The sequence below is a fragment of the Streptomyces sp. NPDC060031 genome (assembly GCF_042736805.1).
Lineage (GTDB): Bacteria > Actinomycetota > Actinomycetes > Streptomycetales > Streptomycetaceae > Streptomyces.
This window is the reverse complement of record NZ_JBHWVM010000023.1, coordinates 1-97,659: the sequence shown is the minus strand read 5'-3', so window position 1 is coordinate 97,659 and position 97,659 is coordinate 1. Positions and strand designations below refer to the sequence as shown.

Annotated in this window: 89 protein-coding genes and 1 pseudogene; 42 read left to right on the top strand and 48 right to left on the bottom strand. The window is 72.6% G+C overall.

Features of this window, described 5'->3' with window-relative positions; translation table 11 throughout:
- Positions 1-113: 113 nt before the first annotated feature.
- Positions 114-3,293 (bottom strand): discoidin domain-containing protein, encoded by a 3,180-nt coding sequence (locus tag ACFWB8_RS13475; protein ID WP_385225439.1) that lies wholly within the window; start codon positions 3,291-3,293, stop codon positions 114-116.
- A gap of 178 nt (positions 3,294-3,471) precedes the next feature.
- Between ACFWB8_RS13475 and ACFWB8_RS13470 the strand changes: the two genes are divergently transcribed.
- Both ACFWB8_RS13470 and ACFWB8_RS13465 read left to right on the top strand, forming a co-directional pair.
- Positions 3,472-3,717 carry a hypothetical protein gene (locus ACFWB8_RS13470; RefSeq protein ID WP_385225437.1) on the top strand — a complete coding sequence of 82 codons (246 nt, stop codon included), beginning with the start codon at positions 3,472-3,474 and terminating at the stop codon, positions 3,715-3,717.
- On the top strand, positions 3,714-4,202 hold the full coding sequence (locus ACFWB8_RS13465) for a hypothetical protein (RefSeq protein WP_385225435.1): 489 nt from the start codon (positions 3,714-3,716) through the stop codon (positions 4,200-4,202). Before ACFWB8_RS13470 ends, ACFWB8_RS13465 begins: the two co-directional genes overlap by 4 nt.
- Positions 4,203-4,329: 127 nt before the next feature.
- On the opposite strand, the gene ACFWB8_RS13460 is transcribed toward ACFWB8_RS13465, so the two are convergent.
- A complete protein-coding gene (locus ACFWB8_RS13460) occupies positions 4,330-4,767 on the bottom strand; it encodes an ATP-binding protein (RefSeq protein ID WP_385225433.1) in 438 nt (145 codons plus the stop codon).
- A 126-nt stretch (positions 4,768-4,893) separates the two neighbouring features.
- On the opposite strand from ACFWB8_RS13460, the gene ACFWB8_RS13455 reads away from it, so the two are divergent.
- Genes ACFWB8_RS13455 through ACFWB8_RS13445 form a run of 3 tightly spaced genes read left to right on the top strand, consistent with a single transcriptional unit; the run spans position 4,894 to position 6,382 of the window.
- Positions 4,894-5,742: a helix-turn-helix domain-containing protein gene (locus ACFWB8_RS13455; RefSeq protein WP_385225431.1), complete on the top strand. Its 849-nt coding sequence runs from the start codon at positions 4,894-4,896 to the stop codon at positions 5,740-5,742.
- Positions 5,739-5,987 (top strand): DUF397 domain-containing protein, encoded by a 249-nt coding sequence (locus ACFWB8_RS13450; protein ID WP_385225429.1) that lies wholly within the window; start codon positions 5,739-5,741, stop codon positions 5,985-5,987. The genes ACFWB8_RS13455 and ACFWB8_RS13450 overlap by 4 nt, the downstream gene beginning before the upstream one ends.
- Positions 5,984-6,382, top strand: a complete 399-nt coding sequence (locus ACFWB8_RS13445) for a VOC family protein (RefSeq protein WP_385225427.1) — start codon at positions 5,984-5,986, stop codon at positions 6,380-6,382. Before ACFWB8_RS13450 ends, ACFWB8_RS13445 begins: the two co-directional genes overlap by 4 nt.
- Here ACFWB8_RS13445 and ACFWB8_RS13440 read toward each other — a convergent pair.
- A complete protein-coding gene (locus tag ACFWB8_RS13440; RefSeq protein WP_385225425.1) occupies positions 6,346-6,750 on the bottom strand; it encodes a winged helix-turn-helix transcriptional regulator in 405 nt (134 codons plus the stop codon). The genes ACFWB8_RS13445 and ACFWB8_RS13440 overlap by 37 nt on opposite strands.
- Before the next feature lie 58 nt (positions 6,751-6,808).
- Here ACFWB8_RS13440 and ACFWB8_RS13435 point away from each other — a divergent pair, with 58 nt between their 5' ends.
- Both ACFWB8_RS13435 and ACFWB8_RS13430 read left to right on the top strand, forming a co-directional pair.
- Positions 6,809-7,423, top strand: coding sequence for an NAD(P)-dependent oxidoreductase (locus ACFWB8_RS13435; protein WP_385225423.1), 615 nt, complete (start codon positions 6,809-6,811; stop codon positions 7,421-7,423).
- The gene (locus ACFWB8_RS13430) at positions 7,420-7,866 is read left to right on the top strand and encodes a nitroreductase/quinone reductase family protein (RefSeq protein ID WP_385225421.1); all 447 of its coding nucleotides are present in this window, start codon (positions 7,420-7,422) and stop codon (positions 7,864-7,866) included. Before ACFWB8_RS13435 ends, ACFWB8_RS13430 begins: the two co-directional genes overlap by 4 nt.
- Before the next feature lie 8 nt (positions 7,867-7,874).
- Here the strand turns inward: ACFWB8_RS13430 and ACFWB8_RS13425 are convergent, their stop codons facing one another.
- Positions 7,875-8,159 carry a hypothetical protein gene (locus ACFWB8_RS13425; protein ID WP_385225419.1) on the bottom strand — a complete coding sequence of 95 codons (285 nt, stop codon included), beginning with the start codon at positions 8,157-8,159 and terminating at the stop codon, positions 7,875-7,877.
- 67 nt (positions 8,160-8,226) lie between these two features.
- The gene (locus tag ACFWB8_RS13420; protein WP_385225417.1) at positions 8,227-9,798 is read right to left on the bottom strand and encodes an APC family permease; all 1,572 of its coding nucleotides are present in this window, start codon (positions 9,796-9,798) and stop codon (positions 8,227-8,229) included.
- Positions 9,799-10,083: 285 nt separating this feature from the next.
- Between ACFWB8_RS13420 and ACFWB8_RS13415 the strand changes: the two genes are divergently transcribed.
- Positions 10,084-10,758 carry a hypothetical protein gene (locus tag ACFWB8_RS13415; RefSeq protein ID WP_385225415.1) on the top strand — a complete coding sequence of 225 codons (675 nt, stop codon included), beginning with the start codon at positions 10,084-10,086 and terminating at the stop codon, positions 10,756-10,758.
- Between the two features lie 73 nt (positions 10,759-10,831).
- Here ACFWB8_RS13415 and ACFWB8_RS13410 read toward each other — a convergent pair whose 3' ends face one another.
- The 5 genes from ACFWB8_RS13410 to ACFWB8_RS13390 all read right to left on the bottom strand — a co-directional run bounded on the left by ACFWB8_RS13410 (position 10,832) and on the right by ACFWB8_RS13390 (position 17,255).
- The gene (locus ACFWB8_RS13410) at positions 10,832-12,337 is read right to left on the bottom strand and encodes an aldehyde dehydrogenase family protein (protein WP_385225413.1); all 1,506 of its coding nucleotides are present in this window, start codon (positions 12,335-12,337) and stop codon (positions 10,832-10,834) included.
- On the bottom strand, positions 12,334-14,073 hold the full coding sequence (locus tag ACFWB8_RS13405; protein ID WP_385225411.1) for an amidohydrolase family protein: 1,740 nt from the start codon (positions 14,071-14,073) through the stop codon (positions 12,334-12,336). The genes ACFWB8_RS13410 and ACFWB8_RS13405 overlap by 4 nt, the downstream gene beginning before the upstream one ends.
- A 195-nt stretch (positions 14,074-14,268) precedes the next feature.
- Positions 14,269-15,396 carry an LLM class flavin-dependent oxidoreductase gene (locus ACFWB8_RS13400; protein ID WP_385225409.1) on the bottom strand — a complete coding sequence of 376 codons (1,128 nt, stop codon included), beginning with the start codon at positions 15,394-15,396 and terminating at the stop codon, positions 14,269-14,271.
- Between the two features lie 107 nt (positions 15,397-15,503).
- Complete coding sequence (locus ACFWB8_RS13395; RefSeq protein WP_385225407.1) at positions 15,504-16,289, bottom strand: SDR family NAD(P)-dependent oxidoreductase; 786 nt, start codon at positions 16,287-16,289, stop codon at positions 15,504-15,506.
- Between the two features lie 18 nt (positions 16,290-16,307).
- Positions 16,308-17,255, bottom strand: coding sequence for an LLM class F420-dependent oxidoreductase (locus tag ACFWB8_RS13390; RefSeq protein ID WP_385225405.1), 948 nt, complete (start codon positions 17,253-17,255; stop codon positions 16,308-16,310).
- A 182-nt stretch (positions 17,256-17,437) separates the two neighbouring features.
- Here ACFWB8_RS13390 and ACFWB8_RS13385 point away from each other — a divergent pair.
- A pseudogene (locus ACFWB8_RS13385) lies at positions 17,438-17,883 on the top strand (type II toxin-antitoxin system VapC family toxin).
- Between the two features lie 38 nt (positions 17,884-17,921).
- Positions 17,922-18,581, top strand: coding sequence for a hypothetical protein (locus ACFWB8_RS13380; protein ID WP_385225403.1), 660 nt, complete (start codon positions 17,922-17,924; stop codon positions 18,579-18,581).
- Here ACFWB8_RS13380 and ACFWB8_RS13375 read toward each other — a convergent pair.
- Both ACFWB8_RS13375 and ACFWB8_RS13370 read right to left on the bottom strand, forming a co-directional pair.
- On the bottom strand, positions 18,553-19,350 hold the full coding sequence (locus ACFWB8_RS13375) for a hypothetical protein (RefSeq protein WP_385225401.1): 798 nt from the start codon (positions 19,348-19,350) through the stop codon (positions 18,553-18,555). The genes ACFWB8_RS13380 and ACFWB8_RS13375 overlap by 29 nt on opposite strands.
- Positions 19,351-19,395: 45 nt before the next feature.
- Positions 19,396-19,857 (bottom strand): ATP-binding protein, encoded by a 462-nt coding sequence (locus ACFWB8_RS13370; RefSeq protein WP_385225399.1) that lies wholly within the window; start codon positions 19,855-19,857, stop codon positions 19,396-19,398.
- A 134-nt stretch (positions 19,858-19,991) separates the two neighbouring features.
- Here ACFWB8_RS13370 and ACFWB8_RS13365 point away from each other — a divergent pair, with 134 nt between their 5' ends.
- Positions 19,992-20,432, top strand: coding sequence for an NUDIX hydrolase (locus ACFWB8_RS13365; protein ID WP_385225397.1), 441 nt, complete (start codon positions 19,992-19,994; stop codon positions 20,430-20,432).
- A gap of 25 nt (positions 20,433-20,457) precedes the next feature.
- Here the strand turns inward: ACFWB8_RS13365 and ACFWB8_RS13360 are convergent, their stop codons facing one another.
- Complete coding sequence (locus tag ACFWB8_RS13360) at positions 20,458-21,315, bottom strand: trypsin-like serine peptidase (RefSeq protein WP_385225395.1); 858 nt, start codon at positions 21,313-21,315, stop codon at positions 20,458-20,460.
- Positions 21,316-21,463: 148 nt separating this feature from the next.
- Here ACFWB8_RS13360 and ACFWB8_RS13355 point away from each other — a divergent pair, with 148 nt between their 5' ends.
- Complete coding sequence (locus ACFWB8_RS13355; protein WP_385225393.1) at positions 21,464-22,564, top strand: alpha/beta fold hydrolase; 1,101 nt, start codon at positions 21,464-21,466, stop codon at positions 22,562-22,564.
- 74 nt (positions 22,565-22,638) lie between these two features.
- On the opposite strand, the gene ACFWB8_RS13350 is transcribed toward ACFWB8_RS13355, so the two are convergent.
- Positions 22,639-23,883, bottom strand: a complete 1,245-nt coding sequence (locus ACFWB8_RS13350) for an amidohydrolase family protein (RefSeq protein WP_385225391.1) — start codon at positions 23,881-23,883, stop codon at positions 22,639-22,641.
- 131 nt (positions 23,884-24,014) lie between these two features.
- Between ACFWB8_RS13350 and ACFWB8_RS13345 the strand changes: the two genes are divergently transcribed.
- From ACFWB8_RS13345 to ACFWB8_RS13335, 3 genes are all read left to right on the top strand, one after another.
- On the top strand, positions 24,015-27,254 hold the full coding sequence (locus ACFWB8_RS13345; RefSeq protein WP_385225389.1) for a BTAD domain-containing putative transcriptional regulator: 3,240 nt from the start codon (positions 24,015-24,017) through the stop codon (positions 27,252-27,254).
- A 161-nt stretch (positions 27,255-27,415) separates the two neighbouring features.
- Positions 27,416-27,604, top strand: a complete 189-nt coding sequence (locus tag ACFWB8_RS13340) for a hypothetical protein (RefSeq protein WP_385225387.1) — start codon at positions 27,416-27,418, stop codon at positions 27,602-27,604.
- Between the two features lie 204 nt (positions 27,605-27,808).
- Positions 27,809-28,561, top strand: a complete 753-nt coding sequence (locus ACFWB8_RS13335) for a class I SAM-dependent methyltransferase (RefSeq protein ID WP_385225385.1) — start codon at positions 27,809-27,811, stop codon at positions 28,559-28,561.
- 6 nt (positions 28,562-28,567) lie between these two features.
- Here ACFWB8_RS13335 and ACFWB8_RS13330 read toward each other — a convergent pair whose 3' ends face one another.
- Complete coding sequence (locus ACFWB8_RS13330; protein ID WP_385225383.1) at positions 28,568-30,298, bottom strand: FadD3 family acyl-CoA ligase; 1,731 nt, start codon at positions 30,296-30,298, stop codon at positions 28,568-28,570.
- A 103-nt stretch (positions 30,299-30,401) separates the two neighbouring features.
- Here ACFWB8_RS13330 and ACFWB8_RS13325 point away from each other — a divergent pair, with 103 nt between their 5' ends.
- The 3 genes from ACFWB8_RS13325 to ACFWB8_RS13315 all read left to right on the top strand — a co-directional run bounded on the left by ACFWB8_RS13325 (position 30,402) and on the right by ACFWB8_RS13315 (position 32,879).
- A complete protein-coding gene (locus ACFWB8_RS13325; RefSeq protein WP_385225381.1) occupies positions 30,402-31,553 on the top strand; it encodes a lipid-transfer protein in 1,152 nt (383 codons plus the stop codon).
- Positions 31,554-31,677: 124 nt separating this feature from the next.
- Entirely contained in the window at positions 31,678-32,103 is a 426-nt protein-coding gene (locus ACFWB8_RS13320; RefSeq protein WP_385225458.1) for a Zn-ribbon domain-containing OB-fold protein, read from the top strand.
- Positions 32,100-32,879 (top strand): enoyl-CoA hydratase/isomerase family protein, encoded by a 780-nt coding sequence (locus ACFWB8_RS13315; RefSeq protein ID WP_385225379.1) that lies wholly within the window; start codon positions 32,100-32,102, stop codon positions 32,877-32,879. Before ACFWB8_RS13320 ends, ACFWB8_RS13315 begins: the two co-directional genes overlap by 4 nt.
- A gap of 45 nt (positions 32,880-32,924) precedes the next feature.
- On the opposite strand, the gene ACFWB8_RS13310 is transcribed toward ACFWB8_RS13315, so the two are convergent.
- Both ACFWB8_RS13310 and ACFWB8_RS13305 read right to left on the bottom strand, forming a co-directional pair.
- On the bottom strand, positions 32,925-33,389 hold the full coding sequence (locus ACFWB8_RS13310; RefSeq protein WP_385225377.1) for a hypothetical protein: 465 nt from the start codon (positions 33,387-33,389) through the stop codon (positions 32,925-32,927).
- A gap of 389 nt (positions 33,390-33,778) precedes the next feature.
- Positions 33,779-34,273 (bottom strand): peptidylprolyl isomerase, encoded by a 495-nt coding sequence (locus ACFWB8_RS13305; protein WP_385225375.1) that lies wholly within the window; start codon positions 34,271-34,273, stop codon positions 33,779-33,781.
- Between the two features lie 140 nt (positions 34,274-34,413).
- On the opposite strand from ACFWB8_RS13305, the gene ACFWB8_RS13300 reads away from it, so the two are divergent.
- Positions 34,414-34,749 (top strand): hypothetical protein, encoded by a 336-nt coding sequence (locus ACFWB8_RS13300; RefSeq protein WP_385225373.1) that lies wholly within the window; start codon positions 34,414-34,416, stop codon positions 34,747-34,749.
- Complete coding sequence (locus tag ACFWB8_RS13295) at positions 34,749-35,021, top strand: hypothetical protein (RefSeq protein WP_385225371.1); 273 nt, start codon at positions 34,749-34,751, stop codon at positions 35,019-35,021. Before ACFWB8_RS13300 ends, ACFWB8_RS13295 begins: the two co-directional genes overlap by 1 nt.
- Positions 35,022-35,500: 479 nt before the next feature.
- Here ACFWB8_RS13295 and ACFWB8_RS13290 read toward each other — a convergent pair whose 3' ends face one another.
- Together ACFWB8_RS13290 and ACFWB8_RS13285 are read right to left on the bottom strand one after the other, a co-directional pair.
- Complete coding sequence (locus ACFWB8_RS13290) at positions 35,501-37,927, bottom strand: PQQ-binding-like beta-propeller repeat protein (protein ID WP_385225369.1); 2,427 nt, start codon at positions 37,925-37,927, stop codon at positions 35,501-35,503.
- A gap of 254 nt (positions 37,928-38,181) precedes the next feature.
- Positions 38,182-38,976 (bottom strand): VOC family protein, encoded by a 795-nt coding sequence (locus tag ACFWB8_RS13285; protein WP_385225367.1) that lies wholly within the window; start codon positions 38,974-38,976, stop codon positions 38,182-38,184.
- A gap of 267 nt (positions 38,977-39,243) precedes the next feature.
- Between ACFWB8_RS13285 and ACFWB8_RS13280 the strand changes: the two genes are divergently transcribed.
- Positions 39,244-39,891, top strand: coding sequence for a TetR family transcriptional regulator (locus tag ACFWB8_RS13280; RefSeq protein WP_385225365.1), 648 nt, complete (start codon positions 39,244-39,246; stop codon positions 39,889-39,891).
- 103 nt (positions 39,892-39,994) lie between these two features.
- Here ACFWB8_RS13280 and ACFWB8_RS13275 read toward each other — a convergent pair whose 3' ends face one another.
- Both ACFWB8_RS13275 and ACFWB8_RS13270 read right to left on the bottom strand, forming a co-directional pair.
- Entirely contained in the window at positions 39,995-40,468 is a 474-nt protein-coding gene (locus ACFWB8_RS13275; protein ID WP_385225363.1) for a nitroreductase family deazaflavin-dependent oxidoreductase, read from the bottom strand.
- On the bottom strand, positions 40,468-41,670 hold the full coding sequence (locus tag ACFWB8_RS13270; RefSeq protein WP_385225361.1) for an acyl-CoA dehydrogenase family protein: 1,203 nt from the start codon (positions 41,668-41,670) through the stop codon (positions 40,468-40,470). Before ACFWB8_RS13270 ends, ACFWB8_RS13275 begins: the two co-directional genes overlap by 1 nt.
- Before the next feature lie 136 nt (positions 41,671-41,806).
- On the opposite strand from ACFWB8_RS13270, the gene ACFWB8_RS13265 reads away from it, so the two are divergent.
- Together ACFWB8_RS13265 and ACFWB8_RS13260 are read left to right on the top strand one after the other, a co-directional pair.
- The gene (locus tag ACFWB8_RS13265; RefSeq protein ID WP_385225359.1) at positions 41,807-43,048 is read left to right on the top strand and encodes an acetyl-CoA acetyltransferase; all 1,242 of its coding nucleotides are present in this window, start codon (positions 41,807-41,809) and stop codon (positions 43,046-43,048) included.
- 308 nt (positions 43,049-43,356) lie between these two features.
- The gene (locus ACFWB8_RS13260) at positions 43,357-44,013 is read left to right on the top strand and encodes a pyridoxal 5'-phosphate synthase (RefSeq protein WP_385225357.1); all 657 of its coding nucleotides are present in this window, start codon (positions 43,357-43,359) and stop codon (positions 44,011-44,013) included.
- Positions 44,014-44,091: 78 nt separating this feature from the next.
- Here the strand turns inward: ACFWB8_RS13260 and ACFWB8_RS13255 are convergent, their stop codons facing one another.
- Positions 44,092-44,550, bottom strand: coding sequence for a Zn-ribbon domain-containing OB-fold protein (locus ACFWB8_RS13255; protein WP_385225355.1), 459 nt, complete (start codon positions 44,548-44,550; stop codon positions 44,092-44,094).
- A gap of 173 nt (positions 44,551-44,723) precedes the next feature.
- Here ACFWB8_RS13255 and ACFWB8_RS13250 point away from each other — a divergent pair, with 173 nt between their 5' ends.
- The 3 genes from ACFWB8_RS13250 (at position 44,724) to ACFWB8_RS13240 (ending at position 49,332) form a co-directional block, all read left to right on the top strand.
- Positions 44,724-45,905 (top strand): flavin-containing monooxygenase, encoded by a 1,182-nt coding sequence (locus ACFWB8_RS13250; RefSeq protein WP_385225353.1) that lies wholly within the window; start codon positions 44,724-44,726, stop codon positions 45,903-45,905.
- Between the two features lie 177 nt (positions 45,906-46,082).
- Positions 46,083-48,317 (top strand): acetate--CoA ligase family protein, encoded by a 2,235-nt coding sequence (locus ACFWB8_RS13245; protein ID WP_385225351.1) that lies wholly within the window; start codon positions 46,083-46,085, stop codon positions 48,315-48,317.
- A 214-nt stretch (positions 48,318-48,531) separates the two neighbouring features.
- A complete protein-coding gene (locus ACFWB8_RS13240; protein ID WP_385225349.1) occupies positions 48,532-49,332 on the top strand; it encodes an enoyl-CoA hydratase/isomerase family protein in 801 nt (266 codons plus the stop codon).
- Positions 49,333-49,347: 15 nt separating this feature from the next.
- Here the strand turns inward: ACFWB8_RS13240 and ACFWB8_RS13235 are convergent, their stop codons facing one another.
- A complete protein-coding gene (locus ACFWB8_RS13235) occupies positions 49,348-50,145 on the bottom strand; it encodes a VOC family protein (protein WP_385225347.1) in 798 nt (265 codons plus the stop codon).
- 603 nt (positions 50,146-50,748) lie between these two features.
- Between ACFWB8_RS13235 and ACFWB8_RS13230 the strand changes: the two genes are divergently transcribed.
- Entirely contained in the window at positions 50,749-51,360 is a 612-nt protein-coding gene (locus tag ACFWB8_RS13230) for a flavin reductase family protein (protein ID WP_385225456.1), read from the top strand.
- A 124-nt stretch (positions 51,361-51,484) separates the two neighbouring features.
- Here the strand turns inward: ACFWB8_RS13230 and ACFWB8_RS13225 are convergent, their stop codons facing one another.
- From ACFWB8_RS13225 to ACFWB8_RS13215, 3 genes are read right to left on the bottom strand one after another with little or no spacing between them, the layout of a single operon-like run.
- Entirely contained in the window at positions 51,485-52,552 is a 1,068-nt protein-coding gene (locus ACFWB8_RS13225) for a Zn-dependent alcohol dehydrogenase (protein ID WP_385225345.1), read from the bottom strand.
- Positions 52,549-53,787, bottom strand: a complete 1,239-nt coding sequence (locus tag ACFWB8_RS13220) for an acyl-CoA dehydrogenase family protein (protein WP_385225343.1) — start codon at positions 53,785-53,787, stop codon at positions 52,549-52,551. The genes ACFWB8_RS13225 and ACFWB8_RS13220 overlap by 4 nt, the downstream gene beginning before the upstream one ends.
- Before the next feature lie 12 nt (positions 53,788-53,799).
- Entirely contained in the window at positions 53,800-54,711 is a 912-nt protein-coding gene (locus tag ACFWB8_RS13215; RefSeq protein ID WP_385225341.1) for an SDR family oxidoreductase, read from the bottom strand.
- Between the two features lie 109 nt (positions 54,712-54,820).
- Between ACFWB8_RS13215 and ACFWB8_RS13210 the strand changes: the two genes are divergently transcribed.
- Both ACFWB8_RS13210 and ACFWB8_RS13205 read left to right on the top strand, forming a co-directional pair.
- Entirely contained in the window at positions 54,821-55,747 is a 927-nt protein-coding gene (locus ACFWB8_RS13210) for a cyclase family protein (RefSeq protein WP_385225339.1), read from the top strand.
- A gap of 107 nt (positions 55,748-55,854) precedes the next feature.
- Positions 55,855-56,016, top strand: coding sequence for a hypothetical protein (locus tag ACFWB8_RS13205; RefSeq protein WP_385225337.1), 162 nt, complete (start codon positions 55,855-55,857; stop codon positions 56,014-56,016).
- Positions 56,017-56,071: 55 nt separating this feature from the next.
- Here the strand turns inward: ACFWB8_RS13205 and ACFWB8_RS13200 are convergent, their stop codons facing one another.
- The 5 genes from ACFWB8_RS13200 to ACFWB8_RS13180 all read right to left on the bottom strand — a co-directional run bounded on the left by ACFWB8_RS13200 (position 56,072) and on the right by ACFWB8_RS13180 (position 61,033).
- Complete coding sequence (locus ACFWB8_RS13200) at positions 56,072-56,527, bottom strand: hypothetical protein (RefSeq protein ID WP_385225335.1); 456 nt, start codon at positions 56,525-56,527, stop codon at positions 56,072-56,074.
- A 356-nt stretch (positions 56,528-56,883) separates the two neighbouring features.
- Positions 56,884-57,333 carry an ATP-binding protein gene (locus ACFWB8_RS13195; protein ID WP_385225333.1) on the bottom strand — a complete coding sequence of 150 codons (450 nt, stop codon included), beginning with the start codon at positions 57,331-57,333 and terminating at the stop codon, positions 56,884-56,886.
- 312 nt (positions 57,334-57,645) lie between these two features.
- The gene (locus ACFWB8_RS13190; RefSeq protein WP_385225331.1) at positions 57,646-58,632 is read right to left on the bottom strand and encodes an acyl-CoA dehydrogenase family protein; all 987 of its coding nucleotides are present in this window, start codon (positions 58,630-58,632) and stop codon (positions 57,646-57,648) included.
- Between the two features lie 5 nt (positions 58,633-58,637).
- Entirely contained in the window at positions 58,638-59,801 is a 1,164-nt protein-coding gene (locus tag ACFWB8_RS13185) for an acyl-CoA dehydrogenase (protein ID WP_385225329.1), read from the bottom strand.
- The gene (locus ACFWB8_RS13180; RefSeq protein WP_385225327.1) at positions 59,801-61,033 is read right to left on the bottom strand and encodes an amidohydrolase family protein; all 1,233 of its coding nucleotides are present in this window, start codon (positions 61,031-61,033) and stop codon (positions 59,801-59,803) included. Before ACFWB8_RS13180 ends, ACFWB8_RS13185 begins: the two co-directional genes overlap by 1 nt.
- Before the next feature lie 145 nt (positions 61,034-61,178).
- On the opposite strand from ACFWB8_RS13180, the gene ACFWB8_RS13175 reads away from it, so the two are divergent.
- Positions 61,179-62,726: a class I adenylate-forming enzyme family protein gene (locus ACFWB8_RS13175; protein WP_385225454.1), complete on the top strand. Its 1,548-nt coding sequence runs from the start codon at positions 61,179-61,181 to the stop codon at positions 62,724-62,726.
- Positions 62,727-62,787: 61 nt separating this feature from the next.
- On the opposite strand, the gene ACFWB8_RS13170 is transcribed toward ACFWB8_RS13175, so the two are convergent.
- Positions 62,788-63,312: an EF-hand domain-containing protein gene (locus ACFWB8_RS13170; protein WP_385225325.1), complete on the bottom strand. Its 525-nt coding sequence runs from the start codon at positions 63,310-63,312 to the stop codon at positions 62,788-62,790.
- Between the two features lie 321 nt (positions 63,313-63,633).
- Between ACFWB8_RS13170 and ACFWB8_RS13165 the strand changes: the two genes are divergently transcribed.
- Together ACFWB8_RS13165 and ACFWB8_RS13160 are read left to right on the top strand one after the other, a co-directional pair.
- On the top strand, positions 63,634-64,197 hold the full coding sequence (locus tag ACFWB8_RS13165) for a sigma-70 family RNA polymerase sigma factor (protein WP_385225452.1): 564 nt from the start codon (positions 63,634-63,636) through the stop codon (positions 64,195-64,197).
- On the top strand, positions 64,194-65,462 hold the full coding sequence (locus ACFWB8_RS13160) for a maleylpyruvate isomerase N-terminal domain-containing protein (protein WP_385225323.1): 1,269 nt from the start codon (positions 64,194-64,196) through the stop codon (positions 65,460-65,462). Before ACFWB8_RS13165 ends, ACFWB8_RS13160 begins: the two co-directional genes overlap by 4 nt.
- 39 nt (positions 65,463-65,501) lie before the next feature.
- Here the strand turns inward: ACFWB8_RS13160 and purU are convergent, their stop codons facing one another.
- Together purU and ACFWB8_RS13150 are read right to left on the bottom strand one after the other, a co-directional pair.
- On the bottom strand, positions 65,502-66,377 hold the full coding sequence (gene purU / locus ACFWB8_RS13155) for a formyltetrahydrofolate deformylase (protein ID WP_385225321.1): 876 nt from the start codon (positions 66,375-66,377) through the stop codon (positions 65,502-65,504).
- A gap of 14 nt (positions 66,378-66,391) precedes the next feature.
- Entirely contained in the window at positions 66,392-66,838 is a 447-nt protein-coding gene (locus tag ACFWB8_RS13150; protein WP_385225450.1) for a hypothetical protein, read from the bottom strand.
- 195 nt (positions 66,839-67,033) lie between these two features.
- Between ACFWB8_RS13150 and ACFWB8_RS13145 the strand changes: the two genes are divergently transcribed.
- Positions 67,034-68,311: an ABC transporter substrate-binding protein gene (locus ACFWB8_RS13145; RefSeq protein WP_385225319.1), complete on the top strand. Its 1,278-nt coding sequence runs from the start codon at positions 67,034-67,036 to the stop codon at positions 68,309-68,311.
- Between the two features lie 48 nt (positions 68,312-68,359).
- Here ACFWB8_RS13145 and ACFWB8_RS13140 read toward each other — a convergent pair whose 3' ends face one another.
- Together ACFWB8_RS13140 and ACFWB8_RS13135 are read right to left on the bottom strand one after the other, a co-directional pair.
- A complete protein-coding gene (locus tag ACFWB8_RS13140) occupies positions 68,360-69,766 on the bottom strand; it encodes a hypothetical protein (RefSeq protein ID WP_385225317.1) in 1,407 nt (468 codons plus the stop codon).
- A gap of 114 nt (positions 69,767-69,880) precedes the next feature.
- On the bottom strand, positions 69,881-71,263 hold the full coding sequence (locus ACFWB8_RS13135; RefSeq protein WP_385225315.1) for a transcriptional regulator: 1,383 nt from the start codon (positions 71,261-71,263) through the stop codon (positions 69,881-69,883).
- Between the two features lie 233 nt (positions 71,264-71,496).
- Between ACFWB8_RS13135 and ACFWB8_RS13130 the strand changes: the two genes are divergently transcribed.
- From ACFWB8_RS13130 to ACFWB8_RS13105, 6 genes are all read left to right on the top strand, one after another.
- Positions 71,497-72,165 carry a bifunctional DNA primase/polymerase gene (locus tag ACFWB8_RS13130; RefSeq protein WP_385225313.1) on the top strand — a complete coding sequence of 223 codons (669 nt, stop codon included), beginning with the start codon at positions 71,497-71,499 and terminating at the stop codon, positions 72,163-72,165.
- A gap of 133 nt (positions 72,166-72,298) precedes the next feature.
- On the top strand, positions 72,299-73,174 hold the full coding sequence (locus tag ACFWB8_RS13125) for an ABC transporter ATP-binding protein (RefSeq protein ID WP_385225311.1): 876 nt from the start codon (positions 72,299-72,301) through the stop codon (positions 73,172-73,174).
- A complete protein-coding gene (locus ACFWB8_RS13120) occupies positions 73,171-74,775 on the top strand; it encodes a transporter (protein WP_385225309.1) in 1,605 nt (534 codons plus the stop codon). The genes ACFWB8_RS13125 and ACFWB8_RS13120 overlap by 4 nt, the downstream gene beginning before the upstream one ends.
- An 88-nt stretch (positions 74,776-74,863) precedes the next feature.
- A complete protein-coding gene (locus tag ACFWB8_RS13115; RefSeq protein ID WP_385225307.1) occupies positions 74,864-75,784 on the top strand; it encodes a hypothetical protein in 921 nt (306 codons plus the stop codon).
- Between the two features lie 390 nt (positions 75,785-76,174).
- Positions 76,175-78,016 (top strand): glycoside hydrolase family 15 protein, encoded by a 1,842-nt coding sequence (locus ACFWB8_RS13110; RefSeq protein WP_385225305.1) that lies wholly within the window; start codon positions 76,175-76,177, stop codon positions 78,014-78,016.
- Positions 78,017-78,047: 31 nt separating this feature from the next.
- Positions 78,048-79,442, top strand: coding sequence for an MFS transporter (locus ACFWB8_RS13105; RefSeq protein ID WP_385225448.1), 1,395 nt, complete (start codon positions 78,048-78,050; stop codon positions 79,440-79,442).
- Positions 79,443-79,714: 272 nt separating this feature from the next.
- On the opposite strand, the gene ACFWB8_RS13100 is transcribed toward ACFWB8_RS13105, so the two are convergent.
- Positions 79,715-80,587, bottom strand: coding sequence for an alpha/beta fold hydrolase (locus tag ACFWB8_RS13100; protein WP_385225303.1), 873 nt, complete (start codon positions 80,585-80,587; stop codon positions 79,715-79,717).
- A 416-nt stretch (positions 80,588-81,003) separates the two neighbouring features.
- A complete protein-coding gene (locus ACFWB8_RS13095; protein ID WP_385225301.1) occupies positions 81,004-81,696 on the bottom strand; it encodes a metal-dependent transcriptional regulator in 693 nt (230 codons plus the stop codon).
- 224 nt (positions 81,697-81,920) lie between these two features.
- Here ACFWB8_RS13095 and ACFWB8_RS13090 point away from each other — a divergent pair, with 224 nt between their 5' ends.
- Positions 81,921-82,676 carry an SIS domain-containing protein gene (locus ACFWB8_RS13090; RefSeq protein WP_385225299.1) on the top strand — a complete coding sequence of 252 codons (756 nt, stop codon included), beginning with the start codon at positions 81,921-81,923 and terminating at the stop codon, positions 82,674-82,676.
- Here ACFWB8_RS13090 and ACFWB8_RS13085 read toward each other — a convergent pair.
- The 3 genes from ACFWB8_RS13085 to pdxH all read right to left on the bottom strand — a co-directional run bounded on the left by ACFWB8_RS13085 (position 82,673) and on the right by pdxH (position 85,556).
- Positions 82,673-83,983 (bottom strand): PAS domain-containing protein, encoded by a 1,311-nt coding sequence (locus ACFWB8_RS13085; protein ID WP_385225297.1) that lies wholly within the window; start codon positions 83,981-83,983, stop codon positions 82,673-82,675. The genes ACFWB8_RS13090 and ACFWB8_RS13085 overlap by 4 nt on opposite strands.
- 120 nt (positions 83,984-84,103) lie before the next feature.
- A complete protein-coding gene (locus tag ACFWB8_RS13080) occupies positions 84,104-84,643 on the bottom strand; it encodes a PH domain-containing protein (protein ID WP_385225295.1) in 540 nt (179 codons plus the stop codon).
- A 289-nt stretch (positions 84,644-84,932) separates the two neighbouring features.
- Positions 84,933-85,556: a pyridoxamine 5'-phosphate oxidase gene (gene pdxH / locus ACFWB8_RS13075; RefSeq protein ID WP_385225445.1), complete on the bottom strand. Its 624-nt coding sequence runs from the start codon at positions 85,554-85,556 to the stop codon at positions 84,933-84,935.
- A 241-nt stretch (positions 85,557-85,797) separates the two neighbouring features.
- Between pdxH and ACFWB8_RS13070 the strand changes: the two genes are divergently transcribed.
- Entirely contained in the window at positions 85,798-86,904 is a 1,107-nt protein-coding gene (locus tag ACFWB8_RS13070) for a citrate synthase 2 (RefSeq protein WP_385225293.1), read from the top strand.
- Between the two features lie 60 nt (positions 86,905-86,964).
- Here ACFWB8_RS13070 and ACFWB8_RS13065 read toward each other — a convergent pair whose 3' ends face one another.
- From ACFWB8_RS13065 to ACFWB8_RS13035, 7 genes are all read right to left on the bottom strand, one after another.
- The gene (locus ACFWB8_RS13065) at positions 86,965-87,600 is read right to left on the bottom strand and encodes a TetR/AcrR family transcriptional regulator (RefSeq protein ID WP_385225291.1); all 636 of its coding nucleotides are present in this window, start codon (positions 87,598-87,600) and stop codon (positions 86,965-86,967) included.
- Positions 87,588-88,325 (bottom strand): enoyl-CoA hydratase family protein, encoded by a 738-nt coding sequence (locus ACFWB8_RS13060; protein ID WP_385225289.1) that lies wholly within the window; start codon positions 88,323-88,325, stop codon positions 87,588-87,590. Before ACFWB8_RS13060 ends, ACFWB8_RS13065 begins: the two co-directional genes overlap by 13 nt.
- 10 nt (positions 88,326-88,335) lie before the next feature.
- Positions 88,336-89,505 (bottom strand): acyl-CoA dehydrogenase family protein, encoded by a 1,170-nt coding sequence (locus ACFWB8_RS13055; RefSeq protein WP_385225287.1) that lies wholly within the window; start codon positions 89,503-89,505, stop codon positions 88,336-88,338.
- Entirely contained in the window at positions 89,502-91,430 is a 1,929-nt protein-coding gene (locus ACFWB8_RS13050; protein WP_385225443.1) for a biotin carboxylase N-terminal domain-containing protein, read from the bottom strand. The genes ACFWB8_RS13055 and ACFWB8_RS13050 overlap by 4 nt, the downstream gene beginning before the upstream one ends.
- An 8-nt stretch (positions 91,431-91,438) precedes the next feature.
- Positions 91,439-93,037 carry an acyl-CoA carboxylase subunit beta gene (locus tag ACFWB8_RS13045; protein WP_385225285.1) on the bottom strand — a complete coding sequence of 533 codons (1,599 nt, stop codon included), beginning with the start codon at positions 93,035-93,037 and terminating at the stop codon, positions 91,439-91,441.
- On the bottom strand, positions 93,034-94,749 hold the full coding sequence (locus tag ACFWB8_RS13040) for an acyclic terpene utilization AtuA family protein (RefSeq protein WP_385225441.1): 1,716 nt from the start codon (positions 94,747-94,749) through the stop codon (positions 93,034-93,036). The genes ACFWB8_RS13045 and ACFWB8_RS13040 overlap by 4 nt, the downstream gene beginning before the upstream one ends.
- A gap of 92 nt (positions 94,750-94,841) precedes the next feature.
- Entirely contained in the window at positions 94,842-95,642 is an 801-nt protein-coding gene (locus ACFWB8_RS13035; protein WP_385225283.1) for a TIGR03084 family metal-binding protein, read from the bottom strand.
- Positions 95,643-95,977: 335 nt separating this feature from the next.
- Between ACFWB8_RS13035 and ACFWB8_RS13030 the strand changes: the two genes are divergently transcribed.
- Positions 95,978-97,621, top strand: a complete 1,644-nt coding sequence (locus ACFWB8_RS13030) for a CocE/NonD family hydrolase (RefSeq protein ID WP_385225281.1) — start codon at positions 95,978-95,980, stop codon at positions 97,619-97,621.
- The last annotated feature ends 38 nt before the right edge of the window (positions 97,622-97,659 follow it).

The window sequence follows — 97,659 nt, the reverse complement described above, 5'->3', positions numbered from 1 at the left end:
TTCGTGCGCGTCCGGGAGGGCTTCCCGATTTACCTCTCAACCCATTCTGGATCCTAAACCCCCCGGCCGGCCCGACGGTGTCGGGCATGCCGGGGCGGCGGCAGATCCGGGCGTCAGCCGACGCCGATCTCACCGAGTTGCATGTAGTGCTCGCCGAACTGGTCGACACTCAGCCTGGTGCCGCTGATCTTCACGTAGCGGGCCACGGCCGGCTCGAACGAGAAGGTCTGGGTGTCGGCGCCGGGGCGCGGCCGGCCGCGCTCGTCCGCGACGGTGGTCCAGTTGACGTTGTCCGTCGAGACCTGAACGGTGAAGTCGACCGGGAAGCCGAGCCCCGTGTTCACCCCGTCGGTGCGCGGCGTGAGCCGGACCTGGCTGATCAGGCTCGACCCCTGGAGGTCGACGGTGATCCACTCGTTGGCCGCGGCCGTGGCCGACTTCTGGCTGCTCCAGCCCAGCGAGTAGCCCTGCGCCGAGTTCAGCGCGCCGTCGGTGGCCGCCCGGCGCTTCCATCCCGAGCCCTCGATGGAACTCGACGCGGTCACGGGCCGGTTCGCGGCCAGGTTCTCGCCGGCCGCCTCGATCTCGGCGAGTTGCAGGTGGTGGTTGCCGTGCGGGTCCTTGCGCAGCTTCGTCCCGGTGACCTTGACGTAACGCACGTCGGCCGGCGCGAACGGGAAGGACTGCGCGGAAGCGTCCGGCCTGGGGTGGTCGCGCTTGTCGGCGACGGTGGTCCAGGTGGCGTTGTCCGTCGACACCTGGACGGTGAAGTCGACGGGGAAGCCGAGCCCGGTGTTGGCGCCGTCGGCGCGCCCGAAGAGGTCCAGGCGGCTGATGCGGCGCTCGGCCCCCAGGTCCACCGTCACGGACTCGGTGTGGTCGACGGACAGGTTGTCGACGCTGCTCCAGCCGTTGGTGCCGGTGGGCAGGGAGCGGCGGCCGTCGGTGAGCGCCTTCGCGCTCCAGCCGTCGGCCTCGTAACTGCTGGACGCGGTGACCGCGGCGCCCTCGACGGGGTTGCCGCCGGGGTTGAGCCGCACGTTGTCGAACCGGGCGCTGGCTCCGCCGGTGGCGAGTCCGACGTTGCCGACGGGGTAGCCCGTGTCGGTGAGCGAGATCAGCTCCGTCGCTCCGGCGTACACCTTGAGGGCGGAGCCGCGGGTGACGGCCCGCAGGGTGACCGTCTGGCCGGAGGTGTAGCCCGGCACCTTCGCCTTGGCGAGGTCGGCGCCGCTGCGGTTGACGAAGACCTCCCCGTTGTCGCGCAGCGCCACCAGGTACCCGGTCTGCCGGTCGGTGGGGTTCTGGCTGTGGACGGTCAGACCGGCCCAGTTGGTGGCGCCGCCGTCGGCACTGACACCGGTGATCCGGACGTCCACGGACGCGGCGACGTCCCCGTAGGCGCGTCCGGCCACCGCGGAGACCGTGTCCCAGTCGGCGGCGGTGCTGCTCTGTACGTAGGCCTGGTCACCGGTGACCGACCAGGAGCCGCGGGTGTGCCGCCACTCGGCGTCGTCGCCCGCGGAGAAGTCCTCGGTGAACGGGTAGGAGGCGTCAGGTCCCTGCCCGGTGAGGGCGTCAAGGATCTGCTTGTGGCGCTGGTCGAGCTCCGCGCCCGAGGTGGTGAACTCGGTGGTGTTCGTGATCAGGGACGCGGTCAGCGCCCGTGCCAGGACCGGCTTGACGGCGCCGAGTCGGTTCAGCAGCTCGTAGTCCTGGATGCCGGCCAGCAGGGCCTCGCTGCGCATGCTGTCGTAGACGTCGAGGGCGTTCTTGTTCGGGCGCACCAGGAACGGATCGCCGTTGGTCGAGCCGTCGAAGGTGTCGACGTGGTCGAAGCGTTGCGGGTCACCCGTCGGCTGCGTCCAGATGTTCCAGCCCCAGTGCAGGAATCCCTTGGCCCCCACCGCCGAGGCCATCCACGGCGTCAGACGGGAGTCGGAGAGCGGGTAGCTGATGAAGCGGTTCGGGTGGCGGTCCCGCGGGCCGATGCAGTAGTAGAGCCACAGGTCTTTGCCGGCGAGGCGCTGGTTCTGGTAGTAGCCCGCGTTCGCGTCGTAGTGATCGTCGAGCAGCGGCGTGACGGTGCCGAGCACGGAGTCCAGGGCGGGTACCGCCTCGTGGTGGGCTTCGTTCGTCTGCCCCTGCGGGAAGTACGCGCGGAAGCGCTCGTAGAGCCAGCGCGCGGCGGAAACCTGGGTCTGGTCGGCCTTGTAGGGCTCGTCGACCGCGCTCATGTAGAACGCGTCGCTCCACCGGCGGCCGGGTGCGCAGGTCGGCCCCGCGTCCAGGCACTTGGAGTCGAGGTGGGCCTTCAGCGCGGGGAGCACGGTGTCGACGTACGCGGTGGCCTCTTGCGAGCCCGGAGTCAGGTATCCCATCTTCACCCCGCCGTTGCCGTCGGCGACGAGCGCCTCCAGGTTCCGGCCGGCGTCCTCGACGAGGGTGGGCGTGTAGATGTACTGGAGTGCTCCGGAGTCCTGGAAGAGCTGGACGAAGCGGTCGAAGTTCTTCCAGGTGAAGGTGTACTTGCCGTCCACGAGCGTGGTGTCGGGGATGGAGAGGGCCTGGAAGTCCGCGTAGATGACGTTGTTGCGGTGCTTGGCGTGGTTCTTGGCGAAGTTCCCCATGAGCGTCCACCACTCGGGGGAGAAGGCCGAGACCCCGTACTGGTCGGGTATGGACGACGCCGTCCACTTGTAGTCCCAGCCGACCGAAGTGAACCAGTTGTTCATCCGGAACGTCGACCGGTTCGCCGGGGGCACCTCGGCGTCGTACACCTTCACGGAGACGGGCACGTCCACCGGACCGGCCGAACTCCGCACGGTGGCCGTGCCGGTGTAGGTGCCGGGAGCCTGCCCGGTGGGCACCGCCACGCTGTAGTGGTAGGGCTGCGTGGTGTTCGGTGCCAGCTGGTGGGGGGCGTTGCCGACGAGCGCGTCGTAGTACGCCGCGCCACCGTCCGGCGGCTCCTGCTGGCGGCCGCTCGGGATCTTCGAGATGCTCGGGTGGTTGTACTCGCGGTTCACGGTGATCCGGGAGGACGGGATCACGGCTCCGCCCGGCCCGGTGAGGTCGCTCGCCTGTACCGACATGCCGTTCAGCGCCCCCGCGGCGCGAACGACGATCTGGGCGGCCTGGACCTCGTTGCGCGCCGCGAACAGCGTCACCGCGTTCGTTGGCCGTTGGGGTGCGGGCGAGGAGGAGAAGACGTGGTCGGCGCCGCTCGCGACCCAGACCGACGGCTGTGCCGCGGCGGCGGCCGACCCCGGGGCGACGGCGGAAGCCAGCAACAGGCAGGCTGCTGCCGCGACTGACGTCCCTATGGATGTTTTTTTCACAATGTCCTTTGAAACTCGGCCAGATCTGCGCACGACGGATCCGTGGCATTGGCCAGTCATATCAACAGCCGCGGCCACAGCCTCTGAAACTCCGTCGACGGGCGGGCCCGGCGTGTCCGACCATGGCGGCATGCCGGGACAGTGCAAGCGCAAGAATCGCCAGGAGGCGGCCCAGCGGCGCCGCGACGCGACGCCGGGGCACTGGGAGCCGCTGTTCTCCACCCAGGACCAGGCGGAGTTCCGCGACCGCGTCCGCCGCCTGTACGAGGAGGGCGTGGCCACCGCGGACCAGCTCCGGTTGGACACCTTCTGCGGCCGCCTGGTGCACCCGACCACCTACCGGGTCAGCATCTTCGTCCCGGAGGCCCGCTCATGACCGCCCGGTGGGAGGAACTCCCCGCCGGTGTCCGCGGCCAGGTCGACGGCTACGTCCTGCAGGACAACCGGTTCCAGGCGATCCGCGTCGCCTGGGAAACCGGCCGCGCCCGGGGGATCGGCCTGGTCGAGGCCCAGAAGATCGTCCACAGCCGCTACGAGCACTTCGGCGCGAGGGTGGCCCGTACGCCCGACTCCCCCCTCGACCTGGACTCCCTCGCGGCCCGCGCCTGCGGCATCCGGGGCCGGGTGGTGGCGATCGAGGCCCTCTGGGACGGGGACACCGTCCACGACTGGTTCGTGGTGCTGCGGGCGATCGCGGACGACCCGGCCTCCGAACACCCCCTGGCCACCGTCTACAGCCACATGGGCGGCGCGGACGCGGCCACCGACGCGGGCCGCTCACTTGCGGACCACCTCGGTGTGCCGTTCCACTTCGCCAGTCCCGACACCCCCGACGACGAGGCACCCCGCTGGCGCGCCTGACCGGCCGGGCGGGGGCACGGAGAAGCCGGTCTCGCCGTCGGCGATCATCTGCCGCATGCGGGCCACCGCAACGGCTCTGCGGTGACGGTCTTCGGGACCGTCGCACGCATGCTCCCCGACCGGGGTGTCAGCCAACGCCCAGCTCCGCCCAGACGGTCTTGCCGATCAGGCGGTCCGAGACGCCCCAGGCGCCAGCCACGGCGTCCACGATGCGCAGCCCGTAACCGGAGTCGGCCCCGTAGGCGTGCGGGCGGACCTCGGGGCGCCGGTCGCGGCGGGCATCGGACACCTCAAGCCGCAGCACGCCCTCCAGCAGCACCATCCGCAGCTCGAAGTCCCGCCCCGGCACCCGCCCGTGGGTGACGGCGTTCGAGGCGAGCTCGGCCACGAGCAGCCCCGCGTCGGCGGCGAGCGCGGTGGACTCGGGGATGCCCCAGTCGTGCAGTTCCACGAGGGCCAACTGCCGGGCGAGCCTGGCGCCGCGGCGGGTGCAGCTGAAACGCTGGGTGAACGTGCGTACGAGGACGGCCGGGGTGGGGCCGGCGGCGCCGGAGAGTGCGGTCATGGCGGCAACCTCCCGTGCGGCCAGATCAGTTCACAGCACGCGAACCGCTACTTTTCATCTGTACGAGCACACTCTCTGGACAGTAGCGGTCACACCCCGTGACCCTGGTCCGGGGAGGTGACCGCCATGGCAAGGGCCGACAACAGCGGTGACGGTGAACGTGACGGCGAGGTGGAGCCGGACAGCGACTTGCGGAACTTCGGCGAGACGCTCAAGGCCTGCCGCAAACGCGCCGGCCTGACCCAGGAGCAACTGGCCCCGCTGGTCCGCTACTCGGTCCAGTACGTCGGCTCGGTGGAACAGGGCCGCCGCCACCCGTCACCGAGGTTCGTCGACCGGACGGAGGAGGTGCTGGACGCCTTCGGCGTCATCCGCATCGCGGCGAAGCGCCTGAACCGGCGCCGGGGGCTGGCAAAGTGGTTCCGGCGGTGGGCGGAGCTGGAGGAGGCCGCCGTCACGCTGAATACGTACGAGTGCCGGTCGATCCCGGGGCTGCTGCAGACGGAGGCGTATGCGCGGGCACTGATCGAGAGCGTGGTGCCGCCCCCGGCCCCCGAGCAGGTGGAGGCGCGCATCACGGCCCGTCTGGACCGCCAGCGGCTGCTGTACCGCACGCCCTTCACCGTCTTCAGCTTCATCATCGACGAGTCGGTGATCGAGAAGCAGACCGGCGGTCCGGAGGTGACGCGCGAACTGATCGACCACCTCTTGGAGTGCATGAAGCTACCCAACGTCGACTTCCAGATCATGCCGAAGGTCAGCCCGCAGCACGCGGGCCTCGGCGGCCCCTTCCAGCTCCTCGAAACCCAGGAGCATGAGTGGCTGGGCTACACCGAAGGACAGCAGACGGGTCGAGTGATATCCGACCCGAAAGACGTCAGCGTCCTCCACCAGCGGTATGCCAAACTTCGCATCCAGGCCCTCAATCCTGCGGACAGTGCGGGCCTGTTGATGCGAATGCGAGGATCCCTGTGAACAGCTCCCGGTTGCGGTGGTTCAAGAGCAGTTACAGCAGCGGCGACGGTGACAGCTGCATCGAAGTCGCCCTCTCCTGGCACAAGTCCACCTACAGCGGCAGCCAAGGCGACGACTGCGTCGAGGTCGCGTCCTGCACCGACGCCGTGCACGTCCGCGACTCCAAGCAGACGGCCGGCCCCGAGCTCGCCGTCGCCCCGACGGCCTGGACCGCCTTCCTCGGCGGCGTAGTCTCCGCCGCGTGATCACCGCGCAGACCCACATACGGATCGCCCGCCCGTCCCGGGACCTCATCGCCGCCGAGCGGTTCTACGTGGACGGGCTCGGGCTCGCGGTGCAGTGGCGTACCGCTGAGCGCGTGTCCGGCGAGCACGACCTGCTGATGGTCGGGCCCGCCGGGGGCGGCTGGCACTTCGAGCTGACCCGGGACCCCGAGAATCCGGTCGCGCCCGCGCCCACCGTGGACGACCTGTTCGTGGTGTACCTCGGGCAGGCGCCCGACGAGGCGCTCGTGCGCCGGCTCGTCGAGCACGGCGGGACCAGGGTCGCCTCGCACAACCCGTACTGGGACGAGTACGGGGTCACCGTCGAGGACCCCGACGGCTACCGGCTGGTGCTCTGCTCCCGTACCTGGGGCTGAGCCGCGGCCAGGCCGGCCTCCTGGGCGTCGAGGAGGTCGTCCCAGTGTTCGCGCGTCCACTCGCAGGCCGCGTCCAGCGGGCCCAGCAGGCCGCGGCCGAGCGGGGTGAGGGCGTACTCGACGCGGCGCTCGGGGCCGTCGTGTTCGGTGCGGCTGACGAAGCCGTCGCGTTCCAGGCCGCGCAGGGACTGCGTCAGGGACTTGGAGGTGATCCCGGGGAGCGGGACCTTCAGTTCGGAGAAGCGGCGGGGGCCGTCCTGGAGGCAGCGCAGGATCAGGGTCGCCCACTTGTCGCCGATCCGGAACGGGACCAGGGGCGAGGGGCAGACGGGGTCGAACATCTCCGGGTCCAGGGGCTGCTGCGTCATGATCCCCACGGTAGGCCGGTATCCGATCGGTAACCAGCCCTCCTCCTACGCTCGCCCCATGACGACGAACGAGCAGGAAACAGTCGGCCGCATCATCGTGTTCGGCGGGCGCGGGCGAGTGGGGCGGGCCGTGGTCGCGGAGGCGCGGGCGCGGGGGTACGAGGTGACCGTGGCGGGGCGGGCCGACGGGGAGGTGACGTCGGCGGTGGACGTGGCGCGGCTGGCGGCGGGGCACGACCTGGCCGTGGCGGCGGTGTACGACCCGCAGGTGGCGCCCGGGGAGTTCTTCCCGGCAGCGGGGCGGGCGCTGGCGGTGGGGCTGTCCGAGGCGGGGGTGCGGCGGCTGGTGTCCGTCGGCCTGGCTTCCGTACTGCCCACCGGGTCGGGGGCGCTGCTGATGGACACCCCGGGGTATCCGCAGGAGTGGCGGGAGTTCTCCGTCGGCCACGGCGACGGTACCGACGCGCTGCGGGCGGCGGCGCCGGCCGGGCTGGACTGGGCGGTGCTGAGCCCGGCCGGGGACTTCGCCGACGGGGAGCCCGCAGGGGGCTACGCCTTCGCTCCTGCCGACGCCGCGGGGCGGATCTCGCACGCGGACTTCGCGCGGGCGGTGCTGGACGAGGCCGTGGCCCCGACGGTGCACGCCGCGCACGCGGGGGTGGCGGCGGCGTGAGCGACAGCCCGAACCCGTGGGTCGCCGAGCACATCCGCCGCTTCGAGGAGACCGGCGGGGTGCCGCGCCCGGGGATCCGCGACCTGCTGCTGACGACCCGGGGGCGGAAGTCCGGTCTGCACCGCCGGACGGCGCTGGCCTACGTACGGGACGGGGAAGGGGACGGGGGCGGGGCCGGGGCCGGGGACGGGGCCGCGTACGTGCTGACGGCGTCGAACGCGGGGGCCGACCGGCACCCGGCCTGGTACCTGAACCTGGAGGCCGACCCTGCGGTGACCCTCCAGGTCGGCACGGAAACCTTCCCGGCGGCGGCGCGGCGCGCGAGCGCGGCCGAGGCGCAGAGGCTGTGGCCGGCGGTGGTCGCCGCGATGCCCTCGTACGCGGCGTACCGGGCGGCCACGGACCGGGAGATCCCGCTGGTGCTGGTGACCCGTACGGGCTGAGGGGCGGCTCAGCCGACCTTCGGGGCCTTCGGCAGACCGGCGGACAGGGCGCCCCCGAGGGACGGGTCGGTCGCCTTCGAGGCGGACCCGGCGGCGGCCGCGGTGACGGCGACGGCCGTCTTCGCTTCCTGGACGGTGTGCGCGGGGTGGTCGACGATGCCGGCGGCGCGCTCGACGATCGGCTGCCCCTGGGCGGGCTGCCCGTCGGCGGCGTGCGCGAGGCCGGGAGTCAGTGCGAGTGCGGCGCCCCCGGAAAGCACCAGGGCGGCAAGGCTGCGCTTCATGGCGTTCATGCCCCACCCAACGACCCGCCCACCCCGGGGTCACCACGCACCCCCACTTTGGAGTGAGCCGGGCGGATCAGTCCTCGACCACCAGGGACGGGGTGGACTTCGTCAGGGTCTGGCCGCGGAAGAAGGCCGGGGTGCGGCGTTCGGTGAGGAACATGACGACCAGGCCGAGGGCCAGGAGGCCGACGCCGATGACGAAGACGTTGCCGACGCCGAGGCCGGGGATGTGCGAGCCGGAGCCGTAGGACGGGTCCCAGGCGTCGTAGAGGGTCTTGCAGAAGACCGCGGCCAGCAGGAGGCCGCCCAGGACCGGGAAGACGCCCTTGAAGAGCAGGTCGCGGGCGCCTGCGCGCAGTTCGCGGCGGAAGTACCAGGCGCAGGCGAAGGCCGTGAGGGAGTAGTAGAAGCAGATCATCAGGCCGAGGGCGAAGATCGTGTCGGTCAGGACGTTCTCGCTGAGCAGGGTCATCACCGTGTAGAACACGCCGGTGGCGACGCCCGCGACGACCGTGGCGCGGCCGGGGGTCTTGTAGCGCGGGTGGACCGTGGCGTAGGAGGCCGGCAGGGCCTTGTACGTCGACATGGCGAGGACCGTGCGGGCCACGGGGATGAAGGTGGTCTGCAGGGAGGCGGCGGCGGACGCCAGGACCGCGACGAAGAGCAGGATGCCGAGCACCGGGCCCATGACGGGGCCGGCGAGGGCGGCGAAGACGTTGTCGGAGGTCTCCTCGTTGCCGAGGCCGAGGCCCGCGCCGCCGGAGCCGACGGCCATCTGGGCGGCGATGCCGGTGGCCAGGTACGAGCCGACGAGGACGACCATCGCGATGAGCGAGGCGCGGCCGGGGGTCTTGGCGGAGCCGGTGGTCTCCTCGTTGGAGGCGAGGCAGGCGTCCCAGCCCCAGTACATGAAGATCGAGAGCGAGAGTCCGGCGGTGAAGGCCGCCATGGACTCGACCGCGAAGGGGTTCATCCAGGACCAGGAGAAGTCCAGTCCGGTGTCGAAGGTGCCGGCGGAGCCCTTCTGGAAGGCCATGACGACGAAGACGCCGAGGACGACGAGCTGGAGGCCGACCAGGCCGTACTGGATGCCCTTGGTGGCCGTCATGCCGCGGTAGCTGATGGCGGTCGCGGCGGCGATGAGGGTGAGGCAGGTGGCGATGTGGACGAGTTTGTTGTCGTCCAGGGCCGCGATCGAGGGGTTGCTCGTGATCTCCCCGGCCAGCAGCCAGAAGTAGGACGTCGCGACGCCGGCGAGGTTGGAGAGCACGATGATCGTGGCGATCACCAGGCCCCAGCCGCACATCCAGCCGATCCGCGGGCCGAAGGCCTTGACGGTCCAGGTGAAGGAGGTGCCGCAGTCCGGCATGGCCTTGTTGAGCTCGCGGTACGCGAAGGCCACCAGGAGCATCGGGAGGAAGCCGGCGAGGAAGATCGCCGGCATCTGGACGCCGACTTCACCCGCGGTGGAGCCGAGGGTGGAGGTCAGGCAGTAGACGGGTGCGACGGTCGAGATGCCGATGACGGCGCTGCCCATCAGGCCGACCGAGCCCTTGCCGAGGCCCTTGCCGCGCACGTCGCCGGCGCCCCCGGCGCCGCCGCCTGCCGTGTCTGTGACCTGAGGCCGAACGTCCAGCTGTGTCATGTGTCAGGACGTTAGATGCTGCGGTTTCCACATCTGGAGGGCTTAAGTCCGGAAGCCCGCAGGCCCAAATCCCTTGGAATCCGCAGACGGAGACAGTTCACGAGCTCGCAATACAAGGTTTACTCAGGCATCTATCCGCAATTCAACAGCCCCGGACATGAGGTTCCGTCATGCGGAAACCGCAGCCTTGTCCGATTTGCGGCTTTTTGAACTTTCCCGTGTGACCGCAGTCACCCCCCTCCTCCGGTTTGCCGTGGACATGATCATCGCCCTAGAGTCCCGGCCGTGCGTATCAAGTCACTGCTCACCACTGTCATTGCCGTCACGGCCCTCCTCCCCCTCACCGCCTGCGGAAGCGGCGGGGACCAGGCGATCGGAGGCATCGGCGGGGATTCCGTCGTCGGTGGCACCGGCGAGGGCGACGGGGGCCCCAACGAAGGCACCCTGGACAACCCCACCAAGAACGGCGGGGTCAACGGAAACGCCCCCAAGAACGGGACCGCCTTCCAGCAGCTGCCCAAGGCGGCGACCATGGCCGCGGCCGCCCGCTACGTCAACGGGTACACGAAGTGCACCTCGGCCGCCACGGACAAGAACGACTACGAGTACTGGGACGACGACGCCCAGTACGACGCCAAGTGGTCCGTCACCGAACGCGGCGACTGCGGCAAGGGCACCCGCATCTTCATGCTCAAGGACGCCAAGGCCTTCCAGGCCGCCTACAAGGCGTCGATCGACGCGGAGCTCGCGGCGAACCCGAAGAAGGGCATCAACGGCGGCTTCGCCGTCGGCCAGGACTTCGCGGTCATCGCCACCAGCCGCAACGCCATCAGCGCCATGACCAAGCCGGGCGGGCTGTACATCCTGAACTGCAACCCCAACTTCGCCCCGCCCAGCGGGTACGTGAAGGAGAAGGCGCTCGTCAGCGGCTGCGTGCTCACCGACTACTTCAAGGACTGAGGTCAGGGTCAGGGGCAGGGGGGTGGGGGCTGCCCCACCACCCTGCCCCCAACCCCCTGCCCCCTCGTATTCCTCAGCCCGCCCAGACGATCGACTGCACCTCGCTGTACGCGTGCAGGGCGTACGAGCCGACATCCCGCCCGACCCCCGACCGCTTGAAGCCGCCGAACGGCGCCTCCATGTTCCGGCCGATGGTGTTGACGCCGACCCCGCCCGACCGCAGCCGGCGCGCGACCCGGAAGGCGCGGGCCGGATCCCCGGACCACACGTAGCTGATCAGGCCGAAGTCGCTGTCGTTCGCGAGCCGGACCGCCTCCTCCTCCGCGTCGCCACCAGCCCCGTCGAAGGGGACCACCACGACGACCGGGCCGAAGATCTCCTCGCGGACCACCCGCATGTCGCTCGTGCAGTCCACCAGCAGGGTCGGCGCCACGTAGAAGCCCTTTCCCGCCCGGCCCCCCTCGCCGACCACCGGCCGCTCACCGCCGTACGCGAGGCGCGCGCCCTCCTTGCGGCCCAGCTCGACGAACGACTCCACCCGGTCGCGGTGCACCGCCGAGATCACCGGGCCGACCACCGTGCCGCGCTCCGCCGGGTCGCCGACCTTCATGAAGCCCAGGTAGCCGGTCAGCTTCTCGATCAGCCGGTCGTAGACCGCCCGGTGGACGATCACCCGGGTCGGGGCCGTGCAGATCTGCCCGGAGTAGAAGGAGAAGGTGGTGCCGATCCCCGTCACCGCCGCGTCCAGGCCCGCGTCGTCCACGTCCTCGAAGACGATCGCCGCGCCCTTGCCGCCCAGCTCCATCAACTGCCGCTTCATGGTCCGCCCGCAGACCTCCGCGATGCGCTGCCCGACGCCCGTGGAACCGGTGAAGGACACCATGTCCACGTACGGGGAGTCCACGGCGGCCTCGCCGACTTCCACCGACCGGCCGTTCACCACGTTCACCACACCCGCCGGGACCCCCGCCTCCGCGAGGGCCTCGGCCATCTTGAACACCGACAGCGGGTCCTGCGGGGCCGGCTTGACCACCACCGTGTTGCCCATGGCCAGGGCCGGGGCCACCTTGCCCGCCGGGTTCGCCCACGGGTTGTTGTACGAGGTGATGCAGGTGACGACCCCGACCGGCTGGCGCACCTCCAGCGCGCCCAGGACGCTCGCCGCGCCCATCGGCCCGGCGTCGGTGACCTGCGGGGGCAGGCCCCGCTCGACCGGTTCCAGGGCGCCCTTCGCGTACCGCCGGAAGCGGGCCACCCCGACGCCGACCTGCATGCCGCGGGCGATCCCGGTGGGCGCGCCCGTCTCGGCCTGGGCCAGCGCCGACCAGGGCTCGTACTCCCGCTGGATGATGTCGGCGGCCCGGTCCAGGATCGCGGCGCGCTCCTCGGGCCGGGTGCGGGACCAGCTCCCGAAGGCCTCGGCCGCGGCGCGCGCCGCCTCCTCGACCTGGGCCGGCGAGGCCTCGGGGGCGAGGCCGACGACGGATTCGTCCGCCGGGTTGACCACCTCGTAGTGGCCGCCCGAGGGCTCGACCCACTCGCCGCCGATGTAGAGCCGCTGCGGCCCGTTCCCGCTCATCGGGTGCTCACCGTCCTCGTGTCCCTGCCGGAGCGCAGCACGATGCCCGGGATCGCCCCCGTCACCTCGTCGTCGCGGATGGTCTCGACGCCGTTGACCCGTACCGAGACGATGCCGATGGCCCGCGCGTCCAGCCGCGGGCTGTCACCGGGCAGGTCGTGCACGAGCGTCGCCGGGCCGGCCTCGATCCGCGCCGGGTCGAAGAGGACCAGGTCCGCGTGGTACCCCTCGGCGATCCGGCCGCGCTCGCGCAGCCCGAACAGCTGCGCCGGGTCGTCGGTGAGCATCCGTACCGCCTGCTCCAGCGGCAGCAGCTTGCGTCCGCGCAGGCAGTCCCCGAGGAACCGGGTCGTGTACGGGGCCCCGCACATGCGGTCCAGGTGCGCGCCCGCGTCGGAGCCGCCGAGCATGACGTCCTCGTGCTGCCAGGTCTCGGCGCGCAGGGCCCAGCTCGCCGGGTCGTTGTCGGTCGGCATGGGCCACAGCACCGTACGCAGTTCGTCGTTGGCGCAGATCTCCACCAGGCACCGGAAGGCGTCCAGGCCGCGCTCGGCGGCGATGTCGTTGACGACGCGCCCCGACAGGCCCTCGTTCTCCTTGCTGTACGTGTCACCGATGACGTAGCGCCCGAAGTCGGCCAGGCGCCGGAAGACCCCGGCCTCCTTGCTGTCGGCGCGGCGCAGCATCTCGGCCCGTACGTCCGGGTCGCGCAGCTTCTCGATCCGCTCCGGGACGGGCAGGCCGAGGATCTCGCCCCAGCCGGGGATGAGGTTGAGCGCGCAGAAGGTGCCGAGCGACATGTTCATGGGCGTCAGGATCGGCATCGTCAGCGCCACGATCCGGCCGCCGGCCTTGCGGGCGCGCTCGCTCGGGACCAGCTGGCGCGGGACGCGTTCGGGGACGGAGGAGTCGATGGTCAGGACGTTCCAGTTCAGGGGGCGGCCGGCGGCGGCGCTCATGTCGACGAAGAGGTCGATCTCCTCGTCGGAGAACTGGTCGAGGCAGCCCGCGACGATGGCTTCGAGCTGGGTGCCCTCGTGTTCGGCGACGGCCTCGCACAGCGCGAGGAGCTCCTGCGGCTCGGCGTGCCGGGAGGCGACGGGGGCGCCGGCGCCGTCGGAGTGGGTGGAGGACTGGGTGGTGGACAGTCCCCAGGCGCCGGCGTTCATGGCGTCGTGGAAGAGGTCGAGCATCTGCCGCATCTGCTCGGGGGTGGGCCGTCCGCCGACGGCGTCCTCGCCCATCACGTGCCGGCGCAGGGCGCAGTGGCCGACCATGAAGCCGGCGTTGACGGCTATCCGGCCTTCGAGTGCGTCGAGGTACTCGCCGAAGGTGGACCAGGTCCAGTCGACGCCCTCTTCGAGGGCCTTGAGGGCCATGCCCTCGACCTTGCTCATCATGCGGCGCGTGTAGTCGGCGTCCTCGGGGCGGGCCGGGTTGAGGGGGGCCAGGGTGAAACCGCAGTTGCCGCCGGCGATGGTGGTCACGCCGTGGTTCATGGAGGGGGTGGCGTACGGGTCCCAGAAGAGCTGGGCGTCGTAGTGGGTGTGCGGGTCGACGAAGCCCGGGGTCAGGACGAGGCCGGTCGCGTCCTCGGCGGTGCGCGAATCCTCGGTGACGGTGCCGGGGTCTGCGATGGCGACGATCCGGCCGTCGCGTATGCCGACGTCCGCGACGCGGGCGGGGGCGCCGGTGCCGTCCACGACGGTGGCGCCCTTGATCAGGTGGTCGAGCATGACGTCCCTTCCGTGTCCTGGGGCTCCGCCCCAGACCCCGCGCCTCAAACGCCGGCGGGGCTGTTCTCTGCCGGGCGACAGCCCGCATCCGGGGCCCCTGAGGGCCCCGGTCGGGGGTCGCCGGCCGGCCGCGGCCTTGACCTCCGGCCGGGGCCGGTTCGGGGCGGCGGTCCGGGAAGACGCCGCCCCCGTTCCTCAGGAGCCCGCGGCCTCGCGGAAGCGCGTGGTGCGGTGGACCGGGTCCGTGTCGATGTGCGGGATCACGTGCTCGCCGATGAGCTTGATCGTGGTCATGGTGTCCTCGGGGGACACCCCGGTCGGCAGGCCGAAGGACAGCTGGTCGGCGCCGGCCTCCTCCCAGCGCTTGCACTGCGCGCGGACCTCGTCCGGGTCGCCGCAGATCAGCAGCTCCTCGGCGATCAGCAGCTCGATGATCTCCGCGTTGTACGCCGGCAGCGTCTCGGGCCACTGCGGGATCGCCTCGGGCCGCGGGAAGGTGTCGTGGTAGCGGAAGACCAGCGACTGGAAGCGGTTCATGTTCGCGTTGACCGCGATCTCGACGGCCTTGTCATGGGTCTCGGCGCAGATCGCGGTCGAGGTGACCATGACGTTGTCGTTGACGAAGGCGCCGATGGCCTTCGCCTCCTGGACGGCCGTCTTGTACTGGTCCAGCACCCACGCCATGTCGGAGACCTTCTGCACGCTGAAGCCCAGCACGCCGAGGCCCTTCTTGGCCGCCATCGCGTACGAGGCGGGCGAGCCGGCGGCGTACCACATGGCCGGGTGCGCCTTCCCGTACGGCTTGGGGAAGATCTTGCGCGGCGGCAGGGACCAGTGCTTGCCCTGGAACCCCTCGTACTCCTCTTGGAGGAACATCTTGGGGAATTCCGCGATGGTCTCCTCCCAGATCTCCTTGGTGCCGTTCATGTCCTCGATGCCGGGGAGGAATCCGAGGATCTCGTGGCTGCCGGCGCCGCGGCCGGTGCCGAACTCGAAGCGGCCCTTGGAGAGGTGGTCGAGCATGGTGACCTTCTCGGCCACCTTGACCGGGTGGTTCACCGGGGCGAGCGGGTTGAAGATGCCGGAGCCGAGGTGGATGCGCTCGGTGGCGTGGGCGAGGTACCCGAGGAACACCTCGTTCGCCGACAGGTGCGAGTACTCCTCCAGGAAGTGGTGCTCGGAGGCCCAGGCGTACTTGAAGCCGGACTTGTCGGCCTGGATGACGTACTCGGTCTCCTCGATCAGCGCCTTGTGCTCTGCCTCGGGGTCGACCTTGGATCGCGCCTCAGGCACGTATCCCTGCACAAAGAGCCCGAATTCCAAGGGGGTTCACCGTCCTTTGGTTTCTGACGTTGCGTCAGATTCGATGCCACGACTGTTCCATCGCGAGGGCGGGAGCGTCAATACCTGACGCTCCATCAGATAGGCGGCTACACGATGCTGACGCCCGCCATCCAGCCGCCGTCGATGACGAACGGCTGGCCGGTGATGTACGAGGAGTCCTCGCCGGTCAGGAAGAGCGCGAGCCGCGCGATCTCCTGCGGCTGCCCGACCCGCCCCATCGGCACGACCTTCTTGTAGAGCTCGGCCATCGCGTCCCTGGCCTCGTCGGTCATGTTCGCCGGGTCCAGCAGGCCCGGGTTGGCCATCGGCGTGTCCACCGCGCCCGGGCACATCGCGTTGACCCGGATCCCCTTGGCCGCCAGCTCCAGCGCCGCCACCCGGGTCAGCCCGAGGATGGCCGCCTTGGTCGCGGCGTACGCGCCGACGTACGCCATGCCCGTCAGGCCCGTGTACGAGGAGGTGTTGACGATCGTGCCGCCGCCGGCCGCCTCGATCTCGGGGGCCACGGCCTTGATGCCGAGGAAGGCCCCGACCTGGTTGACCTCGATCACCTGGCGGAACTCCTCCAGCGGGGTCGCGGTGAGCTCGTTGAAGCGCAGGATGCCCGCGTTGTTGACCAGGCCGTCCACCCGGCCGAAGGCCTCCTTGGCCGTCGCGACGGCGGCCGCCCAGTCCTCCTCCCGGCTCACGTCCATCCGTACGTACCGGGCCCGGTCCTCGCCTATCTCCTTGGCGACCGCCGCGCCCTGCTCGTCCAGCACGTCGCCGAGGAGCACCTTGGCGCCCTCGGCGGCGAAGAGGCGGGCCTCCTGCTCGCCCTGGCCGCGCGCCGCCCCGGTGATGATGACGACGCGCCCGTCCAGCTTGCCCATGGTCACGACTCCCAGTCGCTAGTCATTGAGGAGCGGGGCCACATCGGCCCCGAACGCGGTGATCTGGTCGACGAGTTCGGCGCGGTCGCGGCTGCGGAAGCGGACCTGGATCTGGTCCACGCCGAGCGCCTTGTACGCGCGCAGGGACTCCGCCAGCGCCTGCGCCTTGCCCGTGAGGGCCCGGCGGCCGGTGTCCCAGCCGGGCTCGCCCACGTACAGCGCCTCGGTGATCGCGCCGAACTCGATGGGGCCCTCGACCCCGGCGGCCGCCCGGAGCTCCTTGATGCGGGCGATCTGCGCCGGGAGCTTGTCGCGCGGGTCGCCCTGCGGGAGCCAGCCGTCGCCGCGCACGGCGGCCCGGCGCAGGGCGGCGGGCGAGGAGCCGCCGACCCAGACGGGGATCCGCTCCTGGCTGGGCCGGGGCAGCTGGCCGAGGTCCTTGAAGGAGAACCGCTCACCCTCGAACCGCGGGTACTCCTCGGGCCCGAGGGCCGCGCGCAGGGCGTCCAGGGTCTCGTCGAGGACGGCCCCTCGGCGCTCGAAGTCCGCGCCGAGGACCTCGAACTCCTCCTGGACGTGACCGGCGCCGACGCCGAGGATCAGCCGGCCGCCGGAGAGGTGGTCGACGGTGGCGTACTGCTTGGCGCTGAGCAGCGGGTGGCGCAGGCCCAGGATCGCGACGTGGCTCAGCAGCCGCACGCGCTCGGTGACGCCGGCCAGGAAGGCCAGGGTGGCGACCGGGTCGTACCAGACGGTGCTCATGGGGCCGGCGAGCCGGCGCGGGATGGCCACGTGGTCGCAGGTGGCGACGTACCCGAAGCCCGCCCGGTCGGCGGCCCGCGCCACCTCGGCGAGATCGGCCGCGCCGGCCGACGCCTCCCAGGGTTCGGCGTAGATGGTGCTCTGCGACTGGATCGGGAGCTGCATCCCGTAGACCAGCCGACCTTCCGGAAACACGCGCGCCATGCCGTCCCCGCCTCGTCCTCGTCTGCCGATTCGTCATACCGACGCCGGGGGCCATCGTCGTAGCTGACGGTCCGTCAGGCAAGGGGTGGGCGCGAAGACGGCGCCGGACCCGCCGACCCGGCGTCCGTCGAGGCCAAGCGGGCGGTCCTGCGCGGCGAGGCGGCAGCCTCGTCGGACGCCGCGTGAGCGGGACGCTGGTCCTCGACTGCGAGGGGCTCTCCGACTCGTGCTCCAGGACTCCGGTCTGCTGGAGTGGCTTACGGCCGCGGAAGCCGAGGACATCCGGGTGGTGATCAGCTCCGTCACCCTCGTCGAGGCGCGGGACCCCCGGGTGAAGCAGGCCCGCTTCGACCACGCGGTGTCCCGGGTGAACGTGATCCCGCCGGGCGAGGCCATCGCCCGGCACGCGAGCAGGCTGCTCGCCGCCGCCGGGCTGCACGGACACGAGTACGCGCTGGACGCCGTCGTGGCCGCGACCGCCCTGGACCAGCCCGGACCCGTCACCTTGCTGACCTCGGATCCCGAGGACCTGACCGCCCTGTGCGGGAACCGGGTCCGGGTCGTCAGGATCTGGTCCCGGGAGCTCCGGCGCGCACGAGTCTGGCGGAAGCCCGGCCCGGGGACCTAGGGTGCGGCGCTCGGGCGGTGCGAGCGGCGAGGAGCGGCGTGGATCTGTTTCTGACCCTGGTCAGCGGGGTCGCGTGGACCGTGGTGTACGCCGAGGCGATCCGGGTCGGGCTGCGGGACCGTACGTACGCGATGCCGGTCGCGGCGCTCGCGCTGAACTTCGCGTGGGAGTCGACCTACGCCGTGAACGAGTTCCTCGGCGGGGTGTCCGCGCAGGGCGTCGTCAACGTGGTGTGGGCCCTCGCCGACGTCGTCATCGTCTACACCTACCTGCGCTTCGGGCGCGCGGAGCTCCCGGAGCTCGTGACCCGGCCGCTGTTCGCCGCCTGGAACGTGCTCGTCTTCGGCAGTGCCTTCGCCGTGCAGTGGCTGTTCCTCGCACACTTCGCCACCCACGACGCGACCCGGTACTCGGCCTTCCTCCAGAACCTGCTGATGTCCGGGCTGTTCGTCTCCCTCTACGCCGCCCGGCGCGGCCCCCGCGGCCAGTCGCTCGTCATCGCCGTCGCCAAATGGCTGGGGACGCTCGCCCCGACGATCCTCTTCGGGGTGATCGAGGACGCGCCGTTCATCCTCGGCCTCGGCATCCTGTGCAGCGTCTTCGACCTCGCCTACACCGGCCTGCTCCTGCAGGGCCGGCGGGCTCCGGCGGCGGCGCCGGAGCGGAGCCTCAAAAGCCTGCCGGACCCATCGCGATGACCGGCTTCGCGGCCGGGTCGAGGGTCTCCAGCACCTTCTTCATGGCCTCCTTCGGGATGCCCACACAGCCCTGCGAGGGGCCGTCGTGGTCCACGTGGAGCCAGATGTTGCCGCCCTTGCGCTCTCCGTCGGGCTTGGTCGGGTCCAGCGGCGAGGTCCCCGGCTTGCGGTTGAAGTCGATCGCGACGACGTAGTCGAAGGAACCCGCCAGCGACTCCCCCTCGACACCCCGGCCCGACGCGACGAAGGAGCCACTGCGGTCGTACGGGAACCTCGTGCCCGGCGGCTTCGCCAGCAGCCCGCCCGCGTCGGTCAGCGCGAACACGCCCTGCGGGGACGTCAGATCCCCGTACGTACGCTCCGTGGACCAGCCCTTCGCGCCGTTGCGCGCGGGCCAGCTGTCGCCCTTGACCCAGTCCGCGCCCGGCGCCGGGCGCGTGTACAGGGCGACGGTGGAGCGCGAGGAGTCCATCGCCTCGCCGGTGACCAGGACGAGCTGGCGGGACTCGGCGGGGATCCGCGCCCGGGTCTGTTCGCTCAGGCCGGGCAGACCCTGGAGGGCCTCGCGCTGCTCCCCGCGCGCCGCGCGCTCCGGGGCCGCCGCCCGGTCGTCGGCCGCCAGCGACTGCCGGGGATCCGCACCGGGCGTCTCGTACACGGCGTACGCCCAGCCCGCGCCGAAGATCAGCAGGCCGAGGGTGGCACCAATGGCCAGCGGACGCGAACGCGGGCGCCGGGAACGGGAACGGGCTCGGGCGTGCTTGCTCATTGGCCCGACCGTACTACACCGGCGATCTTCCGCTCCGGGGCGGCCTCAGGGCCCGGGGGCTTGCGGCAGGGGGAAGCGGACCCGGAGCGTGAGGCCGCCCTCCGGTTCCGGATTGGCCTCGGCGAGCAGCCCGGCGCCGTGCGCGCGGGCGATCGAGGCGACGATGGAAAGCCCCAACCCGGCGCCTTCACCTGCGGTGTGCTGCCGCTCGGTGCTGCGCCGGAAGGGCTCCAGGAGACGCGGAACGTCCTGCGGGTCCATCACCGGACCGGTGTTGGACACCGTCAGTTCCCCGTCGGCGGTGGTCGCCAGGGCGACGCGGCCGCCCGCGCGGTTGTGACGTACGGCATTGGCTAGCGGATTGCGCACGAGGTGGCCGAGCAGGGTCGCGTCGCCGGTCGCCGGTCGCCGGTCGCCGGTCGCCGCGCGCTGGAGCGCCGCCACGAGATCGGCCTGCGCCGCTCGCTGGGCGCGACCAAGGGCCAGATCCGCATCCAGTAGGCACACTGGCCGGCCTCTACCCCGCAGGGGGTGGGGTCGCGAAGGGGTGGGTCGGGGGTTGCGGGGGCGGGACCCTCTTGGGCGGGGGCGCGACAGGGTTTGGGGGTTTCCCGTCAGTCTCATCGTCGTACGCTGGCTTGATGAGAACTCCGCGTCAGGCAGCACGAATTGTCGTCCGCTCCCCCGACGGGGCCGTGTTCCTCTTCCGCGAGGACAACGTCGAGGTCGGCATCCACTGGCTGCCCCCCGGCGGTGGGATCGATCCCGGGGAGAGTCCCGAGGAGTGTGTGCGGCGGGAGTTGCGCGAGGAGACCGGCTGGACCGATCTCGAGCCGCGGCGGCTGCTGTGCACCTGGGAGCACGACTTCACGTACCAGGGCGTCCCGGTGCGCCAGCACGAGCACATCTACGTCACCGACGGGCCCCACCGCGAGCCCGTCACCGAGTCCCCCGACGCGCACTGGCGCTGGCTCCCGCAGCAGGCGCTCGCCACCCTCGGCGAGCCCCTGTGGCCGCCGCGCCTGGCGGAACTCCTCGCCGACATCCCCGCCGAGCCGGTCCACCTGGGCCTGCTCCGCTGACGACCCGGGCCGACTCCCGGGCGGCTCAGGGCTTCGCGGCCGTGGTCGCCGTCGCCCGGCCGTACAGCGTTGCCGCGTATTCGTTCAGGACGGTGCTCGTCGAGACGTCGTCCGTGTCGCCGCCCGTCAGGATGCCGATGATCCGCCCGTCCTTGGCGATCCACGCGCTGCCGCTCGTGCCACCCGGGAAGTCCGCGCAGTCGAAGCGCTGTTCCGTCGCGCTCGCGCGGACCGCGATGCCCGTGCAAGTGCGCGGGACCTTGCGGTCCGCCGGGTAGCCGGTGACCGTGACCTCCTCACCCGAACGGCCCGTGGTGTCCAGGGCGGCCGCGCCGGTGACGTCCTCGATGTTGCGGCCCGAGGCGTCCGGGGCGAGGCGGGCGAAGGCGAGGTCGTAGTCGTCGTTCGTGTCGTCCGCCCAGCGGGGGTCCTCGTAGACCTCCTCGATCTTCCAGGTGCCGTACGGGGCCCGCCCGTCGGCGTACGCGGGTGCGAAGATCGCGCCCTCGCCGCCGCCCCGGCCGGCGAGCAGGCAGTGCCCGGCGGTGACGATCAGGTTCCGCCCGGGACTGTGCACGACCGTCGCCGTGCAGAAGTGGTCGCCCTCAACGGCGCCTTCGAACAGCGCTCCGGCGATGCGCGTGACCCCGCCCTCCTCGGGCGCCGAGCCCTTCGGGCGGGGGCTCTGCGAGGTGGACAGCTGCGGTTGCTTCGCTGCTTGCGATGGTGACGGCCGGGAGGTCGAGGACGTCACCGGCGGCGCCGACTTCACCCGCGCGGCGCTCCCGCCGTCCGAGGCGGGCACCACCTGTGTCATGACCGCGGACGCGCCCAGCGCCGCCACCGCACACAACACCGCTGTCACCACGGTCCGTTTGTCCACCACAGGCACCCCTCCCGACTTTGCTCTGGCGAAGCATGCCCTGCCGTCACTTCCACCGCAAGGCGCTCCCCGCCCAAGGGCATTGACAGTGCCGGCGCGACGCCGCACACTCTTCCGCATACACCGGAAACAGTTTATGGGGGACACAATGCTTGCCGCCGCGCTCGTCACCACCGCCACCACCACCGCCGCCGCCCTCGCCGCCGCACCCGTCGGCCTCCTCGCCCACCGCGCCGTACGCCGCGCCCGGGGCGCCGAGGCGCTGCGCATCGAGTCCCCGGCCGGCATCGACGAGCAGGGCTTCGTCCGCATCGGCGGCATCGACCAGTGGATCTCGGTCCGCGGCGAGGACCGGACCAACCCCGTCATCGTCGAGATCCACGGCGGCCCCGGCGCCCCCAACTCCATCCACACCACCCGGACCCGCGCCTGGGAACAGCACTTCACGATCGTCCGCTGGGACATGCGCGGAGCCGGGAAGACCTTCGGCCGCGGCGGCCCGCAGGGCCAGGGCGAGACCACCTTCGACCGGCTCTACGAGGACGCCCTGGAGGTCACCCGGCACGCCATCGAGCGGCTGCGCACGGACCGCGTCGTCCTGGTGGCGAACTCCTACGGCAGCGTCTTCGGGCTGCGCCTGGCCCGCAACCACCCCGAGCTGTACTCCGCCTACGTCGGCACCGACCAGAACATCCAGTCCGGCGGCCGTGACACCGCCGCCCACGCGGGCCTGCTGGAGCGGCTGCGCGCGGCCGGCAGGACGAAGCGGCTCGCGCAGGTCGAGGCGATCGGCGCGGACGCGCGCGCCTGGACGCCGGCGCAGCGGGCGACGTACGCGAAGCTGTCCGCGCAGAGCGACCCGCTGACGCTCGACACCATCAAGAAGGTGGTGCTGGGGTCGATGTGGCTGTCGCCGCTGCACTCGCTGCGCGATCTGCGGGACTTCTTCCGCGGGCAGTCCTTCTCGGAGCGGGCGACCGGGGGGACGGCCGGATTCGACGACCGGGCCGACGGGACCCGTTTCGAGATCCCCTTCTTCATCTTCCAGGGCGAGTTCGACGTCCTCACCCCGACGGCGTCCGCCCGGGCCTTCTTCGAGGAGGTCGAGGCCCCGGTCAAGCACTTCGCGGTGATCGAGGGGACGAGCCACTTCGCGTCGTTCCGCCGCCCGGAGCGCTTCCTGGAGCTCCTCCTGACCCACGTCCGTCCGGCGGTCGCGGTCGCCGGGCGGGCGCGCAGCGCCTCGTAACCGCCGGGCGCACACCCAACCGCCCCGGGACCGCGCCTCGCGCGCTCCCGGGGCCGGCGTGCGTCGACAGGCGCTCAGGCCGCCGAACCCGAACCCGAACCCGGTCCCGGCCACAGGCCCTCGGGGGTCAGGCCGAGGAGGTCGATCGCGTTGCCGCGGACGATGCGGTCCACCACGTCCGGGGCGAGGTGGCCCATCTGGGACTCCCCCACCTCGCGGGACTTGGGCCACGTCGAGTCCGAGTGCGGGTAGTCCGTCTCGTACAGGACGTTGCCCACGCCGATGGCGTCCAGGTTCCGCAGACCGAACGCGTCGTCGAAGAAGCAGCCGAAGACGTGCTCCGCGAACAGCTCCGACGGCGGGCGCAGCACCTTGTCGGCGACGCCGCCCCAGCCGCGGTTCTCCTCCCAGACCACGTTCGCGCGTTCCAGGATGTACGGGATCCAGCCGATCTGGCCCTCCGCGTACATGATCCGCAGGTTCGGGAAGCGCTCGAACTTGCCGCTCATCAGCCAGTCGACCATCGAGAAACAGCAGTTGGCGAAGGTGATGGTGGAGCCGACGGCCGGTGGGGCGTCCGCCGAGGTGGACGGCATCTTCGACGAGGAGCCGATGTGCATGGCGATGACCGTGCCGGTCTCGTTGCACGCCTCCAGGAAGGGGTCCCACTCGTCCGTGTGAATGGACGGCAGGCCCAGGTGCGGCGGTATCTCCGAGAAGGCGACCGCGCGTACGCCGCGTGCCGCGTTGCGGCGGACCTCGGCGGCGGCCAAGCGGGCGTCCCAGAGCGGGATCAGGGTGAGCGGGATGAGCCGGCCGCGCGCGTCGGGGCCGCACCACTCCTCCACCATCCAGTCGTTGTACGCCCGTACGCCCAGCAGGCCGAGCTCGCGGTCCTTGGCCTCGGTGAAGGTCTGGCCGCAGAAGCGCGGGAAGGTCGGGAAGCAGAGCGCCGACTGGACGTGGTTGACGTCCATGTCCGCGAGGCGGTCGGGAACCGAGAAGGACCCCGGGCGCATCTGCTCGTAGGTGATGACTTCCAGTTTGATCTCGTCGCGGTCGTACCCGACGGAGGTGTCGAGGCGGGTGAGCGGCCGGTGCAGGTCTTCGTAGATCCACCAGTCGCCGATCGGGCCGTCGTCGCCCTTGGCGCCCATGACGGGGGCGAACCTGCCGCCGAGGAAGGTCATTTCCTTCAGGGGGGCGCGGACGACGCGGGGGCCGACGTCGTGGTACTTGGACGGGAGCCGGTCCCGCCAGACATGGGGGGGCTCAACCGTGTGGTCGTCCACCGAGATGATCTTCGGGAAGGTCTCCATGTCCTTACGGTAGCGTCAATCTGACGAACCGTCAGCTAGTTGGCAGGGGATCGATCCGCCACGGGCTGACGGGTACGGGCAACACAGGGCAGACTGGCCCTTACACCTACGGAAGGCAGGGGGGACACCAGATGGACGGCGTACCGGCCATCCCGCACCAGCGGAAGCACCCCGAGGCGGCCCGGAGCAACCAAGAGCCCCAGGCCGCAGGCCGGAGTGCCGCTGCCGCCGCGACCCCCGCCGGGGCACTCGCGGAATCCGTCCCCGAGGTCTCCCAGGCCCCCGAGGCCTCCCCGGTCTCCGAGGCCCCTCAGGCCCGCGAGGCCACCCAGGGTCCCGAATCCAGCGACGCCGCCGAGTCCACCGAAGCTGCCGAAGCCGCCGAAGCCGCCGAGAAGTCCGCGCCCGCCGCCGGCAGCGCCGCGCCCGTCCCCGAGCACACCCCCGGAAGCTCCCGGTTCGCCGTCCTCGGCCCCATCCGCGCCTGGCGCGGCGCCGAGCTCCTGCCGCCCGGCACCCCCCAGCAGCGCGCCCTGCTCGCCGTACTCCTGCTCCGCGACGGCCGTACCGCCACCGCACCCGAACTCATCGACGCGATCTGGGGCGAGGACCCGCCGCAGCAGGCGCTCGCCACCATCCGTACGTACGCCTCCCGGCTGCGCAAGGTCCTCGACCCGGGGCTGCTCGTCAGCGAGTCCGGCGGATACGCCATCCGGCTGCGCCACATCGAGGCCCTCGACCTCGGCATCGCCCGCAGCTTGGCCGCCGACGCCGAACAGGCCCGCACCGCCGGCGACCGCGCGCTCGCCCGCACGCTGCTCGCCCGCGCCCTCGACGTCTGGGACGGCGAACCCCTCGCCGGAGTCCCCGGCCCGCACGCCGAGACCGAGCGCACCCGCCTCGCCGAGTGGCGGCTGCAGCTCCTGGAGACCCGCCTCGACCTGGACCTGGAGCTCGGCCACCACGCCGAGGCCGTCTCCGAACTCACCGCCCTCACCGCCGCCCATCCGCTGCGCGAACGGCTGCGCGAGCTGCTGATGCTCGCCCTCTACCGCAGCGGCCGCCAGGCCGAGGCCCTCGCCGTGTACGCCGACACCCGCCGGCTCCTCGCCGACGAGCTGGGCGTCGACCCGCGCCCCGAACTCTCCACCCTCCAACAGCGCATCCTGCGCGCCGACGCCGAACTCGCCCACGCCGAGGACCCCGCGCCCGCCGCCGCCCCCATCCAGGTAAGGCCCGCCCAATTGCCCGCCACCGTCCCCGACTTCACGGGCCGCGCCAGCTTCGTGGCCGAACTGGGAGACATCCTCGCCGGCGCCGACGGCCAGGTCATGGCCGTCTCCGCGCTCGCCGGCATCGGCGGCGTCGGCAAGACCACCCTCGCCGTGCACGTCGCGCACGCCGCCCGCCCGCACTTCCCCGACGGACAGCTCTACGTCGACCTCCAGGGCACCGAACCGCGCCCCGCCGAGCCCGTCGCCGTCCTCGGCTCCTTCCTGCGCGCGCTCGGCACCCCCGACACCGCGATCCCCGACTCCCCCGCCGAACGGGCCGCGCTCTACCGCTCCACGCTCGACGGCCGCCGCGTCCTGGTCCTGCTCGACAACGCCCGCGACGCCGCCCAGGTCCGCCCGCTGCTGCCCGGCACCGCGGGCTGCGCCGCCCTCGTCACCAGCCGGGTCCGGATGGCGGGCCTCGCCGGAGCCCACCTCGTCGACCTCGACGTGATGAGCCCCGAGGAGGCCCTTCAGCTGTTCACCCGCATCGTCGGCGCCGAGCGGGTGGGCGCCGAGCGCCAGGCCGCCCTCGACGTCGTCGGCGCCTGCGGCTTCCTGCCGCTCGCCATCCGCATCGCCGCCTCGCGCCTGGCCGCCCGCCGCACCTGGACCGTCTCCGTCCTCGCCGCCAAGCTCGCCGACGAACGCCGCCGCCTCGACGAGCTCCAGGCCGGAGACCTCGCCGTCAAGGCCACCTTCGAGCTCGGCTACGGCCAGCTGGAGCCCGCCCAGCAGCGCGCCTTCCGCCTGCTCGGACTCGCCGACGGCCCCGACGTCTCCCTGGCCGCGGCCGCCGCCGTCATCGACCTGCCCGAGCACGACACCGAGGACCTCCTCGAAGCTTTGGTCGACTGCTCCCTCCTCGAATCCGCCGCACCCGGCCGCTACCGCTTCCACGACCTCGTACGGCTCTACGCGCGTGCGTGCGCCGAGCGCGACGAACAGCCGCCGAGCGAGCGCGACGCCGCCCTCGACCGGCTGCTGGACTTCTACCTGGCCACCGCCTCCGGCGTGTACGGGCTGGAGCGCCCCGGTGACCGCCTCGTCGCGCACCTGTCCGCCACCCGCTACCCCGGCCTGCTGTTCGCCGACCCGCGCGCCGCCCAGGACTGGCTGTACGCCGAGGCCGATCCGCTGCTCGCGTGCGTCCGGCAGGCCTCCGTACGCGCCGGCGCCGGCGGCAAGGCCTCGGGCGGGACCCAGGTGCTGCGCCGGGCCGTCGACCTCCTGTGGGCGGCCAAGGACCTCGCCGAGTCGGGGGCCAACTCCAAGCAGTACGAATCGGCCGCGACGGCCCTGCGCGACGCCGCGCACGCCGCGCAGGACCCGCGCGCCGAGGGCCGGGCCCGTACCACCCTGACCAACGTCCACCTGGTGGCCGGCCGCTTCACCGAGGCCGACGACGAGGCCCGCCGGGCCACCCTGCTCGCCCGTACCGCCGGCGACCCGCTGCCCAGCTGCTGGGCACCCAACGACCGCGGGATCATCGCCCTGTACGAGGGCCGGTACGCCGACGGCGAGCGGTACCTGCTGGAGGCCATCGAGAACTTCCGGGCCGACGGCAACAACGTCGGCGAGGCCAGCGCGCTGTGCAACCTCTCCCGGATCCACGTGGAGCTGGGCCGGCTCACCAGCGCCATACAGCTCGCCCAGCAGGGCATCGCCATCTACGACCGGATGGGCCTGACCCTGCGCCTGGCCAACGGCCGCTACGCGCTCGGCATCGCCCTCACCCAGGCGGGCCGCCTCGGCGAGGCGCTGTCGCAGCTCAGCGAGGCGCTGTCGCTGTTCCACGAGAACCGCCAGCCGCTGTGGGAGGGCGTGACGCACTTCCGGCTCGCGGAGGCCCATCTGGCGGCGCGACGGCCGACGTTGGCCGCCTCGCACGCCGAGCAGGCCATCGCGCTGCGGGGCATCGGCGGCGAGTGGCGCCGGGCCACGGTGCTGACGGTGCTGGGCAAGGCGCTGCGGCGCCTCGGTCAGCGGGACCGGGCGCGGGTGTGCTGGCGGGACGCGGAGGTCGTTTTCACGCAGCTCGGCTCGTCCGAACTGGGCGAAGTCCAGGCCCTGTTGGCGGCAGAGATCGCCGCCTGAGCTGCTGAACGAGACGTTCATCGTTCGTTTATCGCCGCGCGGCAGTATGGGGTTCATCGACTCGGCGCGTCGGGGGGCGCGGGAGTCGGCTGGAGGACCACCCGTTCGGCGGTCCGCGGGGGAATCGCCGAACGGGCCCGACCCATCCATCAGGAGATTCGATGACGACGAACGAGAACATCCTGCCGAACGACGGCGACATCAAGCCGCTGGACAACCACGCGTCCGGTGTCGAAATCAAGCCGCTGGACAATCACGCGTCGGGCATCGAGATCAAACCGCTCGACAACCACGCCTCGGACGAGGAGATCGTGACGCTGGACAACCACGCGTCCACTCCGCGCCCGTAAGGCGGGGCGCAAGACGTACCACGGGGGGCCGGGGGTCACGGGGGACCAACGGGGGGGCCACGGGGTACACGGGGGAACGGCGGTCGCGGTGGCCCGGAGGGGGAGCCATCGCGGCCGCCGCACGTCCATGTCCGGCGCCGGTCGCGGTCGCGGTCCCGGTTGTGGTCCCGGTCCCGGTGGGTCGCGGAAAGCTACGCTGGGGCCGTGTTCACCTCACAGGGGCCGACCCTCCGCGAACTGGCCGTCCAGGCCCTGTCCTCGATCGAGCGGGGCTACGACCTGTTGGCGCCCACGTTCGACCGCACCCCCTTCCGCACCCCGGACCGGATGCTCGACGCGGTCGAGGAGACGCTCGCGCAGCACGAGGGCTCCTTCGGTTCCGGGCTGGACCTGTGCTGCGGCACCGGCGCGGGCATCGGGATGCTCCGCCGGCTGTGCCGGGGCCTGGTCACCGGGGTGGACCTGAGCGCGGGGATGCTGGCCGAAGCCCGGCGGGCGCACGCGGACGAGCGCGTGGACTTCGTACGGGCGGACGCGCGGGCACTGCCGCCCGCGCTCGGAGCCTCGTACGACCTGGCGGTGAGCTTCGGGGCCTTCGGGCACTTCCTGCCGGCCGAGCGGCCCGCCGTCTTCGCCGGCGTGCACCACGCCCTGCGGCCGGGCGGGGTCTTCGCGTTCCCGATCGGCGCGCCGATCCCGCCGCGGCACCCCGCCTGGTGGGTGACGGCGGGCTTCGACGCGGCGATGCGGGTGCGCAACGCCGTGTGGCGGCCGCCGTTCGTCATGTACTACCGGACCTTCCCGCTGGGCGGCGTCCGCGCGGACCTGCGGGCGGCCGGCTTCACGGTGGAGACGGTCCCGCTGGAGCACTTCGGGCGCCGGCCCGACGGGCTGCCGCGGTGGCGGCTCGTACTGGCCCGGCGGGCGGCGGACGGCGGGCAGCGGACGGCGGTGTGACGGCCGCTAGCGGGAACGCAGTTCGCGTTTGAGGACCTTGCCGCCGGCGTTGCGCGGCAGTTCGGCGACGAACTCCACCTCGCGCGGCACCTTGTAGTTGGCCATCTCCCGCCGCGACCACGCGATGAGGTCGTCGGCGGTGAGCAGCGAGCCGGGGCGCCGTACCGCGTAGGCCTTGCCGACCTCGCCGAGGCGCGGGTCGGGGACGCCGACGACGGCGACATCGGCGACGTCCGGGTGCAGGCCGAGGAGTTGCTCGATCTCGGCGGGGTAGGCGTTGAAGCCCCCGACGATGAACATGTCCTTGATCCGGTCGGTGATGCGCAGGTTCCCCGCGGCGTCGAGGACGCCGACGTCGCCGGTGCGCAGCCAGCCTTCCTCGGTGATGGCCCGGGCGGTCTCGGCCGGGTCCTCGAAGTAGCCCCGCATGACGTTGTGGCCGCGCACCCACACCTCGCCGGCTTCCCCGGCGGGCAGGGCGGCCCCGCCGGGGCCCGCGATCCGTACCTCGGTGCCGGGGATGGGCCGCCCCGAGGTGGAGGCGATGGTCTCCGCCGGGTCGCCGCGGCGGCACATGGTGACGATGCCGCCGGCCTCGGAGAGCCCGTAGGCGGTCAGGACGGTGGCGATGCGCAGTTCGCCGCGGAGCCGCTCGACGAGCCGCAGCGGGACCACGGCCGCTCCGGTGACGACCAGGCGCAGGGCGGTGAGGTCGTGGTGGTCGCGCTGGGGGTGGTCGAGCAGGGACTGGTGGAGGGTGGGCGGCCCGGGGAGTACGGAGATCCGTTCGGCGGCGATGTTGGCGAGGACGGTGTCGACGTTGAAGACGGGCTGGGGGATCATCGTGGCGCCGCGCATCAGGCAGGCGATGATCCCGGCCTTGTAGCCGAAGGTGTGGAAGAAGGGGTTCACGATCAGGTAGCGGTCGCCCTCGCGCAGTCCGGCGAGCTCGCTCCACACGTCGTAGCAGCGCAGGGACTGGGCGTGGGTGATGACGGCGCCCTTGGGGCTGCCGGTGGTGCCGGAGGTGAAGATGATGTCGGAGGGGGCCTCGGGGCGTATCGCCTCGGCGCGCTGGCGGACCGCCTCGGGCGTGACGGTGTCACCGCCGGCCAGGAAGTCCTTCCAGGTGCGGAAGGACTCGGGGGCGTCCTCGGCGAGGACGACGACCTGCTCCAGGTACTCCAGGCCGGGCAGCGGGCCGGAGCCGTGGCCGTCGGCCGCGGCGCGGCGCAGGGAGGCGACGTAGGAGGTGCCGAGGAAGGTGCCGGTGATGAACAGCAGCTTGGCGCGGCTGCGCTGGAGGACGTATGCGGCTTCGGCGCCCTTGAAACGCGTGTTGAGGGGGACGAGTACGGCGCCCGCCGAGACCGCTCCGAGCGCGGAGACGATCCACTCCAGGGTATTGGGCGCCCAGACGGCGACCCGGTCGCCCGGCTCGACCCCGGCGGCGATGCAGGCGGCCGCGGCGCGGCCGACGCGCTCGCCGAGCTGCGCGTAGCTGATGCGGACGCGTCCGTCCACGACGGCTTCGTGGTCGGCGTACTGCTCGGCGGCCGCGCGCAGCAGTGTGGCGATGCTGCCCCAGCGCAGATCGCCCCGTACGTCCTCGCGCTCGTCCTCGCGGCTGCTTTCGCCCTCGCGCCCGCCCCCGCGCTTGCCCTCACCCTCGCCCTTGCCCTCGCCCTTGCCCTCGCCCTCGCCCTTGCCCTTGCCCTTGCCCTTGCCCTCGTCCATCGTTCGCCCCTCCCCGCTCCCTGCGACACCGGTAGCTGACTATCCGTCAGATTAGCTGTAGCCTTCGCGGCTGTCAGTACTGGTGCACCCCCCGGAGGTGGCGATGGCGGCAACGCTCAAGGACGCTACGGCGATAGTCGGCATCGGGCAGACCGCCTTTGCCAAACAACTGCCGCAGTCCGAGAAGGAATTGGCCTGCCGGGCCATTCTGGCGGCGCTCGCCGACGCCGGCATAGCGCCGTCGGAGGTCGACGCCTTCTCCTCCTACACGATGGAGGAGACCGACGAGGTCGAGGTCGCCAAGGCCATCGGCGCCGGCGACGTCACCTTCTTCTCCAAGATCGGCTACGGCGGCGGCGGTTCCTGCGCGACCGTCGGCCACCTCGCGGCCGCCGTCGCCACCGGCCAGGCCACCGTCGGCGTCGCCTGGCGCTCGCGCAAGCGCGGCTCCGGCCCGCGCCCGTGGAAGAACACCGCCGTCCAGCTCCCCACCCCCGGCCAGTGGACCCGACCCTTCGGACTGCTGCGGCCCGCGGACGAGATCGGCATGCTGGCCCGCCGCTACATGCACGAGTACGGAGCCACCCGCGACCACCTCTTCAACGTCGCGATGGCCTGCCGCAACCGGGCCAACGAGAACCCGGCCGCGATGATGTACGACCGCCCGCTGACCCGCGAGATGTACATGACCTCCCGCATGATCAGCGACCCCCTCTGCCTGTTCGACAACTGTCTGGAGACGGACGGCGCGCTCGCCTGCGTGATCGTGAGCGCCGAGCGGGCCCGCGACTGCCGGCAGAAGCCCGTCTACGTCCACTCCGTCGCCCAGGGCCTGCCCGCCCAGCACCACGGCATGGTCAACTACTGGAACGACGACCCGCTGTCGGGCCCCGCCTGGACCGCCGCCCGACACCTCTGGAAACAGGCCGACTTCGGACCGCAGGACGTGGACGTGGCCCAGATCTACGACGCCTTCACCCCGCTGATCCCGCTTTCCCTGGAGGGCTACGGCTTCTGCGGGCGCGGCGAGGGCGCCGCCTTCACCGAGGGCGGGGCCCTGGAGATCGGAGGCCGGCTGCCCATCAACACGGGCGGCGGCGGGCTCAGCGAGGCCTACGTGCACGGCTTCAACCTGATCAACGAGGGCGTCAAGCAGCTGCGCGGCATCTCCACCGCCCAGGTGCCGGACGCCGCGACCTGCCTGGTGACGGCGGGCGAGGGTGTCCCGACGTCCGCGATCCTGCTGCGAGCCTGAGGAGCCGAAGATGACCGCTGACACCGCCGACACCGCCGACACCGCTGCGACGGCTGATACCGCCGACGCCGCTGCCACAGCCGCTGCCACTGCCACTGCCACTGCCACTGTCGGCGCCGAGGGACTGCTGCTGCCCGTCCCCGACGAGGACGGCGCCCCCTTCTGGGAGTACGCTGCCCGGGGCGAACTGCGCGTCCAGGCCTGCTCCGCCTGCGGCAGACTCCGCTTCCCGCCGCGCCCCTGCTGCCCGCACTGCCAGTCCTTCGACTCCGAGTGGCGCCCGATGAGCGGCCGCGGCCGCATCTGGTCCTACGTCCGGCCGCACCCGCCGCTGCTGCCCGCGTACGCCGCGCAGGCCCCGTACAACGTCGTCCTCGTCGAGCTCGCCGACGCCCCGCACATCCGCCTCGCCGGCAACCTCGTCACCTCGGCGGACGCCCCGCTCGACTCGATGGACCCGGCCCGGCTGCGCATCGGCGCGCGGGTCCAGGTGGTCTTCACCGAGACGGGCGGGATGGCCGTGCCGCGCTGGATTCCGGAGAAGTCGTGACGCTGCGGGTGGAGCGGGACAAGGCGACCGGGGTCGCGGTCGTCACCCTGGACCGGGAGCGCAGGCACAACGCGATCGACCTGGCGACGGCGGCCGCACTGGGCGAGGTGTGGCGGGAGCTGCGCCACGAGGAGGACGTACGGGCGGTGGTGCTCACGGGCGCCGGGACCGCCGCCTTCTGTACGGGCATCGACCGCGGCGCGGACGTACCGCAGCCGGCCTCCCCGTACTCGGCGGACGACCCGCTGATCGCCATCGGCCCGAAGGCGTGCGACCTGTGGAAGCCGGTGATCGCCGCGGTCAACGGCATGGCGTGCGGCGGGGCCTTCTACCTGCTGGGCGAGTCGGAGTTCATCGTCTCCTCCTCGTCCGCGACGTACTTCGACCCGCACACGACGTACGGCATGGTCAGCGCGTACGAGGCCGTCTACATGGCGCAGCGGATGCCCTTCGGCGAGGCCGCCCGGATGTCCCTGATGGGCACGGCGGAACGGCTCTCCGCGCAGCGGGCGTACGAGATCGGCCTGGTCTCGGAGCTGGCCGCGCCCGAGGAACTGCTCCCCGCGGCCCTGCGGGCGGCGCGGACCCTGGCCGGTTTCCCGACGGAGGCCGTGCAGGGGACCGTACGGGCGCTGTGGTCGGCCAAGCAGGCCGCGCTCCAGCAGGCGCTGACGCAGGCGCCGGCGCTGATCGCGCTGGGGAACCTGCCGGCGCAGCGGCAGGCGGAGCTGTTCGCGGGCCGGCGGGAGGCTGCCGTGGAGCCGCGGGTGCGGTGAGGGGCGTGCGCGCGGCGGGGCGCGCCGGCCGCGTGGTCCGCGCCGTCAGCTGATGCGGCCCATCTCGCAGCGCTGGATCTCGGCGGCCTTGTCCCCGTGCGCCATCGGGACGGTGACCGTCTTGGCCTCGCGGCCCTTGAGGGTGACCCGGACCGAGGTGCTGTCGAGGCTGGCGCCGCTCGCGCCCGCGAAGTTCAGCGGTACGTCGACGGTGCGCTCGGTGTCCACGAGCGAGGTCACCTGGATGACGGCCTGCGGCCTGCCCGGGCCGGCGCAGGTGACGACCGTGGCGCGGGCGGGCTCCTTGGACTTGGTGCCGCTGCTCCCGCCGGTGGTAGTGGTGTTCGTGTGGGTGGTGCGTCTGCTCTTGGAGCTGGAGCAGCCGCCACCGCCGCTGCTGCTCTTGCCCTTGCTCTTTCCGCTGCTCCCGCCGTGCGACGAGAAACCCGTCAGCGCGAGCACCACGCCCACGAGTACCGCCGTGAATCTGATCCGCCGTGCAGCCGCCATGGCCGAATCCCTCCCCCTGGGCAACGGCGGGTCACGCTATCAGCCGTCTCCGACGGCGGAGCGGGCGGCGATGGAGAAGGCAAAGGAGAAGGTGAAGGCCCTGCGCTGCCCCTCCGGCGTGCGGCGGCAGGGGCCCGGGCGTAGCGTCGGGATCGAGACCCCCTGCCCCGGAGGGCCGGGCATGATCCGCAACGCACTCGGTTCGCTGATGGGTCTCATCGGAGCGACGGCCGCCGTCTGGAGCCCCTTCCGTGCCTGGTACGACGGCCGTCACGGACGCGACCACCGCGTCCAGGACCTTCTTCTCCGCCGCCGGGGCCCCCGGACATGGCGGCGGCCCCGGCCCCCTGGTGGGGGCGGGGCCGGCCGGCCGGGGCTGGAGGTGGGGATCAGGCCTCGACGACGCCCGAGGACGCGATCTCGATCTTGGCGCGGGTGGTGCCGGACTGGGAGCCCAGGCCCTCGATCTTGGTGACCAGGTCCGAACCCGAGACGACCTCGCCGAAGACGACGTGCTTGCCGTCCAGCCACGGGGTGGCGACGGTGGTGATGAAGAACTGCGAGCCGTTGGTGTTGCGGCCGGCGTTCGCCATCGACAGCAGGAACGGGCGGTCGTGCTTCAGCTGGAAGTTCTCGTCGGCGAACTTCTCGCCGTAGATGCTCTTGCCGCCGGTGCCGTTCTGGTTGGTGAAGTCGCCACCCTGCAGCATGAACTGCGGGATGACGCGGTGGAACGGCGAGCCCGCGTAGCCGAAGCCGTGCACGCCGGTGGCGAGCTCACGGAAGTTCTGGGCGGTCTTCGGGACGACGTCGTCGAAGAGCTTGAACTCGATGCGGCCGGCGGCCTCGCCGTTGATGTTGATGTCGAAGTAGACGTTGCTCATGGGACCCATCCTGTCACTCCCGGTGCGGCACGCGACCCGGAGGGCCCCCGGCGAGGCGCCGAACCCCGCCGATAGCTCAATCGGGTGAGCCGCCTCGCATATGCCTATGACGCATGCCACGACCGGCTTGGATCCGGGACATGGTCACTTCGCATCACGAGGCCTCCCATCGGATCTTCCAGGACCGCCCGGAGCTCCTCGCGCCGGTCTTCCGGATCCTGGGCGTGCCGCTGCCGGTAAACCCCGCCGTCGAGGTGCTGACCGCCGACGTCACGGAGATCCGCCCCCTGGAGCGGCGCGTGGACAGCGTTCTGCGGATCACGGCGCGCGACGGCGACGGCGACGGCGACGGCGACGGCGACGGATTCTTGCTGGCGATCGAGGCGCAGGGCCGCCGCGACCCGGACAAGGCGGCCAGCTGGACGTGGAAATCGGCCTGGGCAACAGCCTGGCGAGAGACATCTGGAGGCACCTGATGCCGCGTACTTCCTTCCCCGGCCGTGGCACGCTCATCGAGGAGACGTACCTGGAAGGCGAAGCCAAGGGCAGGAACGAGGGCAGGACCGAAGGCAAGGCCGAGGAGCGCGCGCAGCTCGTCCTGCGCGTTCTCGACAACCGCGGGATCCCCGTCCTCCCCGAGTTCCGGGAGTGCGTCATCGCCTGCGGCGACCTCGACACCCTCGGGCGGTGGATCGACCTCGCCTTCACCGTGTCCCGGGCCGAGGAGCTCTTCGCCGAGGAGCGCTGACCCCGGCGCCACGGCCCCGGCGCGCGCCGCTCATACGTCCCGCCAGGCGGTTGTTTGGCACTGTAGGCGCCGGACGTCCGGGAGCTCGTCCCAACCGCGTTCTAGACAGGCAGCCAGGATCTCGCGGGCGGATGACGCGATGCTCCCGCAGAGCTCGTCGCGACGGACCGTTCCGCCGCCCGATGTGGAGCAGCCCCTCGGCCGGACGGCGACGCTCCGCGCGTCGGCCGCCTCCAGGTCCACCCAAAACGGTCCATCGAAGAAATGAACGCGGGTGCCCGCGAACCGCGCATCCCTGACCAGGTCGGCCGCCCGGAGGAACTCGCAGGCCAGCGCCACAGGCATGTCGTTCCATCGGGCCTCGGGGAATTCGACGCCCCCGATGCGCACCCAGATGGACCCCCACACCGCGCTCCCTGCGGCGGACAACGTCAGCGAGTCGCTGTCGTGCCGCAATGCGAAACCGACACCCGCCGACATCAGGAAGGCGCTGACGTGCGGGTGCCCGTGCCCTTCGCGGCGTCCAGGGCGTAGACGCAGCGGTCCTTGCTGCAGGCATAGACCACGCCCGCCTCGGCCACCGGGGCGCCGGTGATCTCGCCGCCCGTGGCCAGCTTCCAGCGGAGCTGGCCGCCCGCCGCGTCCAGGGTGTACAGGCAGTGGTCGGCCGAACCGAAGTGGACGCGGCCGTCCGCGACCGCCGGCGGGCCGGTGATCTCCCCGCCCGCGGCGAAGCGCCACTTCGGGGTGCCCGTGACCGCGTCGAGCGTGTACAGGGCGCTGCCCGCGCCCAGGTGGACGCTGCCGTTCGCGACCAGCACCGGGTCCGCGGACGGGCGCGGCTCGGTCGTGATGCGCCAGCGGTCCTTGCCGGTGGCCGCGTCCAGGGCGTAGACGGTGCCGAGGTGGTCCGCGAGGTAGACCCCGCCGCCCGTGACCGCCGCGCCCGGGGCGAAGGCCGGCGCCGCCAGGAACACGGCCGGGGCCTCGAAGTGCCAGCGGACCCGGCCCGAGGCCCGGTCCACGGACAGGACGCGGGTCCCGGCCGCGACGTAGACGTTGCCGTCCGGGGCCGGGGTGACCCGTACGGGGACGTTGCCGCAGGAGGCCGCGTCGCCGACGGGGTACGACCAGGACTCGCGGCCGCTGCGGGCGTCCAGGGCGCGCAGTCGCGCGTCCTGCCACACGTACACGGTGCCGTCCGCCAGGACGGGGGCGCCCTCGGCGCTCTCGAAGTCCGTCTGCGCGCCGGTCAGCTCCCACAGCTTCTGGCCGTTCGAAGCCTCCCAGCCCTGTACGCCGCCCCCGCGCGTGGCCGTGACGACGGTGCCCCGGTCGGCGCGCAGGGCGTACACCCAGGCGTCGGTGGACAGCCGCCACCGCTCCGAGCCGTCGGTGGCGTCGAGCGCGTAGAGGGAGGGCCCGTCGGAGGCGTGGATCCGGCCGTCCGCGACGGCCATGGACCAGGCGACGTCACGGGTCTTGAACTGGCGCCGGCCGCTCGCCACGTCCAGGGCGTGCACCTCGAAGGAGGTGACGTAGAGCATGTCTCCCGCGACCGTGGGGGTGCCCCAGACCTCGTTGGACATCCGGAAGCGCCACGGGCGCCAGCGCCCGCTGTCCGGCGCCGGCCCGGGGTTCGGGATCGCCGCCACCGACGACGCCACCGCGGACGCCACCGCCGAGGGGGCCGCCATCGCCGCCGAGGACCCGCCCGGCGGGCGTACCCAGCCGGTCGCAGAATCCGCGGCCGCCGCGTGCGCGGCGGGCGCCGAGGCACTCGCGCGCGGCCCGGGCCCGATCGGCACCGGGGAGCCGCCCAGCCGTACGGGATCGCCCGACGGCGCGGGCGTCAGCGGCGGCCGCTCGGGGCGCTGCGGAACGGCCTGGCCGGTGCGCGGGTCGAGCCACGGGTCGGCGCCGCCGCGCTGCCGACGGTGCGTGGCGGGACCCGAGGCGGGCCCGGACAGCGGCCCGGGGGCCGGCACCGGGACCGGCGCGGCCGGGGTGCGCTGCCCCGCCCGCCGGGTCTCGATCATCGCGACGGCCCGCGCGGGCAGCCACGCCGAGGCGGTGCCGCTGTCGTCGCCGCCGTCGAACAGGTGCGGGGCGAGCTGCGCCTGCAGGTCGGCGGGGGTCGGGCGCTGGGTGGCGTCCATCTGCATGCAGGAGTCGATCAGCGGCCGCAGCTCGTTTGGGAGGCCCTCCAGGTTGGGCCCCTCGCGCAGCAGCATGAACACCGTCTCCACCGGGTTCGCCCCGTGGTACGGCGGATGCCCGGTCGCGGCGAAGACCAGCGTGGAGCCGAGCGAGAAGACGTCGCTGGCGCCCTTGACGCTGCGGGAGTCCTTCGCCTGCTCGGGCGACATGTACGCGGGCGTGCCGACGGCGACGTTCGTCATGGTCAGACGGGTATTGGAGACCCCGCTCGCGATGCCGAAGTCGATCACGCGCGGGCCGTCCTCGACGACGAGCACGTTGGACGGCTTCAGGTCGCGGTGGACCAGGCCCGCCCCGTGGATGGACTGCAGCGCCTCGGCGATGCCCGCGGCGAGCCACCGCACGGCCTGGGCGGGCATGGGCCCGCACTCGTTGACGATCTCCTCCAGGGAGGGCGCCGGCACGTACGCGGTCGCCAGCCACGGCACGGCGGCGCGCGGGTCGGCGTCGACGACGGCCGCGGTGTAGAAGCCGGACACGGCGCGCGCCGCCTCCACCTCGCGGGTGAAGCGCACGCGGAACAGCTGGTCCTCGGCGAGCTCGGTGCGCACCGTCTTGATCGCGACTCGGCGTCCGGACGCCGACCGTGCGAGATAGACCAGCCCCATGCCGCCGGCGCCGAGCCGTCCCAGCACCTCGAAGGGGCCGATCCGTCTCGGGTCGTGCTGCGTCAGCTGCTCCACCACTCGCCTCCACACCTCCCCGTACGGGCCCTCGCCGGGTCCGCTCCTTCAACATGCACCCCACCAGCGCTCGCGCCGACAGGCACACGGCGGCACACGGCGGTCGGCCGGTGCAGCGTCACACTCCGGGCCCCGCCCGGGGTCGTGCAACCCGATTCTGTCAGGCCCGCGCCCCGTACGGCCCCGACTGGGCCCGGAACCGGGCCCGAGTACGGCCCCGATCACCGGCCCGGTCACCGGCCCGATCGCGGACCCGGCTACGCCTGCGGCTTCGTACGCGGCTCCGACAGGAGTCCGAAGACCGCCCCCTGATTGTCCGCGACGACCGCGATCCGCCCGTGGGGGGTGTCGAAGGGATCGGCGGTGACCCGCCCGCCGAGCCGCTGGACCATCGCCACGGACTGGTCGCAGTCCGGTACGGCGAAGTACGCCAGGAAGTGCGCGGGCATGATGTCGGGGAAGGCGTCGGTGATCAGGCTGCGGCCCATGACGGCGCTCCCCGGTCCGGGCGCGCTTCCCGGCGGGGACCAGATGCGGTACTCGACGCCGGCATCGTCCTGGTCCTGCGGGACGTAGCCGAAGACCTTGGCGTAGAACACGTCCACCGCGTCGCGGGCCCGCGTGTAGACCTCGGTCCAGCAGTAGGTGTACGGCTCCCGCTGGGCGTCGAAGCCGTGGTGGGTGCCGGGCTGCCACAGCCCGAAGACGGCTCCGCCGGGGTCGGCGGCCATCGCGGCCGCCCCGTACGGGCCCACGGGCATCGGGTCCATCACCATCTGCCCGCCGGCGGCGCGGATGCGCTGGGCGCAGGCGTAGGCGTCGGAGGTGTAGAGGTAAATCCCCCATACGGTGGGCATCCGGCCGTCGGGCTTGGGGGCGAGCGCGGCGACGTTGCGGCCGCGGCTGTAGGCCTGGGTGTAGTGGCCGTACTCGGGTCCGGCGCTGTCGGCGAAAGTCCACCCGAAGAGCTCACCGTAGAAGCGCTTGCCCGCCTCGACGTCGGGAAGCGAGGCATCCACCCAGCAGGGTGCGCCTTCCGCGAATGCGGCCATGAGCCCGTTTCCTTCCGTTGTGCGGGGGTGTGCCCCCTCCCGCCATCCTCCCCCAGCCATGATCCGACCGAAAACTTGTCCACAGCCTGTTGATAAGACTATTCGGGGGATACCGCCCGCAAGGGGGCGGCGCGCCCAGGGCGCCCACACGGCCGAAACGGATCCACCCGACGCTACGTGAGCGCTCCAAGCCCAGGCCAGGCGCCCCGTGACCCCATTTGCAGGCGGCCGAATCGCGCCCCGATCACCCCTCGGTAAGCTGACTGCATGACAGGACAAGTACGCACCGTCGACGGCCGCGTTGCCGGCCGGCGCGGTCAGGCGACGCGGCAGAAGTTGCTCGACTGCCTCAGCGAGATGCTCAGCTCCTCGCCGTACCGCGACGTCAAGGTGATCGACGTCGCCCGCAAGGCCGGAACCTCGCCCGCGACCTTCTACCAGTACTTCCCGGACGTCGAAGGCGCCGTCCTGGAGATCGCCGAGGAAATGGCCAACGAGGGCGCGCAGTTGACGTCGCTCGTGGAGGGCCGTTCCTGGGTCGGCAAAGCCGGCTGGGCGGCTGCGGAGGAACTCGTCGAGGGATTCCTGGACTTCTGGCGGCGCAACGACGCGATCCTGCGGGTCGTCGACCTCGGCGCGGCCGAGGGCGACAAGCGCTTCTACAAGATCCGCATGAAGATCCTGAACTCCGTCACCAACTCCCTCACGGAGTCGATGAAGGAACTCCAGGCCAAGGGCAAGGTCGACAAGGACCTCAGTCCGGCGGCGATGGCCGGTTCGCTGGTCGCGATGCTGGCCGCGGTCGCCTCGCACCAGAAGGGCTTCCAGACCTGGGGCGTCAAGCAGGCCGAGCTCAAGCCGAACCTGGCGCTGCTCGTCCACCTCGGCATCACGGGCAAGAAGCCTACGAAGTAGCGGCGGCCCCCACCTGCCGGGGGTCCGCCCTTGCCGGGGGTCCGCCCCTGCCGGGGTCCGCCGCCGCCCGCTCCTCACGGTTCCTGCCGATGTTCCGCCGCGATCAGCGCCGCTCCAGGCGGAACAGCCGGATCTCGCGCTCGATGCGCGCCTGGTACGTCGCGTACGGCGGCCAGAACTTCAACACCGCCTGCCACGCCGCCGCGCGCTCCTCGCCCGTCAGCAGGCGGGCCCGTACCGCGATGTCCTGCCCCTTCCAGCTGACCTGCGCGTCGGGGTGCTTGAGCAGGTTCCCGGTCCACGCCGGATGCCCGGGCCGGCCGAAGTTGGAGCCGATCAGCAGCCAACTCGCGCCGCCCTCCTCCGGCATGCACGCGAGCGGGGTGGTGCGCGGTTCGCCGGTCTTGGCGCCCTTGGCGGTGAGGATCACGCCGGGGAGCATCTGGGCGCTGAGGATGACCTTGCCGCGGGTCAGCTTGTGCACCGCCTTGTCCATGGCGGGGATGAAGTGCGGTGCGATCTTGGCGAACAGCATGGTCGAGGAGACCTTCTGCATCAGCTTGACGCCGGGAGCCATCAGACGGCCACCCTCTCGGATGTATCGGATGTGGGGGGTGCAGGGGTGAAGAGGCCGGCGCGCTGGGCCGCGTGCGCCCGCAGCCGGTGCACGGGGCCGAACAGCAGCTCGTCGGCCGCCGCCCGCTTGAAGTAGAGGTGCGCGTCGTGCTCCCAGGTGAAGCCGATGCCTCCGTGCAATTGGATCGCCTCTCCGGCGGTGGTCCGCAGGGCCTCCAGCGCCTGGGCGAGGGCGAGGCCGCCCTGTTGCGGGTCCCAGGCGGCGTAGTAGGCCGCGGAGCGGGCCGCCTGCACCTGTACGTACAGGTCGGCGAGCCGGTGCTTGACCGCCTGGAAGGAGCCGATGGCCCGGCCGAACTGCTCGCGCTGGCGGACGTAGTCCACGGTGCGGGCCAGCGCCTGCCCGGCCGCGCCGACCGCCTCGGCCGCGAGCACGGCGGCGGCGGTGCGCCCGGTGGCGGCGAGGGCGCCGAGCACGTCGGCCTCCGCCCCGCCCAGCAACTCCGCAGGTACGTCGCGCAGTTGCACGCGGGCCTGCGGCCGGGTCTCGTCCAGGGTCGCCTGCCGTGACCGTACGAGGCCGGGCGCGCCCTCCCGTACGAGGAACAGCAGCGTGCGGCTGCGCGCGAAGCCGCCCGTGTGCGCGGCGACCAGGAGCAGTGAGGCGCTGTGCCCGTCGAGCACCTGGGCGGCCTCCCCGTACAGCCGCCAGCCGCCGTCCTCCCCGGTACGGGCCTGTACGCCGCCGGCGCGGCCGCCGCCCGCCCAGTCGCCGGGGACGTTGTCGCCGGTCAGCGCGAGGGCGGTGGCCAGCGCCGGGCCCGGGACGGCGAGGGCGGCCGTGAGGCCGCCGGCCGCGAGGGCCGGGAGCAGGGCGGAGCGCTGGTCCCCGGTGCCGAGGGCGGTGATCAGCGGCACGCCGAGCGCGGCGGTGGCCAGCAGGGGCGAGGGCAGCAGCGCGCGCCCGGTCTCCTCGCAGGCCAGGACCAGATCGGCGGGGGCGCAGCCGACGCCTCCGTACTCCTCCGCGATGGCGATGCCCGGCAGGCCGAGCTGCTGCGCGAGCTGCTGCCACAGCTCGCGGTCGTGTCCGGCGGCGGTGCGGACGGCGGCTTTGACCTCGTCCGGTCCGCAGCGTTTGCCCAGGATCTCGCGCAGGGTGCGGCGCATCTCGTCCTGCTCCGCGGTGAAGGCGGCGTCCATCGTCGGGCTCCTCCCCGTATCTGACGGGCCGTCATGTTAGGGCGGCCGACGGCAGATGCACAGAGGGTGGGGAGGGCGAGTCCGGGAGCCTCCGGCGGACTAGAAACTGACAGGCCGTCAGATGTACCGTCGGGTCATGCCTGGACCCACACCCGGACCCCTCTCCGGGTCCACTCCCGCCACTTCCACCACCGCCGCCGCAGGCACGGACGGCCGCCGCCGCCGCAGGGTCGCGGTCGTCGGCGTCGCCCTGTCGGACTGCGGCCGGGTGGACGGCCCCACCCCGTACGCCCTGCACGCGCAGGCCGCCCGGCGCGCCCTGGCCGACTCGGGCCTGGACCGCTCGGTCATCGACGGCTTCGCCTCGGCCGGCCTCGGCATCCTCGCCCCGATCGAGGTGGCCGAGTACCTCGGACTGCGTCCCACCTGGGTCGACTCCACCTCGGTCGGCGGCGCCACCTGGGAGGTCATGGCCGCACACGCGGCGGACGCCATCGCCGCCGGGCACGCCAATGCCGTCCTGCTGGTCTACGGATCCACCGCCCGGGCGGACATCAAGGCCCGCCGGCGCACCTCGAACCTGTCCTTCGGCGCGCGGGGACCGCTGCAGTTCGAAGTCCCGTACGGGCACACGCTGGTGTCCAAGTACGCGATGGCCGCGCGGCGCCACATGCACGAGTACGGGACGACCCTGGAGCAGCTCGCCTCGGTGGCCGTACAGGCGCGGGCGAACGCCGCCACCAACCCGGACGCGATGTTCCGCGACCCGATCACGGTGGACGAGGTCCTGGCCGGCGACATGATCGCGGACCCGTTCACGAAGCTCCACTGCTGCATCCGCTCGGACGGCGGCTGCGCGGTGCTGCTGGCCGCGGAGGACTACGTACCGGACACGGCGAAGGCGCCCGTCTGGGTCCTGGGCACGGGCACGTCGGTCTCCCACACCACCATGTCGGAGTGGGAGGACTTCACGGTGTCCCCGGCCGCCGTCTCGGGCCGCCTGGCCTTCGAACGGGCGGGCGTGACCCCGGCGGACGTGGACCTCGCGCAGATCTACGACGCCTTCACGTACATGACCCTGGTCACCCTGGAAGACCTCGGCTTCTGCGCGAAGGGCGAGGGCGGGGCCTTCGTGGAGAAGGGCCGCCTGCTGCGGGACGGGGAACTCCCGGTCAACACCGACGGCGGCGGCCTCTCGGCCTGCCACCCGGGCATGCGCGGCCTCTTCCTCCTGGTCGAGGCGGTCCGCCAACTCCGCGGCGAATCCGGCCCGGGCCAGGTCCACAAACGCAACGGCCACCTCCCCGACCTCGCGGTCGCCTCGGGCACGGGGGGCTGGTTCTGCTCGTCGGGGACGGTGGTGCTGGGGCGGGGCTGAGGGGGTGTGGACGGCTTATGTCCGGCCACGAGCAGTCTGCGGACGCTGAGCAAGTGGAGTGCGTAACGGTCTGACGCGCCTGCCCCCCGGCAGGATCATCCAGCCACCGTCCGGGGCAGGTTGGGGCCGCTCTTTGTCGAGGCCTCCTCCCGTCCAGCAAGGGCGTACGGCTAGGGGGTCAGATCGGTCCCCGTGCAGCGTCCTTTTGGGGGTTTCCCGACAGTCTTCGCATTTCCGTGTCGGGCCCCCGCCCAAGCCCGCTCCCGCCCCTCCCCCGGCCCACCCCGCCCTGGTGTTCCATAGGGCCCATGGACGACTTTCACCGCACCCTGCACTCGCTGCGCGTATGGGACGCCGAGCTCCCCGGCTTCGACACCGCCGTCGCGCCGGTCGAGCCGCTGGCGCTGTTTCGCGAGTGGTTCACGCACGCCGCCGAGGCCGGGCAGCTCGAGCCGCACACCATGAGTCTGGCCACCGTGGACGGGCAGGGGCGGCCCGACATGCGGACGCTGATGCTGCACGACGCCGACGCGCGGGGCTGGCACTTCGCCTCGCACTCCACCAGCGCCAAGGGCAGGCAGCTGGCCGCGCACCCCGACGCGGCGCTCGGGTTCTACTGGCCGACCGTGGCCCGGCAGATCCGCATCCGCGGGCGGGTCACCGCGTGCGGGCCCGAGGAGAGCCGGGCGGACCTGGCGGTCCGTTCGCGGGGTGCGCTCGCCGCGGCGCTCACGGGCCGGCAGAGCGAGGTCCTCGGGTCCCCTGAGGAACTGGCCCGGGCCTCGGCCGCGGCGTGGGAGCGGGCCGGCGCCGAGCCGGACGCGCCGGCGCCGACCTGGACCCGGTACGTGCTCGACGCCACCGAGGTGGAGTTCTTCCAGGGCGACGCCACCCGCCGCCACACCCGCCTGCGCTACACCTGTACCCCGGCGTCCGCCTGGACCCGCGAGCTGCTCTGGCCGTGAGGCGTACGCGGCGGCGCCTTGACGCCTCCCGCACACCGCATCCCGCACCCCGCACCCCGCACTCGCCTGCCGCATCCCCTACGGCCTGAAGACCGCCACCCACACGCCCTCGGCCGCCTCGCGGAAGGTGACCTCCAGGTCCATCCCGATCCGGAGGTCCCCCTCCGGGCATCCGACGACCTCGGTCATCATCCGCGGGCCCTCCGCGAGGTCGACGACGGCCGCCACGTACGGGACGCGGGTCCCGAACGGGGGCAGGTCGTTGCGGTGGATCACCGACCAGGTGTAGAGCGTCGCGCGGCCGCTCGCCGCCTCCCACGTCACCCGGTCCTCCCCCGCCCAGCAGGACGGGCAGAACTCGCGCGGGTAGTGATGTGCCCGCGCGCAGGCCCCGCAGCGGCGCAGCAGGAGCCGGCCCTCGGCCGCCGCGTCCCAGTAGGGGCGCGTGAAGTCGTCGATCTCCGGCAGGTCGTAGCGCGCCGCGCCCGTACTCGTCCTCGTACCCTCACCCGTACCCGCATGTCCGTTCGTGCCCACAACAGCCCCATCTCCACCCGCGTCTCCGCCGGGATCCGTATCTGACGTGCCGTCAGTTCAGCGGATCCCGCCCCCTCCCGCAAGGGCCCGGCCCCCCGGCCGTGATCGATCCGCAATCGATTCCCTCCTCGTCCGAGACCCATCAACGCTGCGTGGCGATACGCTCACACCTCATGCCCGGAGTCCCCGCAGCACCCGACATGACCACCCAACCCCGCCCCGTGTACGTCATCGGCGCCGGGCCCGGCGGCCTCGCCGTCGCCGCCGCGCTGCGCGCCCGCGGGGTGCGCGCGGTGGTCGTGGAGAAGGCCGAGTCGGTCGGAGCCTCCTGGCGGGGCCACTACGACCGGCTCCACCTGCACACCACGCGCCGGCTCTCCGCCCTCCCGGGCCTGGCCATGCCGCGCCGGTTCGGGCGGTGGGTCTCGCGCGACGACGTCGTGCGGTACCTGGAGAAGTACGCCGAGTTCCACGAGCTGGAGCTGGTCACCGGGGTCGAGGTGACCCGGATCGAGCGCGCCGCCGACGGGGCGGGCTGGACCCTGCACGCCACCGGCGGCCGGGTGCTGGCGGCCGGGGCGGTGGTCGTGGCGACCGGGTTCAACCACACCCCCGCGCTCCCCGACTGGCCGGGCCGGGACGCGTACGGCCATCCGCTGCTGCACGCCTCCGGGTACCGCAATCCCGAGCCCTACCGGGGGCGGGACGTGCTCGTCGTCGGCGTCGGCAACACCGGTGCCGAGATAGCCGTCGACCTGATCGAGGGCGGGGCCGCCCGGGTCCGGCTCGCGGTGCGCACGGCTCCGCACATCGTGCGCCGCTCCACCGCCGGCTGGCCGGCCCAGCGCACCGGGATCCTGGTACGCCGGCTGCCCGTGCGGCTCGTGGACCGGCTGGGCGCGCTCGTCGCCAAGGTCTCCGTCCCGGACCTGTCGGCGTACGGGCTCCCGCGCCCCGCCACCGGCCTGTACAGCAGGGTCGGGCAAGGGGCGATACCGGTGCAGGACGTCGGCCTGATCGATGCCGTCCGGTCCGGGCGGGTCGAACCGGTCGCCGCGGTCGATTCCTTCGACGGCGACGGGGTGGTGCTCTCGGACGGCTCGCGGATCACCCCGGACGCGGTGATCGCGGCCACCGGCTACCGCCGGGCGTTGGAGGGCCTGGTCGGAGAGCTCGACGTACTGGACGGGCGCGGCCGGCCCCGCACGCACGGCGACCGGACCTCCGCGCACGCCCCTGACCTGTACTTCACCGGGTTCAGCAACCCCATCAGCGGGATGTTCCGGGAGATGGCCCTGGACGCCGAGAAGATCGCCAGGGCGGTGGCCCGCCGCCATCGGACCCAGGCGGGCTGACCTCGGCCGAATACCGCCCTGGACCCGCCCCGAGCGCGTCTGTCACCGTTCCACACATCACCTCCACCACCTTTCCTGCGCAGGCCTGTTCCTGACGGCACGTCAGTTCAGTAATCTGACTACACGTCAGTTATTGAGGTTCCCATCGAGGTTCATCGAGCAGGAGCGGGCGGAACGATGCTTGGATCTACTCACGGCACCCTCACCACCGACTTCCGCGCACGTGTCGAGGCCTGCGGGGAGACCCCCAGAACGGCCGTCCACTCCACGGCGGCGCCGTCCGCCGAGGACACGGTCGCGCTGGACGTCAGCGGTCGGCCCCTGCACGCCGATGCGCCCGACCTGGACCGGTTCTTCCGGCCCGAGTCCGTGGCCGTCATCGGCGCCTCGGACGCCGAGGGCAGACCGAACACCGGCATCACCCGCCAGCTCATCGCCTGGGCGGAGCGCGTCGGAGCCCGGCTCCACCCCGTGCACCCCACCCGCACGACCGTCTTCGGGCTGGCGTGCCACGCCTCCGTCGCCGACCTGCCCGAACAGGTCGACCTCGCCGTCCTCCTGGTGGCCGACCCGCTCCCCGTCATCGAGGAACTGGCCGAGGCCAAGGTGAAGTTCGCGGTCGCCTTCGCCTCCGGCTTCGCCGAGACGGGCGATGCGGGGGCCGCCGCCCAGGCGCGCCTCGCGGCCGCCGTCCGGCGCTCGGGCCTGCGCCTGCTCGGCCCGAACACCAACCTCAACGCCTTCGAGAAGTTCCGCGGGGACCTCGACGGCCCCGCCATCGCGCTGATCACCCAGTCCGGGCACCAGGGCCGGCCCGTCTACACCCTCCAGGAGCTGGGCATCCGCCTGTCCCACTGGGCGCCGACCGGCAACGAGGCCGACCTCGAAACCTCCGACTTCATCTCGTACTTCGCCGAGCAGCCGGAGGTCGGGGCCATCGCCTGTTACGTGGAGGGCCTCAAGGACGGCCGGGCCTTCCTCCTCGCGGCCGACCGGGCGGCGCGCAACGGCGTGCCCGTCGTCGCCGTCAAGGTCGGCCGCACCGAGACCGGCGCCCGGATGGCCGCCTCCCACACCGGGAAGCTGACCGGCGCCGACACCGTCGTGGACGCCGCGATGCGGCAGTTCGGGGTCATCCGCGTCGACGGCCTCGACGAGCTCCAGGACACCGCCGCCCTGCTCGCCCGGGCCCGTAAACCCAAGGCGGACGGGGTCGTCGTGTACTCCATCTCCGGCGGCACCGGCGCCCACTTCTCCGACCTGGCCACCGAGGCGGGGCTCAGCCTCCCCACCCTCTCCCAGGCCAAGCAGGACGAGCTCCACGAGTGGATCCCGGAGTACCTGAACGTCGCCAATCCCGTCGACAACGGCGGCCACCCCGTGGGCGACTGGCGCGGCCGCAAGATCATCGACGCCATCCTGGCGGACCCGTCCGTCGGCGTCCTGATCTGCCCGATCACCGGCCCCTTCCCGCCGATGAGCGACAAGCTCGCCCAGGACCTGGTGGACGCCGCCGAGCAGACCGACAAGTTGATCTGCGTGATCTGGGGCTCCCCGGTCGGCACGGAGGAGGCGTACCGCACCACGCTCCTCGGCTCCTCCCGGGTGGCGACCTTCCGTACCTTCGGCAACTGCATCACCGCCGTACGGGCCTATCTCGGCCACCACCGCTTCACCACGGCCTACCGCTCCCCCTTCGACGAGGCCCCCCGCACCCCCTCGCCCTCCTACCGCAAGGCGCAGGCCCTGATGCGCCCGGGCCAGCAGCTCAGCGAGCACTCCGCGAAACAGCTTCTGCGCGCGTACGGGATACGGGTGCCCCGCGAGCAGCTCGTGACCAGCGCGGCCGCGGCCGTGCGGGCGGCCGGGCTGGTCGGCTACCCGGTGGTGATGAAGGCCTCGGGCCCGCAGCTGGCCCACAAGACGGAGCTCGGGCTGGTCAAGATCGGCCTGACCTCGGCGAGCCAGATCCGCGACGCGTACCGGGAGTTGACGGACATCGCGCGGTACGAGAACGTCCCGCTGGACGGGATCCTGGTCTGCCAGATGGTCGAGCGCGGTGTGGAGATGGTCGTCGGGGTCACCCAGGACGACCTCTTCGGCCCCACCGTCACCGTGGGCCTCGGCGGGGTCCTCGTGGAGGTCCTGCACGACGCGGCGGTGCGCGTGCCGCCCTTCGGGGAGGACCAGGCCCGCCACATGCTCACGGAACTGCGCGGCCACGCCCTCCTGGAGGGGGTCCGGGGAGCGCCCCCGGCGGACGTGGACGCGCTGGTCGAGGTCATCCTGCGGGTCCAGCGGATGGCCCTGGAACTGGGCGACTCGCTCTCCGAGCTGGACATCAACCCCCTGATGGTGCTGCCGCGCGGCCAGGGCGCGGTGGCGCTGGACGCGCTGGCCATCTGCCACTGAGCCCGCCGGGCACGGCCCCCGGGGCTCCGCCCCGCCCCGGCCCCCGCGCCTCGGACTCCCCCGGACTCCGTCCGGGGGACCCGCAGGGGCTGGATTTCGGCCGATGCCGCCTGGATTCCCAGCCCCGCCGGCATGTGAGGCGCGGGGGTCCGGAGGCGGAGCCCCCGCAGCGGGGCGCGCCCGACCACACCCACCACCCCGAACGGGAGCCCGCATGACCCGCACCCCCGAGGACGAAGTCCTCCACCGCCTGGACAACGGCGTCTCCTGGATCACCCTCAACCGCCCCGACGCCATGAACGCCGTCACCTGGGACCAACGCGAACGCGTCATCGCGCTGCTCGCCGACGCCTCCGGCGACCCCGCCGTCCGGGCGGTCGTCATCACCGCCACCGGCAAGGGCTTCTGCGCGGGCGCCGACCTGCGCGGCGCCCCCGCCACCGGCGAACGCGTCGCCGGCGACGTCGCCCGTATGATCCGGCTCGGCGCGCAGCGCCTGATCACCGCGGTCCTCGACTGCGAGAAACCCGTCATCGCCGCCGTCAACGGCACCGCCGCCGGCATCGGCTCCCACCTCGCGCTCGCCTGCGACCTCGTCATCGCCGCCGAGCCGGCCCGCTTCATCGAGGTGTTCGTACGCCGCGGCCTGGTCCCCGACGGCGGCGGCGCGTACCTGCTCCCGCGGCTCGTCGGCCCGCAGAAGGCCAAGGAGCTGATGTTCTTCGGCGACGCCCTCCCCGCGGCCGAGGCCGAGCGGCTCGGCCTGGTCAACAAGGTGGTCCCGGCCGAGGAGCTGGAGGCCACCGCCCGCGCCTGGGCGGATCGGCTCGCGCAGGGCCCCACCCGGGCCCTGGCCATGACGAAACAGCTGGTCAACGCATCCTTGGACGGCGACCGGGCGACCGCGCTGGCCGCCGAGGCCACCGCCCAGGAGATCAACATGACCACGGCCGACGCGAACGAGGGCGTGGCGAGCTTCGTGGAGCGCCGCACGCCCAAGTACCTCGGCCGTTGAGCGCCGCCCGGCGGGCTACATCCGCGGGTCGGGCTTGAGCAGCGCGAACACCGCCCCCGCCGGGTCCGCGGCCCACGCGATCCGCCCGACGTCCGGGACGTCCGCCGCGGGCATCAGCACCGAGCCGCCGGCGCCCTGGATCACCGCCACGTGGGCGTCGACGTCCGCGGAGTGGAAGTACGGCACCCAGCGCGGCACCGTGGTCGACCCGCCGCCCGCGCCCTCGCCCTGCGGCGCGACCCCGCCGAAGGAGGTGTGCTGCGGGTCGCCGCCGTCCGCGGTGCTCAGCACCCGGTACGTCATCCCGGGCGCCTCCATCTCCTCGGACCGCCACCCGAACAGCCCCGCGTAGAAGGCGATGGCCGCGAGGGGGTCGGGGGTGTGGAGCTCGACCCACAGCAGGGTGCTCTCGACCGAGGTCAGCCCCAGCCCGGCGGTCTTCCCCGGCTGCCAGCACGCGAACTCCGCGCCCTGCGGATCGGTGAACTGCGCCAGCCAGCCCTCTCCCATCACGTCCATGGGTTCCGTCCGCACCTGCCCGCCGCCGCTGCGCACTCCCTCGGTGGCGGCCTGGATGTCGGGGCTGTTGAAGTGCACCATCCACGCGGACTGCGCGCCCTCCTGGGTCAGCGGCCCGAGCGCGGCGACGGTCTTCCCGTCCACCTGGAAGAACCCGTAGCCCCCGGCCTCGGGCCCGGCGGAGACGAACTGCCACCCGAAGACGGGGCCGTAGAACGCGGCGGCCGCCCCGGTGTCGGGGCTTCCGAGGTCGAGCCAGTTCGGTGAGCCGGTGCGGAAGTCGGTGCCGAGCATGCGATGCCTCCTGTGGGGCCGGGGGGGCCGGGTGGGGCCGGGTTCCGGGGTTCCCGGGTCCGGTCGGGCGTACGTACGGCGGTACGCCGGCCCCCGCCACGATGCCGAACCCCGGCCCGACCCGCATCCCGTACCGCCTGCGCCGGTCCCGGCGGCCCCGGCGGTTCACCCGGTGGGCCCAGCCCCGCCGCCCGCACGTTCGCAGCCGGGTACGAACGGGTTCACCCCGGCCCCCTCGCCCCGCACGGCGCCGGAGCGCCGATGGGTCCAGGTGCCGGTGCCCGTGCAGGAGGTCAAGGCCGCCTCGTCGGCCGCCACCGGCTCCTCCTCGACGGTGGCCTCGCCGCTGGCCCGAGCCGGACCACACCGCCGCGCCCGTCGTGCGATCCAGGGGGCGAGCCCGACCAGCAGCTGTCCGGCAGCAACGGCTTCCGCCCCCGGCGCCGACCTCCACCACCCCTCGGGTCCCTGTTCTCGCACGTCGCCCCGCACAACGGACCCCCCGGTTTCCTTTGAACACGTTCAATCGAGGCGGACCCTGCACTCCCCTTCCCATCTGACGAACCGTCAGCTTCAATCGGTCACGTGATGGGACACGCAGGGATGGCGGCCACCGTCGTCCGATACCTCAGGTCAGTCGGCTCCCCCACCTCCGCCGCGGCGGAGCCGGAGCCCGTGGAAGTTCTGCCGCGCCCCGACCTGCGGGCCGTCGGCGAGGACGAGCGCGCACCCGTCAGCCCTGCCGAGTTCCGGGCCGTGCTCGGGAACTTCGCCAGCGGGGTCACGGTCATCACCGCCCCGGCCGGCGAGGACGAGGACGGACCGGCCGGCTTCGCCTGCCAGTCCTTCGCCTCGCTCTCCCTCGACCCGCCCCTGGTCACCTTCATGGTCGCCCGCACCTCCACCACGTGGCCCCGCATCGCCCGCGCCGGGGTGTTCTGCGTCAACATCCTCGGCGCCGAGCAGGGCACCCTGTGCCGGGCCTTCGCCGTCAGTGGCACCGACAAGTTCGCCGGGGTCCCGCACAGCCCCGCCCCGGTCACCGGATCGCCGAAGCTCGACGCCGTGCCCGCCTGGATCGACTGCCGCATCCACGCCGTGCACACGGGCGGGGACCACCTGATCGTGGTCGGCCGTGTCGAGGCGATGGGCGCGGCCGGCGAGGGCGCTCCCCTCCTCTTCCACAAGGGCCGCTTCGGCCGTCTGGCGGACTGAAGCCGCCCGGCGGGAACGAAGCCGCCCGGCGGGACCGAAGCCTCCTCCCCGCCCCTCACGCCGAGACCGGCCCTGCTCCGAGCGAGCAGGGCCGGTCTCGGTTTGCGCACCGCGCCGCGCCGGGTCAGAAGGTCAGCACCCCGCGGGCCACGCGGCCGTGGTGGGCGTCGTCCACCGCCTTGGCGAAGTCCTCCACCGGGTAGAGCTCGGTCACCAGTTCGTCCAGCAGCAGCCGGCCCTGCCGGTAGAGCTCCGCGTACAGGGCGATGTCCCGCTGCGGGCGCGAGGAACCGTACCGGCAGCCCATGATCGTCTTGTCCAGGTACATGGACGAGACCTGGAAGGACGCCTCCTCCCTGAAGCCGGGCACTCCGAGCAGGACCGCCTGCCCGTGCCGGTCCAGGAGGTCGATCGCCTGGCGGATCAGCTTGACGTTGCCCACGCACTCGAAGGCGTGGTCCGCGCCGGTCGGCAGGATCTCCTTCACCGCCGCCGACGAGTCCGCCACCGCCGAGGCGTCGATGAAGTGCGTGGCGCCGAACCGCCGGGCCACCGCCTCCTTGGCCGGGTTCGCGTCCACCGCCACGATGGTCGTGGCGCCCGCGATCCGCGCGCCCTGCAGGACGTTCAGTCCGATCCCGCCCGTGCCGATGACGACCACCGACTCGCCGCGGTCCACCTTCGCCCGGTTCAGCACCGCCCCGACCCCGGTCAGGACACCGCATCCGATCAGCGCCGCCGAGGTGAGCGGAATATCGTTCGGGATCTTCACCGCCTGTACGGCCTTGACGATCGTCCGCTCCGCGAAGGCCGAGTTGGAGGCGAACTGGAACAGCGGCTTCCCGCCCCGCGAGAACGGCTGTCCCGGCATCCCGATCGCCTTGCGGCACATGGTCGGCCGCCCCCGGTCGCAGTCCGCGCACGCCCCGCAGTTGGCGAGCGTGGACAGCGACACGTGGTCCCCCGCGGCCACGTGCGTGACCCCCGAGCCGACCGCCTCCACCACCCCCGCGCCCTCGTGCCCCAGCACCACCGGCGGCGGAAACGGAATCGTCCCGTCGATCACCGACAGGTCGCTGTGGCACAGTCCGGCCGCCGATATCGCCACCAGCACTTCACCCGGGCCCGGATCGCGGATCTCCAGGTCGTCGACCACCTGGGCCTGCTTGCCGTCGAACACGACGCCTCTCACCTGGACTCCTTAGGCAGGCCGAGCACGCGCTCGGCGATGATGTTCCGCTGGATCTCGTCCGAGCCGCCGTAGATGGTGTCGGCCCGGGTGAACAGGAACAGCCGCTGCTCCTCGTCGAGCCCGAGCTCGTACGGGAGCCCGGGCGCCCAGGCCGCCGGGCCGGCCGTCGCCGCCGCGCCGCGGACCTCGACCGCCAGCTCGCCGAGCCGCCGGTGCCAGCCGCCCCACAGCAGCTTGGCCACGCTCGGCGCCCCCGCATCACCCTGGGCACCCAGGGTCCGCAGGGCGTTCCACCGCATGGTGCGCAGCTCGGCCCACTGCCGTACGAGGCGGCCCCGCAGCACGGGGTCGCGGGCCGCGTCGGAAGCCGCGCCGGTAACCGCGCCGGAGCCCTCGTACGAGGCCGCGTACGAGGCGACCACGCGCTCCAGCTCCGCCGCGAACCCGATCTGCTGGACGAGCGTGGAGACCCCCCGCTCCAGGGCGAGCAGGCCCATCGCCACGGACCAGCCGTTGCCCTCGCCGCCGACGACCTCGGCCGCCACCGCCCCGTCGAAGAACACCTCGTTGAACTCGCTCGTCCCCGACATCTGCCGGATCGGCCGGACCTCGATCCGCCCCGGCTGGTCCATGCGTACGAGCAGGAAGGACAGGCCCCGGTGCCGCCGGGAGCCCGCCTCGGTGCGGGCCAGTACGAAGCACCAGTCCGCGTCCCGGGCCAGGGAGGTCCAGATCTTCTGCCCGGTGACGCGCAGCAGCCCGTCGGCCCCGTCCCGTACCGCGGTCGTACGGATGCCCGCGAGGTCGGAGCCGGCGCCCGGCTCGGAGTACCCCTGGCACCACAGCTCCTCGCCGCGCGCGATGCCGGGGAGGAAGCGGTCGCGCTGGTCCCGGGACCCGTAGGCGACCAGCGTCGGCGCGAGGAGGTTCTCCCCGATGTGGCCGACCCGGCCGGGCGCGCGCAGCGCCGCGTACTCCTCGGCCCACACCACCTGCCCGGTCAGGGAGAGCCGCCGCTGCCCGTACGCGCCGTCCGGCACCTCCCAGCCCTGCCCGATCCAGCCGCCGCGGCCCAGCTCGCGCTCCCACGCGCGCCGCGCCCCGACGCCCTCGTGCTCGCTGCCCGGCCCGCCGAGGCCGACGGCCTGCGCGTACGGGCCGACGAGGTGCCCGGCCAGCCACGCCCGGGCGCGGGCGCGCAGCTCCTCGTCCTCGGCTCCGAAGCTGAAGTCCACCCCGCCGCTCCTCTACGCGTTCGGGCGGTCCTTGGCGGCCGCCGCCCTGGCCATGGCCTCCAGCTGCGCGAGCATCGGCATCGGGTCGGTGCCGACGGTGCCGGGCAGGAAGTCGGCGATCTTCTCGGGGGTCCAGGACCCTTCCGCGTACCCGGCGCGCAGCTCGCGCGGCTGGGCCCAGACGGCGATCTTCGGGCCGGCGATCGTGTAGACCTGCCCGGTGATGGACTCCGCCTTGGCCCGGTCGCTGAGGAGGTAGGTGACGAGCGCCGCGACGTCCTCGGGCTCGCCGATCTCCTTGAGCTCCATGGGTACGTTGGCGGACATGCGGGTACGGGCGACCGGCGCGACGGCGTTGGCCGTGACCCCGTACTTGGCGAGGCCGAGTGCGGCGCTGCGGACGAGCGAGATGATCCCGCCCTTGGCGGCGCTGTAGTTGGCCTGCGCCACGGAACCCTGGTGGTTGCCGCTGGTGAAGCCGATGAGGGTGCCCGTGCCCTGCCGGCGCATGACGGCGGAGGCGGCGCGGAAGACGGTGAAGGTGCCCTTGAGGTGGGTGGCGACCACCGGGTCCCACTCCTCCTCGGACATGTTGAACAGCATCCGCTCGCGCAGGATGCCGGCCACGCAGACGACGCCGTCGATGCGCCCGTACTGGGCGAGGGCGGTGTCGACGATGCGCTGGCCGCCGGCCATGGTCGAGATGTCATCGGCGACGGCGACGGCCTCCCCGCCGGCGGCGATGATCTCCTTCACCACGGCTTCGGCCACTTCGCTCGTGGGCTCGCCGCCTTCGATCCCCACGCCGTAGTCGTTGACGACGACCTTGGCACCCTCGGCGGCCGCGGCGAGTGCCACGGCCCGCCCGATGCCCCGGCCGGCGCCGGTGACGGCGACGACCTTACCTGCCAAGAAGTTCCCCACGTCCGGCCCCTTCCCGCGTTTTCTGACGGTCCGTTAGATTCTATGACCAGTCAGATGCTGCTGCACAAGCCCTAGTCGCACTCGCCTCTCCCAAGGAGCTGATGAGGTCATGGCCCTGCCGGCCGAGTTCCACGACATCGCCAAGCGCGTCAACAACTGGGGCCGCTGGGGCGCCGACGACGAGATCGGCACTCTGAACCTGATCACCGACGAGGTCGTACGGGCCGCCGCACAGGAGATCCGCAGCGGCCGCCGGATACCGCTGGCCCTGCCACTGAAGGAGGACGGGGTGCAGGCGGGCATGATCCCGGGCCGGATCAACCCGCTGCACACGATGGTGCAGATCAACCAGGAGATCTTCGGGCCGGGCACGGTGGCGTGCAGCGACGACGCGGTGACGATGGGCCTCCAGGCGGGCACCCACTGGGACGCCCTGACCCACGTCTCGCACTCGGGCAAGATCTACAACGGCCGCCCGGCCTCGTCGATCACGGCGCACGCGCGGGCCGAGTTCAGCGGCATCGACAAGGCCGGGCACATCGTCTCGCGCGGGGTCCTCCTCGACGTCGCGCGCGCAAAGGGCCTGGACCGGCTCCCCGGGGGGCACGCGGTCACGCCCGAAGACCTGGCGCAGGCCGAGGAGTTCGGCGGGATCACGGTCCGGGCCGGCGACATCGTCCTCGTACGCACCGGCCAGATCCAGGTCTACCTGGCGGGCGACAAGCACGGCTACGGCTTCCCGTCGCCGGGCCTGTCCGTCCGCACCCCGGAGTGGTTCCACGCCCGGGACGTGGCGGCGGTCGCCAACGACACCCTGACCTTCGAGATCTTCCCCCCGGAGATCGAGGACCTGTGGCTGCCGGTCCACGCCCTCGACCTGGTGGAGATGGGCATGCACCAGGGCCAGAACTGGAATCTCGAAAAGTTGTCCACAGCCTGTGCAGAAGAAAACCGCTACGGCTTCCTGCTCTCCGCGATGCCCGAACCCTTCGTCGGCGGCACGGGCACCCCGGTCGCCCCGGTCGCCATCCTCTGACCGGGCCCGATACGCATAACCCCCCGCGGATGCCGTCGCCGCCAACCAGCCGACGAGCGCGGCCACGGCCACCGCCGGGAACGGGAAGTCGCAGCCGAACACCGGCGGTGGCGAGGTCAACCACGAGGTCACCCTCGAATGTCCTCGGCACCGGCCAGTCGCGGGTCTACTACAACCTCCGAACGAACAAGATGGAGCGGGTCACGCTGCCCTGGAAGAAGACCGAGACCATCACCCCGACGAAGATGTGCCAGCACCTGGTGAAGTGAGGTCCCCCGGGCCGCGCACGCACCGAAGACGCGGCGGCCCGCGGTCTGTCTGGACTCAACTGGAGCGCGCGATCCCTCCGACGACGAACCAGATGACCCAAAGGACGGGCAGCAGACCGACATAGGCGAGCGGCCGCGCGTGGACCGGCGGCCCCTCGTCGAGCGGCACCCGCCCCGGCGCCGGTTCGGACAGCGGCAGCTTGGCGAACCTCATGGCGGCGATGAGGTTCCACACCAGCGTGAAGGGCGTGAAGATGAACAGGGAGAACGGGCTCCACCAGCCCTGACACAGCGTCTTCGTGGTCATCACCCGCACCGTCGCCCGCCCGCACCGCCGGCACAGCGGACCGTCGACGCGATGGAAGCGCATCAGGACGAGCACCCCCACATGAGCCCGCACCGCAAAGTCCGCGGCGTCCGCCGCCCCGCACCCCCGACAGGCGGTCGGCCGCGGCGCGGCCCCCCAGAGCGGGCCGTTGTGATTCTGCGGTGGTGTGGTGGTGGTGGTCATGAACAAGCCTCCGAAACAAGCAAAAGCAGGATGAGCAAACCCGGAACCCGCCTCCCGCCAAGCGACTTTCCGCCCCGCAAACTAACCCGCGCGCCCCCACCGCTCCCGACGCACCCCCACGGACGCCGGCCGGCGCGGAACTCACGCCGGCTTGGCGGTGCAGGCCGTCGACAGCGAATGACGCACGGCGGTCGGGGTCCTGCGGGTGGCGGCGTGCGCGCGTGCACGCCCCGAGCGCGGCACGGCAGCCGCCACCCCGCGACCCGCACTCGTCAAGGCAAGGACCCTTGGCGTCCCCTCGCGACGAATCGCTCCACACCAGGGTGATCAACAGGTGACGAACCGTCAACACCTCGTTAGAGGTACACGCGCGGTTCCCGGGCCGGGGTGTGAATTTCCGTCGCGTCGCAGGCTTCCTTGGACGCACGGTCGATCTCGCACCAGATCTGCTTGCCCCCGCCCTCGCGCTGCCAGCCCCAGCGGTCCGCCAGGCCGTCCACCAGCTCCAGGCCGCGGCCGCCCGTGTCGTCCCCGGCCGCCTGACGGCGGGCCGGCGCCCGGTCGCTCGCGTCCGCGACCTCGACCCGTACGCCGGGGCCGCCGAAGAGCATCCGCAGCACGGCCGGGCAGCCGGTGTGGACGACCGCATTGGTGACCAGCTCGGAGATCAGCAGGATCAGCGTCTCGGCGAGCGGCTCGTCATCCCCTATGCCCGACCCCGCGAGCCGCGACCGCGCCCATCGACGGGCCCGGCCGACCTCGGCGGGATCCGGTCCTACCTCCAGCTGAACCTGAAGCACCTGCACCGCTCACACCATCCGAACCGGCGGACACTTCGCCTCGCGACAGGACGGGATCACCGAGCGTGACCCCCTTGCGGAGCAGCATGGTTGACGTACAGTCACCACAACAAGCGCTTCGGGCATATTCCAGCGCGAAAGAGTAGGCGTGGTGCATACTGTGCGGCGCTCGCGCCGCTCAACCGCTCGCATTCGTGGGAGCGTACCGGAGCAGGCCCCCGCCTCAGGGCCGTAAGAGGGCGAGCGAAGGACACAAACCGATATCAACTCTCCGTAATCGGACATGCGTCCCTCGTCGTCCTTCCCGTGCCCCTCCCGTCACAAGGAGCTACGCAACAGCTCCGCCGCCAACAGCTCCTCCGCCTGCGCCGCCGTGCGCCACTGCTCCGCCCGCGCCCAGGCCCGCTTCAGGTGCAGGTGCACGTCCGCCTCCCACGTGAAGCCCATCCCGCCGTGCACCTGGAGGCAGTCCCGGGCGCCCTGTACGGCTGCCTCGTCCGCCAGCAGCTTCGCGGCCGCCACCTCGCCCGCGTCGGCCGTCACCGCCGCCGCGTAGACCGCCGTACGGGCCACCTCCGCCCGGACCAGCATCTGGGCGCACAGGTGCTTGACCGCCTGGAACGCCCCGATCGGCTGCCCGAACTGCTCGCGCTGTCCCGCGTACTCCACGGCCAGCTCCACGGTCCGCAGCGCGCTGCCGACCTGGAGGGCCGCCGTCAGCAGCGCCCCCTCCTCCCGGTACGCCGCCACGTCCCACGGCGCCCCCGGCGTCCCCGGCGCCCCCGGCCCCCCCGGCACCCGGTGCAGCGGCGTCAGCGGGTCCGCCGAGCGCACCGGCCGCCCCGCAGGGACCGCGGCCCCGGCCGGGGCCCCGAGCACCGCGTCGGCCTCCGCCAGGTACGCCACCAGCGGCCCCCCGAGGTCGAAGGCCGTCACCACCGCCGTCCCGGAGGCGGCCCCCGGCACCACCCCGGCGGCCAGGTGCGTGGCCACCAGCGGCCCCGGCAGCAGCGCCCGCCCGGCCTCCTCGAAGACCAGGACGGCCTCGGGCAGGCCCAGCCCCACCCCGCCGTCGGCCTCCGGCAGCCGCAGCGCGAAGAACCCGGCCTCGCCGAGCTCCCGCCACAGCTTCCGGTCGACCACACCCGCACCACCGCCACCACCGCCACCGCCACCGGCAGCGCCGGCGCCGGCGCCCGCACCGTCCACCGCCGCGCGCAGCGCCCCGCGCCCGTACCGCCCGGCCAGCAGGTCCCGTACCCCTGCGCGCAGGTCCCGCTGGTCCTGCGTCGGCTGGAAGTCCATCCCGCTCACCGTCCCTTCGGGAGGCCGAGGATCCGCTCGGCGACGATGTTGCGCTGGATCTGCGAGGTGCCGGCCGCGATGCTGTAGGACAGCGACGAGAGCCGGTCCAGGGTCCACTCCTCGTCCAGGGAGAGGGACGAGGCCCCCAGGACCTCCGCCGCCGTGTCGTACAGCTCCTGGCGGGCGTGCGAGTACGCCAGCTTGAACACGGAGCCGCCGATGCCGGGCACCCCGCCGCTGCGCCCGGACTCGCTGACGTTCCACTGGGTGAGCCGCCACAGGGCGCCGAACTCCCCGTACAGCCGCCCGAGGCGGCGCCGCAGCACCGGGTCGTCCCAGCGGCCGTTCGCCCTGGCCGTACGCGCGAGCTCGGCCAGCGTCCGGCGGCAGGCGACGACCTCGCCGACGAAGGCGGTGCCGCGCTCGAAGGACAGCGTGACCATGGTGACCCGCCAGCCGTCGTTCTCGGCGCCGACGCGGTTGGCGACCGGCACCCGCACCTCGTCCAGGAACACCTCCGCGAACTCGGTCGTCCCGGCGAGCGTGCGCAGCGGCCTGATCTCCACCCCCGGCGCGTCCATCGGCATGGCCAGCCAGGAGATCCCGCGGTGTTTGGGGACCGACGCGCTGACGGGCTCCGTCCGCACCAGCAGTTCGCACCAGTCCGCGACCTCCGCGTGCGAGGTCCAGATCTTCGACCCGGTGATCACGTACTCGTCGCCGTCGCGGACGGCCCGCGTCCGCAGCGAGGCCAGGTCGGAGCCGGCGTCCGGCTCGCTGAACCCCTGGCACCACACCTCGTCGCCGCGCAGTACGGGCGGCAGCCAGCGCGCCCGCTGCTCGGCCGTGCCCTCGGCGGCGATGGTCGGTCCGGCGTGCAGCAGCCCGACGAAGTTCGCGCCGACGTACGGGGCTCCCGCGCGCTCGCTCTCCTCCAGGAAGATCAGGTGCTGGGTCGGGGTGGCCCCGCGGCCGCCGGCGTCGACGGGCCAGTGCAGGCCCGCGTACCCGGCGTCGTACAGCCGGCGCTGCCAGCCGAGGTCGTACGCGCGGCGGCCCGGCCAGTCGTCGGGCGAGGGCTTGGCGGGGAGCCCGGGGAGGACCTCGGCGAGCCACTCGCGCAGGCGTGCCCGGAAGTCCTCCTCCTCCTGCGTGTAGGTCAGGTCCACTACTCGGCCCGGCCCTTGCCCAGGCCGGAGTCCAGGTCCAGGTCGCGGTCGAGATCGAGGCCGAGCATGCGGATGGCGTTGCCGCGCATCAGCTTGTAGACCGTCTCGTCGTCGAGGCCCTTGACGTGGTCGAGGGCGACCTCCTTGGTGTGCGGGAAGGTCGAGTCCACGTGCGGGTAGTCGGTCTCGAAGGTGGCGTTGTCGCGGCCGACGACGTCGAGCGAGGCGATGCCGTGCTTGTCGCGGAAGAAGCAGCAGAACATCTGCCGGTAGTAGTAGGTGGACGGCGGCTCGGGGATCAGGTCCTTGACCCCGCCCCAGGCGCGGTGCTCCTGCCACACGTCGTCGGCGCGCTCCAGGGCGTACGGGATCCAGCCCATCTGGCCCTCGCTGTACGCCAGTTTGAGCGCCGGGAACTTCACCAGCACGCCGCTGAACAGGAAGTCCATCATCGAGGCCATGGCGTTGTTGAAGCTGAGCGAGGCCTGCACGGCGGGCGGCGCGTCGGGGGAGGCGGCGGGCATCTGGGAGCTGGACCCGATGTGCATGTTGACCACCGTGCCGGTCTCCTGGCAGACGGCGAAGAAGGGGTCCCAGTAGCCGGAGTGGATCGACGGCAGGCCCAGGTGGGTCGGGATCTCGGAGAAGGTCACCGCGCGCACCCCGCGGGCGGCGTTGCGCCGGATCTCGGCGACGGCGAGGTCGATGTCCCAGAGCGGGATGATGCACAGCGGGATCAGCCGGCCGCCGCTGTCGCCGCACCACTCCTCGACCATCCAGTCGTTGTACGCGCGCACGCAGGCGAGCGCGACCTCCTTGTCGTGGGCCTCCGCGAAGGTCTGGCCGCAAAAGCGCGGGAAGGTCGGGAAGCACAGGGACGCCTCGACGTGGTTGAGGTCCATGTCCAGCAGCCGCGCCTTGGGGTCCCAGCAGCCGCGGCGCATCTCCTCGCGGGTGATCCCCTCCAGGGTCATGTCGTCGCGGTCGAAGCCGACGGCGGCGATGTTGCGCTTGTACGGGAACTTCAGGTCCTCGTAGATCCACCAGTCGGTCGGCGGGCCGTCCGGGTCCATGGTGATCACGTACTTGCCGCCGGTGTAGGCGAGTTCGCCGATGCCGGCGGTGAGCGCCTTGGGGCCGCGGTCGCGGTACTTGGCCGGCAGCCACACGTCGAAGAGGTGCGCGGGCTCGATGACGTGGTCGTCGACGCTGATGATCCGAGGCAGTTCCATGGTGTCCGTGTCCCCTCGCCAATCTGATGGATCGTCAGAAACAAGCTAGACCCGCCACCCCTGGACCGACAAGCGCCGGAGCCCTACGCTCTCCGCTGGATCTGACTATCCGTCAGCTATGGGGAGGTCTGGGATGACGTCTGGGATGACGGACACCGCGGGAGAGCTGAGCCGGTCCGCGACCCTGTGGGCGCTGGTCGTCCGCCGGGCCGCGCTGACCCCGCACGCCACCGTCCTGATCGAGGCCGCCGAGGACCCCGCCGACGACCGCCGGCTGACCTTCGGGGAGCTGCGCGACCGCTCGGAGCGGGTCGCGGCGGGGCTGTACGGCATGGGGGTCCGCCCGGGCACGGTCGTCGCCTGGCAACTGCCGACCCGCATCGAGACCGTGCTGCTCTCGGTCGCCCTCGCCCGCATCGGCGCCGTCCAGTCCCCCGTCATCCCCTTCTACCGGGACCGCGAGGTCGGCTTCGCGCTGCGCGAGTCCAAGGCCGAGTTCTTCGCCGTCCCGGGCCTCTGGCGGGGCTTCGACCACCTCGCCATGGCCCGGCGGCTCGACGCGCGGGGCGTCTTCGAGGCGTACGAGGCCCTGCCCGAGGGCGACCCCGCCGTACTCCCCCCGCCCCCCGCCGACGGCACGGACGTACGGTGGATCTACTGGACCTCAGGCACCACCTCCGACCCCAAGGGCGTCCTGCACACCGACCGCTCACTGATCGCGGGCGGCTCCTGCCTGGCGCACGCCCTGCACCTGAGCCCGGCCGACGTCGGCTCGATGGCCTTCCCCTTCGCGCACATCGCCGGACCCGACTACACGGTGATGCTGCTGCTGTACGGCTTCCCCGCCGTGCTGTTCGAGAAGTTCGCGATGCCCGGCGCACTGGACGGCTACCGGCGCCACGGGGTGACGGTGGCGGGCGGCTCGACCGCCTTCTACTCCATGTTCCTGGCCGAGCAGCGCAAGGACCCGGCCGCCAAGCTGATCCCGACCCTGCGCCTGCTCGCGGGCGGCGGCGCCCCCAAACCCCCGGAGATCTATTACGCGGTCGTGCGCGAGCTGGGCTGCCAGCTGACCCACGGCTACGGCATGACCGAGGTCCCGATGATCACGATGGGCGCCCCGGACGACACCGCGCGGAACCTCGCCACCACCGAGGGCCGCCCCCCGGCGGGCATGTCCATCCGCATCACCGGCCCGGACGGCGAGGTGCTCCCGGCGGGGACGGACGGGGAGGTGCGGCTGCGCGGCGAGGCCGTCTGCCAGGGGTACTTGAACCGGGACCAGTCGGCGGAGGTCTTCGACCCCGACGGCTACCTGATCACCGGCGACCTGGGCCACCTCACCGAGGACGGCTACCTGGTCCTCACCGGCCGCAGCAAGGACGTCATCATCCGCAAGGGCGAGAACATCTCGGCCAAGGAGATCGAGGACCTGCTCCACCTGCTCCCGGGCATAGCCGACGCCGCGGTCATCGGCCTCCCCGACCAGGACCGCGGCGAGCGCGTCTGCGCCGTGGTCGAACAGCCCCCGGGCGCGGCCCCCCTGACCCTGGCGCAGCTGACGTCGCACCTGCGCGGCCAGGGCCTGGCCACGCACAAGCTCCCCGAGCAGCTCGAACTGGTCGAGGCGCTCCCCCGCAACGACGCCCTGCGCAAGGTGCTGAAGTACAAGCTCCGTGAGCGGTACGCGTAGCGGGCGGGGCCGGGGCCCCGCCCGCAACGGGCGTCACGCGTTCCGCGTCACGTGTCACGCATTACGCGTCCGGGGCCTCCACGCCGCAGTAGCCGGCGAAGGCCTTCAGGATCTCGTCCTCCGAGATGCGGCCGTCGCCGTCCGCGTCCAGGGCGGCGGCCAGCGGCTCCGCCAGTTCGGGCGCGGTACCGAGGACGCGCAGGACGCGGGCCGCCGAGGCCGGGGTCGCGCCGGCGCCCGCGCCGTCCTCGTCCGCCACGGCGATCACGGCCCGCAGGAACGGCCGGGCGATCTCCGCGAAACGCTCCGGGTTGTCCCGCAGCCGCTTCGCCGCGCCGGTGACGAACTCCTCGCGGGAGACCCGCTGGTCACCGTCCACGTCGGCGATGCCGGCCATGCCCTGCCAGAACGCCTCGGCGCCCGCGAAGACGGCCTGACCCTTGTCGGAGCGGGCCGTCGTCCCGAATTCGGCCAGCACGCTCTTGGCTGCCGTACTGAAGTCCTCACGATCGATATAGCCGGATTTGTCCTGGTCGAAGGTGGCGAATCGGGAGGCGATCTTGCGCTCGTACTCTGCGCTGTCCATATTCGGCGTTCCGCCTTCACATGTGCGTGGGGTTCAGATCAAGACAATGCAGGAGCGTACGGCCTTCGTGGCCTGCGCGTTAAGCGAAGAGGTCAACCAGGTGGCCGCATCGAACCAGCGCACGGGGAGCGCGGCGGGGCGCGTACACGTGTGCGTGCCCGTGGGTCCATGTGTCCTACCGCGCCGCACACTTCACCCGCCGCGACGCGTCTATCACGCAGTGCGCTCGTCCGGGGCGAGGTTCTCGCAAAACGGGCGCACCCGGCCGTGTGCCGACTACATTCGATGGGTCGACACACGGCCGCACGCCTGGGGGCACTGATGCCGAAGGACGTACCACCGCGCTGGGACCGCCGCATGCAGCAGCGTCTCGCCCGCGGCGAGGCCGCCGCGCTCGGGGAGTTGTACGACCGCTTCGCCTCGCTCGTGCACAGCCTGGCGCACCGCGTGCTGGGCGACGAGAAGGCCGCGGACCGGATCACCCGCGAGGTGTTCGGCTACATCTGGGAGAACCCGGACGCGTACGACCCCAAGCAGGGCTCCATGCGTTCCTGGGTCGCCCGGATCACCCAGGGCCAGGCCGTCGCCCGGCTGCGCCAGGCCGAACTGGGCCGCGGCTCGCGCGAGGAGCTGGAGCAGAAGGTGCGCAGCGCCAATGCCGCGGCCCGCGCGGACTACATCGTCACCTCCATGCCCGCGCCCTTGCGTGCCGCGCTCGAACTCGCGTACTTCAAGCGCCGGGACTACCGCCAGGCCGCCGCCGATCTGCAGATCAGCGAGGACGAGGCCCGGCGCCGGCTGCGCCTGGGGCTGCAGTTGCTGTCGACCGCCAACGCCCTCCCGCAGGAGGACGCCGCCCAGCCCGGATATGGAAGCCCCCGATGAACGGCCCCGCCGAGTCGCCCGACGACGGATACCAGCGGCCCGGCGGCGCGGCGCGGATACCGGGCCCGCGCGGACCCGCCGACGACCTCGACCCGCGGCACGCGCCGCAGCCCCTGCCGGAGCCCGTGCCGATGCCGCTGCCGCTGCCGACGCCGTCCGTGCCCCCGCCGACGCATGCCGTACTGAAGTCCCTGCTCGGCGCCTGGGCGCTCGCGGCGTGTTCCGCGGAGGAGACGCAGGCCGTCGAGGACCACCTCACCGAGTGCGCGCCGTGCGCCGAGGAGGCGCTGCGGCTGCGCGACGCGGTGGGGCTGCTGCACCCGGAGGAGAGCCTCGACCTCAAGCCGCTGCTGCGTTCGCGCGTACTGGAGGACTGCCTGGGCAAGCGGCCGGCCCGGATCCCGGTGCCGGGGTGGGCGACCCCGTACGACACCGAGACGGCGCGGCTCGACGCGCTGCTGCGCGACTTCGGGGACTCGGAGTGGCACACCCCGGTGCGGCTGAAGTGGTTCGAGGAGGAGCGGCGGCAGTCGCACCGGACCACCGTCGCGGGGGTGATCGGGCACCTGCTGTCGGTGGACGGCATCATCGCTACCGCGCTGGGACTCGACGACCCGCTGGGTCCGCAGGCACCGGCGGGCGGGCCGGGGGCCCGTACGGAGCACTTCTGGAGCTCCTCCCCGTACCCGACCACGCGGCAGGTCCGCGAGCCCTGGCGTGAGCAGGGCCACACCCTGATCCGTACGGTGTCCTTCGCCGGCCGGGGCGTCGCCGAGCTGGCGGTGGACTACGGCTCGTTCGCGCTGCCGCTCGGGGACGCCTTCCTGGAGCGGGCCTTCGAGTGCTGGGTGCACGCGTGGGACATCGCGGAGGCCGTGGACTACCCGTACGACCCGCCGTCCGGGCCGCACCTGCACCGGATGATCGACCTGGCGGCGCGGCTCCTGCCGGCCGCGCTGGCCGTACGCCGGCGGGCCGGGCTCGCCTCCCCGGCGCGCGGCCTGGTCGCGGCGGGCGCCCCCGGGCGGACCCTGCACCTGGAGATCGAGGGCGCGGGCGGGGGCGGCTGGGACATCGCCCTGGACTCCCCCGCGGCCAGGCCTTCGCCGGACCACACGGTGGCGCGGATCGCGTTGGACGGGGCGGAGTTCTGCCAGTTGGCCGCGGGGCACATCTCGCCGGAGGAGGCGGCCGTCGGGCAGCACGGCGACCGCGAGGCCATCCGCGACGTCCTCTTCGCCGCCGCGTCCCTGAGCCGCCTCTAGGCCCGCTTCGGTTTCGAGCCGCCCGCGAGACCCGCGTCCCTACGCGAAGACGACGGTGCGGGTGCCGTTCAGGAGGACCCGGTGTTCGCTGTGCCACTTCACCGCGCGGGCCAGCGCCTGGCACTCCACGTCGCGGCCGACGGCCACCAGCTGGTCGGGGGTGACCTCGTGGCCGACGCGCTCGACCTCCTGCTCGATGATCGGGCCCTCGTCGAGGTCGGCCGTCACGTAGTGCGCGGTCGCGCCGATCAGCTTCACACCGCGCGCGTGCGCCTGGTGGTACGGCTTGGCGCCCTTGAAGCTCGGCAGGAACGAGTGGTGGATGTTGATGATCCGCCCGCTCAGCTCCTTGCACAGGGTGTCCGACAGCACCTGCATGTACCGGGCCAGGACCACCAGCTCGACGTTCTCCGCACGCACCAGCTCCAGCAGCTGCGCCTCGGCCGCGGCCTTCGTGTCCTTCGTCACCGGGATGTGCACGAACGGGACGTCGTACGAGCCGACGAGCTCGGCGAAGTCCGTGTGGTTGGACACCACGGCCGCGATCTCGACCGGCAGCGCCCCGATCCGCGAGCGGAACAGCAGGTCGTTGAGGCAGTGCCCGAACTTCGACACCATCAGCACGATCCGCATGCGCTCGTCCGCGCGGTGGATCTGCCAGTCCATGCGGAAGCCGTCGCCGATGGCGGCGAAGCTGGCCCGCAGCTTGTCCACCGTCACCGACTCCTCCGCCGAGAAGTGGACCCGCATGAAGAAGAGGCCGGTGTCCCGGTCACCGAACTGACGGCTGTCCTCGATGTTGCACCCGGTCATGAAGAGGTAGCTGGACACCGCGTGCACGATGCCCTGCTTGTCGGGGCAGGAGAGGGTCAGCACGTACTGCTGGGACTGCTGGGGATGGGTGTCGTCGCTCATGACGGCACAGCCTTTCACACCGCGCGGGTGAGGATCTTCAGCACTTCTATAGACCGGGGCCGCGCGTCCGGATCGTCGCCGTCCGCCGTCGCCAGCCGTACGTGCGCCTCGCGCGCGGCGCGTACCGCCTCGGGCCAGGCGTGGTGCTCCAGGTAGCCGGAGACCGGGGCGTCGGGGCCGATCTGGTGCAGGATCCGCAGCACCCGCAGCACCGCGAGGTCGACCAGAGCCGCCTCCTGGGAGTCGCGGAAGATCGTGCCGACGTACTTCTCCGCGGACCAGCTGTCGAGCCAGGTGTCCTCGACGAGCCGGTACACGGCGTCGGTGACGTCCCCGTACCCCTCGGCGCCGGCCAGCCAGATCTCTTCCTGGAACGCCGGATCGGAAAGCATGTGCAGCGCCGAGCGCACGTTGCTGCGCCAGCGCCACCACGGCATGTCGTTGAGGGGCATGCCGCCCATGGTGGAGGAGCGGCCGCCACGGCGGGAAGAGTTCTTCGAACCTTGGGCGAATGTCACGCTTGCGATCGTACGTTCATCTCTTGCGCGATCTTGAAGCGCCTGTGCACGGCCGCCCCCCGCAATTCACCTGCGCGCCACCTCATGTTGTGTACACCTCACACTTGAGTTCCCCGCGGGGCGGAATCGTTCGTGACCATGACCGATCGGCGACGCACGGCAGCCCTGTACCGCACCTTCGTGGCCACCGCGGCGGGTGCGTGTCTCGTCGCCGGATGCGGGGCGCTCCCCGGAGGCCCGGGGGGCTCCGGGGAGTCCGCCATCACCGTCATGACCTTCGCGCCCGAGGACTCCAAGGCGACCAACATGCCCGGAATGCCCGCCATGGCCAAGGCGTATGAACGCTGGGTCAACTCCAAGGGCGGCATCAACGGCCACAAGCTCCGCGTCCTGACCTGCAACGAGCACAACACGGCCGTCGGCGCCGCCGACTGCGCCCGCAAGGCCATCGCCGAGAAAGCCGTCGCCGTCGTCGGCTCGTACAGCCAGCACGGGCGCGCCTTCATGGCCCCGCTGGAGGCCGAGGGCATCCCCTTCATCGGCGGGTACGGGGTCTCCTCCGAGGAATTCCAGTCCACCCTCTCCTACCCCGTCAACGGCGGCCAGCCGGTCCTCCTCGCGGGCGCCGGCCACCAGCTGGGCCGCGCCTGCGGCGAGGTGGCGCTGGTGCGCCCCGACACCCTCGCGGGCGACTCGCTGCCGGTGCTGCTCAACGCCGGCCTCAAGACCAACAAGATGGCGGAGGCCGACGACATCCGGGCCGACGAGGACTCCGCCGACTTCGCCCCGCAGGCCCGCGAGGCGCTCGCCGGCTCCTCCGGCGGCAAGGACAGGGGCTGCGTGGCCGCCGTGCTCGGCGAGCACACCGAGACCTTCTTCGACGCCTTCCGGCGCGCCGACGTCCAGCACAAGAAGCCGCAGATCTCCTCGGTGCTCGGCTCGGTCAGCCAGTCCGTCGTGGACCGCACCGGCGGCAAGGACAGCCCCTTCGAAGGCGCGTACCTGACCAGCTGGTACCCGGTGTCCACCGACCCGCTCTGGGCTCCGATGCGGCAGGTGATCTCCGACCAGGGCTTCGGCGAGGACAGCCTCGACGCCGACGACACCGGGGCGCAGACCACCTGGATCGCGTACACGGTGCTGAGCGAGGTCGTGAAGCGGTTCAAGGACGGTGACCGCATCACGGCGCGCAAGCTCGCCCGCGCCCTGAACCAGTCCCAGGCCGTCAAGACCGGCGGACTCACCCCGGAGCTGAGCTGGCGCTACCAGGACATGCGGGCCGTCGCCGGCTTCCCGCGCATCGTGAACGGCCAGGTCACCTTCCAGATCGTCCAGCAGGGCCGCCTCGTCGCCCAGCCGGGCGAGCAGCCCATGGACATGACCCCGGCCCTGGAACAGGCCCCGCGCGCGAACTAGACGCGACCGGGGCTCGACGCAGACGCGACCGGGACGGACTGGAGCGGACTAGAGCTGGGACTTGTCGCGCTTGGTCAGGCCGTACTTGGCCGCGATGGCGTTCCACTGGGCCGCCGCGGAGTCCTTGGCCTTGGTGGCCTCGCCGCTCGACTTGTTGGCCTCGGAGGCGTTGCCCGTGGACTTGGCCTTGCCGTCCTTGCACTTTTCCTTGTCGTGGTTCACGTCGTCCGCCCAGTCCGCATAGCTGTTGTCGGCGTCCGCGGAGGCCTGCCAGGCCTTGGTGAGGGCGGCCGTGAGCTTCGCGTTGTCCGGCAGCTTGTCCACCTTCAGCTCCTGGAGCCGGGTCACCAGCTCCTCGCGCTGGCGGGCCGCGCCCCGCAGGTCGGTGGCCGCCTGGTCGAGGTTGCGGCATCCCTTGATGTCGTCCACGGCGCGGATCACGTTGGCGCGGCTGTCGTTGCTGTCCGCGAGGAGCTTGTCCAGCTGGACCGCCTGGGGCTGCGCCGGGTCGAGCGGGGCCTCGCCGGGGGCCGCGGAGCCCTTGGCGGTGGTGGGCGGGGCGGCCACCGCGCCGGGGTCGCTGTTCTGCGGCTTGCCGCCGCCGTCGCCGAGCAGCGAGCCGACGCCGAGCCCGGCCACCACCAGCCCGATGACACCGGCGGCGATGATCGCGGGCGAGACCCTGCGGGGGCTGTGGGGCGCGGGCGGCTGGAACTGCTGCTGGGGCGTCGCGTACTGCGGCGGCTGCGGCTGGAACTGCGGCGCCGGCGCCGGAGGCTGCTGGAACTGCGGCGGGTACTGCTGATGCTGCTGGGGCGGTACGGGGCCCTGCCCGCGCGGCGGGTACGGGCGCGGCTGCGGCTGGCGCAGCACGGGCTCCTGGACCGGCGGAAGGTGCTGGGTGTGCCCGTCGGCGCCGGGAGGGTCGTTGCGGAACAGCCCGTCGAAGCCCGCGGCCGGATCCGGGCCCGGCCCGGCGGGGACGGGCGCGATGTACTGGGTGGCCGCCTCCTCGTGCGCGGGGGCGGCGGGGGCGGCCGGGACCGGCGCGATGTACTGGGTCGCCGCCTCCTCGTGCGCGGGGGCGGCGGGAGCGGCCGGGACCGGCGGGATGTACTGGGTGGCCGCCTCCTCGTGCGGGGCGGCCGGCACGGGCGGTATGTACTGCGTGACCGCCTCGGGCAGCGGCGGGTAGCCGTACCCGTGCGGATCGCCCGGCCCCTCGTAGCCGGGCCCGACGACGTGCCCGGGCTGCTGGCCCGGCGGCTGCTGCTGCGGCTGCGGCACTGCCTGCGGGTACGGGTAGGGCTGCGGGTACCCGTACGCGGGACCGCCCTGCTGCTGCTCCGAACGGCCCGGCTCGGCCGTCGGGTCCGGCGGGCCCCACGGCGTACCGGCCTGTGGGGTGGGCTGCGGGCCGTTGCCCTGGCCGTTCCCCTGTCCGCTCTCCGTCACCGGGACTCCTTCTCCGACCTGTCCGAACCTACGGAACCGTCGGCTCACGCTACCCGGTCATCCGCCACCGGCGTCAGGCCCACCCCGGCCCACCCGTGACCCGGTCCGCCGCCGTCAGGCGACCACCGCCTCCAGACGGGCCCCGAACTCCCTCACCGCGGCCTCTTCCCGGTACGGCTCCAGCCGCTGCCGGAAGTCCTCCAGGTACTCCGCGCCCCGGTTCGAGCGCAGCCCCGACAGCAGGTCCGCCGCCTTGGTGGCCGTCTGGCAGGCCTGCTCCACCTCGCGCTGCTGGACCTGGGCCGTCGCCAGCAGCAGCAGTCCGATGGCCCGGCGGCGCTCCTTGCCCTCCGGCAGCGCCCGCAGGGCCTCCTGCGCGCGCCGGCCCGCCGCGTCGGCCTGGCCCAGGTCCCGGTGGCAGTGGGCCAGTTCGTCCGCGAGGTACCCGGTGTCGAAGTGCCGGATCCACGGCGGGTCGTCGCCCGACTCCGGCTCCGCCCGCTCCAGCGCGGTGACCGCCCGGGAGGACAGCACCGCAGTCGCGCGGCCGTCGCCCAGCAGGGCGTGCCCGCGCGCCTCGGCGGCGTAGAACATCGCCTCCACCCGCGGGGTGACCTGCCCGCGGGTGCCCTCCTGGGCGGCCCGGGCGAGCTGGGCGATCTCCCGCGGATTGCCCAGCTCGGCGGCGAGGTGGCTCATGGACGCCGCCAGCACGTACCCGCCGTACGCGCGGTCGCCGGCCGCCTGGGCGAGGCGCAGTGCCTGGATGTAGTAGCGCTGGGCCAGGCCCGGCTGGCCGGTGTCCACCGCCATGTAGCCCGCGAGTTCGGTCAGGCGGGCCACGGCCGCGAACAGCGCCCGCCCGACCGGCTCCCGGTACGAGCCGCCGATCAGCCCGGACACCACGGAGTTGAGGTAGTGCACGACGACGGGCCGCACGTGCCCGCTGCCGAAGCGGTGGTCGAGGACCTTGAGCGCCTCGGTGGTGGCCCGTACGGCCCCCACGTCGGGCATGCCGACGCGGGAGCCGCCGCTGCGGGCGACCTGCGCGTCGGCCCCGGTGATCAGCCAGTCGCGGCTGGGCTCGACGAGGGCGGAGGCGGCCACGGAGGACCCGGACAGGAAGTCGCGGCGGCCCACGTCGCTGCGCCACAGCTCGCAGACCTGCTCGATCGCGCCGATGACGGTCGGGGAGAACTGCAGGCCGACGCCGGAGGCGAGGTTCTTGCCGTTGGCCATGCCGATCTCGTCGATGGTGACGGTCCGGCCCAGCTTGCGCCCGAGCGCCTCGGCGATGATCCCCGGCGCCCGGCCGCGCGGCTGCTGGCCGCGCAGCCAGCGGGCGACGGAGGTCTTGTCGTAGCGCAGGTCGAGACCGTGCTCGGCGCCGCACATGTTGACGCGCCGGGCGAGCCCGGCGTTGGAGCACCCGGCTTCCTGGATGAGCGCCTGCAGCCGTTCGTTCGGCTGGCGGGCGACGAGAGGCCTGGCTGCCATGAAAAACCCCCTGAAGCCACGGGCGAGCGATGGAATGATCACTTCCCGCCTGATGTGCGGAGAATCTTCCCCTCTGCGACGAGTCGTTACCCACCTCCGGCGCCCGGACCTCCCACGCGCCCCCGTCCGTGCGTCGATGCGCCCCGTATGCAGGATCGATGCACCGGCCACCGGCGGGTTTACGCCCGTAACCCCCGGTGACCGCAAGAGTTGTGATGCACGTGGAAGAGACCATGGCAGTCACGGAGACCGCACCCATCCCCAAGCAGCGCGGCGAGCAGCTGCTGGACCATGCCGTGCGGTACACGGAAGAACGGCACTGGGACGTCTTCGCCGGCACCTGGCTGGAGTCCTCGGAGGGCCGGGAGAAGTGCTCCTGCGGGAAGGAGGACTGCCCGGCTCCGGGTGCGCACCCGACCGTGAAGGACTGGGCGGCGCAGGCCTCGGGCAGCGCGGTGCAGGTCCGGCGGATCTGGGGCAAGCACTCCGCGGCCTCGATCCTGCTGCCGACGGGCCGCACCTTCGACGCGCTGGACGTGCCGGACTCCGCGGGCTTCCTCGCCCTCGCGCGGCTCCAGCGGATGCAGCGCACGCTCGGGCCGGTGACCGTCACGCCGGACCACCGGATGATGTTCTTCGTCCTGCCGGGCGCCGGGATCAAGGTGGCGGACCTGCTGCGCAAGATCGGCTGGCAGCCCTCCCAGCTCGATCTGGCGGCACGCGGCGAGGGCGAGTACGTGGCCGCGCCGCCGACCCGTTACGGCGGGCGCGGCTCGGTCCAGTGGGCGCAGCCGCCGACGGCCGCGAACCGGTGGCTGCCGGACGTGGAGGAGCTCATCGACGCGCTGGCGTACGCGTGCGGCCGCGAGGCGGCGGCGGAGCGGGCACGGCGCCAGGCGTGACGCGTGTTCCGGCAGGTCAGAGCTTGGTGGATCCTCCCGGGAAACTCATGACATAAGTAACTGCTCGGCCTCTCCCCCGTCCTCCTATGGTGAGGAAAGTACGACCACGGGGAACAGAACGAGAGGCAGGCGCATGCCGGACCAGGGTGATGCGACGGGCGGGACGCACGGGACGGGTGGCGCGCGAACCGCGCCGGCCGCCGTACGGATAGAGGGTCTGTGGAAGCGCTTCGGCGAGCAGGTGGCCGTGGCGGGGATCGACCTCGTGGTGCCTGCGGGCCAGTTCATCGGCCTGGTCGGCCCCAACGGGGCCGGCAAGACGACGACGCTGTCCATGGTGACCGGGCTGCTGCGCCCGGACATGGGGCGCGTCATCGTCGCCGGGCACGACGTGTGGGCGGACCCCACCGAGGTGAAGTCCCGCATCGGCGTCCTGCCGGAGGGCCTGCGCCTCTTCGAGCGGCTGTCGGGACGCGAACTGCTCGGGTACATGGGCCGGTTGCGCGGCCTGTCCGGCGAGGAGACCGACAAGCGGGCGACGCAGCTGCTGGACGTCCTCGACCTCGCGGGCTCCCAGCACAAGCTGGTCGTGGACTACTCGACGGGCATGCGGAAGAAGATCGGCCTGGCGGCCGCCCTGCTGCACAACCCGGAAGTGCTGTTCCTGGACGAGCCGTTCGAGGGCGTGGACCCGGTGTCGGCGCAGACCATCCGCGGGGTGCTGGAGCGCTACACCGCCTCCGGGGCCACCGTCGTCTTCTCCTCCCACGTGATGGAGCTGGTCGAGTCGCTGTGCGACTGGGTGGCCGTGATGGCCGCCGGCCGGATCCGGGCCGCGGGCCCGCTGGCCGACGTACGGGGCGGGGCGCCTTCGCTGCAGGCCGCGTTCCTGGAGCTGGTCGGCGCGCAGGGCCGGGCCTCCGGCGACTCGCTGGACTGGCTCGGCGGCGGAAACGGCGCGGGCAACGGCACGACCGGCGGCGGCGCGACCGAGGCGGCCGCCCGATGAGCACCACCGCCGTCCCGCTGACCCCGATCTTCGTCCGGCTCAAGCTCTCCCTGATGAAGAACGGCCTGAAGGGCTCCTCGAAGCGCAAGGCCGCCTGGATCACCAGCCTCGTCTTCGCCCTCGTGGTCGGCTTCTTCATCACCCTCGGCCTGGCCCTGCTGCACGGCAACGCCCACGCGGGCACCGTCGTCGTCCTGCTGGCCGCGCTCCTCGCGCTCGGCTGGGCGTTCATGCCGCTGTTCTTCCCCACCGGTGACGAGACGCTCGACCCGAGCCGGCTCGTCATGCTGCCGCTGCGCCCGCGACCGCTCGTACGGGCCCTGCTCGCCTCCTCCCTGATCGGGATCGGCCCGCTGTTCACGCTCTGCCTGGCCGTCGGGTCGGTGGTGGCCGTCGCGCGAGGCGCCGCCGGCGCGGTGGCCGCGGTGGTGGCGGCGCCGCTGCTCCTGCTGGGCTGCGTCACGCTCGCCCGCGCCGTGGCCACGGCGAACGTACGGCTCCTGACCAGCCGCAAGGGACGCGACCTGGCCGTGCTCAGCGGACTGCTGATCGCGGTGGGCGGGCAGCTGGTCAACTTCGGCAGCCAGCGGCTGTTCCAGGAGGGCGGGCTGGAGACCCTGGAGCCCGCCGAGGCCGTGGTCCGCTGGCTGCCGCCCGCGACCGCCGTCGGCATGGTGGACTCCGCGAGCGAGGGCTCGTACGGGGTGGCCGCGGCCCAACTGGCCCTCACCCTGGCCGCCCTGGCCCTGCTGCTCCGGTTCTGGGAGCGCAGCCTGACCAAGCTGATGGTCACCCCCGACGGTTCGACCCTCACGGCGGCGAAGCCGGAGAAGGAACGCGGCAACGCGGGCGGCGGCCTGTGGGCCCTGCTGCCCGACAACCGCACGGGCGCGGCCATGCAGCGCACCCTGCGCTACGTCGTCCGCGACCCGAAGACCAAGTCGGCCTGGGTCACGGCCCTGGCGATCGGCGCGATCGTCCCGGTCTTCAACGCCCTGCAGGGCACCGGCTCGGTGTACCTCGCCTGCTTCGGCGCGGGGATGCTCGGCATCCAGATGTACAACCAGTTCGGCCAGGACACCTCGGCGTTCTGGATGGTCGCGCAGACCATCTCGAACCGGCAGGACGCGTACGTCGAACTGAGCGCCCGGGCCTGCGCCCTGGCCCTGGTCACCGTCCCGTACACCGTCCTGGTCACGGCGGTCACCGCCGCCCTCGTCGGCAACTGGCGGGGCTTCCCGCCGGCGTTGGGCCTCGCCCTGGCCCTGCTCGGCTCGATGCTGTGCACCGGCGCGCTGGCCTCGGCCCGCTACCCGTACTCCATCCCGACGGAGGGCGCCTTCAAGAACGTCGCCCCGGGGCAGGCCGGGCTCGCCTGGATGGGCATCTTCGGCGGGATGGCCGCCTCGGCGGTGATCTGCGCCCCGATGATCGTCCTGACCGTCTACCTCCACGGCGCGGACCGCGGGTCCCTCGCCTGGATCCTGCTCCCCCTGGGCATGGCCTGGGGCACCCTGACCGCCTGGGCCGGCCTGCGGCTGGCCGCCCCGACGGTGGCCCGCAAGCTCCCGGAGATCCTGGTGGCGGTGAGCAAGGGCTGAGGCCCGGGCGGGGCGGACCGGCCCCGCCCGGGTAGCGTGGGGATCTTCGGCCGGCGTAGGCCGCCGGAGTCCCCCGAGGTGAACACCCATGGCTGTTGGCGAACCGCCCGTCGTGTGGAGCCTGACCGAAGCGGACGCGCACGCCGGATGGCGGGCGTTGTCGTGGAGCGCGGGACCGGACGGCGAGCTCGCCGTCCTGCTGGTCCAGCGTCACCACCTGAGCCCGAGCGAGTACGTCAAGGGCTGGCCCGGGTGGGGCACGGCGAACCCCTTCGACGCCGAGCTCGTCATCGTCCCCGCGCGGGGGCCCGAGCGGCGCATACCGGTCGACGGCATCGGGCTCCGGCCCACACACCTCGCGCTGCTCCCGCGGTCGCGCTTCCTCCTCGCGTCGGGCCGCGCCGGGCAGGACGCCGACGGCACCTGGCGCGACAACGCCGTGGTGTACTCCCCCGAAGGCCGGCCCGAAGCGGCGCTGTGCCTCGGCGACGACATCGCGGCGCTGGTCAGCGACGCCCGCGGCGGCACCTGGACCGCCTACGGGGACGAGGGCATCTTCGGGGCCCACCCGCAGTCCCGGGAGGGCCTGGCGGGCTGGAACACCGCCGGCGCGGCCACCTGGGTTCCGCCGCACCGCTTCCCCGAAGGGCCGGTGCACGGCCTCACGGCCGCCACGCAAGGCCCGTACGCCTGGCTGGCCTGGAGCCACCCCCGAGGCACCTTCCTGACCCGGATCGATCCCGCCACCGGCTTGGCCGCCGGCTACCGCTGCCCGTTGCGGTACGTGGACGGGCTGGCCGTACGGGGCGACCGCGCGGTGCTGAGCCGCCGGGAGCACGACGAGCCGTTCACCGAGCTGGTCCGCGTGGACCTGGTCGACGGTGAGTGCGTGATCACCGACCGGCAGCGGGTGCCGCTGCCCGGCCGCGTGGTGATGCAGTGCGGCCAGGGCAGGGACGGCACGCTCTGGCTCCGCGCGGGCGACGCGTGGGTCCGGATCGAGGTCTGATCCGGACCCGGCTCGATGCGCCGCGAGGCAGCGTTGGCGGCCCGCGGGGCTCGGCTCACGGGCGGACGAGCACACCGCCGTACGCGGGCCGGGCACCATGCACGCCCCCCGAAGCCACTGACCTGGCCACCAGCGGAGTCACCCCGTGCGGTCGCCGCGCGTCATCCGGCTGTGCCGGAGATCTGACGGCAGAATGCGCCTGAGGGTCTTGGTGTAGGCGCCGTCGGAGTCGCATCTCGTTGGGCTGTGTGATCGGCCGGCCGAACAGGCAGGCCGTGTCGGGTCGCGGGTCCGGGTCTCTCGGGCTGGAGGTTCCCCGAGGGCACGCCCTGATGTTCCCGTCCAGGCGTCGCACGCCGCTGGGGCTTCAACGGACGACGGGAGATTCTTTTGAGCGCCTACCCGGCGATCGCCGATCACGGGATGGTCGGTGACCTCCAGACGGCCGCGTTGGTGTCCTCCGACGGGACGATCGACTGGTGGTGCACGCCGCGGTTCGATTCGCCCAGCGTGTTCGCCTCGCTGCTGGACAGCGAACGCGGAGGTTACTGCCGGCTGTCCGCCCATCTGCCCGGCGGATCGGAGCCGGTGGTCCGCCAGCTGTATCTCTCCGATACCGCCGTCCTGGTGACCCGTTTCATGGCGCCGGGCGGCGTCGGCGAGGTCGCCGACTTCATGACCCCCCTGACCACCGGGACGCCGACGGACCGGCACCGCCTGGTGAGGGTGGTGCGGGTGGTGCGGGGCAGCATGGACTTCCGCCTGACCTGCCGGCCGCGGTTCGACTACGGCCGCGCCTCGCACACCCTGGAGCGGACCGGTGAGGCGGCCGCGGTCTTCCACGGCCCCGGCACCGACCTGCACCTGCAGGTCGCCGGGCCCTTCGTGCTCCACCCCGATGACGACGACCTCACCGCCCGCTGCACCCTCACCGCCGGGCAGACCGCCGCCGTGATCCTGACCTCCGATGCGAGCGGCGCCGCCGCCCCGGCACAGCTGACACCCGAGGACATCCGGGCGGAGCTGGATGCGTGCCGGAGGTTCTGGCACGGGTGGTTGCGCTCCTCCACCTACCGCGGCCGGTGGCGCGACATCGTCAACCGCTCCGCGATCACCCTCAAACTGCTCACCTACGCCCCCACCGGCGCTCCTATCGCCGCCGCCACCATGGGGCTGCCCGAGCAGGTCGGCGGCGAACGCAACTGGGACTACCGCTACACATGGGTCCGTGACTCCTCCCTGGCCGTCGGGGCGCTGTCCGACCTCGGGTTCACCGAAGAGGCCGCAGCATTCCGCGGATGGCTGCGCGATCGCCTGGAGGCCGGCGGGACCGCCTCGGGCGAGCCTCTGCAGATCATGTACCGGATCGACGGGGACCCCCACCTGACCGAGGAAGTCCTGGACCACTTGGAGGGCTACGAGGGCTCGGCCCCGGTCCGGGCGGGCAACGGAGCCGCCGACCAGATCCAGCTCGACATCTACGGCGAGGCCGCCGACGCCCTGGCCCAAGCGGGAGAGATGGGAGGAATCCGCGGCTGGAAGGCGTTCGCCGACGTGCTGGACTGGCTCGCCGACCACTGGGACCGGCCCGACGAGGGCATCTGGGAGACCCGCGGCGGGCAACAGGAATTCACCTACAGCCGCCTGATGACCTGGGTCGCCTTCGACCGCGGCATCAAACTCGCCACCCTCCACTCCCGGCCCGCCGACACCGCCCGCTGGGCGCAGGCGCGCGACGCCGTCTTCCGGCAGATCGTCGAACGCGGCTGGAACGATCAGCGGCAGGCATTCGTCCAGCACTACGCCACGGATGTCCTGGACGCCTCCCTGCTGCTGATGCCTCGCGTCGGATTCCTCTCTCCCACGGACCCGGCCTGGCTCAGCACCCTGGACGCCATGGAGCAGGAGCTCGTCAGCGACAGCCTTGTCTACCGGTACAACCCCGAGGCGTCCCCGGACGGACTGCGCGGCTCCGAGGGCACCTTCAACCTCTGCAGCTTCCTGTACGTCGAGGCACTGGCCCGCTCGGGCCGCCTTCACCAGGCCCACTACGCCTTCGACAAGATGCTGACCTACGCCAACCACGTCGGCCTGTTCGCCGAGGAGATCGGCCCGTCCGGCGAACAGCTCGGCAACTTCCCCCAGGCATTCACCCACCTCGCGCTGGTCGCCGCGGCCATCGCCCTCGACGAGCACCTCGACCAGGCAGAACGCGGTGGCGCCGGTGAGTGACACTGCCCCGACCGCGCGGACGCCCGGCGGCATGCGGCGGGTCATCGCCCCGCTCGCCCTCGCCCAGTTCATCTGCAGCTTCGCCGGCTCGAACATGAACGTGATGATCAACGACATCAGCGAAGACCTCGACACCACCGTGCAGGGCGTCCAAGTCGCGATCACCATCTTCCTACTGGTGATGGCCGCCCTGATGATCCCCGGCGGCAAACTGACCGACCGCTACGGCCGCAAACGGTGCCTGCTCACCGGCCTCGTCGTCTACGGCGTCGGCGCACTGCTCAGCGCCGTCGCACCGGGCCTGGGCGTCCTCATCCTGGGCAACTCGATCCTCGAAGGTGTCGGCACCGCCCTGCTCATCCCGCCCGTCTACATCCTCACCACACTGCTCTTCACCGACACAACCTCACGCGCCCGGGCGTTCGGGACGATCATGGCGCTCGGAGGAATCGGCGCCGCGGCCGGCCCGCTGATCGGCGGGCTCATCACCTCGGCCCTGAGCTGGCGGGCTGCCTTCGTGTTCCAGGCCCTGGTGATCGTCGTCATCATCGTCCTCAGCCGCCGCATCGAGGACCCCCTCCCGCCGGACCCGACCCGTCCCTTCGACACCGTCGGCACCGTCCTGTCCGCCGTCGGCCTCGTCCTGGTCGTCACCGGGATCCTGGCCGCCGACGACAACGGCTGGCTGATGCTCGCCCTCCTCGCCCTCGGCGCGCTCTTCCTGGCCGCCTTCTTCCGCTGGGTCCGGGCCCGGGAACGCGCCGGCAAGGAACCACTGCTCTCCACCAGCCTGTTCCGCATCCGCACCTCCAACCTCGGACTCGTCACCCAGAACGCCCAGTGGCTGCTCCTGATGGGGGTGTCTTTTACCGTCGCCTCCTATCTCCAGGTCGTCCGCGGATACGACGCGATCCAGACCGGCGTGATCTTCACGGCGGCCACCCTCGGAATCCTCGTCTCCTCCCTAGCAGCCGAACGCCTCGCCAAGCGCCACGCCCAGCGCACCCTCATCCTCACGGGATTCGTCACCACGATCGCCGGCATCGTCGTCCTGACCGTGGTGGTCGGCGGCTCACCCAGCCCCTGGGCCTTCGCGCCCGGACTGCTCCTCATCGGCCTCGGCCTCGGCGTGATGCTCACCCCCTCGGTCAACATCGTCCAGTCGAGCTTCACCGAGGCTCAGCAGGGCGAGATCTCCGGCCTGTCCCGCAGCGTCTCCAACCTCGGCTCCTCCCTCGGCACTGCGATCGCCGGCACCATCCTCGTCGCCGGCCTCACCAGCCACGCCTACGCCGCCGCGATGATCACCCTGGCAGCCGTCGGACTCATCGGCCTCACCGCCGCCGTGCTCCTCCCCCACCACCCGCCACACACCCCCGCCCCCACCGGCCAACAAGCCTCACCGAGCCCGACCAGCGATGAGTGAGGAAGAGGTCGCCTGCGGCGAAACTGCGGGTCAGTCTCCCTACCGGCCGGCCGCGCCTAGCTCGGGCACCACGTCGCCCTCCTTTGACCGGCGCGGTGCGGGTGAGCGCGGCGTACGCGGTCGGGCCCGTCGCGCCCAGCGGGCCACGGCCGTCCACGCCGACGGCCGCGCGACCCCGCCCGCCGCGCACGACATCCCGTAACCCCTGCCGGACGGACCGGGCCCGGCTCTGCCGCGGCGGGCGGCTCGGGGCGGCGTGTCAGGGGGCCGTGTCAGGGGGCGTCGGCCTTGACTCCGTCCAGGAAGGGTTCCAGGGCCGCGCGCCAGGCGGCCGGCTGGTCGTAGTGGAGGTAGTGGCCGGCGTCGGGGATCTCCGCGTACTGCCCCGCCGGCAGGACGCGGACCATCTCCTGGGCCTCGGCGCGGCCCAGTTCGCCGTCCAGGCCCCGGACGACCAGGGTCGGGCAGCGGACCTGCGCCAGCTCCTCCCAGTGGGCGTCGTGCACCCAGGTCTCGCGGGCCGTGAGCATCTGGCGCCGGGAGAAGACGGGGCGCCACCCGTCGTCGGCCTGGTGCATGACCTCGGCGAAGAACGCTCCGCGGCCGGGGTCGGGCCGCTCCACGCGGGGGTCGTCCTCGCCGAACCAGCGGCGGGCCGCGTCCTGGGTGGGGAACGGCAGCGGCCAGCGGTGGAACCACTCCTCCCACTCCTGCTGGGAGGCCGCCCCGAGGGCGGAGGCGCGCATGTCGCAGATGACCAGGGCCGCCACGAGGTCGGGGCGGCGGGCGGCGAGCTGCCAGGCGGTGAGGGCTCCCATGGAGTGGCCGATGAGGGTCACGGGGGCCAGGCCGAGCTGCTCGACGGCGGCTTCGGCATCGGCCACGAAGGCCTCGCGGCCCAGGGCGGTCGTGAGGGCCGGGCCGGTGGCGGGGCGCTCGCTCTGGCCGTGGGCGCGCTGGTCGAGGGCCACGACGCGGCGGCGCTCGCCGAGCCAGCGGGCGGTTCCGGCCCAGTGGAAGGCGCGGCCCATCAGACCGTGGAGTAAGAGCACGCCGGGGGCACCCGCCGGAGCGGGCGGTTCCCTGAACTCCCATGCTGCCAGGCGTACGCCGTCGGCCCCTGTGACATCGAAGCGCTGTACCACCGCAGATGCACCCCCTTCGCTCCCGGCCACAGTATCGAACCCGCATTCGAAAACGGGGTTCTCGCCGGCTACACCGCTCTTTCGAGTGACCTTGCTCAAGGATTGGCTGCCCCGGCCGATGGAGATCCTTTCAACAGGGAGGCGGGCCGCTCGGGGAAGACGGTCCGAAGGGGATGACCTTGAGAGCTCGGGGCTCCAGGTCACACAGGGGAGGACTGGTCCCGGCGCCGCAAGGCGTCGGGACCACCCACACCACATCACACAGCATCCGGCCGCAGCGACCCCGTCGGATTCACTCGTACGGGCGGTCCCGCGGCCCGTCCGTACGTCCGTACGTCAATCCCCGGCATTCCGGCGGCGGTGCGGGCTCCGCTCCCGGCCCCCGCCCCCGGCTCCGCTCCCGGTTCCGCCCCAGGTCAGCGCTTCGCGACGAACACGTGCGAGGCGACGACCGCATCCAGCTCGGCGGCCTCGCCACCGCTGCCGACCAGCACACCGCCGGGCGACTCGGTCACGCTCACCACCGAACCGGGCTGCACACCCGCCCGCCGCAGCGTGTACATCAGCTGCGCGTCCGTCTGGATCGGCTCCCCGATCCGGCGCACGACCACCGTCTTGCCCTCGGCGCCCGGGTCCAGCTCCGACAGGCTGACCATGCCGTCCTCCAGGAACGGATCCGCCTCGGCCTTCTCGCCCAGTTCCTCCAGCCCCGGGATCGGGTTTCCGTACGGCGACTCGGTCGGGTGGCGCAGCAGTTCCAGCACCCGCCGCTCCACCGCCTCGCTCATCACGTGCTCCCAGCGGCAGGCCTCTGCGTGCACCTGCTCCCACTCCAGGCCGATGACGTCGACGAGCAGGCACTCGGCGAGCCGGTGCTTGCGCATCACGCGCGTCGCCAGCCGGCGCCCCTCCTCGGTCAGCTCCAGGTGACGGTCGCTGGCCACCGCCACCAGGCCGTCCCGCTCCATCCGCGCCACCGTCTGGCTCACCGTCGGGCCGCTCTGGTCGAGCCGCTCGGCGATACGGGCGCGCATGGGGACCACGCCTTCCTCTTCCAGCTCGAGGATGGTGCGGAGATACATCTCCGTGGTATCGATCAGTCCGGACATTCGTGCCCCTCGGATTGCGTGCGCTGGCCCTGCCCCCAATTCTGACGCATCGGGCCGACAACCGTCCCGTGCCGAGGGTCAAGGCCGTTCCAGGACGTCTTGCGGCGCCTTCGGCCACGGGATTGACGTCCGTATTGACAGGCCGTTGGTCCAGACCGCACGGTGAGCGGCGGACACGGACGACGACGCATCCATCTGCACCCCACCCGGAAGGCCTTCGGCGTATGAGCGAGAGCAAGCTGGCCGGTCAGTTCTTCGACGCCGCCATCGGGCTGCTGGAACGGGTGCGGGACGAGGAGTCCTCGCACATCAGCGAGGCCGGTGTCGTCATCGCGGACGCCGTGGCCGCCGGCAACAAGCTCTTCGCCTTCGGGGCCGGGCACTCCTCCCTCCCCGCCCAGGACGTGGTCTACCGGGCCGGCGGGCTCGCCCTCATGAACTTCCTCGCCGTCCCCGGCACCGCGGGCATCGACATCATGCCCGCCACCCTCGGAAGCGCACTGGAGCGCGTGGACGGGCTCGCCGGAGCCGTACTGGACAGCAGCCCGGCCTCCGACGGCGACGTCCTCGTGATCATCTCCCTCTCCGGGCGCAACGCCCTGCCGGTCGAGATGGCCATGAACGCCCGCGCCATCGGCCTCAAGGTCATCGGCGTGACCTCGGTGGCGTACGCGACCGGGACCAGGTCGCGGCACGTGTCCGGAACCTTCCTCAAGGACCACTGCGACATCGTCCTCGACAGCAAGATCGCGGTCGGCGACGCCGAGCTGAGCCTCGACGGCATCGAGGCCCCCTTCGCCCCCGCCTCCACCGTGGTGACCAGCGCGATCATGCAGGCGGTCATGGCCGCCGCGGCCGGCGAGCTGGCCGCCCGCGGGCTGGAGCCGCCGCTGCTGCGCTCGGGCAACGTCGACGGCGGCCACGAGTGGAACGGCCGCGTGATGCAGGAGTACGGCGACCGGATCTTCTTCCGCCACTAGTCAGCGCCCCGGGTCGCCAGGTCCAGGTCGGCCGCGACGCGGGCCGCGACCTCCTCCGCGTACGCCGCGTCCGCCCGTTCGAAGGCGGCCCGCGAGGGTCCGCGCAGGAACGTCAGCGCGCCCAGGGTCCGGCCCCGGCTGCGCAGCACCACGCACAGCCCGTGCACCGCGCCCTGCGGCCACTGCCGGGACCGCGCCCACTCGTCGGCCGCCTCGCCGCGCGGCCCGCTGGTGCGCACGGAGCCGGACCGTTCCAGCGCCTGCAGCACCGGGTGGCCGGCCTCGTACCGTACGGGGATCGACCCCGGCGCCGGGAACCCGGGCGGGGACGCGGCCGACCGTACGAGCCGCGGCCGGTCGGGGTCGCCGGGCCGCTCCAGTACGTCGAGCAGTGCGTGCTCGGCGAAGCCGGCCAGGGCGAAGTCCAGCCGTACGGAGGCCGCCTCGGCCGGGTCCTCGCACTCGGCGGCCGCCCGGCCCGCGCGGTGCAGCTGGTGCGAGCGGAACCGCAGTTGCGCGGTGTCCAGTTCCGCCCGGCGGGCCTCGGTGACGTCCTGGAACAGCAGGGCGACCCCGAGCGGTACGGGTTCCTCCGCGAGCGGCGAGGCCAGCCGCAGGAAGCCGCACCGCCAGCACCGCCGCCGCACCCCCTCGGGGGTGCGCACGGACACCCACAGCTCCACGGGTTTGGGCGGCGCGCCCTCGGCCAGCACGTGCTGGAGGGCGCCCTCCAGCTCCTCGACGCCCTGGGTCAGCAGGTCCCCGAGGGGCCGCCCGAGCAGCGCGGTGCGCCCGGAGGCGAGGGCGCGGGCGGCGTGCGCGTTGACCGCCGCCGGGCGCAGGTCCACGTCGACGAGGACGACGCCCCACGAGGCGTCGTCCATCAGCGCCTCGCTGAGGGCGATGGACCGCTCGAGGTCGATCTGCGCGTGGACCGCGCTGAAGGCGCAGTACACCCCGGCGGGCTTGCCGTCGGCGCCGGGCACTCCGGCGGACTGGGTCCGCACCAGGACGCGGCCGCCGCTCTTGGTCAGCAGCGCGAACTCGTGGACCTGCCGTCCCGGCACGTCCTGGGCGGCCATGAGTCTGTCCTGTACGTCCAGCGCGTCGGCGGCCCGTACGGCCCACCCCGCGAACCCCTTGCGTCCCACGGCCTCGGCCGCGGACCACCCCAGGATCCGCTCGGCCTCGCGGTTCCAATGGGTGATCACGCCGTCGGCGTCGAACGCGCACAGGGCGGCGTCCATCCCGTCGAGCAGCGCTGCGAGCAGATCGTCGGCGGTCTCACTACGTCCGGAAGCACTCACCTGGCACCCCCTGCAGGTGTTCGCGTGTGCGGCACGTCAGATCATTGAACTGGAACGTGACCCAGCCCACACCCGCTTCCCGCAATCATCCCGGTTTGTCCCAGCTGCGGGGGTGGCGGATCAGCCGAAGGCAATGAGGCTGAGCACGATGGAGGCGCCGACCACGGCCGCGGCCGCGAGCCGGCCCGGCCATCCGGAGAGCGCCCGCAGGCGCCGCTCCCGGCGGGCTACGGCCCGGGCGATCCGCACCTGCGCGTCCGGATCCGGCTGCCACCCGGGCCCGCGCAGCTCGGCCCACACGGACCTGATGAAGGCGACCTCGGTACGGGCCGCGACGAGCTCCACGTCATCGACGCACGGCAGCAGCACCCGCTTGCCGTCGGCGAGGTAGACGTACGCCTGGACCCTCGGCGCACCCGCCGTCTGCAAGCGCTCGCGGACGGACTCGGCCCTGACGTCGCGCAGTTCGGCCCAGGGCAGCCGCCGGACGCGCAGGGGGCCGCGCACGGAGATCCCCTCGCGGTCGAGGGCGGTGAACCGGCGCGGCCGGGCGTACGCCGCGAACGCGACGAAGGCCGTCGGCAGGACGAAGGCCGTCACCCTGAACCAGACGGGCAGGCGCTCGGCGGTCGCCATCCGATCGCGCCCGCGAAGCTTCATTTGGCCCCCCTGGCCCGGCCGCCAGAATAAACAGTTGTGGGGCCCGGGAGGGGTGCCTAGGCTCTGGGGTACACGAGAAGGGAGGTGGTTCCCGAAATGTACGGAAACCGGACGCGTGAGGTGGCTGCGGGCTAAAGCGCCCGTCGTCGCACGCACCCAGTGCGGTGCCCGGCGGGAACGCCAGGCGCCAATCCCAAGCAGTCACCCGACCCGCGGGCTCGCCGGTACGTCCGGCCGGCTTCTCTCACTGCAGGAGAGAGACCAGAGCCCGCGGGTCGCCTGCGTTGCGTCAGGGGCAGAGCCGTTCGAGCCGCCACTTGTCGCCTTCGGCGACGTACCGCAGGCGGTCGTGCAGGCGGTTCTCGTGCCCCTGCCAGAACTCCACCGCGTCGGGAACGACCCGCACGCCGCCCCACTCCGGCGGGACCGGGACCTGCTCGCCCTCCGGGTAGCGCGCCTCGAGTTCCGCGTAGCGCCGGTCGAGTTCGGCGCGCGAGTCGATCACCCGGGACTGCTCGCTCGCCCACGCGCCCAGCTGGGAGCCGTGCGGCCGGGAGCGGAAGTACGCCGCGGTCTCGTCGCGGCCGATACGGGTGGCCGTGCCGGTCACGATGACCTGGCGGGCGATGGGGTGCCAGGGGAAGAGCAGCGAGACGTACGGGTTGGCGTCGATCTCCCGGCCCTTGCGGGAGCCGTAATTGGTGAAGAAGACGAAGCCCCGCTCGCCGAACTGCTTCAGCAGCACCGTGCGGGAGCTGGGCCGGCCGTCGGGGGTCGCGGTCGAGACGACCATCGCGTTGGGTTCGAAGAGGTGCGCGTCCGTCGCCTGGCGGAACCACTCGGCGAACTGCCTCAGGGGGTCCGCGGCGAGGCTGCCCTCGAAGACGATCTCCGAGCGGTACTGCTTGCGCATGACGGCGGGGTCAAGGTCCTGGGGGTCGGTCACCGGGCCATCCTGCCGCAGTATGACTGCCGGAGGTGTGCCGGACGTCACGCTTCCCCGCGCCATGCGGAACGGACAAAATCTTGAGGCCGGTCCGAGGGTTCCCGCGTGGGTGACCATCGGCCGTGCCGGGCATCAACGGGGATGACCGCGCCGGACCGCGAATCACGCCGGGAGCCGCGCGTGTTCGCACTATCTGAGGAGCCGCCGCATGTCCGACTTCGTACCCGGGCTCGAAGGGGTCGTCGCGTTCGAGACCGAGATCGCCGAACCGGACAAGGAAGGCGGTTCGCTGCGCTACCGCGGGGTCGACATCGAGGACCTCGTCGGGCACGTCTCGTTCGGGAACGTCTGGGGCCTGCTGGTCGACGGTGCGTTCAACCCCGGCCTGCCCGCCGCCGAGCCCTTCCCGATCCCCGTGCACTCCGGTGACATCCGCGTGGACGTCCAGTCCGCGCTCGCCATGCTCGCCCCCGTGTGGGGTCTGAAACCGCTCCTCGACATCGACGAGCGGACCGCCCGTGACGACCTGGCGCGGGCCGCCGTCATGGCGCTCTCGTACGTCGCCCAGTCCGCCCGCGGGCAGGGCCGGGCCATGGTGCCGCAGCGGGAGATCGACAAGGCCGGGTCCGTGGTCGAGCGGTTCATGATCCGCTGGCGCGGCGAGCCGGACCCGCGGCACGTCAAGGCCGTCGACGCGTACTGGACCTCCGCCGCCGAGCACGGGATGAACGCCTCGACGTTCACCGCGCGCGTCATCGCCTCCACCGGCGCCGACGTGGCGGCCGCGCTGTCCGGGGCCGTCGGCGCCATGTCCGGGCCGCTGCACGGCGGTGCGCCGTCGCGCGTGCTCGGCATGATCGAGGAGATCGAGCGCACCGGCGACGCCGTGGCGTACGTGAAGAAGGCCCTCGACAAGGGCGACCGGCTGATGGGCTTCGGGCACCGCGTGTACCGGGCCGAGGACCCCCGCGCCCGCGTGCTGCGGCGCACCGCCAAGGAGTTGGACGCCCCGCGCTACGAGGTCGCCGCCGCGCTGGAGAAGGCCGCGCTGGAGGAGCTGCACGCGCGCCGCCCCGACCGGGTGCTGGCGACCAACGTGGAGTTCTGGGCCGCGATCATGCTGGACTTCGCGGAGGTCCCGGCGCACATGTTCACCTCCATGTTCACCTGCGCCCGTACCGCCGGCTGGTCGGCGCACATCCTTGAGCAGAAGCGCACCGGCCGCCTGGTGCGCCCGTCCGCCCGCTACACCGGGCCGGGGGTCCGCAACCCGCGCGAGATCGAGGGCTACGCCGACATGGCGGAGACCGCCTGAGCCGGCGGCCCCGCCCCTTCCCGGGCTGACGTGCGCGGCGGCGGGCCGCCGCCGCCCGCCTCAGCCCAGGGTCGCGTCCAGGATCCGGGCCCACTGGGCGACGACCCGGGCGCGGCGGGCGGTGTCGTCGCTCAGCACGTTGGCCAGGCCCAGCCCCCGGGCCATGTCGAGCAGGCCCTGCACGGTCTCCCGTACGCCCGGTACGGACTCGTCCGCGCCCAGCAGCTCCACCGCGATGCGGTGGGTTTCGCGGCCCACCCGGGTCTCCAGTTCGGCGACCCGGGGCCGCAGCTGCTCCTCGTTGGAGGCGGCGACCCACAGTTGGAGCGCGGCCCGGAAGAGCACGCCCGTGTACATGTCGACCAGGGCTTCCACCACGGCGGGCCGGGGCGCCGGGCCGGCCTGGAACAGCTCGCGCAGGGCGGTGGAGCGCTCCTCGGCGACGTATTCGACGGCCGCGGTGAACAGGTCCTCGCGGGTCCGGAAGTGGTGCTGGGCCGCGCCGCGGGAGACTCCGGCGCGCTCGGCGACGACGGCGACGGTGGAGCCCGCCCAGCCGTGTTCCGCGAGGCAGGAGACGGCGGCGTCGAGGAGGTGGCGCCGGGTGACCCGGCTGCGGGCCTGCTTGGGGCCCTGGGCGGGGGCGGGGGCAGGCGTGGCGCCGGGGCCCGGGCCGGGGCCGGTCACAGTGCCCATGCGGGGTCCCGTCGTTCGAAGCGGGCGGTGATGCCTTCGCGGGCCTCGGCGGAGGCGAAGAGCCCCGCGGACAGCTCGGTGAGGCGGGCGCCGTCCCGGTCGAGGGCCTCGCGTACGGCGGCGGTGGTCAGGGCCTTGGTCTGCGCCAGGCCCTGCGGGGAGGCCTTGCGCAGGCCCGCGAGGACCGGCTCCAGGGCCTCGTCAACCTGCTCGGCGTGCAGGGTGAGCAGCCCAATGCGGGCGGCCTCGGCGGCGTCGAAGAGCTCGGCGGTCAGGAAGTAGCGGCCGGCGGCGCGCGCGTCGAGCCGCGGGAGCAGCGGGATCGAGATGACCGCGGGGGCCAGGCCCAGGTGGGTCTCGGTGAAGGCGTACGAGGACTGCGGCCCGGCGGCCGCGATGTCGCAGGCGCCGAGCAGCCCGAGGCCGCCCGCCCGGACGTGGCCGGTGACACGGGCGACGACGGGCCGGGGCAGCTCGGTGATCTCCCTGAGCAGGGCCAGGAAGTCGGCGGGGTCGCAGGGCGACTTGAGGTCGGCGCCCGCGCAGAAGGTGGTGCCGGTGTGGGTGAGGACGACGGCCCGGACCGCCGGGTCCGCGCCCGCCGCGGCGAGGGCTGCGCGCAGCTCGCCGACGAGGTCCGCGGACAGTGCGTTGCGGTTGGCCGGGGAGTCGAGCGTGAGCGTGGTGATCCCGCGGTGGTGCGCGGCTGCGACGGTCGGGGGCATGTCGTCCCTCCTAGTAGGACTTGGGCAAGCCCAGGGTCTGGTGCGAGACGAAGTTGAGGATCATCTCGCGGCTGACGGGCGCGATACGGGCCACCCGGGAGGCGGTGATGAGGCCGGCCAGGCCGTATTCGCGGGTGAGGCCGTTGCCGCCCAGGGTGTGGACGGACTGGTCCACCGCCCGAACGCAGGCCTCGGCGGCAGCGTACTTGGCCATGTTCGCGGCCTCGCCCGCGCCCATGTCGTCGCCCGCGTCGTAGAGGTGGGCGGCCTTCTGCATCATCAGGCGGGCGAGTTCCAGCTCGATGTGCGCGGCGGCGAGGGGGTGGGCGACGGCCTGGTGGCTGCCGATGGGCTCCTTCCACACCTGGCGGGTCTTGGCGTAGTCCACGGCTTTGGCCAGTGCGTGGCGGCCCATGCCGATGGCGAAGGCGGCGGTCATGATGCGTTCGGGGTTGAGGCCGGCGAAGAGCTGGAGCAGGCCCGCGTCCTCGTCGCCGACGAGGGCGTCGGCGGGGAGCCGGACCTCGTCCAGGACGAGCTCGAACTGTTTCTCCGCGGCCTGGAGTTCCATGTCGATGACCGACCGGGTGAAGCCCGGGGTGTCCCGCGGGACGATGAACAGGCAGGGCTTCAGGCGCCCGCTCTTGGCGTCCTCGGTGCGGCCGACGATGAGGGTGGCGTCGGCGATGTCCACGCCGGAGATGAAGACCTTGCGGCCGGTCAGCACCCACTCGTCGCCGTCGCGGCGGGCGGTGGTGGTGATGCGGTGGGAGTTGGAGCCCGCGTCGGGCTCGGTGATGCCGAAGGCCATCGTGCGGCTGCCGTCGGCGAGGCCGGGGAGCCAGGCCTGCTTCTGGGCCGCGGTGCCGAAGCGGGAGATGACCGTGCCGCAGATGGCGGGCGAGACCACCATCATCAGGAGGGGGCAGCCCGCGGCGCCCAGCTCTTCAAGGACGATGGACAGTTCGGCGATGCCGCCGCCTCCGCCGCCGTACTCCTCGGGCAGGTTGACCCCGAGGTAGCCGAGCTTGGCGGCGTCGGCCCACAGCTCGTCGGGGTGGCCGCCTTCGCGGGCGACGCGGGCGAGGTACTCGCGGCCGTAGCGCTGCCCGAGGGCGGCGACGGCGGCGCGCAGGGCCTTGTGCTCTTCGGTCTCGACGGTGCTGGTGGCGGAGCTCATGACGGCGTTTCCTCCTGGACTACGGCGAGCAGGGCGCCGAACTCGACCTGTTGGCCGGTGGCGGCGTGGAGCGCGGTGAGCGTGCCGGAGGCCGGAGCGAGGATGCGGTGCTCCATCTTCATGGCCTCCAGCCAGAGCAGGGGCTGCCCGGCGGTGACGGCGCTGCCGGGGGCGAGGCCCTCGGCGACGCGGACGACGGTGCCGGGCATGGGCGCGAGGAGGGAGCCGGGCTCGGTGCGGTCCTGGGGATCGGCGAACCGGGGCACGGGGACGAGGGTGTGGGAGCCGAGTGCGGAGTCGACGTAGATCTCGCGCACACCGGCGGTGTTCGAATTTTGTTTCACGTGGAACACCCGCCGGATTCCCTCGACTTCGAGGGTGACGAGCTCGGGGTTCGCGGCCAGGACCCGGACGCCGGGGTGGTCCAGGGGGTGGTAGCGGACCTCGTATGCGGTGCCGGCCGCGGTGTAGCGGCGGGTCTGCGGCTGGGAACGCAGGTTGCGCCAGCCGCCGAGGCGGGCGGCGAGGGGGGCCTCCGGGCCGGGGGCCGCTTCGGCGAGGGCGGCGGCGAGGGCCGACAGGGTGGTGGCCCGGCCGGCGTCGGGGGTGTCTTCGGTCAGCTCGGCGAGGTGACGTTCGTAGAAGCCGGTGTCGAGGCGTCCGGCGGTGAACTCCGGGTGCCGCAGGGACCGTACGAGGAGCTCGCGGTTGGTGGTGAGGCCGTGGATCCGGGCCCCGGCGAGGGCGTGGGCGAGGGCGCGCACGGCCTCGGCGCGGGTCGGGGCGTGCGCGACGACCTTGGCGAGCATCGGGTCGTAGTGGATGCCGACCGGATCCCCGTCGGCGAAGCCGGTGTCCACGCGGACCTCTCCGGGGACGGCGAGGGTGTGCAGTACGCCGGTCTGCGGACGCCAGTTCTGGGCGGGGTCCTCGGCGTACAGGCGGGCCTCGACGGCGTGGCCGGACGGCTGCGGGGGCGTGAGGGGCAGGGCCGCGCCCTCGGCGATCCGCAGTTGCAGGGCTACGAGGTCGAGCCCGAAGACGGCTTCGGTGACGGGGTGTTCCACCTGGAGGCGGGTGTTCATCTCCAGGAAGTACGGGCGGCCGTCGGCGGCGACGAGGAACTCGACGGTGCCCGCGCCCTGGTAGGAGACCGCACGGGCGGCGGCCACGGCGGCCTCGTGCAGGCTCGTGCGCAGCTGCTCGGGCAGGCCGGGCGCCGGAGCCTCCTCTATGACCTTCTGGTGGCGCCGCTGGAGGGAGCAGTCGCGGGTGCCGAGTGCCCAGACGGTGCCGTGCGCGTCGGCGAGGATCTGCACCTCGACGTGGCGGCCCCGTTCGACGTAGGGCTCGGCGAAGACCTCTCCGTCTCCGAAGGCCGAGCGGGCCTCCGCGGACGCGGCCTCCAGCTCCTCCTTCAGGGCATCGAGGTCCCGTACGACGCGCATCCCGCGGCCGCCGCCGCCCGCCGCGGCTTTCAGGAGCAGCGGCAGGTCCGCGCCGGTGGCGGTGGCCGGGTCGACGGGCTCCAGGAGGGGCACCCCGGCGGCGCGCATCAGTTCCTTGGCGCGGGTCTTGGAGGCCATGGCCTCGATGGCCTCGGGGGGCGGGCCGATCCAGGTCAGACCCGCGGCCAGGACCTCGCGGGCGAATCCGGCGTTCTCGGAGAGGAAGCCGTAGCCGGGGTGGACGGCGTCGGCGCCCGCGGCGAGGGCGGCCTTGATGATCAGGTCGCCGCGCAGGTAGGTGTCGGCGGGGGCCGCGCCGGGCAGGCGTACGGCCGCGTCGGCGTCGCGTACGTGCAGGGCGTTCTCGTCGGGGTCGGAGTGGACGGCGACGGTGGCCACGCCCTGGGCGCGGGCGGTGCGGAAGATACGGACGGCGATCTCGCCCCGGTTGGCGACGAGGAGGGAGGTGATGGTCATGGGGGCGCTCACATCCGGAAGATGCCGAAGCCGCCACGGGCGCCCTCGACGGGGGCGTTGTGGACGGCCGACAGGCACAGGCCGAGGACGGTTCGGGTGTCGCGGGGGTCGATGATCCCGTCGTCGTACAGCCGTCCGGACAGGAAGGTCGGCAGGGACTCGGACTCGATCTGTGCCTCCACGAAGGCGCGCATGCCGGCGTCGGCCTCGTCGTCGTACGGCTGCCCCTTCGCGGCGGCGGACTGCCGGGCCACGATGGAGAGGACTCCGGCGAGCTGCTGGGGTCCCATGACGGCGGACTTGGCGCTGGGCCAGGCGAAGAGGAACCGGGGCTCGAAGGCGCGGCCGCACATGCCGTAGTGGCCGGCCCCGTAGCTCGCGCCGATGAGGACGGACAGGTGCGGGACGCGGGAGTTGGAGACCGCGTTGATCATCATCGAGCCGTGCTTGATGATGCCGCCCTGTTCGTACTCCTTGCCGACCATGTAGCCGGTGGTGTTGTGGAGGAAGAGCAGCGGGATGTCGCGCTGGTTGGCGAGCTGGATGAACTGGGCGGCCTTCTGCGACTCGGCGCTGAACAGCACGCCCTGGGCATTGGCGAGGATGCCCACCGGGTAGCCGTGCAGCTCGGCCCAGCCGGTGACCAGGCTGGTGCCGTAGAGGGGCTTGAACTCGTCGAAGTCGGAGCCGTCGACGATGCGGGCGATGACCTCGCGGGGGTCGAAGGGGGTCTTGAGGTCGGCGGGGACGATGCCGAGGAGTTCCTCGGGGTCGTACGCCGGCTCCTCGGCCTGCGGCGGGTCCTGGCGGGCCCTGCGGTGGTTCAGGCGGGCCACGACGCGGCGGGCCCGGCGGATGGCGTCGTGCTCGTCGAGGGCGTAGTAGTCGGCGAGACCGGAGGTGCGGGCGTGCATGTCGGCGCCGCCGAGGGACTCGTCGTCGCTCTCCTCGCCGGTGGCCATCTTGACGAGCGGCGGACCGCCGAGGAACACCTTCGACCGGTCCTTGATCATGATGGTGTGGTCGGACATCCCCGGGATGTACGCGCCTCCGGCGGTGGAGTTGCCGAAGACGACGGCGATGGTGGGGATGCCCTCGGCCGAGAGGCGGGTGAGGTCGCGGAAGATCGCGCCGCCCGGGATGAAGATCTCCTTCTGGGAGGGGAGATCGGCGCCGCCGGACTCGACGAGGCTGATGCAGGGCAGGCGGTTCTGGCGGGCGATCTCGTTGGCCCGCAGGGCCTTCTTCAGGGTCCAGGGGTTGCTCGCTCCGCCGCGGACGGTGGGGTCGTTGGCGGTGACCAGGCACGCGACGCCCTCGACGGTGCCGATGCCGGTCACCATGGAGGCGCCGACGGGGTAATCACTGCCCCAGGCCGCGAGCGGGGACAGCTCCAGGAAGGGCGTGTCCGGGTCGAGGAGCAGCTCGATGCGCTCGCGGGCCAGGAGCTTGTCGCGCTGCTTGTGGCGGGCGGTGTACTTCTCGCCGCCGCCCTGCAGGGCCTTGGCGTGTTCGGCGTCGAGGGCGGCGAGGCGTTCCAGGGCGGCGGCCCTGTGGGCGACGTGTTCGGGGCCGCGGGTGTCGACGCTGCTGCCGAGCCGGGTCATGGGCCGACCTCCGGGTCGGGGAGAAGGTGGACGGGGATGTCGAGGTGGCGGGCGCGGAGCCATTCGCCGAGTGCTTTGGCCTGGGGATCGAAGCGGTGGCCCGCGGCCACGCCGTCGCCGAGGATGCCTTCGACTGTGAAGTTCAGGGCGCGCAGGTGCGGGAGGGGGTGGCGGGTGACGGGGAGACCGGAGGTCTCGGGGAGCAGGGTGCGGAAGGTTTCCACCGTGAGGGTGGCTTGCAGCCAGTGCCAGGCGGCGTCCGTCTCGACCCAGAGGCCGACGTTGGCGTCGCCGCCCTTGTCGCCGCTGCGGGCCCCGGCCACCGCCCCCAGCGGGGCGCGGCGGCTCGGCACCGGGGCTTCGTCCCGGACCCCTTCGGGGGCTCCGCCCCCGGACCCCCGCGCCTCAAACGCCGGCGGGGCTGGGTGTACGCCGAGCACAGCCGGCGGCGCTGGGTGTGCGGTGAGCTCCGCCGGCGGGGATGAGGTGGTACCCGGCCGCGGTGGCGGCGCCACCGATACGCGCGTCCCGTCGGGCAGGACCGCCACGTGGGCGACCGAGGACGCCGGGACGAAGCCCGCGCTGAAGACCCCGTACGGCTGGGCCGGGCCGGGCGGGGAGGTGACGTGGAAGCCCGGGTAGCTGCCCAGGGCCAGTTCCACGGCCGCCGAGGTCAGGGCGCGGCCCACGCGGTCCGGGGAGGGGTCGCGGACCACCAGGCGCAGCAGCGCGCTCGCGGTCTCCTCGGTCGCCGCGTCCTCGTGGTCCGTGCGGGACAGGGTCCAGTCGGCCGACGCCACTCCCTCCAGCAGCTCCGACAGCTGCCCCCGCACCAGTGCGGCCTTGGCCTCGATGTCCAGGCCGGTCAGGACGAAGACCACCTCGTTGCGCCAGCCGCCGATGCGGGTGACGCCCACCTTGAGGCAGGACGGCGGGGGTTCGCCCTGGACTCCCGTGACGGCGACCCGGTCCCGGCCCGCCCGGGTCAGGCGGACCGTGTCCAGGCGGGCCGTCACGTCCGGGCCGAGGTAGCGGACGCCCTGGGTCTCGTACAGCAGTTGGGCGGTGACCGTACCCGTCGTGACCGTCCCGCCCGTGCCCGGGTGCTTGGTGATCACCGCCGAGCCGTCCTCGGAGATCTCGGCCAGCGGGAAGCCCGGCCGGGACACGTCGTGCCGGGTGAAGAAGGCGTAGTTGCCGCCCGTGGCCTGGGTGCCGCATTCCAGTACGTGGCCCGCCACCACCGCGCCCGCCAGCCGGTCGTGGTCGTCGGGAGCCCAGTCGAACCACCAGGCCGCCGGGCCGCTGACCAGCGCCGCGTCCGTGACCCTGCCGGTCACCACCACGTCGGCGCCCGCGCGCAGGCAGGCCGTGATCCCGGCGCCGCCGAGGTAGGCGTTCGCGGTGAGCGCGCCCTCCGCGTACGGCATGAGGTCGTCGCCCTCGACGTGCGCGACCGAGACGGGGACGCCCAGCTTCGCCGCGAGTTCGCGTACGGCCGCGGCGAGCCCGGCCGGGTGGAGGCCGCCCGCGTTCGCGACGATCCGCACGCCCCGCTCGTGCGCGAGGCCCAGGCTTTCCTCCAACTGCCGCAGGAAGGTCTTGGCGTAGCCCAGTTCCGGGTTCTTCAGCCGGTCGCGGCCCAGGATCAGCATGGTCAGCTCGGCCAGGTAGTCCCCGGTCACCACGTCCAGCGGGCCGCCGGTCAGCATCTCGCGCAGTGCGCTGAAGCGGTCGCCGTAGAAACCCGACGCGTTGCCGATGCGCAGGGGCCTTCGCGGGTCCGGCCGGCGCGGGTCCCGCGTCACCGCGAGGACCCCGGCGCGCGGCCCGGGCCGGCCGGGCCCGCGAAGGCCTGGGCGATGTCCAGCCAGCGGTCGGCGTCGGCTCCGGTGGCCGTCAGGGCCAGGTCGGCGCGGTGCGCCCGCTGGGTCACGAGCAGGCAGAAGTCCAGCGCCGGGCCCGTGATGCGCTGCGGAGCGTCCTCGGGGCCGTACGCCCACGCCCCCGCGCCGTCGGGGGCGGTCAGCTCCACCCGGAACTGCTCGGCAGGCGCGGGCAGTCCGCGTACCGCGTAGGCGTAGTCCCGGGCCCGTACGCCGATGCGGGCCACGTGCCGCAGCCGCGCCGTCGGGGTGCGGCGCACGCCCAGCGCGTCGGCGACGTCCTGGCCGTGCGCCCAGGTCTCCATGAGGCGGGCCGACGCCATCGAGGCGGCCTTCATCGGCGGCCCGTACCAGGGGAAGCGGGTGTCGGGCGAGGCTGCGGCGAGCGCCTCGTCGAGGGCATCGCGGCCGGCCCGCCAGCGGGCGAGCAGCTCGGCGGGCGACAGCGCGGCGCCCTCCTCGGCCCCCTCGTCGACGAAGGAGTCGGGGGCCGCCAGGGCCTCCTCGACCATGGCGGCGAAGCCGGGGGCGTCGGTGAGGGAGAGCAGCGCGGCCCGGTCGGTCCAGTACAGGTGGGCGATCTGGTGGGCGACGGTCCAGCCGGTCGCGGGAGTGGGCTTCGCCCAGCCCGGATCGGACAACTCCCCCACCAGGGCATCGAGTTCCCGTCCCTCCTCGCGGAGATCTGCGAAGACGGTGACGGCGGACGGATCGGGCACGGTGCGCTCCCCTCTCGGCGTGAGGGGAAGACTGGCAGCCTCCGAGAAAACAATCAAGCGTGCTTGCATGATTTTCTGCTCTTCGGAAACTTCGCGCCACCGGCCGCAACTCGCCTCGCCGCGGCCTGAATTGAGAGTCGCGCTGGTGTCCGCGGGGCCGGCCGGGTGCCGCGGAAGGAGCGCAGGGGGCGATTCAGGCCGTAAGCCGGAAACTCGCGATACGTCACCGGATGTCCCGTCGATACTGGGCGTTCCGCTCCGGGCCCGGGCGGCGCCCGACACCGCGCACCAGCGTCCATGTCACTCGACCGACTCGACGATGAGGATGAACTGACGTGACTCCAGCCGCCTTCTCCGCCTCCTCCTCCGGCCCGGCCTCCTTCTCCCTCTATCCCGAACTCGACGCGACCACCCTCGGCGCCTTCGTCACCGCCCTGGAGACCGGGGACGTCACCGGCCTCGCCCCCGCCCGCGCCGCCGACGTCGCGGACGTCCGGTCCGTCGCCGTCTTCGGCCGCGCCAAGGTGCCCGGCGCCGACGGGGACCTGCTCGACGCCGCACTGTGGCGGCACACCGGGAGCGGACCGCGCCCGGTGATCGTGATGCCCTCGCCGTGGACGAGCCTGGGCTGGCTCGTGTACGCGGTCCAGGCGAGCATCTTCGCGGCGCGCGGCTACAACGTCCTCGCCTACACCGCCCGGGGGTTCGCCGCCTCCGAAGGCATGGTGGACGTCGCGGGGCCGCTCGACATCGCCGACGGCAGCCGGGCGCTGGAGTACGTCGTCGGGCGCACCGCCGGGCCGGTGACGAAGGTCGGCTTCCTCGGGGACTCGTACGGCTCCGGCATCAGCCAGCTCGTCGCCGCGCACGACACCCGCGTGGACGCCGTGGCGGCCCTGAGCACCTGGGGCGATCTCGGGGAGGCGTTCTACGAGAACTCCACGCGCCACCTGGCCGCCGTGGAGGCGCTGCTCGCCGCGGCCGCGAAGGCGCGGCTGAGCCCTCAGACGCAGGCCGTCTTCGAGAACGTCCTCGCCAACCGCGACGTCGAGGGCACGCTGCGGTGGGCGGAGCCGCGCTCGCCCTTCACCCACATCAAGGAGCTCAACCGCCGCCAGGTGCCGGTCTTCTTCGCGCAGGCCTGGCACGAGACGCTCTTCCCCGGCAACCAGACCCTGCGGATGTTCAACGAGCTGACCGGCCCCAAGCGGATCGACCTCTCCATCGGCGACCACTCCGGCCCCGAGATGAGCGGCATGCTCGGGCTGCCCAACCGGATCTGGACGGACGCCCACCGCTGGTTCGACCACCACCTCAAGGACGTCGACAACGCCATCGCCGAGGAGGGGCAGGTGCTGAGCGAGGTCATGTGGAACCAGACCCTGGAAGCCCGCCCCGCCTGGAGCGCGGTGACCCGGGACGTCCGCAGGCTGTTCCTGACCGGCGACGGGGAACTCGCCCCGGACCCGGAGGCCGGCTGGAGCGCGGGCGTGCTGTGCGGTGTGGACACCCCGGCGACCGTCGCCGACGCCGTGGTGACGGGCGGCTTGGCGGAGCTGGCCGGGCGCCCGAAGGCGTACCCGACCGGCGACATCGACCGCACCGTGGCCGCGGTGTGGGCCTCGGCGCCGGGCGAGGAGGTCACCCGGCTGCGCGGCATACCCCGGCTGCGGGTGACGTACCGGGCGGCGAACCCCGGGTCCACCTTCGTCGCGTACCTCTTCGACGTGGGCCCCGACGGCACGGCCCACATCATCACGCACGCCCCGTACACCGACCTCGACTCGGCGCCGGACAGCCTGATCAGCGCGGACCTCGACCTCCAGGCCACGGGGTACGACGTACCGCGCGGGCACAGGGTGGCGCTGGTGGTGGACGGGCGCGACCCGTTCTACGGGGACGCCAACCTGCCGCGCGCGACGCTGGCGTTCACCTCGCCCGAGGCCACGCCGTCGTACGTGGACCTGCCGCTCGGGTGACGACGTCCGTGCCCGCGCCCCGCCGCTCCCCCGTGGGC

Excerpts from the sequence above, each read along its gene's own strand:
- ACFWB8_RS13470 (WP_385225437.1), top strand. The coding sequence starts at position 3,472 with ATGCCGGGACAGTGCAAGCGCAAGAATCGCCAGGAGGCGGCCCAGCGG.
- ACFWB8_RS13465 (WP_385225435.1), top strand. The coding sequence starts at position 3,714 with ATGACCGCCCGGTGGGAGGAACTCCCCGCCGGTGTCCGCGGCCAGGTC.
- ACFWB8_RS13460 (WP_385225433.1), bottom strand. The coding sequence starts at position 4,767 with ATGACCGCACTCTCCGGCGCCGCCGGCCCCACCCCGGCCGTCCTCGTA.
- ACFWB8_RS13455 (WP_385225431.1), top strand. The coding sequence starts at position 4,894 with ATGGCAAGGGCCGACAACAGCGGTGACGGTGAACGTGACGGCGAGGTG.
- ACFWB8_RS13440 (WP_385225425.1), bottom strand. The coding sequence starts at position 6,750 with ATGACGCAGCAGCCCCTGGACCCGGAGATGTTCGACCCCGTCTGCCCC.
- ACFWB8_RS13435 (WP_385225423.1), top strand. The coding sequence starts at position 6,809 with ATGACGACGAACGAGCAGGAAACAGTCGGCCGCATCATCGTGTTCGGC.
- ACFWB8_RS13425 (WP_385225419.1), bottom strand. The coding sequence starts at position 8,159 with ATGAACGCCATGAAGCGCAGCCTTGCCGCCCTGGTGCTTTCCGGGGGC.
- ACFWB8_RS13420 (WP_385225417.1), bottom strand. The coding sequence starts at position 9,798 with ATGACACAGCTGGACGTTCGGCCTCAGGTCACAGACACGGCAGGCGGC.
- ACFWB8_RS13410 (WP_385225413.1), bottom strand. The coding sequence starts at position 12,337 with ATGAGCGGGAACGGGCCGCAGCGGCTCTACATCGGCGGCGAGTGGGTC.
- ACFWB8_RS13405 (WP_385225411.1), bottom strand. The coding sequence starts at position 14,073 with ATGCTCGACCACCTGATCAAGGGCGCCACCGTCGTGGACGGCACCGGC.
- ACFWB8_RS13395 (WP_385225407.1), bottom strand. The coding sequence starts at position 16,289 with ATGGGCAAGCTGGACGGGCGCGTCGTCATCATCACCGGGGCGGCGCGC.
- ACFWB8_RS13390 (WP_385225405.1), bottom strand. The coding sequence starts at position 17,255 with ATGGCGCGCGTGTTTCCGGAAGGTCGGCTGGTCTACGGGATGCAGCTC.
- ACFWB8_RS13375 (WP_385225401.1), bottom strand. The coding sequence starts at position 19,350 with ATGAGCAAGCACGCCCGAGCCCGTTCCCGTTCCCGGCGCCCGCGTTCG.
- ACFWB8_RS13365 (WP_385225397.1), top strand. The coding sequence starts at position 19,992 with ATGAGAACTCCGCGTCAGGCAGCACGAATTGTCGTCCGCTCCCCCGAC.
- ACFWB8_RS13355 (WP_385225393.1), top strand. The coding sequence starts at position 21,464 with ATGCTTGCCGCCGCGCTCGTCACCACCGCCACCACCACCGCCGCCGCC.
- ACFWB8_RS13350 (WP_385225391.1), bottom strand. The coding sequence starts at position 23,883 with ATGGAGACCTTCCCGAAGATCATCTCGGTGGACGACCACACGGTTGAG.
- ACFWB8_RS13345 (WP_385225389.1), top strand. The coding sequence starts at position 24,015 with ATGGACGGCGTACCGGCCATCCCGCACCAGCGGAAGCACCCCGAGGCG.
- ACFWB8_RS13340 (WP_385225387.1), top strand. The coding sequence starts at position 27,416 with ATGACGACGAACGAGAACATCCTGCCGAACGACGGCGACATCAAGCCG.
- ACFWB8_RS13330 (WP_385225383.1), bottom strand. The coding sequence starts at position 30,298 with ATGGACGAGGGCAAGGGCAAGGGCAAGGGCAAGGGCGAGGGCGAGGGC.
- ACFWB8_RS13325 (WP_385225381.1), top strand. The coding sequence starts at position 30,402 with ATGGCGGCAACGCTCAAGGACGCTACGGCGATAGTCGGCATCGGGCAG.
- ACFWB8_RS13310 (WP_385225377.1), bottom strand. The coding sequence starts at position 33,389 with ATGGCGGCTGCACGGCGGATCAGATTCACGGCGGTACTCGTGGGCGTG.
- ACFWB8_RS13305 (WP_385225375.1), bottom strand. The coding sequence starts at position 34,273 with ATGAGCAACGTCTACTTCGACATCAACATCAACGGCGAGGCCGCCGGC.
- ACFWB8_RS13300 (WP_385225373.1), top strand. The coding sequence starts at position 34,414 with ATGGTCACTTCGCATCACGAGGCCTCCCATCGGATCTTCCAGGACCGC.
- ACFWB8_RS13295 (WP_385225371.1), top strand. The coding sequence starts at position 34,749 with ATGCCGCGTACTTCCTTCCCCGGCCGTGGCACGCTCATCGAGGAGACG.
- ACFWB8_RS13285 (WP_385225367.1), bottom strand. The coding sequence starts at position 38,976 with ATGGCCGCATTCGCGGAAGGCGCACCCTGCTGGGTGGATGCCTCGCTT.
- ACFWB8_RS13280 (WP_385225365.1), top strand. The coding sequence starts at position 39,244 with ATGACAGGACAAGTACGCACCGTCGACGGCCGCGTTGCCGGCCGGCGC.
- ACFWB8_RS13275 (WP_385225363.1), bottom strand. The coding sequence starts at position 40,468 with ATGGCTCCCGGCGTCAAGCTGATGCAGAAGGTCTCCTCGACCATGCTG.
- ACFWB8_RS13270 (WP_385225361.1), bottom strand. The coding sequence starts at position 41,670 with ATGGACGCCGCCTTCACCGCGGAGCAGGACGAGATGCGCCGCACCCTG.
- ACFWB8_RS13265 (WP_385225359.1), top strand. The coding sequence starts at position 41,807 with ATGCCTGGACCCACACCCGGACCCCTCTCCGGGTCCACTCCCGCCACT.
- ACFWB8_RS13260 (WP_385225357.1), top strand. The coding sequence starts at position 43,357 with ATGGACGACTTTCACCGCACCCTGCACTCGCTGCGCGTATGGGACGCC.
- ACFWB8_RS13250 (WP_385225353.1), top strand. The coding sequence starts at position 44,724 with ATGCCCGGAGTCCCCGCAGCACCCGACATGACCACCCAACCCCGCCCC.
- ACFWB8_RS13245 (WP_385225351.1), top strand. The coding sequence starts at position 46,083 with ATGCTTGGATCTACTCACGGCACCCTCACCACCGACTTCCGCGCACGT.
- ACFWB8_RS13240 (WP_385225349.1), top strand. The coding sequence starts at position 48,532 with ATGACCCGCACCCCCGAGGACGAAGTCCTCCACCGCCTGGACAACGGC.
- ACFWB8_RS13235 (WP_385225347.1), bottom strand. The coding sequence starts at position 50,145 with ATGCTCGGCACCGACTTCCGCACCGGCTCACCGAACTGGCTCGACCTC.
- ACFWB8_RS13230 (WP_385225456.1), top strand. The coding sequence starts at position 50,749 with ATGGCGGCCACCGTCGTCCGATACCTCAGGTCAGTCGGCTCCCCCACC.
- ACFWB8_RS13210 (WP_385225339.1), top strand. The coding sequence starts at position 54,821 with ATGGCCCTGCCGGCCGAGTTCCACGACATCGCCAAGCGCGTCAACAAC.
- ACFWB8_RS13200 (WP_385225335.1), bottom strand. The coding sequence starts at position 56,527 with ATGACCACCACCACCACACCACCGCAGAATCACAACGGCCCGCTCTGG.
- ACFWB8_RS13190 (WP_385225331.1), bottom strand. The coding sequence starts at position 58,632 with ATGGACTTCCAGCCGACGCAGGACCAGCGGGACCTGCGCGCAGGGGTA.
- ACFWB8_RS13180 (WP_385225327.1), bottom strand. The coding sequence starts at position 61,033 with ATGGAACTGCCTCGGATCATCAGCGTCGACGACCACGTCATCGAGCCC.
- ACFWB8_RS13175 (WP_385225454.1), top strand. The coding sequence starts at position 61,179 with ATGACGGACACCGCGGGAGAGCTGAGCCGGTCCGCGACCCTGTGGGCG.
- ACFWB8_RS13170 (WP_385225325.1), bottom strand. The coding sequence starts at position 63,312 with ATGGACAGCGCAGAGTACGAGCGCAAGATCGCCTCCCGATTCGCCACC.
- ACFWB8_RS13165 (WP_385225452.1), top strand. The coding sequence starts at position 63,634 with ATGCCGAAGGACGTACCACCGCGCTGGGACCGCCGCATGCAGCAGCGT.
- ACFWB8_RS13160 (WP_385225323.1), top strand. The coding sequence starts at position 64,194 with ATGAACGGCCCCGCCGAGTCGCCCGACGACGGATACCAGCGGCCCGGC.
- purU (WP_385225321.1), bottom strand. The coding sequence starts at position 66,377 with ATGAGCGACGACACCCATCCCCAGCAGTCCCAGCAGTACGTGCTGACC.
- ACFWB8_RS13150 (WP_385225450.1), bottom strand. The coding sequence starts at position 66,838 with ATGGGCGGCATGCCCCTCAACGACATGCCGTGGTGGCGCTGGCGCAGC.
- ACFWB8_RS13145 (WP_385225319.1), top strand. The coding sequence starts at position 67,034 with ATGACCGATCGGCGACGCACGGCAGCCCTGTACCGCACCTTCGTGGCC.
- ACFWB8_RS13135 (WP_385225315.1), bottom strand. The coding sequence starts at position 71,263 with ATGGCAGCCAGGCCTCTCGTCGCCCGCCAGCCGAACGAACGGCTGCAG.
- ACFWB8_RS13130 (WP_385225313.1), top strand. The coding sequence starts at position 71,497 with ATGGCAGTCACGGAGACCGCACCCATCCCCAAGCAGCGCGGCGAGCAG.
- ACFWB8_RS13125 (WP_385225311.1), top strand. The coding sequence starts at position 72,299 with ATGCCGGACCAGGGTGATGCGACGGGCGGGACGCACGGGACGGGTGGC.
- ACFWB8_RS13120 (WP_385225309.1), top strand. The coding sequence starts at position 73,171 with ATGAGCACCACCGCCGTCCCGCTGACCCCGATCTTCGTCCGGCTCAAG.
- ACFWB8_RS13115 (WP_385225307.1), top strand. The coding sequence starts at position 74,864 with ATGGCTGTTGGCGAACCGCCCGTCGTGTGGAGCCTGACCGAAGCGGAC.
- ACFWB8_RS13105 (WP_385225448.1), top strand. The coding sequence starts at position 78,048 with ATGCGGCGGGTCATCGCCCCGCTCGCCCTCGCCCAGTTCATCTGCAGC.
- ACFWB8_RS13095 (WP_385225301.1), bottom strand. The coding sequence starts at position 81,696 with ATGTCCGGACTGATCGATACCACGGAGATGTATCTCCGCACCATCCTC.
- ACFWB8_RS13090 (WP_385225299.1), top strand. The coding sequence starts at position 81,921 with ATGAGCGAGAGCAAGCTGGCCGGTCAGTTCTTCGACGCCGCCATCGGG.
- ACFWB8_RS13080 (WP_385225295.1), bottom strand. The coding sequence starts at position 84,643 with ATGAAGCTTCGCGGGCGCGATCGGATGGCGACCGCCGAGCGCCTGCCC.
- pdxH (WP_385225445.1), bottom strand. The coding sequence starts at position 85,556 with ATGCGCAAGCAGTACCGCTCGGAGATCGTCTTCGAGGGCAGCCTCGCC.
- ACFWB8_RS13070 (WP_385225293.1), top strand. The coding sequence starts at position 85,798 with ATGTCCGACTTCGTACCCGGGCTCGAAGGGGTCGTCGCGTTCGAGACC.
- ACFWB8_RS13065 (WP_385225291.1), bottom strand. The coding sequence starts at position 87,600 with ATGGGCACTGTGACCGGCCCCGGCCCGGGCCCCGGCGCCACGCCTGCC.
- ACFWB8_RS13060 (WP_385225289.1), bottom strand. The coding sequence starts at position 88,325 with ATGCCCCCGACCGTCGCAGCCGCGCACCACCGCGGGATCACCACGCTC.
- ACFWB8_RS13055 (WP_385225287.1), bottom strand. The coding sequence starts at position 89,505 with ATGAGCTCCGCCACCAGCACCGTCGAGACCGAAGAGCACAAGGCCCTG.
- ACFWB8_RS13050 (WP_385225443.1), bottom strand. The coding sequence starts at position 91,430 with ATGACCATCACCTCCCTCCTCGTCGCCAACCGGGGCGAGATCGCCGTC.
- ACFWB8_RS13045 (WP_385225285.1), bottom strand. The coding sequence starts at position 93,037 with ATGACCCGGCTCGGCAGCAGCGTCGACACCCGCGGCCCCGAACACGTC.
- ACFWB8_RS13040 (WP_385225441.1), bottom strand. The coding sequence starts at position 94,749 with ATGCTGACCGGCGGCCCGCTGGACGTGGTGACCGGGGACTACCTGGCC.